At 55.9% G+C, this 112,322-nt stretch carries 112 protein-coding genes and 5 pseudogenes (2 of these 117 cut by a window edge); 74 read left to right on the top strand and 43 right to left on the bottom strand.

Annotated elements, in window-relative coordinates; translation table 11 throughout:
- From istB to CPH65_RS21340, 3 genes and pseudogenes are all read right to left on the bottom strand, one after another.
- On the bottom strand, positions 1 to 461 hold the 5' portion of the coding sequence (gene istB, locus CPH65_RS21350; protein WP_096171584.1) for an IS21-like element helper ATPase IstB. 322 nt of this gene lie to the left of the window's left edge; only the first 461 of its 783 coding nucleotides appear in the window; its start codon is at positions 459 to 461; its stop codon lies off the left edge, out of view.
- 29 nt (positions 462 to 490) lie between these two features.
- Positions 491 to 2,044 (bottom strand): IS21 family transposase, encoded by a 1,554-nt coding sequence (gene istA, locus CPH65_RS21345; protein ID WP_096171585.1) that lies wholly within the window; start codon positions 2,042 to 2,044, stop codon positions 491 to 493.
- A 180-nt stretch (positions 2,045 to 2,224) separates the two neighbouring features.
- Positions 2,225 to 2,452: pseudogene (locus tag CPH65_RS21340) on the bottom strand (IS66 family transposase zinc-finger binding domain-containing protein); the annotation flags it as partial.
- A 98-nt stretch (positions 2,453 to 2,550) separates the two neighbouring features.
- Here CPH65_RS21340 and CPH65_RS21335 point away from each other — a divergent pair.
- Entirely contained in the window at positions 2,551 to 2,853 is a 303-nt protein-coding gene (locus tag CPH65_RS21335; RefSeq protein WP_096175704.1) for a hypothetical protein, read from the top strand.
- A 93-nt stretch (positions 2,854 to 2,946) separates the two neighbouring features.
- On the opposite strand, the gene CPH65_RS21330 is transcribed toward CPH65_RS21335, so the two are convergent.
- Complete coding sequence (locus CPH65_RS21330; protein ID WP_096171576.1) at positions 2,947 to 4,170, bottom strand: IS256 family transposase; 1,224 nt, start codon at positions 4,168 to 4,170, stop codon at positions 2,947 to 2,949.
- Positions 4,171 to 4,230: 60 nt separating this feature from the next.
- On the opposite strand from CPH65_RS21330, the pseudogene CPH65_RS21325 reads away from it, so the two are divergent.
- From CPH65_RS21325 to CPH65_RS21310, 3 genes and pseudogenes are all read left to right on the top strand, one after another.
- Positions 4,231 to 4,557 (top strand): annotated as a pseudogene (locus tag CPH65_RS21325) (transposase); the annotation flags it as partial.
- A 90-nt stretch (positions 4,558 to 4,647) separates the two neighbouring features.
- Positions 4,648 to 5,127, top strand: a complete 480-nt coding sequence (locus CPH65_RS21320) for a terminase small subunit (RefSeq protein WP_096175703.1) — start codon at positions 4,648 to 4,650, stop codon at positions 5,125 to 5,127.
- A gap of 619 nt (positions 5,128 to 5,746) precedes the next feature.
- A pseudogene (locus CPH65_RS21310) lies at positions 5,747 to 6,082 on the top strand (IS5 family transposase); the annotation flags it as partial.
- A 236-nt stretch (positions 6,083 to 6,318) separates the two neighbouring features.
- Here the strand turns inward: CPH65_RS21310 and CPH65_RS21305 are convergent.
- Positions 6,319 to 6,993 carry a GntR family transcriptional regulator gene (locus CPH65_RS21305; protein WP_244574475.1) on the bottom strand — a complete coding sequence of 225 codons (675 nt, stop codon included), beginning with the start codon at positions 6,991 to 6,993 and terminating at the stop codon, positions 6,319 to 6,321.
- Positions 6,994 to 7,299: 306 nt separating this feature from the next.
- Between CPH65_RS21305 and CPH65_RS21300 the strand changes: the two genes are divergently transcribed.
- The 18 genes and pseudogenes from CPH65_RS21300 (at position 7,300) to CPH65_RS21215 (ending at position 22,917) form a co-directional block, all read left to right on the top strand.
- Positions 7,300 to 8,382, top strand: a complete 1,083-nt coding sequence (locus CPH65_RS21300; protein ID WP_096175700.1) for a 4-hydroxythreonine-4-phosphate dehydrogenase PdxA — start codon at positions 7,300 to 7,302, stop codon at positions 8,380 to 8,382.
- Between the two features lie 60 nt (positions 8,383 to 8,442).
- Complete coding sequence (locus CPH65_RS21295) at positions 8,443 to 9,393, top strand: tripartite tricarboxylate transporter substrate binding protein (protein ID WP_096175699.1); 951 nt, start codon at positions 8,443 to 8,445, stop codon at positions 9,391 to 9,393.
- Between the two features lie 195 nt (positions 9,394 to 9,588).
- Positions 9,589 to 10,071, top strand: a complete 483-nt coding sequence (locus CPH65_RS21290; RefSeq protein WP_096175698.1) for a tripartite tricarboxylate transporter TctB family protein — start codon at positions 9,589 to 9,591, stop codon at positions 10,069 to 10,071.
- A gap of 7 nt (positions 10,072 to 10,078) precedes the next feature.
- Complete coding sequence (locus CPH65_RS21285) at positions 10,079 to 11,593, top strand: tripartite tricarboxylate transporter permease (RefSeq protein ID WP_096175697.1); 1,515 nt, start codon at positions 10,079 to 10,081, stop codon at positions 11,591 to 11,593.
- Between the two features lie 69 nt (positions 11,594 to 11,662).
- A complete protein-coding gene (locus CPH65_RS21280; protein WP_096175696.1) occupies positions 11,663 to 12,595 on the top strand; it encodes a sugar phosphate isomerase/epimerase in 933 nt (310 codons plus the stop codon).
- 97 nt (positions 12,596 to 12,692) lie between these two features.
- Complete coding sequence (gene dhaL / locus CPH65_RS21275; RefSeq protein ID WP_096172862.1) at positions 12,693 to 14,456, top strand: dihydroxyacetone kinase subunit DhaL; 1,764 nt, start codon at positions 12,693 to 12,695, stop codon at positions 14,454 to 14,456.
- 336 nt (positions 14,457 to 14,792) lie between these two features.
- A pseudogene (locus tag CPH65_RS21270) lies at positions 14,793 to 16,218 on the top strand (transposase).
- 261 nt (positions 16,219 to 16,479) lie between these two features.
- Positions 16,480 to 17,028 (top strand): TIGR02594 family protein, encoded by a 549-nt coding sequence (locus CPH65_RS21265; RefSeq protein ID WP_244574474.1) that lies wholly within the window; start codon positions 16,480 to 16,482, stop codon positions 17,026 to 17,028.
- Between the two features lie 158 nt (positions 17,029 to 17,186).
- On the top strand, positions 17,187 to 17,315 hold the full coding sequence (locus tag CPH65_RS24855) for a hypothetical protein (RefSeq protein ID WP_256385201.1): 129 nt from the start codon (positions 17,187 to 17,189) through the stop codon (positions 17,313 to 17,315).
- Positions 17,269 to 17,673 carry a hypothetical protein gene (locus tag CPH65_RS21260; protein WP_096175695.1) on the top strand — a complete coding sequence of 135 codons (405 nt, stop codon included), beginning with the start codon at positions 17,269 to 17,271 and terminating at the stop codon, positions 17,671 to 17,673. Before CPH65_RS24855 ends, CPH65_RS21260 begins: the two co-directional genes overlap by 47 nt.
- 28 nt (positions 17,674 to 17,701) lie before the next feature.
- Positions 17,702 to 17,923 carry a hypothetical protein gene (locus CPH65_RS21255; RefSeq protein WP_096175694.1) on the top strand — a complete coding sequence of 74 codons (222 nt, stop codon included), beginning with the start codon at positions 17,702 to 17,704 and terminating at the stop codon, positions 17,921 to 17,923.
- Positions 17,883 to 18,131, top strand: a complete 249-nt coding sequence (locus tag CPH65_RS21250) for a hypothetical protein (RefSeq protein WP_157747841.1) — start codon at positions 17,883 to 17,885, stop codon at positions 18,129 to 18,131. Before CPH65_RS21255 ends, CPH65_RS21250 begins: the two co-directional genes overlap by 41 nt.
- 11 nt (positions 18,132 to 18,142) lie before the next feature.
- Positions 18,143 to 18,334, top strand: coding sequence for a hypothetical protein (locus CPH65_RS21245; RefSeq protein WP_096175692.1), 192 nt, complete (start codon positions 18,143 to 18,145; stop codon positions 18,332 to 18,334).
- 225 nt (positions 18,335 to 18,559) lie between these two features.
- Positions 18,560 to 19,398, top strand: a pseudogene (locus CPH65_RS24750) (IS630 family transposase); the annotation flags it as partial.
- 46 nt (positions 19,399 to 19,444) lie between these two features.
- Positions 19,445 to 20,668 carry an IS256 family transposase gene (locus tag CPH65_RS21230; RefSeq protein WP_096171576.1) on the top strand — a complete coding sequence of 408 codons (1,224 nt, stop codon included), beginning with the start codon at positions 19,445 to 19,447 and terminating at the stop codon, positions 20,666 to 20,668.
- Between the two features lie 55 nt (positions 20,669 to 20,723).
- Entirely contained in the window at positions 20,724 to 20,951 is a 228-nt protein-coding gene (locus CPH65_RS21225) for a transposase (RefSeq protein WP_096175690.1), read from the top strand.
- A gap of 175 nt (positions 20,952 to 21,126) precedes the next feature.
- Positions 21,127 to 21,573: an SIR2 family protein gene (locus CPH65_RS21220; protein WP_096175689.1), complete on the top strand. Its 447-nt coding sequence runs from the start codon at positions 21,127 to 21,129 to the stop codon at positions 21,571 to 21,573.
- A 39-nt stretch (positions 21,574 to 21,612) separates the two neighbouring features.
- Positions 21,613 to 22,917, top strand: coding sequence for a tetratricopeptide repeat protein (locus tag CPH65_RS21215; protein WP_096175688.1), 1,305 nt, complete (start codon positions 21,613 to 21,615; stop codon positions 22,915 to 22,917).
- 488 nt (positions 22,918 to 23,405) lie between these two features.
- Here CPH65_RS21215 and CPH65_RS21210 read toward each other — a convergent pair whose 3' ends face one another.
- Positions 23,406 to 23,690, bottom strand: coding sequence for a hypothetical protein (locus CPH65_RS21210; protein ID WP_096175687.1), 285 nt, complete (start codon positions 23,688 to 23,690; stop codon positions 23,406 to 23,408).
- Between the two features lie 252 nt (positions 23,691 to 23,942).
- On the opposite strand from CPH65_RS21210, the gene CPH65_RS24040 reads away from it, so the two are divergent.
- The 6 genes from CPH65_RS24040 (at position 23,943) to tnpA (ending at position 28,573) form a co-directional block, all read left to right on the top strand.
- Complete coding sequence (locus CPH65_RS24040) at positions 23,943 to 24,224, top strand: hypothetical protein (RefSeq protein WP_157747839.1); 282 nt, start codon at positions 23,943 to 23,945, stop codon at positions 24,222 to 24,224.
- A gap of 183 nt (positions 24,225 to 24,407) precedes the next feature.
- Positions 24,408 to 25,382, top strand: coding sequence for a Gfo/Idh/MocA family protein (locus CPH65_RS21205; protein ID WP_172891562.1), 975 nt, complete (start codon positions 24,408 to 24,410; stop codon positions 25,380 to 25,382).
- A 282-nt stretch (positions 25,383 to 25,664) separates the two neighbouring features.
- A complete protein-coding gene (gene mgtE / locus CPH65_RS21200) occupies positions 25,665 to 27,071 on the top strand; it encodes a magnesium transporter (RefSeq protein WP_096175685.1) in 1,407 nt (468 codons plus the stop codon).
- Between the two features lie 33 nt (positions 27,072 to 27,104).
- Positions 27,105 to 27,554 carry a VOC family protein gene (locus CPH65_RS21195; RefSeq protein ID WP_096175684.1) on the top strand — a complete coding sequence of 150 codons (450 nt, stop codon included), beginning with the start codon at positions 27,105 to 27,107 and terminating at the stop codon, positions 27,552 to 27,554.
- A 58-nt stretch (positions 27,555 to 27,612) separates the two neighbouring features.
- Positions 27,613 to 27,969, top strand: a complete 357-nt coding sequence (locus CPH65_RS21190) for a hypothetical protein (RefSeq protein ID WP_096175683.1) — start codon at positions 27,613 to 27,615, stop codon at positions 27,967 to 27,969.
- A 169-nt stretch (positions 27,970 to 28,138) separates the two neighbouring features.
- Positions 28,139 to 28,573, top strand: a complete 435-nt coding sequence (tnpA, locus tag CPH65_RS21185) for an IS200/IS605 family transposase (RefSeq protein ID WP_096175682.1) — start codon at positions 28,139 to 28,141, stop codon at positions 28,571 to 28,573.
- Positions 28,574 to 28,673: 100 nt separating this feature from the next.
- On the opposite strand, the gene CPH65_RS21180 is transcribed toward tnpA, so the two are convergent.
- Positions 28,674 to 29,582, bottom strand: coding sequence for a DMT family transporter (locus CPH65_RS21180; protein ID WP_096175681.1), 909 nt, complete (start codon positions 29,580 to 29,582; stop codon positions 28,674 to 28,676).
- Positions 29,583 to 29,684: 102 nt separating this feature from the next.
- The gene (locus tag CPH65_RS21175; protein ID WP_096176557.1) at positions 29,685 to 30,425 is read right to left on the bottom strand and encodes a DUF599 domain-containing protein; all 741 of its coding nucleotides are present in this window, start codon (positions 30,423 to 30,425) and stop codon (positions 29,685 to 29,687) included.
- Positions 30,426 to 30,986: 561 nt separating this feature from the next.
- Between CPH65_RS21175 and CPH65_RS21170 the strand changes: the two genes are divergently transcribed.
- A complete protein-coding gene (locus CPH65_RS21170; RefSeq protein WP_096175680.1) occupies positions 30,987 to 31,400 on the top strand; it encodes a rhodanese-like domain-containing protein in 414 nt (137 codons plus the stop codon).
- A gap of 31 nt (positions 31,401 to 31,431) precedes the next feature.
- On the opposite strand, the gene CPH65_RS21165 is transcribed toward CPH65_RS21170, so the two are convergent.
- From CPH65_RS21165 to CPH65_RS21155, 3 genes are all read right to left on the bottom strand, one after another.
- Positions 31,432 to 31,833: a rhodanese-like domain-containing protein gene (locus tag CPH65_RS21165; RefSeq protein ID WP_096175679.1), complete on the bottom strand. Its 402-nt coding sequence runs from the start codon at positions 31,831 to 31,833 to the stop codon at positions 31,432 to 31,434.
- 108 nt (positions 31,834 to 31,941) lie between these two features.
- Positions 31,942 to 32,277, bottom strand: a complete 336-nt coding sequence (locus tag CPH65_RS21160) for a helix-turn-helix transcriptional regulator (RefSeq protein ID WP_096175678.1) — start codon at positions 32,275 to 32,277, stop codon at positions 31,942 to 31,944.
- 269 nt (positions 32,278 to 32,546) lie between these two features.
- Complete coding sequence (locus CPH65_RS21155) at positions 32,547 to 33,443, bottom strand: NAD-dependent epimerase/dehydratase family protein (protein ID WP_096175677.1); 897 nt, start codon at positions 33,441 to 33,443, stop codon at positions 32,547 to 32,549.
- 150 nt (positions 33,444 to 33,593) lie between these two features.
- Here CPH65_RS21155 and CPH65_RS21150 point away from each other — a divergent pair, with 150 nt between their 5' ends.
- From CPH65_RS21150 to CPH65_RS21140, 3 genes are all read left to right on the top strand, one after another.
- Positions 33,594 to 34,028 carry a DUF1489 family protein gene (locus CPH65_RS21150; protein WP_096176556.1) on the top strand — a complete coding sequence of 145 codons (435 nt, stop codon included), beginning with the start codon at positions 33,594 to 33,596 and terminating at the stop codon, positions 34,026 to 34,028.
- A 155-nt stretch (positions 34,029 to 34,183) separates the two neighbouring features.
- A complete protein-coding gene (locus tag CPH65_RS21145) occupies positions 34,184 to 34,915 on the top strand; it encodes a hypothetical protein (protein ID WP_096175676.1) in 732 nt (243 codons plus the stop codon).
- 235 nt (positions 34,916 to 35,150) lie between these two features.
- Positions 35,151 to 35,846, top strand: a complete 696-nt coding sequence (locus CPH65_RS21140; protein WP_096176555.1) for a DnaJ domain-containing protein — start codon at positions 35,151 to 35,153, stop codon at positions 35,844 to 35,846.
- Between the two features lie 20 nt (positions 35,847 to 35,866).
- Here the strand turns inward: CPH65_RS21140 and CPH65_RS21135 are convergent, their stop codons facing one another.
- Positions 35,867 to 37,291 (bottom strand): serine hydrolase, encoded by a 1,425-nt coding sequence (locus tag CPH65_RS21135; RefSeq protein ID WP_244574473.1) that lies wholly within the window; start codon positions 37,289 to 37,291, stop codon positions 35,867 to 35,869.
- Between the two features lie 452 nt (positions 37,292 to 37,743).
- On the opposite strand from CPH65_RS21135, the gene clpS reads away from it, so the two are divergent.
- The 6 genes from clpS to CPH65_RS21105 all read left to right on the top strand — a co-directional run bounded on the left by clpS (position 37,744) and on the right by CPH65_RS21105 (position 43,665).
- Positions 37,744 to 38,070 carry an ATP-dependent Clp protease adapter ClpS gene (clpS, locus tag CPH65_RS21130; protein ID WP_096175675.1) on the top strand — a complete coding sequence of 109 codons (327 nt, stop codon included), beginning with the start codon at positions 37,744 to 37,746 and terminating at the stop codon, positions 38,068 to 38,070.
- Between the two features lie 9 nt (positions 38,071 to 38,079).
- Positions 38,080 to 40,542, top strand: a complete 2,463-nt coding sequence (clpA, locus tag CPH65_RS21125) for an ATP-dependent Clp protease ATP-binding subunit ClpA (RefSeq protein ID WP_096175674.1) — start codon at positions 38,080 to 38,082, stop codon at positions 40,540 to 40,542.
- Between the two features lie 50 nt (positions 40,543 to 40,592).
- A complete protein-coding gene (locus CPH65_RS21120; protein WP_096175673.1) occupies positions 40,593 to 40,841 on the top strand; it encodes a hypothetical protein in 249 nt (82 codons plus the stop codon).
- Positions 40,842 to 41,007: 166 nt separating this feature from the next.
- Positions 41,008 to 42,429: a TrkH family potassium uptake protein gene (locus CPH65_RS21115; RefSeq protein ID WP_096175672.1), complete on the top strand. Its 1,422-nt coding sequence runs from the start codon at positions 41,008 to 41,010 to the stop codon at positions 42,427 to 42,429.
- 109 nt (positions 42,430 to 42,538) lie between these two features.
- On the top strand, positions 42,539 to 43,297 hold the full coding sequence (locus CPH65_RS21110; protein WP_096175671.1) for an AzlC family ABC transporter permease: 759 nt from the start codon (positions 42,539 to 42,541) through the stop codon (positions 43,295 to 43,297).
- Entirely contained in the window at positions 43,294 to 43,665 is a 372-nt protein-coding gene (locus CPH65_RS21105; protein ID WP_096175670.1) for an AzlD domain-containing protein, read from the top strand. The genes CPH65_RS21110 and CPH65_RS21105 overlap by 4 nt, the downstream gene beginning before the upstream one ends.
- A gap of 71 nt (positions 43,666 to 43,736) precedes the next feature.
- Here the strand turns inward: CPH65_RS21105 and CPH65_RS21100 are convergent, their stop codons facing one another.
- The 4 genes from CPH65_RS21100 to CPH65_RS21085 form a co-directional block, all read right to left on the bottom strand.
- The gene (locus tag CPH65_RS21100; RefSeq protein ID WP_096175669.1) at positions 43,737 to 44,195 is read right to left on the bottom strand and encodes an HIT family protein; all 459 of its coding nucleotides are present in this window, start codon (positions 44,193 to 44,195) and stop codon (positions 43,737 to 43,739) included.
- 80 nt (positions 44,196 to 44,275) lie between these two features.
- The gene (locus CPH65_RS21095; protein WP_096175668.1) at positions 44,276 to 45,469 is read right to left on the bottom strand and encodes a GNAT family N-acetyltransferase; all 1,194 of its coding nucleotides are present in this window, start codon (positions 45,467 to 45,469) and stop codon (positions 44,276 to 44,278) included.
- A gap of 38 nt (positions 45,470 to 45,507) precedes the next feature.
- Positions 45,508 to 46,269: a glycerophosphodiester phosphodiesterase family protein gene (locus CPH65_RS21090; RefSeq protein WP_096175667.1), complete on the bottom strand. Its 762-nt coding sequence runs from the start codon at positions 46,267 to 46,269 to the stop codon at positions 45,508 to 45,510.
- Between the two features lie 55 nt (positions 46,270 to 46,324).
- Entirely contained in the window at positions 46,325 to 46,795 is a 471-nt protein-coding gene (locus CPH65_RS21085; protein WP_096175666.1) for a RidA family protein, read from the bottom strand.
- 155 nt (positions 46,796 to 46,950) lie between these two features.
- Here CPH65_RS21085 and CPH65_RS21080 point away from each other — a divergent pair, with 155 nt between their 5' ends.
- The gene (locus CPH65_RS21080) at positions 46,951 to 47,910 is read left to right on the top strand and encodes an EipB family protein (RefSeq protein ID WP_096175665.1); all 960 of its coding nucleotides are present in this window, start codon (positions 46,951 to 46,953) and stop codon (positions 47,908 to 47,910) included.
- 5 nt (positions 47,911 to 47,915) lie between these two features.
- Here the strand turns inward: CPH65_RS21080 and CPH65_RS21075 are convergent, their stop codons facing one another.
- Positions 47,916 to 49,268 (bottom strand): DNA polymerase IV, encoded by a 1,353-nt coding sequence (locus CPH65_RS21075; protein WP_096175664.1) that lies wholly within the window; start codon positions 49,266 to 49,268, stop codon positions 47,916 to 47,918.
- 62 nt (positions 49,269 to 49,330) lie between these two features.
- Positions 49,331 to 49,609, bottom strand: a complete 279-nt coding sequence (locus tag CPH65_RS21070) for a DUF3572 domain-containing protein (RefSeq protein ID WP_244574472.1) — start codon at positions 49,607 to 49,609, stop codon at positions 49,331 to 49,333.
- Positions 49,610 to 49,772: 163 nt separating this feature from the next.
- On the opposite strand from CPH65_RS21070, the gene CPH65_RS21065 reads away from it, so the two are divergent.
- The gene (locus tag CPH65_RS21065) at positions 49,773 to 50,144 is read left to right on the top strand and encodes a response regulator (RefSeq protein ID WP_096175662.1); all 372 of its coding nucleotides are present in this window, start codon (positions 49,773 to 49,775) and stop codon (positions 50,142 to 50,144) included.
- Positions 50,145 to 50,168: 24 nt separating this feature from the next.
- On the top strand, positions 50,169 to 51,551 hold the full coding sequence (locus CPH65_RS21060; RefSeq protein ID WP_096175661.1) for a PleD family two-component system response regulator: 1,383 nt from the start codon (positions 50,169 to 50,171) through the stop codon (positions 51,549 to 51,551).
- Between the two features lie 766 nt (positions 51,552 to 52,317).
- Here the strand turns inward: CPH65_RS21060 and rpmG are convergent.
- From rpmG to topA, 5 genes are all read right to left on the bottom strand, one after another.
- On the bottom strand, positions 52,318 to 52,485 hold the full coding sequence (rpmG, locus tag CPH65_RS21055) for a 50S ribosomal protein L33 (RefSeq protein WP_090071899.1): 168 nt from the start codon (positions 52,483 to 52,485) through the stop codon (positions 52,318 to 52,320).
- 231 nt (positions 52,486 to 52,716) lie between these two features.
- The gene (locus CPH65_RS21050; protein ID WP_096175660.1) at positions 52,717 to 53,484 is read right to left on the bottom strand and encodes an NUDIX hydrolase; all 768 of its coding nucleotides are present in this window, start codon (positions 53,482 to 53,484) and stop codon (positions 52,717 to 52,719) included.
- A 3-nt stretch (positions 53,485 to 53,487) separates the two neighbouring features.
- Positions 53,488 to 53,928 carry a DUF983 domain-containing protein gene (locus tag CPH65_RS21045; protein ID WP_371359361.1) on the bottom strand — a complete coding sequence of 147 codons (441 nt, stop codon included), beginning with the start codon at positions 53,926 to 53,928 and terminating at the stop codon, positions 53,488 to 53,490.
- 37 nt (positions 53,929 to 53,965) lie between these two features.
- Positions 53,966 to 56,290, bottom strand: coding sequence for a ribonuclease R (rnr, locus tag CPH65_RS21040; protein WP_244574471.1), 2,325 nt, complete (start codon positions 56,288 to 56,290; stop codon positions 53,966 to 53,968).
- A 66-nt stretch (positions 56,291 to 56,356) separates the two neighbouring features.
- The gene (gene topA, locus CPH65_RS21035; RefSeq protein ID WP_096175658.1) at positions 56,357 to 59,011 is read right to left on the bottom strand and encodes a type I DNA topoisomerase; all 2,655 of its coding nucleotides are present in this window, start codon (positions 59,009 to 59,011) and stop codon (positions 56,357 to 56,359) included.
- 325 nt (positions 59,012 to 59,336) lie between these two features.
- Here topA and CPH65_RS21030 point away from each other — a divergent pair, with 325 nt between their 5' ends.
- Positions 59,337 to 59,567, top strand: a complete 231-nt coding sequence (locus tag CPH65_RS21030) for a hypothetical protein (protein ID WP_096175657.1) — start codon at positions 59,337 to 59,339, stop codon at positions 59,565 to 59,567.
- Positions 59,568 to 59,724: 157 nt separating this feature from the next.
- On the opposite strand, the gene dprA is transcribed toward CPH65_RS21030, so the two are convergent.
- The 7 genes from dprA to CPH65_RS20995 form a co-directional block, all read right to left on the bottom strand.
- Entirely contained in the window at positions 59,725 to 60,897 is a 1,173-nt protein-coding gene (gene dprA / locus CPH65_RS21025) for a DNA-processing protein DprA (protein ID WP_096175656.1), read from the bottom strand.
- An 18-nt stretch (positions 60,898 to 60,915) separates the two neighbouring features.
- Positions 60,916 to 61,596: a glycerol-3-phosphate 1-O-acyltransferase PlsY gene (gene plsY, locus CPH65_RS21020; RefSeq protein WP_096175655.1), complete on the bottom strand. Its 681-nt coding sequence runs from the start codon at positions 61,594 to 61,596 to the stop codon at positions 60,916 to 60,918.
- A gap of 73 nt (positions 61,597 to 61,669) precedes the next feature.
- Positions 61,670 to 62,977, bottom strand: coding sequence for a dihydroorotase (locus tag CPH65_RS21015; RefSeq protein ID WP_096175654.1), 1,308 nt, complete (start codon positions 62,975 to 62,977; stop codon positions 61,670 to 61,672).
- A gap of 10 nt (positions 62,978 to 62,987) precedes the next feature.
- Entirely contained in the window at positions 62,988 to 63,935 is a 948-nt protein-coding gene (locus tag CPH65_RS21010; RefSeq protein ID WP_096175653.1) for an aspartate carbamoyltransferase catalytic subunit, read from the bottom strand.
- A 147-nt stretch (positions 63,936 to 64,082) separates the two neighbouring features.
- Positions 64,083 to 65,024, bottom strand: coding sequence for an AEC family transporter (locus tag CPH65_RS21005; protein ID WP_096175652.1), 942 nt, complete (start codon positions 65,022 to 65,024; stop codon positions 64,083 to 64,085).
- A 39-nt stretch (positions 65,025 to 65,063) separates the two neighbouring features.
- A complete protein-coding gene (ruvX, locus tag CPH65_RS21000; RefSeq protein WP_096175651.1) occupies positions 65,064 to 65,627 on the bottom strand; it encodes a Holliday junction resolvase RuvX in 564 nt (187 codons plus the stop codon).
- A gap of 55 nt (positions 65,628 to 65,682) precedes the next feature.
- Positions 65,683 to 66,264: an NADPH-dependent FMN reductase gene (locus tag CPH65_RS20995; RefSeq protein WP_096175650.1), complete on the bottom strand. Its 582-nt coding sequence runs from the start codon at positions 66,262 to 66,264 to the stop codon at positions 65,683 to 65,685.
- A 291-nt stretch (positions 66,265 to 66,555) separates the two neighbouring features.
- Between CPH65_RS20995 and gatC the strand changes: the two genes are divergently transcribed.
- The 8 genes from gatC to CPH65_RS20955 all read left to right on the top strand — a co-directional run bounded on the left by gatC (position 66,556) and on the right by CPH65_RS20955 (position 73,460).
- On the top strand, positions 66,556 to 66,843 hold the full coding sequence (gatC, locus tag CPH65_RS20990) for an Asp-tRNA(Asn)/Glu-tRNA(Gln) amidotransferase subunit GatC (protein ID WP_096175649.1): 288 nt from the start codon (positions 66,556 to 66,558) through the stop codon (positions 66,841 to 66,843).
- Positions 66,844 to 66,955: 112 nt separating this feature from the next.
- On the top strand, positions 66,956 to 68,428 hold the full coding sequence (gatA, locus tag CPH65_RS20985) for an Asp-tRNA(Asn)/Glu-tRNA(Gln) amidotransferase subunit GatA (protein ID WP_096175648.1): 1,473 nt from the start codon (positions 66,956 to 66,958) through the stop codon (positions 68,426 to 68,428).
- A 23-nt stretch (positions 68,429 to 68,451) separates the two neighbouring features.
- Positions 68,452 to 68,775 carry a chorismate mutase gene (locus tag CPH65_RS20980; protein WP_096175647.1) on the top strand — a complete coding sequence of 108 codons (324 nt, stop codon included), beginning with the start codon at positions 68,452 to 68,454 and terminating at the stop codon, positions 68,773 to 68,775.
- Between the two features lie 63 nt (positions 68,776 to 68,838).
- A complete protein-coding gene (gatB, locus tag CPH65_RS20975) occupies positions 68,839 to 70,302 on the top strand; it encodes an Asp-tRNA(Asn)/Glu-tRNA(Gln) amidotransferase subunit GatB (RefSeq protein ID WP_096175646.1) in 1,464 nt (487 codons plus the stop codon).
- Positions 70,303 to 70,540: 238 nt separating this feature from the next.
- Entirely contained in the window at positions 70,541 to 71,101 is a 561-nt protein-coding gene (locus CPH65_RS20970; protein ID WP_096175645.1) for an NnrU family protein, read from the top strand.
- 126 nt (positions 71,102 to 71,227) lie between these two features.
- Positions 71,228 to 72,325 carry an NADH:flavin oxidoreductase/NADH oxidase gene (locus CPH65_RS20965; RefSeq protein ID WP_096175644.1) on the top strand — a complete coding sequence of 366 codons (1,098 nt, stop codon included), beginning with the start codon at positions 71,228 to 71,230 and terminating at the stop codon, positions 72,323 to 72,325.
- 28 nt (positions 72,326 to 72,353) lie between these two features.
- Entirely contained in the window at positions 72,354 to 72,806 is a 453-nt protein-coding gene (locus CPH65_RS20960) for a GNAT family N-acetyltransferase (RefSeq protein WP_096175643.1), read from the top strand.
- A 387-nt stretch (positions 72,807 to 73,193) separates the two neighbouring features.
- Entirely contained in the window at positions 73,194 to 73,460 is a 267-nt protein-coding gene (locus tag CPH65_RS20955) for a hypothetical protein (RefSeq protein WP_096175642.1), read from the top strand.
- A gap of 158 nt (positions 73,461 to 73,618) precedes the next feature.
- Here CPH65_RS20955 and CPH65_RS20950 read toward each other — a convergent pair whose 3' ends face one another.
- The 3 genes from CPH65_RS20950 to CPH65_RS20940 form a co-directional block, all read right to left on the bottom strand.
- A complete protein-coding gene (locus CPH65_RS20950; RefSeq protein WP_096175641.1) occupies positions 73,619 to 74,539 on the bottom strand; it encodes a U32 family peptidase in 921 nt (306 codons plus the stop codon).
- Positions 74,540 to 74,554: 15 nt separating this feature from the next.
- Positions 74,555 to 75,535 (bottom strand): peptidase U32 family protein, encoded by a 981-nt coding sequence (locus tag CPH65_RS20945; RefSeq protein ID WP_096175640.1) that lies wholly within the window; start codon positions 75,533 to 75,535, stop codon positions 74,555 to 74,557.
- 76 nt (positions 75,536 to 75,611) lie between these two features.
- Positions 75,612 to 76,199 (bottom strand): SCP2 domain-containing protein, encoded by a 588-nt coding sequence (locus CPH65_RS20940; protein WP_157747838.1) that lies wholly within the window; start codon positions 76,197 to 76,199, stop codon positions 75,612 to 75,614.
- 294 nt (positions 76,200 to 76,493) lie between these two features.
- On the opposite strand from CPH65_RS20940, the gene CPH65_RS20935 reads away from it, so the two are divergent.
- The 8 genes from CPH65_RS20935 (at position 76,494) to CPH65_RS20900 (ending at position 84,415) form a co-directional block, all read left to right on the top strand.
- Positions 76,494 to 77,006 carry a PAS domain-containing protein gene (locus CPH65_RS20935; RefSeq protein WP_096175638.1) on the top strand — a complete coding sequence of 171 codons (513 nt, stop codon included), beginning with the start codon at positions 76,494 to 76,496 and terminating at the stop codon, positions 77,004 to 77,006.
- Between the two features lie 307 nt (positions 77,007 to 77,313).
- Positions 77,314 to 78,813, top strand: a complete 1,500-nt coding sequence (gene guaB, locus CPH65_RS20930; RefSeq protein ID WP_096175637.1) for an IMP dehydrogenase — start codon at positions 77,314 to 77,316, stop codon at positions 78,811 to 78,813.
- A gap of 172 nt (positions 78,814 to 78,985) precedes the next feature.
- A complete protein-coding gene (locus CPH65_RS20925) occupies positions 78,986 to 79,414 on the top strand; it encodes a hypothetical protein (protein ID WP_096175636.1) in 429 nt (142 codons plus the stop codon).
- 115 nt (positions 79,415 to 79,529) lie between these two features.
- Positions 79,530 to 79,886 carry a hypothetical protein gene (locus CPH65_RS20920; protein WP_096175635.1) on the top strand — a complete coding sequence of 119 codons (357 nt, stop codon included), beginning with the start codon at positions 79,530 to 79,532 and terminating at the stop codon, positions 79,884 to 79,886.
- A 131-nt stretch (positions 79,887 to 80,017) separates the two neighbouring features.
- On the top strand, positions 80,018 to 81,313 hold the full coding sequence (locus CPH65_RS20915; RefSeq protein ID WP_096175634.1) for an RsmB/NOP family class I SAM-dependent RNA methyltransferase: 1,296 nt from the start codon (positions 80,018 to 80,020) through the stop codon (positions 81,311 to 81,313).
- 120 nt (positions 81,314 to 81,433) lie between these two features.
- A complete protein-coding gene (locus tag CPH65_RS20910) occupies positions 81,434 to 82,009 on the top strand; it encodes a MarR family winged helix-turn-helix transcriptional regulator (protein ID WP_096175633.1) in 576 nt (191 codons plus the stop codon).
- A 265-nt stretch (positions 82,010 to 82,274) separates the two neighbouring features.
- On the top strand, positions 82,275 to 83,822 hold the full coding sequence (gene guaA / locus CPH65_RS20905; RefSeq protein ID WP_096175632.1) for a glutamine-hydrolyzing GMP synthase: 1,548 nt from the start codon (positions 82,275 to 82,277) through the stop codon (positions 83,820 to 83,822).
- 26 nt (positions 83,823 to 83,848) lie between these two features.
- Positions 83,849 to 84,415 (top strand): cysteine hydrolase family protein, encoded by a 567-nt coding sequence (locus CPH65_RS20900; RefSeq protein ID WP_096175631.1) that lies wholly within the window; start codon positions 83,849 to 83,851, stop codon positions 84,413 to 84,415.
- A gap of 9 nt (positions 84,416 to 84,424) precedes the next feature.
- Here the strand turns inward: CPH65_RS20900 and CPH65_RS20895 are convergent, their stop codons facing one another.
- Positions 84,425 to 84,889: an Lrp/AsnC family transcriptional regulator gene (locus CPH65_RS20895; protein WP_096175630.1), complete on the bottom strand. Its 465-nt coding sequence runs from the start codon at positions 84,887 to 84,889 to the stop codon at positions 84,425 to 84,427.
- Positions 84,890 to 85,014: 125 nt separating this feature from the next.
- On the opposite strand from CPH65_RS20895, the gene CPH65_RS20890 reads away from it, so the two are divergent.
- Together CPH65_RS20890 and CPH65_RS20885 are read left to right on the top strand one after the other, a co-directional pair.
- Positions 85,015 to 85,437 (top strand): DUF2000 domain-containing protein, encoded by a 423-nt coding sequence (locus CPH65_RS20890; RefSeq protein ID WP_096176552.1) that lies wholly within the window; start codon positions 85,015 to 85,017, stop codon positions 85,435 to 85,437.
- Between the two features lie 113 nt (positions 85,438 to 85,550).
- On the top strand, positions 85,551 to 85,916 hold the full coding sequence (locus CPH65_RS20885) for an RNA methyltransferase (protein WP_096175629.1): 366 nt from the start codon (positions 85,551 to 85,553) through the stop codon (positions 85,914 to 85,916).
- Between the two features lie 333 nt (positions 85,917 to 86,249).
- On the opposite strand, the gene CPH65_RS20880 is transcribed toward CPH65_RS20885, so the two are convergent.
- Both CPH65_RS20880 and CPH65_RS20875 read right to left on the bottom strand, forming a co-directional pair.
- On the bottom strand, positions 86,250 to 86,726 hold the full coding sequence (locus tag CPH65_RS20880; protein WP_096175628.1) for a L,D-transpeptidase: 477 nt from the start codon (positions 86,724 to 86,726) through the stop codon (positions 86,250 to 86,252).
- 202 nt (positions 86,727 to 86,928) lie between these two features.
- Positions 86,929 to 87,285, bottom strand: a complete 357-nt coding sequence (locus CPH65_RS20875; RefSeq protein ID WP_096175627.1) for a TraR/DksA family transcriptional regulator — start codon at positions 87,283 to 87,285, stop codon at positions 86,929 to 86,931.
- 454 nt (positions 87,286 to 87,739) lie between these two features.
- Here CPH65_RS20875 and CPH65_RS20870 point away from each other — a divergent pair, with 454 nt between their 5' ends.
- The 8 genes from CPH65_RS20870 to gltX all read left to right on the top strand — a co-directional run bounded on the left by CPH65_RS20870 (position 87,740) and on the right by gltX (position 97,637).
- A complete protein-coding gene (locus tag CPH65_RS20870; RefSeq protein WP_172891561.1) occupies positions 87,740 to 88,309 on the top strand; it encodes an NnrU family protein in 570 nt (189 codons plus the stop codon).
- Positions 88,310 to 88,688: 379 nt separating this feature from the next.
- The gene (locus CPH65_RS20865) at positions 88,689 to 89,366 is read left to right on the top strand and encodes a tetratricopeptide repeat protein (protein WP_096175625.1); all 678 of its coding nucleotides are present in this window, start codon (positions 88,689 to 88,691) and stop codon (positions 89,364 to 89,366) included.
- Entirely contained in the window at positions 89,366 to 90,733 is a 1,368-nt protein-coding gene (locus CPH65_RS20860; protein ID WP_096175624.1) for a PQQ-binding-like beta-propeller repeat protein, read from the top strand. The genes CPH65_RS20865 and CPH65_RS20860 overlap by 1 nt, the downstream gene beginning before the upstream one ends.
- A 193-nt stretch (positions 90,734 to 90,926) precedes the next feature.
- Entirely contained in the window at positions 90,927 to 92,381 is a 1,455-nt protein-coding gene (gene der, locus CPH65_RS20855) for a ribosome biogenesis GTPase Der (RefSeq protein WP_096175623.1), read from the top strand.
- Positions 92,382 to 92,729: 348 nt separating this feature from the next.
- Entirely contained in the window at positions 92,730 to 94,121 is a 1,392-nt protein-coding gene (locus tag CPH65_RS20850) for a class II 3-deoxy-7-phosphoheptulonate synthase (protein ID WP_096175622.1), read from the top strand.
- An 87-nt stretch (positions 94,122 to 94,208) separates the two neighbouring features.
- The gene (locus CPH65_RS20845; protein ID WP_096175621.1) at positions 94,209 to 94,565 is read left to right on the top strand and encodes a DUF2834 domain-containing protein; all 357 of its coding nucleotides are present in this window, start codon (positions 94,209 to 94,211) and stop codon (positions 94,563 to 94,565) included.
- Between the two features lie 27 nt (positions 94,566 to 94,592).
- On the top strand, positions 94,593 to 96,251 hold the full coding sequence (locus tag CPH65_RS20840; protein ID WP_096175620.1) for an NAD+ synthase: 1,659 nt from the start codon (positions 94,593 to 94,595) through the stop codon (positions 96,249 to 96,251).
- A gap of 45 nt (positions 96,252 to 96,296) precedes the next feature.
- Positions 96,297 to 97,637 (top strand): glutamate--tRNA ligase, encoded by a 1,341-nt coding sequence (gltX, locus tag CPH65_RS20835; RefSeq protein ID WP_096175619.1) that lies wholly within the window; start codon positions 96,297 to 96,299, stop codon positions 97,635 to 97,637.
- Here gltX and CPH65_RS20830 read toward each other — a convergent pair.
- Complete coding sequence (locus CPH65_RS20830; RefSeq protein WP_096175618.1) at positions 97,597 to 98,745, bottom strand: DUF2865 domain-containing protein; 1,149 nt, start codon at positions 98,743 to 98,745, stop codon at positions 97,597 to 97,599. The genes gltX and CPH65_RS20830 overlap by 41 nt on opposite strands.
- Before the next feature lie 342 nt (positions 98,746 to 99,087).
- On the opposite strand from CPH65_RS20830, the gene CPH65_RS20825 reads away from it, so the two are divergent.
- Positions 99,088 to 99,576 carry a flavin reductase family protein gene (locus CPH65_RS20825; RefSeq protein WP_096175617.1) on the top strand — a complete coding sequence of 163 codons (489 nt, stop codon included), beginning with the start codon at positions 99,088 to 99,090 and terminating at the stop codon, positions 99,574 to 99,576.
- An 87-nt stretch (positions 99,577 to 99,663) separates the two neighbouring features.
- Here CPH65_RS20825 and CPH65_RS20820 read toward each other — a convergent pair whose 3' ends face one another.
- The gene (locus CPH65_RS20820) at positions 99,664 to 101,259 is read right to left on the bottom strand and encodes a SulP family inorganic anion transporter (RefSeq protein ID WP_096175616.1); all 1,596 of its coding nucleotides are present in this window, start codon (positions 101,257 to 101,259) and stop codon (positions 99,664 to 99,666) included.
- Between the two features lie 376 nt (positions 101,260 to 101,635).
- Here CPH65_RS20820 and CPH65_RS20810 point away from each other — a divergent pair, with 376 nt between their 5' ends.
- The gene (locus CPH65_RS20810) at positions 101,636 to 102,112 is read left to right on the top strand and encodes a CreA family protein (RefSeq protein WP_371359466.1); all 477 of its coding nucleotides are present in this window, start codon (positions 101,636 to 101,638) and stop codon (positions 102,110 to 102,112) included.
- A 29-nt stretch (positions 102,113 to 102,141) separates the two neighbouring features.
- On the opposite strand, the gene CPH65_RS20805 is transcribed toward CPH65_RS20810, so the two are convergent.
- From CPH65_RS20805 to CPH65_RS20790, 4 genes are read right to left on the bottom strand one after another with little or no spacing between them, the layout of a single operon-like run.
- A complete protein-coding gene (locus CPH65_RS20805; RefSeq protein WP_157747837.1) occupies positions 102,142 to 103,035 on the bottom strand; it encodes an aminotransferase class IV in 894 nt (297 codons plus the stop codon).
- 13 nt (positions 103,036 to 103,048) lie between these two features.
- A complete protein-coding gene (locus tag CPH65_RS20800; protein ID WP_096175612.1) occupies positions 103,049 to 103,624 on the bottom strand; it encodes an aminodeoxychorismate/anthranilate synthase component II in 576 nt (191 codons plus the stop codon).
- Positions 103,621 to 105,111 carry an aminodeoxychorismate synthase component I gene (pabB, locus tag CPH65_RS20795; RefSeq protein ID WP_096175611.1) on the bottom strand — a complete coding sequence of 497 codons (1,491 nt, stop codon included), beginning with the start codon at positions 105,109 to 105,111 and terminating at the stop codon, positions 103,621 to 103,623. Before pabB ends, CPH65_RS20800 begins: the two co-directional genes overlap by 4 nt.
- A gap of 42 nt (positions 105,112 to 105,153) precedes the next feature.
- Entirely contained in the window at positions 105,154 to 105,447 is a 294-nt protein-coding gene (locus tag CPH65_RS20790; protein WP_096176551.1) for a helix-turn-helix transcriptional regulator, read from the bottom strand.
- Positions 105,448 to 106,353: 906 nt separating this feature from the next.
- On the opposite strand from CPH65_RS20790, the gene cysS reads away from it, so the two are divergent.
- The 3 genes from cysS to rarD all read left to right on the top strand — a co-directional run bounded on the left by cysS (position 106,354) and on the right by rarD (position 110,426).
- Positions 106,354 to 107,748: a cysteine--tRNA ligase gene (cysS, locus tag CPH65_RS20785; RefSeq protein ID WP_096175610.1), complete on the top strand. Its 1,395-nt coding sequence runs from the start codon at positions 106,354 to 106,356 to the stop codon at positions 107,746 to 107,748.
- Between the two features lie 80 nt (positions 107,749 to 107,828).
- Positions 107,829 to 109,415 (top strand): citramalate synthase, encoded by a 1,587-nt coding sequence (gene cimA, locus CPH65_RS20780; RefSeq protein WP_096175609.1) that lies wholly within the window; start codon positions 107,829 to 107,831, stop codon positions 109,413 to 109,415.
- A 51-nt stretch (positions 109,416 to 109,466) separates the two neighbouring features.
- Positions 109,467 to 110,426, top strand: a complete 960-nt coding sequence (gene rarD / locus CPH65_RS20775; RefSeq protein WP_096175608.1) for an EamA family transporter RarD — start codon at positions 109,467 to 109,469, stop codon at positions 110,424 to 110,426.
- Positions 110,427 to 110,482: 56 nt separating this feature from the next.
- Here the strand turns inward: rarD and CPH65_RS20770 are convergent, their stop codons facing one another.
- Positions 110,483 to 111,094 (bottom strand): TIGR00730 family Rossman fold protein, encoded by a 612-nt coding sequence (locus tag CPH65_RS20770; protein ID WP_096175607.1) that lies wholly within the window; start codon positions 111,092 to 111,094, stop codon positions 110,483 to 110,485.
- A gap of 270 nt (positions 111,095 to 111,364) precedes the next feature.
- On the opposite strand from CPH65_RS20770, the gene CPH65_RS20765 reads away from it, so the two are divergent.
- A protein-coding gene (locus tag CPH65_RS20765; protein WP_096175606.1) for a LysM peptidoglycan-binding domain-containing protein crosses the window boundary here: on the top strand, positions 111,365 to 112,322 show its 5' portion. Its footprint extends 734 nt past the window's final position; only the first 958 of its 1,692 coding nucleotides appear in the window; the start codon lies at positions 111,365 to 111,367; its stop codon lies beyond the right edge, outside the window.

Below are 112,322 nucleotides of genomic sequence, written 5' to 3'. Positions count from 1 at the left end.
CTTGGAAAGCGCCCATCGAGACGGGCCATGGCCATGTCCTCAAACAGGCGGGGCATTCTGACATAAAAGACGGAATAGTCGAGCCTGGCGGATTGGCGTCCGAAGGCGCAGGCGAGCCATGTTTTGCCGGTTCCGGTTTGCCCTGTGAGAATGATTTGTTCATGAGCCTTAATCCAGTCTCCTTGAGCGAGAGAAAGGATTTTGCTCTGATCAAGGCCACGATTGGCAGCGAAGCTGATGTCTTCGATGCATGCATCAGGAAAGCGCATTTTTGCATTGCGCAGCCTGTTGGCAAAACGCTTGTCGGCTCGGGATGCTACTTCCTGGTCGAGCATAAGGCCAAGCCATTCATTCCGATCTAGGGATTGCCCAGGATCTTGTTCATTCAGGCTCTTCCAAGCTTGTGCCATTCCGGTCATGCCGAGTGCGGCCATTTGGTTCAATGTCGGGTGTGTCAGCATTCTTTCTCTCCTGTTTTGATGTTTGTTGATTACTGGTAGTAGGTTGCGCCTCGGATATTGTCGTGGCTCGGTGCTGGAGGGGCGGGTTCCTGGTGCGCGGGTGCCTTGTCGAGACCGGATACCAGGATGGATTGAACGGATTTGTATCTGACCGTCTCGCATGTCAGAGCCCTTTGACAGGCTGCTTCCAGTCTGTCTGTTCCGAACCGGCGTTGTAGGCTCACCCCCCCCAGTGCCGAGCGGAAACCCTGCTCGGGGTGTGGCCGATCTCGCATCAGGCGTTCCACCAACAGGGCGGTGTGATATCCAATGCGGGCAGCCTGAGCGACGAGGGTTTGAGGCGTCATGCCTGCGTGACGCTGGTGGGCCTTGGGCATATGCTGTGTAATCGTGGAATGGCCACCCCGATCCCGCCTGCGCTGATGAACTGCAACCCGCTCATGATTGCAAAATATCTCGACAACACGATGGGTTAGCCGGACATCAACCTGCCGTCCGATTAGCTTGTGAGGGACGGAATAGAAACCTCGTAAAATCTCGACATGATAGTCGAGATGCACCTTGGCCCGTTTCCATTCGGCATATTCAAATGGAGTGTCGGGCAACAGACGCAGGGCAGGCCGTTCAATCTCTTCAAACAGTTCCTTGCGGGATCTTCCGATCCGCCGCATTTGCTTGTTGTTGAGCACCACCAGCAATTCCGCGATGGTATTGTTCAACGCTTCAATCGAGAAGAATTGCTGATTGCGCAGCCGGGCCAGGATCCAACGTTCGACAATCAGAACCGCTCCTTCCACCTTTGCCTTGTCGCGCGGCTTACGTGGTCGTGTCGGCAAAATGGTCGTGTCGTAATGGGTTGCCATGGCTTCAAAGGTGGCAGTTAGCGATGGCTCGAACCACAATGGTGTGGCCACGGCGGCCTTGAGATTGTCGCAAATGATGGCCTTGGTAACGCCGCCGAAAAACTTCAGTGACCGAACTTGCGCATCAATCCAGTCCGGCAGCTTCTGGCTTCGAGAGGCCCAGGCAAATGTGTAGTTCGAGGCTCCGAGGACTGCGACGAAAATCTGGGCCTGATATGCCTCTCCGGTCGCAGGATCAAAAACCGGAATAGTGTGGCCGGCATAATCGGTCTGAATGGCCGCACCCGCTTCATGCCGGTTGCGAAAACGGGGATTGGCCCGGCACTCGAATTCCCTGAAACGAGTGCAGAACCAAGTATAGCCGTAACCTTCGGGATGGACCGCCCTATATTCCTCCCAGAGCAAGGTCAGGGTCACACCCTTGCGCTTCAATTCCGTCGCAATATGGCGCCAATCAGGTTCTGCATCGTCACGCGGTGGTCGACCTACATTCTGAAACAGGGCTGCCCGCAATTGCTCGTCATCATCGCGATCGGCTGGTATTGGCCAGCTGTTCAAGCCAGCGTCACGGGCTCGGTGAAGGTAGGTGGCAACGGTTGTCTTGCTCAGCTTCATTCGCGCAGAGACCTCTCGTGTAGAAAGCCCCGGATCATGCGTCAGCCGTAATATCTCTCGTATATCTTGCACAGTCGTGCGCCTCACTTGCTTGCGTCGGGGCATGCTCCCTCCTGATCTGTTCTTCGACCAAAAGAGTGCCCCAATTAGGCAGGTAAGGATCAACCAAAATTATGCCTTGAAAACTGTCCGGGTTTTTGTGAAATCGCTGTCCGGTATTTAATGAAACGACTGTCCGGGAATTACTGAAACCCGCAGGCAAATAGCATGAGCAAAATTTCAATGGGTCAATACACCTCCTTCAATCAGTCGTGCTGGAGCCTTGGCCTGAGCAACGCCGTCCGTACAGAATCTGCAGGCATATTTGGGGCGGCGGGTGACAATGACCCGGAATTGCGCTGGGATCACATCATGCCGTTCGGTCACATCCTCACCGATACAGTGCAACTCACCACCACAGGAGCAAACCAGATTGTCTGGTTCGATCACCTCTTCGATGCGCGGCAAATGCTGCTTGACGTCTAACCTGTGAGAGTCACGAAGGGAACTATCGCTATTCCAAACGCGAGATACGGGAATTTACCGGAGTAGCGGATGGCACGGTGGCGGCAATGAGACGCACCTACAAAGCATTGAAAGCGGATCAAAGTGAAATCCCCGCTAATTGGCAGGATGCTCTGAGAGTTGCAAAAGGCACCGACAATAGGGAAATGACTGATGAGGATCGAGAACAGATGATTATCGCCATAGCGGACGAGATGGATAAGCAGTTTGGTAAACCTGTCGCTGAAGCTGCAAGACGGTGTCCCGAGGCACTGCAGATAGTCCTAGAACTACGCATGGGCAAGGAGTTCGGCTTCATGATTGAGACCAACGCACCATTGAAAGATGAAGACGACGACTTTCCTTTCTAGGGGCGAGTAATTCTCATGGGGCCAAATTTCTGAGAGGCCTATCTCTATAACAAGCGGTGGGACTATGGAGAATTTTGTGCCCTGGCGCTTTGATTACGCCATTTGGAAACGATCTTCGAACATTATTGCGAACTGGCTTTTCACTGAGTGCCATTCGCGCACGGAGCGTTTCCATTCCACAGAAGTAGCATTCAGGGCGAGATAAATCAATTTCGCAGCTGCCTCGTCACTGGGGAAATGCCCGCGGGAGCGAACGGCCCGGCGGATTTTCGAGTTCAGTGCTTCAATGGCGTTCGTGGTGTAGATCAGCCTGCGCACTTGGGGCGGATAGTCAAGGAACGGGATCACCTCGTTCCAAGTCCGGCGCCAACTCGGCGCGATTGCCGGGTATTTGGCGGCAAGGTCGCTGTTTTCGAACTCCGCCAGCGCAGTCTCCGCGGCTGCTGCGTCCACAGCGGTGTAGACAGCCTTAAGAGCCGCTGCGACGGCCTTGCGATCCTTGTAGCTGGCAAAGCTCATGGAATGGCGCAGCAGATGCACGATACAGGTCTGGACCTGGGTCTGAGGAAAGGCTGCCTCGATGGCCTGGGGGAAGCCCTTCAGACCGTCCACGACGGCGATGAGAATGTCCTGAACGCCACGGTTGCGCAGATCGCTGAGAACTTTAGCCCAGAACTTGGCACCCTCATTGGCCTGGAACCAAAGCCCCAGAACGTCGCGGGTGCCGTCCGGGAGAACAGCCAGGGCCACAAAAACCGCCTTGTTCAGAACCACGCCGTCGGTGCGGATCTTGACCCGGATCGCGTCCATGAACACAATCGGATAACACGGTTCCAGCGGGCGGTTCTGCCAGGCGGTCACTTCCTCCATCACGGCATCGGTGATCGCCGAAATCAGGCTCGGGGACGCCTCTATACCATAGATATCCTCGATATGCCCCTGGATCTCGCGGGTCGTCATCCCGCGCGCGTACATGCTGATGATCTTGGTGTCGAACTCGGGAAAGCGGCGCTGATACTTGGCGATCAGCAGAGGATCAAAGCTGCCGTTGCGGTCACGGGGAATGTCGAGAATGACCTTCCCGCTGTCGGTGGTCACCGTCTTCTGGCTGCGGCCATTGCGACGATTTGGCGCCTGGTTCGCGCCTTCAGGCGGCGCATCGGCGCGTTCTTCGGTCAGATGCTCGTCCAGTTCGGCGCTCAGGGCTCGTTCGGCCAGCGCCTTGGTCAGTTCTTGCAGAATCCCGTCCTCTCCGAACAGATCGCCCGCTTTGCGGCCTTCCATCAGATGATCCAAAAGGGCTTTGTCGATGCTCATACGTGGGTCTCCTCATATTAGAGTTACCACGCCAGGGCACAAAATTCTCCATAGTCCCAAGCCATGCAGTGGCATCTGGAAGAAATCTCCTGCCAAGTCGCTGATGGAGCCCACGCAATCCTCATTCTCTATCAGGCAGGCTGGCACACAACGCAAAATCTTGACGTGCCGGACAACATCACATTGCTCCCGCTACCACCAAGGTCTCCTGAATTGAACCCGGTCGAGAATATATGGCAGTTCATGCGGGAAAATTGGCTTTCCAACCGGATCTTCTCATCCTACGAGGAAATCCTCGCGATATGTTGCGAAGCTTGGAACAAACTCGTCGATCAACCTTGGATCATCATGTCCATCGGATTGCGAGAATGGGCATATCGGTTCTGAATTCTGCTCGATGGTATAACTGGCAGGCAACAGGGCAAGGGGAGCGTGTAGGGCGCTCCTCACTTCCATGAGGATGAAGGAGAAAGACCGATGGTGGCGCCGAAGGGAAACAGATATTGGGCCAAGCGCCGCCGGAATGGCCGCAAGCCGCTTTACGAGACGCCGGACCAGCTCTGGCGGGCCTGTGTCAAATACTTCGAGTGGGTGGAAGCAACCCCGCTCAAGCAGGAAGAGATCATCAAATACCGGGATCGCTATGAGCGCATCGAACTCAACAAGATGCGGGCCATGAGCAAGAAGGGATTATGTGTCTTTCTCGACATAGATCCGAAGACCTGGGAAGGTTACAAAACAAGGGGTGAAGATTTTTTCCGTATCATAACGCGGGTGGAAGACATCATCTGGGACCAGAAGTTTACCGGCGCAGCCGCGGGCATTCTCAATGGCAATATCATCGCCCGTGAACTCCCCCTTGGCGACAAGGAAGCCGAAGAGCCCGAAGCCCCCGCGGCCCTCCACCCAGGACATGGCCAAGGCCATCATCGAACTCATGGCCAGCACAAAGGCTAAGAAACAGGGGTGAAGGGGAGGAAGGACGGGGAGGGAAGAAACCGGTCATTCCCTGCGGGTGTGAGATCTTTGTTGTGAACGAACAATGCTGCCATTTGGAGGCCCGGTGTTCATATGCGGAATAGAGTACTTGGTCTGTTGATTAAGTGCTTGCCTCATAAGCCCTATAAGAAAAACAGTAGGCGGTCAGCCTCCTAATCATGTTCCTGATACTCCCAATATGGGTCTGTGCGGTTGAATTCGAGAGGGAGCTCGTGAGGATGGTTATCTGTGCCGCAGAATTCCCGGCTATTGTCAATCGGCACAGCTTTGCGTCGTCCTCCTGTTTTTGCAGGAAGTCGAAAGAGCTCGGTGATTTTCTATGCTCTATCGGTCAAATCAGTTGGATAGTGCAGCTCATCCAGACAATACTTGCGGCTGCGACATCTTTTCTGTTCATTGTTTTCCAATCTTTTCGATAAAGATGACTTGTCTTCAACCTATTGATATTGCTCAATTACTCTTAAATCGTGCTTTGAGATTTTTGGAACTTCTTCTCTAGGGTCAAAACCCATTGATACCATTGAACTGGCAAAGCAAATCAGATTCAATCTGCTCAATCAATAGATTGGAGGCTTGAATGGGACACCTGTTTTGGTTGTCGGATGCGCAATGGGCGGTTATTGAGCCGCTTTTGCCGAATAATAAAGGCGGTGCCCGCCGGGTAGATGATCGCCGAGTGATTTCCGGTATCATCCATGTTTTGAAGGTGGGCTGCCGCTGGTGTGACTGCCCTGCAGAGTATGGCCCCTCGACAACGATCTACAACCGGTTCAACAGGTGGTCGCACAAACGGTTCTGGGTTGATCTTGTTGAGGCTCTGGCAACCTCAGGTGCCGTGATCAAAAGCACGGCTATCGATAGTACCTATGTCAAGGCACACCGCTCTGCCCATGGCGGTAAAGGGGGGCGAAAAATCAGGCTATCGGTCAGAACGTGGATCTTGGTGGTTTGGCGAGAAAGAGGTAGCACTAACGTACCCCCAGAAATATATCTGCTTTAATCGGCTGTGTCTGAGTGTTCGCTTCCACGGCATATGGCTGCTGTCCGCCCGACCATGCCGCTGTTGCTAGGGTTGTACCGAGGGCTCTTTTCAAGTTTCTGGGACCACTTCAGCGAGGCAAACCAACTCAACCAAAGACAGTTCTTGCCCTAAAAGAGGTGTTTGACGCGGGTCCAGGAATTGAGGATGTGCTGCTCAAGGATGAAGCCAAGGCGGTCTCCGTCGCGTTTCTTCAAGGCATCAATCATATCCTGATGCTCACTCACCGCATCGTCCCAGAAGTCTGTGTGTTGATTGCCCATAAACCGGATGCGCTTGAGGCGTGCCTGCAGATTGGCTTGCGTTTCAGACAGCGCACCATTGCCAGCATATGATGACAGCTTTGAATGAAACTGCTGATTAAGCTTGTAATAGGGCATTCGGTCTCGCTCGTTCCAAAACTCGAGCATCCGTTCATGAATGGCCAGCAGATCTTCAATGTCTGCGTCCGACGCCTTCTGGCAAACCAGTCGTCCGGCAAGCTTCTCTGTATGGGCCAAAAACTCGAGCATATCCTGCACATCTTTGGCTGTGAACTCCCGTACAACGCACCCCTTTGAGCGTTGGGAAACGACGAGCCCTTCCGCCCCAAGGGTGCGAAGGGCCTCGCGAAATGGCGTCCTGGATACCCCCAATTCATTCGCGAGAGCAACTTCGTCGATCCTCGATCCAGGTTCCAAATATCCTTCGATGATCATATCGCGAATCTGGTTTGCCACTTGATCGTGTAATGCCAGCTTCTCAATGGCGACTGGTCCAGCCGAATGCAATGTCAATTCTTGCAAAGCTTCCTCCCACGTAAGTTTGAGAAACCGGATTATAGCGAAAAAAAATTGAAAGGCGAGCCTTGCGTTATTCATTCATTATGCATTATACATAACACAAAGAGGGAGTGAACGATCTTTTCGACACACGAAAAGGACGAGGCAAGACTCGTAGGAGGCCAGGCAATCTGTCATTTGCAGCGCGCATGATCACAGATTGTGGAGTTTTGCGATTAGGCGCATTCCCTTGGAAGATTTAGTCAGACCGTCTTCGCGAGATCCGTTGAAGGGTGCCGCGTTGGCAGATCGCATAGAAGGGTAAGGCGTATGGACAAAGGATTGAGAGTGGCAATGGCGATCGGGGATGCCGGAGGCATCAGTCCTGAATTGGCAGCAAAAGTCATTGCGGATCCGGATGCCAATCTCGATGATCTCATGATCTTCGCAGACCGACGTGTAGTGGAGCAGGGTGCCGAGATTGCGGGTGTAGAGATCAGTATACCCACCGTATCTCTTGATCAGCTTGATGGGCCGCTGCCAGAGGGTAGTTTTCTGGTCGATATGGCAAATTGCGATCCCGCTACGGTCAAGAAGGGAGCGGCTAGCGCTGAGGGCGGTCTTGCTTCGGTGCAGAATTTCCGTGCCATCTTGCTGGCGTCCAATGCCGGCTATGCAGATATCGCTTTCTTCACACCGTTCAACAAGTCTGCAATGCGACTTGCCCAGTCAGATTATGTCGACGAGATCGGTTTCATCGATGCGACGATCCACCCTAAGGAAAGCGGGCGCGAGTTCAACGTGCTTGATGAGGTATGGAATGCACGGGTGACATCCCATGTTCCTCTTTCTGCCGTCGCAGGATTGATCACCGAAGACAAAATCTACAACAGTCTCTGCCTGACCAACAAGATCATGAAGGGGGCCGGTCATCCGGATCCAAGAATTGCTGTTGCAGCCCTCAACCCCCATGCCGGGGACGGGCGCAATTTCGGGACTGAGGATGACGACATACTTCACCCTGCCATCGAGCGGGCCCGTGCCGAAAACATGCTTGTTACTGGCCCCGTGCCATCAGACACGGTCTTTGTGCGGGCGACGCGAGGCGAGTTCGATGCGGTAATGACCATGTATCACGATCAGGGGCAGATCGCCATGAAACTGATCGGCTTTGATCGCGGCGTCACCCTGATAGCCAACTATCCGTTTCCAATCGTCACACCAGCGCATGGCACCGCATATGACATTGCAGGAAAAGGGATTGCCGATCTCGGTGCGACGCGCAACGCGGTCAATCTTGGCCGGAAATTGGCGCTCATGGATCGGGGAGGATCCAGGAAAGCCAGTGGTGAGCCGCTATCCCTGCTCGTGTCCCGAGCACTTGATCCTGATCAGAAATGGGAAACAGTTTAGCGATTTAGCTTTTGAAGAGCCGAACATTGTTCGGTGTTAAAACCAGAGGGAGGAAGACCAATGAAACATGTTCTAGCGACTGCATCCGTGATTGCACTCGCCCTCGTGGGAGGCGCAGCCAATGCGGCAGAATTTCCCGCTGACACCATCGAGGTCGTCACGCATGCAGGCAATGGTGGCGGGACTGATGTCACAGCCCGGATGATGATGGTCAAGGCGCGCCGCGAGTTGGGCGCGGACATGGTTGTCGTCAACAAAAAGGGTGGCGGCGGTGCCGTTGCTATGGACTATTATCTCGACCTGCCAGCAGACGGGAACTCGATTTTGACCTTCACGATCGGCCATTCGGCAACGATTGCGAAGGGCAAAACCAAAATGACCCTCGACGACATCCGTCCAATTGCCCGCGCGACCGATGACCCTCAGATCCTGATGGTCAAGTGTGGTGCCTACGACAGTGCGGAATCCTTTGTCGCCGCTCAGAAGAAAGCACCCATCGCTTACGGCACCACACATCTGGGTAATATCGATGACGTCTCGGCCTTCATGTTCACCATCAAGGGGGGCATGAAAACGCCCAAGATCATTCCTTTTGACGGTGGTGCAGAGCTCGCAACTCAGTTGATTGCCGGTGCGGTTCAGTCTGCTGTTCTCAATTTGGCTGAGGCAAGTTCCCAGATTGAGGCTGGCGACATTTGTCCACTCGTGGTTCTTGCTGACGAGCGCATGGCCGGTTTGCCGGAAGTGACAACCGCCAAAGAACTGGGCATTGATGTCAGCTTCTCCACGGTTCGTGGGTTCGTCGTACAAAAGGACGTGCCGGACGATGTAGCAAAGAAACTCGAAACTGCTTTGCTGAAAGCCATGAAAAGCAGTGTCTATCAGGGCTATCTTGAATCGGTGGGTCTCGACAACACCTCTGTCGCGGGCGCTGAAGTTTGGGGCAAGCAGCTCAAAACGATGGATGTCGACATGAGAACTGCCCTCAAGGAGCTGGGCTTTATCGAATAAACTGACCTAGGGGCGCGATGATTTCTGTCCCCCACGTCAGGTGTCATCGCGCTCCGCTTCTTCGTTTTCCAACGGAGCAGTTTCCGACATGCCGATCAATCAGAGCAATAGCGCATTCTGACACCCAAACACGATGTCTCCCTTATGCTGTGCGCTGTGTCCTTTGGTTGCAGATAAAGTTCCAGAGGCTCCATCATGCAATCCGATCAAAGTCATACACGATCAACACGTTACGGACTTTCTCACTACGTCATTCCAACTGTCATCATCGTATTTTGTGCGTTGGCTTTCTGGCTTTCGACCCAATTCGATCGTGTTCCCCCAATTCTCAAACGCGGTCTCCAACCATCCGATTTCCCGCAGCTCATCATCGGGTTGATGATCCTTCTGTGCCTGTCTCTGTACATCTGGGACAAGGACGAAGCGCCTGACCCATTGCCGGGCATCGTCTGGAAGACGATTGCGTTGCTGGTCGGTTTCGTCGCGATTGCTCAGATCGACTTGATGCTCGGGATTGGCCTGTTCAGCGGCTGCCTGACAATTCTATGGGGTGAGCGTCGCCCTGCAATGATTGCGATCGTTGCAATCCTCGTCCCGCTGGGGGCTTTCTTCCTCTTTGATCTGGTCTTTGAAGTTCGATTCCCGCGCGGTCTTCTGACGAATTTCTGGTACGGGTGATATTCTTATGGATGCTGCATTCAATGGTCTGCTTGCCTTAGCGGACGTCAATCTCTTGGGGCTCATTCTGCTTGCCACGCTCGGCGGCGTGCTAATCGGGGCATTGCCCGGACTGAATGGCACCACAGGGGCTGCCCTACTGCTGCCCTTCACCATCTCGATGGAACCGATAGCGGCAATCGCCGTGCTGACCACAGTCTATTGCGCCGCAACCTTTTCTGGCGCAATCACGGCAATTCTCATCAACACTCCTGGCACGTCTGCGAGCGCAACAACCTGTCTGGATGGCTATCCTCTGGCGCAACGGGGCGAGGCTGGCCGCGCATTGGGAATGGCGGCGGTGTCCTCCACCATCGGCGGCATAATATCTGTGATCCTTCTAATGCTGGCCGCGCCCTTCCTGGCTCGCGTCGCCTATAATTTCGCGCCGCCAGAGTATTTCGCCCTGACCTTGTTTGGCCTGTCCATGCTGGCAACAATTGGCAATGGCGCACCGGTCAAGAATGTGCTCGCCGGGGCTGCTGGGGTTCTCCTTGCGACGATCGGCATAGACCACTTAACGTCGATCGAACGCTTCACCTTTGGCCTCAACGAGCTGTCCGAAGGTATCGGGTTTGTTCCGATGATGATTGGCCTGTTTGGGATTTCAGAGCTGCTTTTCCAAGCGGAGAGGCTTCATGTCAAACGTCGCCAGATTACCATGAAGGCAATCCAACTGCCCACGCGGGAAGACTATCGCAAGGTCTGGAAAGTCATTCTGCGCAGCACGGGGATCGGAACCTTCATCGGCATTCTGCCAGCCGAAGGAGCAACAGTGGCCTCAATGATTGGCTACAGTGAAGCCAAGCGTTGGTCCAAGACCCCCGAAGAATTCGGCCATGGCTCCATTGAAGGAATCGCAGGATCGGAAGCAGCAAACAATTCTGCCACCGGTGGTGCGATGGTGCCGACGTTGGCACTCGGAATTCCCGGAAGCCCCACCGCTGCAGTCATTCTGGCTGGCTTGATGGTTCACGGTTTGCGTCCCGGGCCGACACTCTTTACCGAGCAGGCCGACTTTGCCTTTGCTATCTTCTGGTCGATGCTCCTGGTCAACTGCCTGTTCTTCTTCATCGGGCTTTGGGGTGCCAAACTTTATGCGCGCGTGACACTGATCCCGCTCAACATTCTATGGCCGATTGTCTTCACCTTTTCTATCATCGGGGCATATGCGCTCGATCAGTCCATGACGGATGTCTGGATAGCATTGGGCGCGGGCGTTCTGGGCTTTTTCATGCGGCGATATGGATTTTCAGTTGTCCCGCTGGCCATCGGCCTCATCCTTGGCGGAATGCTCGAAACCCGCTTCGGCCAATCTATGGTGATGCTGGACGAGAAATGGTGGCTGATCTTCTCGCGACCTTTGTCCCTGTTCTTCATTCTTTTGACCGCCTTGGCGCTCTTCGGGCCCGTGATCTTCGGGCGAAGACGCAAGAAGAAGGCCGCAGCAGAGCCGAACGCCGAACCCGAAAGCACCACCTAGTGTGGTGCCTTGGGCGCGGCTCAAGGCACCCAACTGCCCCCTTCAAGCGAACAGATAACGAGGATCCTCATGAGCGAATACAGATGGACACGAGATAACTGGCCCATAGCGGCTGCCATGATCCCCTTCCCCAACACGCTCACAGATGGTCGGTTGGTGCAGGATATGCCAGCCAGCCATTGGGAAGAGACGCTTTCCGAGGTTGCTGAGGCGGGTTTCTCAGAGCTGGACCCGACAGATTCCTGGCTGAGGATTGCCGATCTGGAAGCCTCTCGACTTGACGAGTTTCTTGCAGTTACTCGATCTCTCGATCTTTCAATCCCAGCGATCTCGACCTCTCGGCGCAGTGTCATTGATCCGGAAAACGGGGACGAGAATCTGGCCTATTGTCACCGGGTGATCGACACGGCCAGCAAGATTGGGGCAGAAGAGGTCACCTTTGGCCTTTTTGGTGCGTTGACGGACGAGCAGAAGAAGGCGCTTTGGTTCTGGACCGTAGATGGTGAGAAAAATCCAGATGATCCAGCGGTTTACAACAAGGCCGTGGCCCGGATCCGGGAGCTGGGGCAGCATGCCGCAGAGCAAAACATAGAAGTCTCGCTGGAAATGTATGAGGATACCTATATCGGGACTGCGGATGGTGCGGTCAGGTTTGTCGAGGATGTGGATTTGCCCAATGTCGGCATCAACGCGGATATTGGCAATCTCATCCGCTTGCATCGGCCAATGGAGCATTGGCAGGAGATGATGGCCAAGATTGCGCCCTTCCTCAAATATTGGCACGTGAAAAACTATATTCGCGTCGAGGATCCGGTGACTGGTGCGATCATGTCTCATCCGGCAACCATGGAAGCAGGCATCATCAACTATCGTGCCGCGATCAAGCTTGCATTGAAACACGGCTTCAAAAGCGCTTTTCTCTGTGAGCATTACGGTGGCGATGGCCTGACCATTGCAGCCCGCAATCGAGATTACATTCGCAGCATTCTGCCCCGCACCTGAACAAACGTTTGACCGGGCTTGCACGTCTGCCTTCCGACGGGCGTGCAGCCTGTCCGGATGCTGGCCAATGCCAGACAATATATTTGAGGAGGAACACATGTCACTGACGCAGGACCATCAAACCAAAAAGCTGATGAACGCGCCCGAAGAAATCATTCCGGAGATGATTGAAGGAATGGTTCTGTCACATCCCGATTTATTGAAGCTCGAAGGGAAGACGGGGCGAGCGGTTGTCGCAGTCGATGGCCCGCGCGATGGCAAAGTCGGAATCGTGGTTGGTGGAGGATCGGGTCATGAGCCTGCATTTGCCGGTTATGTCGGTCGCGGGCTTGCCGATGCTGCGGCGGTTGGCAATGTCTTTGCCTCTCCATCACCGGAACATATCAAAGAGGCTGCAATGGCAGCAGACGGCGGCGCCGGGGTGGTCCTTCTTTATGGCAACTATACAGGAGATGTGCTCAATTTTGACATGGCGGCAGAGGAATGCGCAGAGTTGGGCATGGATGTACGCTCCGTTGCGGTGATTGATGATGTGGCGTCTGCGCCAAAAGAGAAAGCTGGTGAGCGTCGCGGTATTGCCGGCGACTTTTTTGTCTTCAAGGTCGCCGGTGCCGCCGCCGATCAGGGACGCTCGCTTGAAGAGGTATATGCCGCAGCAAACCACGCCAATGCCTCCACCCTGTCCATGGGGGTGGCCCTTTCGGCCTGTTCCATGCCCCAGACCCTCAAGCCCAATTTCGACATCGGTCCCGATGAGATGGAAATCGGCATGGGCCTTCATGGTGAGCCGGGTATGCGGCGCGGCAAGGTGGACACCGCCGATCATGTGACCGAAACGCTGATGGATATGATCCTTGGGGAAATGGCCCCAGAGGCAGGCGATGAAGTCGCGGTGCTGGTCAACGGCCTTGGGGCGACGAGCCCGATGGAGCTCTATCTGGTCTTCCGCCGGGTCGCCCAGATCCTTGGGGCGAAGGGCGTAAAGATATATCATTCCTGGGTTGGCGAATATTGTACCTCGATGGAAATGGCAGGTGCCTCCGTCACTCTGATGAAGCTTGATGAAGATCTCAAATCCCTGCTGGATCATCCCTGCCGCACTGTCGCCCTCACGGTAGGCAGCGCACCTGTGCCGGTGGCCGGTGCCACGCACACCGCGCGGAACTATGAGGCAGCAAGCCGGGCTGATGCCATTGATCGGGCAAGCCTGAAGGCCGACGGGTCGATTACGCCGGAGAACTTCCGTGCCATGATGCAAGCCGCAGGCAACGCGATTGCGACCGAGAAGGACCGCCTGAGCGAACTGGATGGTGTGATTGGTGACGGGGATCACGGTGTCACCATGGATATCGGCTGGACGGCCGTGATGAAAGCGCTGGAAGGAGCCTCGGATCAGGACACCATCTCCCAGACTTGCACCAAGTCTGCCAAGGCCTTTCTCGACGCAGTCGGGGCCTCGTCCGGTCCGCTCTATGCCAGTGCCTTCAACACGGCAGGCAAAGCGGTCTCGAACCGGCTCAACCTTGATGCCTCTGCGATGGCTTCTTGGGTCGAAGGCATGCTCAACGGCATTCTCAATCGGGGCGGAGCCAGCGCGGGTGACAAGACAATGATTGATGCCTGGATGCCCGCAGCACAAGAGGCCCGCAAGGCCGCTGGCACGACGGACGATCCAGCAATCGTGCTCAAAGCGGCTTGCCGTGGTGCCCGGATGGGGGCAGATGCGACACGAGAAATGGAGAGCCGTCGTGGTCGCTCCAAAAAGCTCGGAAACCGCTCCGTTGGCCATATCGATCCAGGAGCAGAGTCGGCCTATGTGACGCTCAAGGCAATGAGTGAGGCGCTTGATAGCGCAGGTTAAGGGGATAGGAAATGGATGATGTTCACCGCATCATCCATTTCCTACCAATCAAAGAGAGTATGGCACGTTCCCGGCTGACGCCCACAGTGCGGCTGGGAAGGGTGTCTCAATTTTCTGCGTGTCGGATCTCGGCATTTGAAAGCGTTCACCCGTCCAACGGGTCAAGGCGGCCCTGATGACGCGGCAGATCCGCTGAATGTCTATTTTATCTTGTCGCATCGGCGATCTCGCACTTGCCCCAAATGGCAGCTATCCGCCAATTTTGTTGAAAAACTAATGTTGCGATGCGGCGAGAATGCTGATTCAATCTTTCCATGGGATGGGGGATTGAAAGCGATGATGGGGCGTCGAGAGAATCAGCAAGCCGAGCTATTTTATGAGTTTTCACTTGAGAGGCACGTGCCTCAGGATCATCTTCTGCGGACTATTGATCGCTTCGTTGATCTGACATCTGTCCGTGACCATCTCCAACCATTCTATAGCCACACAGGCCGCCCCTCGGTCGATCCAGAACAGATGATCCGGATGCTGCTGGTCGGCTATATCAATGGTATCCGCTCCGAGCGGCGTCTTTGCGAAGAGGTTCATCTCAATTTGGCTTATCGATGGTTTTGTCGGCTGGATCTGACCGATCCCGTTCCAGACCATTCGACTTTCTCGAAGAACCGACATGGTCGTTTCCGTGAAAGCAATCTGCTACGGGTGGTATTCGAGGCAGTGGTTGCCCGTTGCATTGAAGAGGGTGTCGTTGGTGGTGAGCACTTTGCGAGGGATGCCAGTCTCATCGAGGCCGATGCCAACAAACAGAATTCTACTGCCAAGGAAGATTGGGATCCTGACAAGATCAATCCAGAGATTGCCTCTCGCGCGGTCAAGGACTATCTCTTTGCTCTGGATGATGAGGCTTTCGGCGCGGCGACAGATGTCGTTCCCAAATTCACTTCACACTCTGATCCATCAAGTCAATGGACAGCGGCCCGTCATGGACCAGCTTTCTTTGCCTATTCAAACAATTATCTTATCGATACGGATCACGCGATCATCGTTGATGTTCAGGCCAGCCGCTCAGTGCGAACTGGCGAGACCTATGCCACGCGGACCATGATTGAACGCGCACATGAGAGGTTTGGTCTTTGGCCGGAGCGATTGATAGCTGATACTGCCTATGGGTCGGCAGAGATGCTGGCATGGCTGGTCTATGATTGGGGAATTGAACCGCATATTCCAGTGTTCCATTGCCTGGCAGGCAAGCGAAGCGCCGCCGAGAAGGGACAAATCGAAACGCGATGATGGAACATTCTCGCGGGAAGACTTTGTTTATGAGCGTGAGACGGATTCCTATATCTGTCCGGCAGGCAAGCAACTGCTCAGAAATCGCAGAAAGTTCCAGACCGTTCGTGCGGATCAAAGTGACCTTGATTTTGTCAAATATGGAGCAGCAAAAGCAGACTGCGAAGCCTGTGGCCTCAGGCAACAATGCTGTCCAAAGGGAGCTCCGCGCAGGCTTCTGCGTTCAAAATATGAAGGCGCTCGCCAGATGGCCCGCGACATAGCCAAAACCGAAGATTATGCCATCTCATGCAAGCTGTGAAAGAAGGTCGAGATGCTGTTCGCCCATCTCAAACGCATCTTGGGCCTCAGGCGGCTCAGGTTACGAGGTCCCAATGGAGCCAATGACGAATTCCTCCTAGCAGCAACCGCCCAGAACCTCAGAAAACTTGCAAAGCTCTTCCCAGGCGGACCAAAGCCGCAAACGGCGTGAGGCAATCTCATTCGTCTATTCTTGGAATACCTGAAACCCGACTAGAAAAGGTGAGTTTTTCAACGGTATTCGCCCTTTATAGACGTCTATTGCCCAACGAATCAACCGCCTGAAACTGTCTCTTACCCTCGGATTGGACCATTCCAACCGAGGGTATTTTATGACAAAGACAGAAATTTCAAAAAGTCGATTGGCTATCGGGCGAGGGCCTTTGTCGGGCCGCTGACCAAGGCGGCGTTGTTCGATGGGCGTGTTGATCAGGTGAGCGCTAGCCGCGATCTGGTGGACGCGATCTTTGCACGCGATGAACCGTCCTGGCTTCAGGTGGGGCGGTCCTATCTGGGCCTGAACGAATATAAGGGCAACCGGCACAATCCGAAAATTCTGGAATGGTGGCAGTTGATCCGCATGCCCTTCACCGATGATGAAACCGCATGGTGCGCGGGATACGTTGGCGGGGTGCTGGAAGAATGCGGGATCCGTTCAACGCGATCGGCGGGTGCAAAGTCCTATTACTGGAACCGCTGGGGGCAAGTGCTGTCTGGGCCGTGCGTCGGGGCCATTGTCGTCTTTTGGCGCAAGACGCCCAACGGCAAATATGGTCATGTCGGCATTGTTGTTGGTCGTGATCGTTATGGCAATCTCATGGTGCTTGGCGGCAATCAAGGCGACACGGTTTCGATCAAGCCATTTTCCGTTGATCGGGTGGTCTCCTATCACTATCCGAACGGACACAAGCCGGGGCTGATCGGATTTGATAATCTGCCAATCGTTGACTCTGACGGGCGCGTTTCGACGAACGAAGCGTGAGGCTCTCGTTGATTGCTGTGCAATCAACTGGCGCGCGCCTTTGTGCGTTTGCGTTCGGCGTCGACCGCTATGCGGTCTTGCCTTTTATCAACCGATCCAAAGGCCATGGGACAATGCTGCATTGATGACTTTCAACCCTTCAATGGAGCATGTGTCCCATGACTTTCTCTTCTTTCTTCAAAACTCTTTCTATGCTGGTTTGCGGCTTTGTCGCCATGGCGCTTGTTGCCATGCCTGCCAATGCAGCAACGATCGATCTTTCCCCCGCTGTCCGCTCTGGCTGGTGAAGTCGATCGCGTCCTTGCCGATGTGATTGCGGCTGTTCTGGTTGGTGCGGTCGCGTGGGCTGGCAGAAAGTGGTTTAGCCTGACCATCGACGCCAAGCAGCGCGAAAGCCTGCATGGTGCGATTGAACGGGGCATCGGCAGCGCTCTGGACGTTATGGCCAAAAAGGTGGACGGGAAGACCGCCTTTGAGGTCAACAGCGAAATCGTTGCGCTGGTCGCAAACTACGTCATCAAGATGAGCCCTGATGCGGTCAAATATTTTGGCGTTACCCCTGACAAACTGGCCGATCTGATCAAAGCCAAGTTTGGCGAGCTGTTGCTAACCGATGCCGATTTCGAGGCTGGCGAAGCCGCCTAGAGCGATTTCAGGCAAAGGAGTTGGCGACATGTGGGAATGGATCATAGGCGCTCTACTAGGCTTTCTCAGCGAGTTTGCGCGCGGTCTCTATCGTGACCATGCCGCCAGCCAAACCCTGCGAGAGGCAGGGCGGCTCGAACAGGAAAACAACCAGCTAAAAGAGCAGGCCAATGCACACACTGAGGCGCAGGCGATCAAGGAGAAGATCAATGCAGAAACAGATCTTGGCGCTGTCATTGATGGCCTTTAGCGGACTGCTCACGGGCTGCAAAACCGTGCCGGTCGATACGCTGTGTGAAGCGCGGCTTGTGCGGGTAACGCCAGCGCTGAAGACAGAGTTCAAATCATGGCTGAAGGCAAGCGGACGCCTTCGGCCTGATGCGCCGGACGGGGCAGGGCCGTTTTTGAAAGACTTGCGGGTCAATAACGATTTGATCCGGCAGCGGTGCGGGCGATAGGTGAGGGCATGATGAGCGCTGAAATCAAAGACCTGCTTTATATCGCTGCCATCGTGGCCGCTGTTTCCGGTTCCCACTTCATGCAGCGCGCCAAAATCATGGTGCTTGAAGAACGCATGAAGGGCTATGGGCGCACCACTGACAGGATATTCGACAGCCTCAAGCGGATTGAGGATAAGCTGGATGAGAAGGCGGATAAGTGAGGGCGTGTTTTAGCTAGTGACTGTACTCCACTGGATATTTACAGGTTAAAGTTGCGTTGTTCGCAGTAGCGTTTAGAGTTGCCTATAATGTGGCTTTTAGCAAAATGGACAGATGAGATGAAGGTTGGCGATCTATCGGATTATACCAAGGGCGTGAAGTTCTGACTCTTTAGGGATTCCATTTTTAGCACTGGCGTGATTCAACATGGCAAAGGAGATTTTGCCATGTCTGCCGCTTTGATTCTTAGCGATGCTTTTGACGCCGATAGTTTGCGCCGTCTTGCCAAAGGATGCCGCAATGCCAAACAGAGCCGCCGCCTACTGGCCATTGCGGCTGTCTATGACGGCATGAACCGTGCTGATGCCGCCAAAGTCGGCGGTATGGACCGCCAGACTTTGCGAGATTGGGTTCTTCGCTTCAATGAGCAAGGCACCGATGGTCTTGTCGACATCAAAGCAACCGGCGCTCCCATGCGCTTGAGCCCAGAACAGCTCGAAGAGTTTGTTGCTATCGTTGAAACCGGTCCTGATCCTGAGAAGGACGGCGTCTCTGTCTGGCGTAGCCAGGATCTGGTGCGTGTGATCCAAGAGCGGTTTGGGGTCTCCTACAAGGAACGTGGAGTACGGGATCTTTTGCGCCGCATGGGGTATGTGCGCATATCTGGTCGACCTCAACATCCAGAACAAAAGCCTGAAGTCATTGATGCTTTCAAAAAAACTTCTCCGCAACGTTGGCAGCGCATGTAGGCCATTTGCCAAAGAACAAGCCCATCGAGATTTGGTGGCAAGATGAGGCTAGGCTTGGTCAGAAGAATGGACTGGCCCGACTATGGGCAAAAAAGGGAACCAGACCACGTCTGCCAGCCGATCAGCGATATAAAAATGCCTATCTGTTCGGTGCAATATGTCCAGCGCGTGGCGTTGGCGCGGGATTGATGATGCCTTTTGCAAATACACAGGCCATGCAAATGCACCTCGAAGAAGTCTCAAGGACAGTGGCGCGCGGCGCTCATGCCGTGGTGCTGATGGATCGTGCCGGATGGCATACGACAGGGACTATGCAGAATTTTGTGCCCTGGCGTGGTAACTCTAATATGAGGAGACCCACGTATGAGCATCGACAAAGCCCTTTTGGATCATCTGATGGAAGGCCGCAAAGCGGGCGATCTGTTCGGAGAGGACGGGATTCTGCAAGAACTGACCAAGGCGCTGGCCGAACGAGCCCTGAGCGCCGAACTGGACGAGCATCTGACCGAAGAACGCGCCGATGCGCCGCCTGAAGGCGCGAACCAGGCGCCAAATCGTCGCAATGGCCGCAGCCAGAAGACGGTGACCACCGACAGCGGGAAGGTCATTCTCGACATTCCCCGTGACCGCAACGGCAGCTTTGATCCTCTGCTGATCGCCAAGTATCAGCGCCGCTTTCCCGAGTTCGACACCAAGATCATCAGCATGTACGCGCGCGGGATGACGACCCGCGAGATCCAGGGGCATATCGAGGATATCTATGGTATAGAGGCGTCCCCGAGCCTGATTTCGGCGATCACCGATGCCGTGATGGAGGAAGTGACCGCCTGGCAGAACCGCCCGCTGGAACCGTGTTATCCGATTGTGTTCATGGACGCGATCCGGGTCAAGATCCGCACCGACGGCGTGGTTCTGAACAAGGCGGTTTTTGTGGCCCTGGCTGTTCTCCCGGACGGCACCCGCGACGTTCTGGGGCTTTGGTTCCAGGCCAATGAGGGTGCCAAGTTCTGGGCTAAAGTTCTCAGCGATCTGCGCAACCGTGGCGTTCAGGACATTCTCATCGCCGTCGTGGACGGTCTGAAGGGCTTCCCCCAGGCCATCGAGGCAGCCTTTCCTCAGACCCAGGTCCAGACCTGTATCGTGCATCTGCTGCGCCATTCCATGAGCTTTGCCAGCTACAAGGATCGCAAGGCCGTCGCAGCGGCTCTTAAGGCTGTCTACACCGCTGTGGACGCAGCAGCCGCGGAGACTGCGCTGGCGGAGTTCGAAAACAGCGACCTTGCCGCCAAATACCCGGCAATCGCGCCGAGTTGGCGCCGGACTTGGAACGAGGTGATCCCGTTCCTTGACTATCCGCCCCAAGTGCGCAGGCTGATCTACACCACGAACGCCATTGAAGCACTGAACTCGAAAATCCGCCGGGCCGTTCGCTCCCGCGGGCATTTCCCCAGTGACGAGGCAGCTGCGAAATTGATTTATCTCGCCCTGAATGCTACTTCTGTGGAATGGAAACGCTCCGTGCGCGAATGGCACTCAGTGAAAAGCCAGTTCGCAATAATGTTCGAAGATCGTTTCCAAATGGCGTAATCAAAGCGCCAGGGCACAAAATTCTCCATAGTCCCATACGACAAGCAGACTCAACGTGCCCAAGAATATCACCATCCTCCTGTTGCCTTCCAAATCACCGGAACTGAACCCAGTTGAGAATATTTGGCAGTATCTGCGCGGTACCTTCCTGTCCAATCGGGTCTTCGAAGACTATGCCGCCATTCTTGATGCTGGTTGCCAAGCATGGAAGAGCCTCTCCGCCAACCCAACCATCATCCATTCAATAGGTATGAGAAAATGGGCTCAAGAAGGTCAGAATTAAATGCCGTTGGTATTACATCAGACAAGCTGAAGCAATTTCTTTCATAATTGGCGCCGGTGCCTCTAAAAGTGCTGGTATACCCTTAGCTTCAGGGCTTGTCGCTCTTATCGCCGACAAATACGGACATTGTTTGAGGGGGCTCTCAAAAGAAGACAAGAGCAATTACGGTAAGGTTATGTCCAAGCTTTCGCCACAAGAGCGCAAAGCGTTGATTGAACCTTTATTGCGGGATGCTAGTCTGAATTGGGGTCACGTCGCCTTGGCAAGCATCATTAAGCAATCGAACGTTAAGAGAGTGCTTTCCTTCAATTTTGATTTCCTCTTGGAACAAGCTTTTAGTCTCCTTGGCGAGCATTTGCCGGTTTACGATTTCGGCATTGCACCAGCATCAAATATTTCTGGATTGGCGGATAAGGCGGTCTTCCATTTGCACGGCCAGAGCTATGGACTTAAGCTTTTGAATACGGAAGAAGAGACACGTAATCATGCCGAGAATCTTCGTCCGCTCATTCAAGATAGTCTGTGCAATCACGTGACGATTGTGGCTGGTTATAGTGGCGACGCTGACGGTGTTTTTCAAACAATGCTTGAAGCATACAATGGCGACAGTCGATTGTTTTGACTGGGTTATGAAGAAGAGCCTGGAAGTTACATCAAGCCTTTGTTTGAGAAGCCTTATGCATTTTACATTGGTGGCTGTGATTTTGACCTTTCAATGATCGAAATTGCGCGGGGACTAGAATGCTGGCCGCTTCCTATCATGGAGAACCCACCAAAACATGTGATGGCACAGTTGCGTCCACTTCCTGAATTCCCCATTGGCGAAGAGAGTGAGACAGCAGTTTTGCATGAGACGTTGTTGCATTTGAATCGCATTTCACAACAGTGGGAAGACGATCGAACGGATGAGGAAAAAGATGCCGCCGCTTTGATTGCCGGGGTTCCAGTAGAAGAGCAAACTGACATTTCTGAATATTCTGTCGAAGCAAAAAGAATAAGTGGGTGGAGATATGTTTCGGCCGCAAATGGGCTTGTTGATGAGGCTCGGGGTCTTGACAGAGACGCTCGATCAGAGAAGTTCCAGCAAGCTTATGAGAAATTTGCCGAGGCGGTTCGGATCAAACCCGACAACCATGACGCGTTGAACAATTGGGGCAATGCGCTGATGAATGAGGCTCAAGGTCTTGACGGAGGCGCCCGGTCAGAGAAGTTCCAGCAAGCTTATGAGAAATATGCCGAGGCGGTTCGGATCAAACCCGAGATGCATGAAGCGTTTTACAATTGGGGCGCTGCGCTGAGCGATGAGGCTCAGGGTCTTGACGGAGACGCCCGGTCAGAGAAGTTCCAGCAAGCTTATGAGAAATATGCCGAGGCGGTTCGGATCAAGCCCGACAACCATGACGCGTTGAACAATTGGGGCAATGCGCTGATGAATGAGGCTCAAGGTCTTGACGGAGGCGCCCGGTCAGAGAAGTTCCAGCAAGCTTATGAGAAATATGCCGAGGCGGTTCGGATCAAACCCGAGATGCATGAAGCGTTTTACAATTGGGGCGCTGCGCTGAGCGATGAGGCTCAGGGTCTTGACGGAGACGCCCGGTCAGAGAAGTTCCAGCAAGCTTATGAGAAATTTGCCGAGGCGGTTCGGATCAAACCCGACAAGCATGAAGCGTTGAACAATTGGGGCGCTGCGCTGAGCGATGAGGCTCAGGGTCTTGACGGAGACGCCCAGTCAGAGAAGTTCCAGCAAGCTTATGAGAAATTGCAGCGTACGAAGGCAATTGATGGACGGGCGAGCTATAATCTGGCCTGTTTACATGCTTTAGTTGGAGAAATAGGCTTGGCACTAGACGAGCTAGAACAATGTCTCAAAGATCGCACGCTTCCCGACAAAAATCATATTTCTCATGATCCGGATTTAGTCAGTGTTCGCGCTTCTCCAAGGTATATTGCACTTTTAGAAGCATAATCGATGAGTGAGTGGTAGTTTTGCTATAAGGCGCGTATGCTGCACCAACTGTAAAACATTATGTGTAACAAATTGTGTAACTTTGGGTGATCTGAATGCATGTAAATGACTTAATTCTGCCAGTTTAGTTTCACCTCTGGCGCGTCTCAGCCGCACCATAAAAAAGCTCCGAGCCCGATGGGCCGGGGCTTTTTTGTTTGGACTTTTCTCGATGTCTTGAAAATTGGGTTGAGGGATAGTGGCTCAACGCGGTTGTCTTGCTTGCACCGCCTTTACAAAATAAAAAAGTCCACCACGGCGCTCGCATCGGGGGATGCAGTGCCGCGGCGGACTTTTGTTGCAATTGAACCGGAGCTGATTTTCAGACCTAACGGCCGGACCTAAAGGCAGAGCAAAGGGCGAACCTGCGGGAGTTCGCGATTGCTGCTGGTCCGATCGTCGGAACCGTCATTTATCGTTCCGCTTCTCGGTTACAAAGACCGATTGGCTCAGGCGTCGCTCAGGTCCAATTTACAGGTATAGCCAACGAAGCTTGAACTGGAATTGGCAGTCGGAACGAATGCTGCTTCAGCTTTTTCACCGATGTAGCAGTGAGAGTCATTGGCAACATACCGATCAAAATTGTACTGGCCAGTCGACAGGATCACGCTGCCCTGATCCTTAATGAGCTGTTTGACCTGAGGCGCGGTCATGCTCTGCGAGTCAACGCGCTCAGCGGCCAAAGAAGGCGCAGCATACGTGACGAGTGCCAGAGCGAGTACGGATAATGCCATTGCAGGTTTTCTCATTGTCGTGTTCCTTTTCGTTTAATTGGTTTCGACACCTCATGAAATGGGGAGGCAAATCGCGCTCTTCAAGAGAGTTTTCTTCACACTTTTGATTTGCCGTGTAACAAAATTTGACAATTATTTCATATAGATATCCTTGAACTCTGATAAAGCGGCACATAACCGAAATCAAAAGATGCATATGTTCGATTTCTATCAATTTAAAGCTGATAAATTTGGTTCAATCGGCATGAATTGATGCTGAAATGGGGTGCGAAATTGCGTATTCTGCAGCGTCTAGTTTGCGCATCTCAAGGAACGAACGGCAAAAAAGTCACAATTCTGCCGCACTCCCAAAAGGCTAAATTCGCAAAATTTTTGCTGCGGCCGGAAGTTTTTTTCTTCAACGGGCTCATCTCGCATCGCTTTTCGCAGATCCAGCAATTATCCGGCTCCAAAAAACAAAGATGCAGTGCGCTTGGGCACAGGCTTTTCTATTCGCCGACATCGGATTGGTGCCGGTCGGCTTTAGTGATCTGATTTGGCTCTTGGCTAAAGGACGCCATCAGATCATGGGTCGAAAAGGAGGAGCCACCTCTTTGGGCCAATTGATGAAATCTCAGGAGATCAACGCCTTATATCTGGATCGACCTATACATTCCGCAGGGCTTCCTGTAGTTTCTGGCTCCTCATTATTGGTGCTTTATGGGAAGGACACGAACTGTGGAACAGCAGAGCTCAGAGAAGGTTCGTTGGGGCATTTTGGGATGCGGCGATGTCACGGAGGTGAAAAGCGGTCCGGCGTTGCAGAAGGTCGATCGGTCGGAGGTTCACTCCGTCATGCGCCGCGATCAAGACAAGGCCGCTGACTATGCGCGCCGCCACGGCGTGCCGGACTGGACGTCTGATGCATCAGCGCTTTTGGCCAATCCGGATCTTGACGCGATCTACATTGCCACGCCGCCCAATTCCCATAAGGACTATGCGATTGCGGCGCTTCGGGCGGGCAAAGACGTGCTGCTTGAGAAACCAATGGGCATGACGCCGGACGAGTGTGCCGCGATTGAAGCGGTTGTTCAGGAAACCGGCCGTAAGCTGTGTGTTGCCTATTACAGGCGCGCTCTGTCGCGGTTTGAGAAAATGCGCAAACTGGTGCAATCGGGCGCAATCGGCGAAGTGCGGCTGATTGAGGTGCGCCATTTCCTGACTGCCGAGACAAAGCCTGGTCAAGCTTGGAAACTGGATGAGGACACAGGCGGGGGCGGCTATTTCGTCGATGTGCAATCCCACACTCTGGACTGGCTGACCTATGTGTTCGGCGCGCCACGCGCGGCAACAGGCTTGAAGAAGCATCAGTCCAAGCTTTATCCGGCGGAAGATCTCGTCACATATCTTCTGGATTTCGAGACCATCTCCGCGGTCGGCCTGTGTGCCTATGCAATATCTGAGGAAGAAGAGAAGGTCATGATCCACGGTGACAAAGGTTCGGTCAGCATGAGTTTCTTTTCGGCCTGCCCAATTGAGCTGAGGCTGGACGGCACTGTTGCAACTTTGGAATATCCGGATCCCGAGCATGTGCACCAGCCCTTTATAGAACGGGTCATTGCACATTTTCTCGATGGTGCCCCCAATCCTTGCAGTGCCTCAGAGGGACGGTTGAGCACGGACTTGAAAACACGAATATTCCAAGGGTTCTAGACGTTCGCTCTGTTCGAGTTGTTGACACCTTTTGCGGGTTTAAAGGCGACAGTCGGGGAGGGCGGCTTTTGCCCATTCGCACGGTGCCTTGATGCTCGGCATCAAGACTGGTTCTATCGAAGTCTCGAATGGCGCTTTCCTTTCTGGTCCAGAGCGCTATTCTGAACAGGTTGGCCAGTTAATTCGGTGTCTCACCGGAAACAAGGCTTGAAGTCGGGACGCGCTTTGCGGCACAAGGAAGTAGAGTTCCCAATGCCGTCCGGCACGACATGAGGTCATTTGATGCAAGCCGAGTTCCAGGATCACGATGACAATTCCCACAAGCCGGAGGTGCGTGATGAGCGCGGCATGATCTCTGCCGAGTTTTATCGGCAGGTCGAAGAGGCCGTTGAAGCGCGTGATGTGGACGCGCTGCTCAATCTCACTCAGGATCTGCATGAAGCGGATCTTGGTGACATCATCGAGGCCCTTAATCCCAAGGATCGCGCCGACTTTCTTGAGCTTCTGGCTGATGACTTCGATTTTGTCGCGCTGGTTGAGCTTGGAGATTCCCTGCGTGCCAAGATCGTCGAGGCCCTGCCAAATGCTCGGTTGGCCGAGGGCATCAGCGAACTCGATTCGGACGACGCGGTTCTCATCCTTGAAGACATGGAAGAGGAAGACCGCAACGAGGTTCTGGCTGCTCTGCCGGCTTTGGAGCGGATGCACATCAATCGGTCTTTGGACTATCCGGAGGATTCGGCTGGCCGATTGATGCAGACGTCTTTTATCGCGGTCGCGCCGTTCTGGACCGTCGGCCAGACGATTGATTACATGCGTGAGACGCCGGATCTGCCGGACGTCTTTCACCAGATTTTTGTCATTGATCCGGGCTTTCGGCTGCTTGGTGACGTGTCTCTTAATACGCTCTTGCGCTCTCAGCGCTCGACCAAGATATCATCCATCCTGCATGAAGAACGTCATTTTGTCGAAGCAACGCAGGATCAAGAGGATGTCTCGAGGGTCTTCGAGCGTTATGACCTTTTGTCCGCTGCTGTGCTTGATGAAGGTGATCGTCTTGTCGGTGTCATCACCATTGATGACATCGTCGACGTCATTCATGAAGAGGCCGATGAAGACATCAAACGCCTTGGTGGTGTTGGCGCCGAGGAAATCACCGATACCGTCTTCGATACGGTCAAGTCGCGTTTCACCTGGCTGTCGGTCAATCTGCTGACGGCGATCATTGCGAGCTGGGTGATAGCCTTCTTTGATACCACGATCCAGCAGATGGTGGCTCTGGCTGTACTGATGCCGATTGTTGCCTCCATGGGGGGCAACGCTGCAACCCAGACCATGACGGTTGCCGTGCGAGCGCTCGCAACGCAGGAACTGGACAGCTTCAACGTGCTGCGTGTCGTGACCAGAGAAGTAACTGTGGCGGTGCTCAATGGGTTTGCTTTTGCCGTCATTCTGGGCCTGATTGCCACGTTCTGGTTTGACAGCTACCAGCTTGGTTTGGTCATCGGCACGGCTTTGGTGGTCAATCTCTTTTTTGCCGGTGTTTCGGGTATTCTCATTCCCATCGGGCTGACCAAGGTCGGTGCGGACCCAGCCATCGCTTCGGGGGTCTTTATCACCACGGTCACGGACGTGGTCGGGTTCTTTGCCTTTCTCGGGCTTGCCGGCTGGTGGTTCGGCCTTTCCTGAATTTTCTTTTTCCAGTCATAAGGAGTTTATCCGGTGACAGAACAGCCAAACCGAGCCGCGCCTCCCATCAAGGGGGTTCTGGAAACGCCGGTTTATGTCGATGATCTTGATGAGGCCCATGGCTTTTACAACGGCTTGCTCGGCTTTGAACGAATGATCAAAGGTCCCCGAATCTGCGCCTATAACGTTGCGCCGAGCCAGATTCTGATCGTGTGCCTGAGAGGGGCCTGTGACGCAGATAGTGAGATTGGTGGCGCCGTGGTTCCGGGGCACCGGATGGATGGGATCGGCCATTTCGCCTTCAGGATTTCAGCGCGGGATATCGACGGTTGGCAAGCCTATTTGGAAGCCAAGGGGATCAATATCGTGAGTCGGGCCAACTGGCCGCTTGGTGGGGAAAGCTTCTATTTTCGCGATCCGTTCGGCAACGTGGTGGAGCTTGCCACGGGCAATGTGTGGCCCAATGATCGAGATGCGGATTGATAGGGCCGTTTGGTTCAAGCGATCCGAGCGGCTTGAGACAGACTGAAGGGAGAATGAAATGCGACAAAGAGGTCTTGCGTTCGCGCTTTGTGGTGTGAGCCTGTTGGTCAGTGTTGCAGCATCAGAGCACGCCCTTGCTGCGAGAGGGGCGCAAAGTCCCTACGACACACTTTATGTCGTGACCAAGGACACCGCCATCCGCAGTGCGCCTGAGGTGGGATCCGCCATCAAGGCGCCCCTTGCCAAGGGCACCGAAGGGGTTGTCATGCGCTGGTGCAGACCCGAATTCAATTTCCGCTCCTGGGCCTATGGTTCAACCCGAGAGCGTCGCTCGATGCTCAAGCGGCATGCCTGCGAGATCAAGGTGAATGGTATCATAGGGTTTGTTGACGGCGCCGTTCTTGATCCCATGTGAGGCGGATATTGTGCGGAATGAATAAAGCGGGCCGGAGCCCGCTTTTTTATTCTATCTGAAATAAACCTCCACCTCCGGTGGAGGACTGGACAGGTTCTACATTTTCAGTAAGAGACCTCCTCACTTGAACCATTGGCGTGGTTTTAAGAAAGCAAGCGAGGAGGTTTTTATGGACAAAAATCACCTATCACACAGCACTTGGGACTGCAAATATCACGTGGTCTTCGGGTCCAAGTACCGCACCAAACGTCTCTACGGAGACTTGCGGCTTGAGTTGCGAGATCAATTTAGCAAAGTGGCATCCCAGAAAGGATGCCATATTGAGGAAGGGCATCTGATGCCTGACCATGTTCATATGTTGATCTCGATCCCACCCAAATATTCTGTGGCCCATATAGTGGGGTTCTTGAAAGGAAAAACGGCGCTTTACGTGGCAAACAAATATGCCCGGAAACGTCGTTACAAGGGATATCACTTTTGGGCACGTGGATACTTTGTCTCAACAACGGGCTATCAAGAGGAGGTCGTCAGACGCTATATCCGTAATCAGGAGAAGCAGGACAAGGCATCTGACTATGCCGATATGTTCAAGCCTAATTATTGAAACCTAACAAAACCACTTCTAGTGGTTCAAGCGAAGCGTCTCAAACCTCCCCCTCTGGGGGAGGTCATGACTTGCTGGACGTTGATCGGATCCTGATCCGTCAGCGTGAAGGGCGGGCCGGATTGGTGCGGGCGACGAAAAGGCCCGCAACAATGAAGAACAGCGCGAACACTGTCGAAACGGCCACATGCTCGGAGAGCAAGACCGCGCCCATGAGCACCCCGAAGATCGGGATGAGATTCATGAAGAGTCCGAAATAGCTGGCACCCACCGTCCATATCATGCGGTAGCGCAAGATGGTTGCCAGACCGGTTGGCAATAGGCCCAGATACAGCAGCGCGAACCATGCCTGAGTGTCCAGTGTGCCGAAATCGGGCAAACCTTGGTAGAAGCCAAGCGCCAACAGCTCGATGGATGACAGCCCCAGAATGATGGTCGCCAGCCGGGTTGGCGGAACGTCTTTGATCTGGCGGATCATCGCGCCGGATACGCCATAGCAAAGTGAGGCCCCGAGCACGGCGAGCTGGGCCAGAAGAGAGCTATCCCCGATGTTGGAGATCGCCTCGCCCCCGACGACGGTTGCAACGCCGGTCAAGCCCAGAGCAATCCCAATCAATTTGTAGATGTTGATCTTGTCATCCTCGGTCGTCAGATGACTGAGCACCAATGCGATGAAGGGGCCGGTTGCCAGCAAAAGGGATGTTATGCCCGCAGAAATGGACAATTCGGCCCATGAAATCAGCAAGAAGGGCATCGTGATGTTCAACAGTGATACCCCGATGAGAAACATCCATGTGCGAGGGGATGTCGGCAAGACGAGACCGCGATAGAGCGTCCATGGAATGAGCACCAGAAAGCCGATGCATACCCGCATGCCCGCCAGCCACACGGGACCCGTGAAGGGGACGGCAACCTTGATGGCAACGAAGGACGACGCCCAGATTAGCGTCAGAAAGAACAATATTGAAATGTCGCCCGGGGTGGGCTTGCGGATGGCGTGCGGGGGCATCGAGGGGGCCTTCTAGACTGGCTGCAAGAGGGCTAAGTACGACCAATCGGCATGATGATCAAGCACGGATCATATCCAGCGAGGCTTTCTCGATGGCAACGACTAAGTCTTGTCGCTCTCTTTCTCACTCGCTTTCTCTTTCTCACTCGCTTTCTCTGGCTGCAGATGCATCGCGAGCGTCTGGGATTGAGAGAAATATTGCCTGCGAATCAGGACGACGCCGACAAATGTGGTGGAGACGATCAGAACGCCGGGATGAATGAACCAGCCGAACAAAGCCAGCGAGAAAAAGAAGGATCTGAGGCCGAGATTGAAATGCCTGCCTGCCATGGCATTGAGATTGGCGGCCTGCCGGACGGCAATTTCCAGCTCCTTCTCGTCAGCGGTCTTGGCATAGGGCAGTCCGCCGATGAGGATCGAGCTGTAATTGAACAGCCTGTAAGCCCAGCCAAACTTGAAGAAGGCATAGACATAAATCAGAATGAGCAACAGCACCTTTGCTTCCCACAGGGCGCGGTTTGTCTCGACCGGTATCGACAGGTCATCGAAGACCCGAATCGCTGCTTCTGTCGAGTTGAGCATGGCAAATCCCCCCCCGATGGCAAGCAGCGAGGTGGAGGCAAAGAAAGCCGTTCCGTTCTGCAGTCCTGATATAATCGCGGTGTCGATCATGCGCAGGTCGCGGGTGGACATGTTGCGCATCCATCTCAGGCGATGACCATTCATCAAATGCGAGAGATTGTGATGCCTCAGGTGCGAGTGATCCACCACATAGGCGAAGGTGAGCCAGAAGGCGATGTACCAAAACAGAGCAACATAATCGAGAAGCGAGAACGGAATCATCGTTTTTATCCCATAAACGGGTGCCACACCGGCCATTCCAGGATGCAAAGGGATGTCATTTTCCCGGGCCTGTCATGGATTTGACACAATACGCACACTTTTCATTTTAGATAGCATATTGATTCCTAAAAGCAATTTAAACCTGATGGCAGGTGTGCACCAAATGCACGCCTTATTAGTTGCCAAATCCTTTCCAAGCGACTAACTAGGGGCCATACGCTTCACAGCTGCTAAGCACGTGAATGAGTTAGTCACCTGACAAGCTGAGGATATATGGACAAGGAAATCGACGTTTCTTGTTGGAGTGTCGCGATGAAAGCTGTTTTGGCGCTAGGCGCTGTTTTGGCCATCGTGTATTTCTTCGGAGCATTCGATACGTCTGCCATTGCAGCCGGTTAAGAACGCCAAGTCGTGTTCGCGACAGAAATAAAGCGTGGGTTCGCCCACGCTTTTTTTGTGCCTGATTGCTGCTGAAGTCGGTGCAAAGACATTCACAGGTTGGTTGCTTTTCCCCTCCGGCTTTCCCATTCTCGAAGCGAAACAGATATTTGAGGGGGATGAATGGCACAGTCTATTAATGTGACCTACGAGCAATTGATAGCCGAGGCTGAAGCCGAGATCGAGACCATCAGCGTTGAGCAGGCCAAGGCGCTCCTGAACGATGATGGCTATGTTTTCGTTGATATCAGGGACATTCGTGAGCTGGATCGACAGGGGCGCGTGCCCGGCGCGGTGCATGCCCCGCGCGGTATGCTCGAATTCTGGGTCTGCCCGACCAGTCCCTACCATCGGGACGTTTTTGCCCAAGACAAGACATTCATCTTCTTCTGTGCCGCAGGCTGGCGCAGTGCCCTTGCGACGCAACAGGTGCAGCGCATGGGCATGAGCCCGGTAGCGCATATTGCCGGGGGCTTTACTGCATGGAAGGAAGGCGGAGGCGCCGTGGAGACGAGCACGGAGACGGACCGGGATTGAACGTGGTCCGCACCGCAGGTCGAGCGTCTTTTTAAAGTCCGGGAATGATGCCGGTTGCCCAGCCTGCGAGCAGCAAAACCGCTGCGATGCCAAACAATTTGAACATGCCGCCGCCAGTTTCCATGGGAACATTGATGCGGGCCAGAGCGTGAATTCCGCCGTTCAGCATGTAGGCGTCGCAATCAACGGCTTTGGCCAGCGCCGGTGCATAGCCGTTGGTTCGGGCACCCGATGCACAAAAGAAGATGGCGGCTGGGGCACCATTGGTCTCGATGGGCCCCGAGAGTCCCGATAGCGGATGATGCAGGGCCGAGGGCACTTTCCGGCGAGCAAGCTCCATTTTCTCGCGCACGTCGATCAGGACCGCTCCCTGGTCGATAAGGGCTTTGGCCTCTTCGAAATTGATCTGTTTGACAATCTGTTTCTTCGCCATTGCGTTCTTTGATCCTTGTTGCGGCGGTCCGTGAGTGAGAATGCCATCCTAGCATTTGTGCCACGTGCAAGGGCACTCTGATCGGAACCGGCACTGGTTTCTTGAGCTCTAGGTGTCTTTGGGGGGAAGTGTGTCAGCCGAGCAATAGAGTTCCTTGAGCACCGAGAGCAGTTTCAGTGCATTCTCGTCAGAGAGAGAGTAATAAATGGTCTGGGCGTCCCGCTTTCCCTCGATCAAACCATCTTCGCGCATTTTCGCAAGGTGTTGCGAGAGCGCGCTTTGTGAGATCTGAAGCTTGTCTGCCAGACAATTGACCGACTTGTCCGGGCCGTCGACAAGTTGACACAGGATGCGCAGTCGATTGCTGTTGCCCAATAGCTTGAGGAGACGGGCGACTTCATCAGCCTGATCTGCCAAAGCCTCGATGGTAGGATCCGGGGTCATGGTTCACCTTGCAGCCCGATCGGTGTATCCGATCGTTTTTCCGGTTTCCGTTTTCCTGACTGTCAAAAGTGTGAAGGAGGGCAGACGGTGTGTCCGGATGTATAATTAGATAATTCTAATGTAATAATATTCGAATATAATATGAAGTCAACAGTTGAGTGTGCAGGGCTGTTGCCTCACACGAGCCGCATGGCTGAAGGTTTCGAATCAGTTTGCCGAAAATATAAATGGCTCAACGCGCCTGATGCCAAGCGCTCTGATGGGGGCAATCAGGATAGATCGGCGAGACAGGCGTCCACGATGGCTTCGATGGTGTCATATCGAGGCGACCAGTCGAGCACATCCTTGGCGCGGTCCGCCTGCATGCGCTGAGACCGGCCATAACCGGATGCCCAATTGCCCAACTGGTCCTGAATGTCCTCAAGGCTCACAACCTGGGTCTGCAGTGGCAGGTTCAAGCGCTCCGCAACAAGCTTGGCCACGTCACCGGCGGTTGCGCTTTTGATGGCTGTGGCATTGAGCAAAAGGCCATCACCGCCATGCTCGACCGCCCTTACATAGAGGTCGGCTATATCGTCGGCATGGATAAAGGGATGGTGTGTTTCGGGATCCTCAACGATTCTGATGCTGCCGTCTTCCTTGAGCGATTTGGCAAAGTTGGCAACGGTGCCGCGTTTGCCGTCAACCACATAGGCGGGATGGATCACGGTCAGAAGAAAGGACGGGCATGTCGCAAGTTCTTCGATGCTGTCGAGCATCCATGCAAATTCCGGAAGCGGGTCCAAGACATGACGTTCGGTGATCGGAATGATCGGAGCTTCGGGGTAGAGCCAGCATCCGCCGGTATAGATGAAGGGGATCTTGCGTTCCACGGGCATGTCCTGCGCAGCCTTGAGCAGGGAGGCGACGAGTTCGTGATCGACCTCTCCCATGTTGCTCTCGAATGTGGCAGCGGCGTGGACAATGGCGTCATGATCGAGCGCTTCGGTCACCCAGCCATCCGGTTCGGTGAGGCTGCCGCGAATCGGGGTGGCTCCCATGGCCTTTTGAAGCTCCGCGCTGGCATCAGACCGTGCGAGTGTCGTCACGCGATAGTTCTTTGCGTGCAGGGCGTTGACCACTGCCGTTCCGATCTGTCCTGTGCCTCCGGTGACGAAAATTCGCATGCAATGTGTTCCTTGATCCGCCTAAATAAGAACAGTGGCTGAAATGCCTAGAGCTTCAATCTATAGCAAAATGTGCATAAATCTATGACCAAGTTTTGGCAAAGTGCGCTCAGTCTTTATGCGCAATAAAGTCTCATGCTATGGACAGGCATGACAGTTCACATACTTAAATTATGCGTGGGTGTGGATAGTGCCGACGATCTGGAACGGTGGATTGAGCATCGCCAGACGCAGAAGGCCCTTTCAGGCGAGGCGCCCGAACACATCCACACCACGCGAATGTTCCCCAAGCGGCGGGATGAAATCCTTGATGGTGGCTCTCTTTATTGGGTTATCAAGGGGATGGTGCTGGCGCGTCAACCTATTCTCGATCTGCGGCAGACTGTCGGTGAGGATGGGATTTCGCGGTGCCAGATCGTCATGGAGCCAAAACTGGTGCGCACCGAAACGCTGCCAAGACGCGCTTTTCAGGGGTGGCGCTACTTCAACGTTGAAGACGCCCCCCGCGATCTTGGGGAACTGGGTGGAGGCGAGGACCTGCCGGAAGCCTTCCGCCGCGAGTTGGCTGAACTGGGGCTCTTGTAGCCCGAAGGCCTGTTTTCTTTCATGATTGTTGCATCGCAGGCGGGTTGCGCACGCGCCAATCCCACCCACATAATGGGTGAGGGCGCTATAAAGCTACGCTTGCTGTCACTTTGTCTTGCCATCCATCTTTTGCCTCCAGACAGGATCTGCTCGCAATGAACAAGAAACGCGATGAATTGACCAAGGGAACTGCCTCGGATCTTCAGCCGGAGACGGGGAAGGGTGAGGTTGCGTCTTTTCTGGCCAAGACGAAGATGGTTCGACAGGCACAGGAGCAGCAAGGGCTCAAGCCTGTGAGCGGCCATCTGGTGTTTGCGCTTGATGCCACCATGAGTCGCCAACCAACCTGGGATGTCGCCTGTTCACTGCAGAGCGACATGTTCGAAGTGGCCGCGGCGCATGGCGCGCTGGCCACACAGCTTGTCTATTTCCGCGGAACTGCCGAATGTCGGGCGAGCCGCTGGACCCGATCTGCGAGCGACATGATCGGGTGGATGGAGCGGTTTGATTGCCGTGCCGGCCGTACCCAGATCGGCCGCATTCTGCAGCATGTCAAGAATGAAGCGAATCGGACGCGCCTTGATGCGGTTGTCTATGTCGGAGACTGCCTAGAAGAGAATCCGGACGAGATTGCCGGGCTGGCGGGCGATATCGCCTTGCGCGGCATACCGGTTTTTGTCTTTCAGGAAGGAACCGACGCTCTTGCCACGACGATTTTCAAGGATGTTGCCCGGTTGACCGGCGGGGCCTATGCGCAGTTTGATTCGCATTCCAAGCACAAGCTTGCGGACTATCTCAAAGGCATCGCTGCCTATGCGGCTTCCGGGCGGGATGTGACGAGACTGCCACCGGAGTTGCGCAAGCAATTGCCAAAACCGTCTCGCTAGCGATTGACCTTCCCCGCCTACGCTTTACATATGACAAAGAGATCCTGTGACGAAGAGATCTTGGCTGTCAGGCCTGACGCACGATAGGGCGGGCGGGATGTCTGTCGCGTACAATCAGTCGGGCCATCTGGGCTGGACTTCAGCGGGGATGATGGGTCAAGCTCGGTACTTCCCCAATCACTTGGATGGCGTGGCAGTGCAGCACGATCCTCAAATGCTTCAGTCGGATGGCACGATGATTTATCTAGTCGGCGGACTTCTTCTTTTTGTTTCTCTGGTTCTGCTGGGCCGCTGGGCGGCCTATGCCAATACGGCTGACATCGTGAAGATCGGCTATCGGATTGCCGCGGGCATCACGGGGCTGTTTTCGCTGCTCTTGATGGTCAGGGGCCAATGGATGCTGGCTGTGCCCGTTGCTCTGGTGGCGTGGGGGATGTTTCGGCGCAAGCCCTCGTCAGCCGGGGCTGACCGGTCCAGCGGGCGCGGATCGACCGTTCGGACCGCCGCCTTGGAAATGACGCTTGATCACGATACGGGCATCATCATCGGGCGTGTATTGGCCGGGCATTATGAAGGGCGGGACCTGGACAGTCTGTCAGAGGCTGAATTGCACAGCCTCTGGCAGGAAATCGGGAGTGATCGGGAAAGTCGCGATCTACTCGAGGCCTATCTTGACGGCCGGAGCGCCAACTGGCGTGACGCATTCGATGCTGATCCGGCAACGGGGGAAGCTGGAACGGCGGACTCGGGCCCCATGACCAAGGAGGAAGCTTATGAGATTCTTGGGCTTTCTGCGGGCGCCGACGAAGCGGAAATTGTTGCTGCGCACAGGCGTCTGATGAAGCGGGTCCACCCCGACCAGGGGGGCTCCACCTTTCTTGCTACCAAGATCAATGCTGCCAAGGCCGTCTTGTTGCGAAAACATGGCTGATCTCCAAATACTCAATGAACTCACGGATTCAGCGCCAGACAGGCGAACTTCTGTTTCTTCAGGATTGCGCAGGTGTTGCGGGCTGCGGTCTTGGACTCAAACCCAGCAAACCGTGCGCGATAGAGGGTCAGGTCACCCTTTTCAACGGTCTCGGTGTGGTTGACCCGGGCCACCAGCAGTTTCTCGTTGCGGGCGCGAGCCTTGGCGAGAAGATTGTTGGCAAGATCGAGAGTGCGCGTTGCGCCGAGCTGGATCTGCCATCCCGATGGCGTTGCCTGTTTGGGCGCGGCAAGCGGGATAGGTGGCTGATGGGTGGACAGATCACCGATTGCGTCGTTGGCTGGGCGCGGTAATGGCGGCACGGCCAGCGAAGCGGTGGTGATTCTTGCCTTTTGGGTTGCCGGCCGCGTCTGCGGCATGGCAACCAGATCGATCGGGGCCGGGGTGATCGATTTGATATCACGCGGGGCCTGATAGGCGGTGACCATCGGAAGGCCGACAGGTTCCAGTTTCGCCTTTGGCAGGCGAATGGTCGAAGCCAGCTTGATGTATCTGTTCGGAGGAGCAACCACCAGAGCGGTCCGCCGTGCGCCGGTTTTGGCCTTGGGCAGGTAAGTCTTGATCAGTTTGCGCATGTGGGCATCGCGGGAGCGACCGGTCCGGCCTCCCATGACAACGGCCACGATGTGCCGATTACGAGCCTTGACGTTTGTGACAAGATTGAATCCAGAAGCCCGGGTGTAGCCGGTCTTGATGCCGTCCACGCCCTTCACATGACCGAGAAGGCGGTTATGGTTGCCGAAGCGTCGCTTGCCATATTTGAAGCTGCGCGTGCTGAAATACTTGTAGTAGCCCGGGAAACGGTCCTGCAGCGCACGACCGAGAAGGGCCATGTCAGCCGCTGTGGTCTTCTGGGACCGGTTGGGAAGGCCGGAGGCATTGCGGAAGGTGGTCCGCTTCATGCCGATGGCGCGAGCCTCCATCGTCATCATCTTGCCAAACTTGCTCTCGGAGCCGCCGATATTCTCAGCGACCACAGAGGCAACATCGTTGGCCGATTTGGTAACGAGCGCATAGATCGCGTTGCGAACGCTGATCGTGCTTCCGGGGCGCAGACCCAGTTTGGAAGGCGGGCGACCGGAGGCATATTTTGAAACCTTCAGCGGGGTGCTGAGTTTCAACTTGCCGCTCTCCAGACGATCAAAGACCATGTAGAGGGTCATCATCTTGGTGAGAGAGGCTGGATAGCGCGGTGCGTTGGCGTGGCGCGAGAAAAGCACCTTGCCGCTCTTCACATCGATCACATAGGCCGCATACTTGGAGTTTGCATGGGCCTGATCGATGTGGACAATCGGAGAAAACACCAGGGTGAGGGCTGCGGCGGCCGTCATGACCGGGCGCGGAAGCCGCAGGCGTCGAATGGCATTGAACGCTACTCTGTACACGTGACGTCCTTTGAAGTTCACTTATGTGACGGCAAACTTGCTCGTCATATTGGGGATTTTTCGGGGCAAAATTATGCCTTTGTCGTTCCGTTTACCTAGCCTAGGAAATCTCGGTTAGGAAAAGGTAAAAATTGTTGGATCAAGTGCAATTTGCAAAAGAAAATCGCAGCGACAGGGTTAAGCAATTTTTGGTAAATCATTGACGCAAATGACCAAATCAATAACAATTCAGTTATTTGGTAATGAGGGTTGTTGCCCTTACAATATCAGTGTTTTGTGCTTACATTGTTGGATGGAACAGGGTCGCCTTTCCATTGGGTGCCACGGCCTATTGAATGGTGACCGACATGAAAAGAGAGATGTTGACCGGATGAGGCCACATACCGGCCTTCGATCCGGTTCGGAAGATGGCTTGATAAGGCCGAAGAAAAGTTTTGGAGACAGTCTGGGCAATGAGCAAGGATATTCGCCGCGTGGATGATGACAATGAGATTGGGGTGGCCACAAAGACCAAGCCCAAGACCAAGCGTCCGAATATGTATCGTGTTCTTCTGTTGAATGATGACTTCACTCCCATGGAATTTGTAATCCATGTCCTTGAAGCCTTTTTCAACAAGGGTCGGGAAGATGCGACCCGGATCATGTTGCATGTCCATCATCACGGTGTGGGTGAATGTGGTGTGTTCACCTATGAGGTGGCCGAGACCAAGGTGTCTCAGGTCATGGATTTCGCCCACAAACATCAACACCCGTTGCAATGCATTATGGAAAAGAAGTGAGGAACGCTAGTGCCATCATTTTCTAACAGTCTGGAAATCGCCCTGCACAAAGCCCTGATGGCCGCCAATGAGCGCTCTCAGGAATATGCCACACTCGAGCATCTGTTGCTGGCGCTTGTTGACGATAGCGACGCAGCGGCAGTGATGCGTGCATGCGGGGTCGATTTGCGCGTGTTAGAAAGCAATCTGCTCGACTATATCGACAATGAACTTTCCAATCTCGTGCATGAGAAAGGCGAGGATGCCAAGCCTACAGCAGGCTTCCAGCGCGTTATTCAACGCGCGGTGATCCACGTCCAGTCATCAGGACGCGAAGAGGTGACCGGGGCCAATGTGCTGGTTGCGATCTTTGCCGAACGTGAAAGCCACGCTGCCTTCTTTCTGCATGATCAGGAAATGACTCGCTATGACGCGGTCAACTACATCTCGCACGGCATCGCCAAGGCGCCGGGCATGTCCGAAGGTGTGTCTCCCAGCGGTATCGAAGACGAGGATGACGAGGACTTCAGTGTTGATGGCGAAGAAGATGAGGGTGGCAAGACCGAGGCCCTGAAAGCCTATGCGGTCAACCTCAACGAGAAGGCTGCAAACGGCAAGATCGATATTCTGATCGGCCGCGATGCCGAGATCCATCGGACCATTCAGGTGCTGTGTCGCCGGTCCAAGAACAATCCGCTGTTTGTTGGGGATCCGGGCGTTGGCAAAACCGCCATTGCCGAAGGGCTGGCCAAACGCATTGTCGAGGACAAGGTGCCAGATGTTCTCAAGGGCGCGACCATCTTCTCGCTCGATATGGGAACCCTCTTGGCCGGAACGCGCTATCGCGGTGATTTCGAAGAGCGCCTCAAGCGGGTGATCAAGGAAATCGAAGAGTTTGACGGAGCCATCCTGTTTATCGACGAGATCCACACGGTGATTGGGGCTGGTGCCACCTCCGGCGGTGCCATGGATGCTTCGAACCTGCTCAAACCGTCGCTTGCTTCGGGCAATCTCAGATGCATGGGCTCGACCACCTATAAGGAATATCGCCAGTTCTTCGAGAAGGACCGCGCTCTCGTGCGCCGTTTCCAGAAGATCGACGTCAATGAGCCGTCCATCCCGGATGCGATTGATATCCTCAAGGGTCTCAAGCCCTATTTTGAGGATTATCACAGCGTGAAATTCTCCAATGACGCGATCAAGACGGCGGTTGAGCTGTCCGCGCGCTATATTCATGACCGCAAACTGCCGGACAAGGCGATTGATGTGATCGACGAGACCGGAGCCGCACAGCAATTGCTGCCAAGCTCCCGTCGCCGCAAGAGCATTTCGGTCAAGGAAGTCGAGGCGACCATCGCGACCATGGCGCGGATTCCACCCAAAACTGTCTCCAAGGATGACAAGGAGGTTCTCTCAAGCCTCGAAATCAACCTCAAGCGGATGGTTTATGGTCAGGATCAGGCCATTGATGCCCTGACCAGCCAGATCAAGCTGGCTCGTGCCGGGCTGCGCGAGCCCGAAAAGCCGATCGGCAACTATCTCTTCTCTGGTCCCACTGGTGTCGGTAAGACCGAGGTGGCCCGGCAGCTTGCTGAATTGCTCGGGGTCGAGTTGCTGCGGTTTGACATGTCAGAATATATGGAACGTCATACCATCTCGCGTCTGATCGGTGCCCCTCCGGGCTATGTCGGGTTTGATCAGGGTGGTCTTCTGACTGATGGCGTTGATCAGCAGCCTCACTGCGTGCTGTTGCTTGACGAGGTGGAGAAGGCCCATCCGGATCTTTTCAACATCCTCTTGCAGGTCATGGACCACGGCAAGCTGACCGACCATAACGGCAAGCATGTGGATTTCCGGAATGTCATCCTGATCATGACCACCAACGCCGGGGCAACCGAAATGGACAAGCCTGTGATGGGCTTTACCCAGGTGGCGCGGTCTGGTGATGATGAAGAGGCGATCAACAAGCTGTTTACGCCTGAATTCCGAAACCGGCTTGATGCGGTCATTCCGTTCACCACGCTGCCGACTGACGTCGTGCATCAGGTGGTGCGCAAGTTTGTCATGCAGCTCGAAGCCCAGCTCGCCGATCGTGGCGTGACCTTCGAGTTGACCGATGCTGCCACCGCTTGGCTCGCCAAGAAGGGATATGATCCGAAGATGGGTGCGCGTCCGCTTGGCCGTGTCATTCAGGAGCATATCAAGCGGCCATTGGCCGAGGAAATCCTGTTCGGCAAGCTCGTGAAAGGCGGAACCGTGCGCGTCGATATCGATCTCGACAATATGGAAAAACTCTTCCTGACGGTCATCGAAGAGCCGCCGGTCGCTCCGAAAAAGTCCAAGGGCGGCAAGGCGGCGAAGGCCGAAGACGAACCATCAGAGGATACCAAGGCCTCCTCGGATGAAGGCGACAGCCCCAAGAAGCCCAAGCGGCGCTCGGCGGCAAGCAAGAAATCGTCGGTTCCACGGATCGCCAAAGTCGACAAGAAATAAGAAATAGATGAGAGGCGCCGGGTGGCCAACACCCGGCGTTTTGCTTTGCAATGTTTCCCAATCTACCCCCATGGCTGCGCCTTCTTCTGCTGTATTTTGCCTTTGCGATTGCGGCCCTGATGGGGGCGAGTGCAACGATGAGAGCCGCTTTCCCGAACGGGATTTTCGGCTCGCTGATCGATCCTTACACAGGCCGGCCGGACGTGAGTGAATTGGTCAAGAATATTCTCACGCTGGCCGCCGGTTATATGCTTCTTATTACATTGATTTATCAGCGCTTCTTTGATGGCGACGAGTGATCGGATACCCGGCTGCGCAAGGGGCGGCGGTTTCGTCAGGGTGCAAGATATCCAGTCTCTTGCATGGCTCCTATTCGTTCGCCCCCTTTATTTTGCAGTTTAATGGTCGTAAATTCCCCGAATCCTGTGGTCTCATGATCCGAGACGCTATCTATGAGGTGAGGCCGTGCTTTCGGCACTTGGGATTCTGATTGCAGCTCTTGGCGGGTTGATGTTTGTACCTGCCATTATCGATCTGGCGATTTTCAACGAAGATTGGCAAACCTTTGTGGGTGGAGGGGCCATCTCGGTGGCGTTTGGTGTTGCGCTTTTTCTGGCCATGCGTGGGCAGGAAGGGGAGTGGACCATCCGCAAATCCATCATGTTCGTCAACGGCATCTGGATCTCGGTCAGCCTGTTTGCGTCTCTGCCGCTCTATTTCTCCTCTCTTCATCTCAGTTTTGTCGATGCCTTCTTCGAAACTGTCTCGGGACTGACGACGACCGGCTCAACTGTTCTGAGCGGGCTGGATACCATGGCGCCGGGGCTCTTGTTCTGGCGGTCCTTCATGCAATGGATTGGCGGCTTGGGGATCGTTGCCATCAGTGTGACCATCCTGCCGATGATCGGCTCTGGTGGTCAAAGGCTCTTCTTTCTGGAATCGTCTGAGCAGAGCGACAATCCCTATCCGCGGATTCGCGAGTTTGCTGCCAAGATTGCGTTGGTCTACTCGACGCTGACCCTTGCCTGCGCGCTGTCCTATTACCTGCTTGGCATGACATTCTTTGAAGCCATCAACCATGCGATGACGACCTTGTCGACCGGCGGCTATTCGACATCGGACAATTCGATGGGGCACTTCAACAGCCTTGGCATCCTCTCGGTGGCGTCCTTGTTCATGTTCTTTGGCGGGATGCCTTTTCTTTACATGATCCGTTTTTTCTCGGCGGACAGACCAAAAGATCCGCAGATTTCGCTCTATTTATACGGCGTCATATTCGCAACGCTGGTCATCTTTTTCTTCAAGCAGGGCTTGGCACCCGGTGGCAGGGTTGAGGATCTTGTTCTCAGCCTGTTTGATGTCATTTCCATCGTTACGACAACAGGTTATGGCGCTGGTGACTATCAGCTCTGGGGGCCGCTATTCGGCGTGTTCTTCTTTGTCCTGACCTTCTTTGGCGGCTGTTCGGGGTCAACCGCGGGCGGGCTGAAGCAGTTTCGGTTCGTGGTGTCCTGGCTGGTGATCAAGGAGGCTGCGGCCAAGCTGATTTACCCCAACCGAGCGGTCCCGACGCGTTATGGCATGCGCGTGGTCGACAATGCCATGGCGGCGTCAACGCTCTGTCTGGTGTTTCTCTTCTTCGCAACCTTCGTCGTGTTCGCCATTTTGTTGCAGGCGACGGGGCTTGATTTCGTCACGGCGATTTCTGCTTCAGCGACTGCGGTGGCCAATGTCGGGCCGGGGCTTGGAGACATCATCGGCCCGGCGGGCAATTTCTCCTCGCTCCCCGATTTCGCCAAATGGCTGCTGGCAATCGAGATGATCTTGGGCCGCTTGGAAATTCTCTCAGGGTTGGCCCTGTTTACCTATGATTTCTGGCGCTGGTAAGCCATTGTCTTTGCGCCATGGGGCTGCTCGGTTTCTTTGACCTTGGCCTTATTGTCTGCTCTGAACAGATGTGCCAAGTTGTAGCAACCTGCCACAAACACATGATTTCATGACCAGCAATCTTTCACCCAGTCTCGAGCCGGAAGGGGCTTCGGAGGAACAGCTTTCTGCCCTTGTCTGGTACGGGCGCGGGGTGCGAAATCTGCTTTCAACCCCGGCGCTGGTGCTTACTTTTTCCTTTCTCGGGTTCGGTGGCTTTGCGCGGGAGAGTGGCATCGAGCTTGTGCATGCCATGTTCATGACGCTGGTCATCTGGGCGCTGCCAAGTGCGGTGGTGCTCATTGGCGGCATTGCGTCCGGGGCAGGGGTGCTGACGATCGCAGCTGCCGTGACGCTGGCATCCGTGCGCATGATGCCGATGATGGTCGCGCTGGTGCCGGTTCTAAGGGACAAGAAGACACCGAAATGGCAGCTTTACGGACTGTCCCACGTGACTGCCATCACCGCATGGGTTTTCGGGATGAGCCGGTTGCCCTCATTGCCACGGTATGCCCGAGTTGCCTACTACGCTGGCTTTTCGGTAAGCCTCAGCCTGATCAATGTGGGCGTGACCGGGCTTGGATTTGCCATTGCCGGTGCGGTGCCTTCGGTGGTGGCTGCTGCGCTGTTTCTCACCACGCCGCTTTATTTCATGCTGACGCTGCCAAGCGCAGCCCATCACCTTTCTGATCGTCTTGCGCTGATCTTCGGGTTTGGGCTTGGGCCTGTCTTTGCCCTGATCGTTCCGGATGTCGACCTTCTGGCGACGGGGCTCGTGGGTGGCGTTGGGGCCTATGTCATTGGATATATCAGGAGGCGAGGGAGATGAACCTGACGTTCGATACGTTTGATGCTGCCTGGTGGCCTTTTCTGTTCATTCTTCTTGCGGGTTCTCTGCCCACGGATATCTGGCGCTGGTTCGGGGTGAGTTTTGCCGGTCGCCTGAGGGATGACAGTGAGTGGATCCTGCTGGCCCGTGCGGTGGCCAATGCGCTTGTGGCCGGCGTGATCATGCGGCTCATTCTGTTTCCGACCGGTGCGCTTGTCGACATTCCTGTCTGGATCCGGCTTGTGGCTGTCGGGATGGCGGTCGGGCTCTATTTTGGCCTTTATCGCAATCTGCTTCTTGCGGTCGCATTGGGGGGAGGCTGCCTTGTCGGGCTGTCCCTGCTGGTTGGCGTCACCTTTTCCGGATAGGCCTTAGACGCCAAAGAAAAAGGCCCTTGGAAGGGCCTTTTACAATCCATCAGATTACAAGAAAACAGAGCCTACACCGACTTCAGTGCTTCGCGGATTTTCGCAGCGTGGCTTGCCAGCAGATCGTTGTCGGCCATCTCGCCGGTGTGCGGGCCAAGGGGCTCGCCTTCCTTGCGCGGGATGACATGGACGTGGAGATGGAAGATTACCTGACCGCCAGCGGATTCGTTGAACTGATTGACGGTCACGCCATCGGCGTTAAAGGCAATCATGTGGGCACGAGCAATCTTTTGCGCCGTTTCCATGACAGCGCCAAGGTCTGCGGGTTCCACATCAAGCAGATTGCGTGACGGGGTCTTGGGAATGACCAGTGTGTGACCGTCGGCGCGCGGCATGATGTCCATGATGGCGATGGTCGCCTCGTCTTCATAGACCTTGTGGCTCGGGATTTCACCACGCAGGATCTTTGCGAAGATGTTTTCATTGTCATAGGCGGGCGCGGTGGCAGGTGCGGTGGCAGGTTCAGTCATTGTCCGGTTCCATCATTGCTTGGGCTTGAAAAGCGAGACAGCTCGTTTGGCGAGAGCCTATCAGGGCTTGGCGTTAAGGTCTATTCGCCGTTCCCTCCATCGGGCTTTTTGAATGGGGATAGCTCGGTGAGAAACTCCTGCTCTTCAGCAACGGCTGCGCGTTCCCGCTCCAGATAGTCGGAGATGGCCTCCCTAAAGCCTGGATGCTCGATCCAGTGGGCCGACCAGGTGGCCTGAGGCACGTAGCCGCGCGCTAGCTTGTGCTCCCCTTGCGCACCCGCCTCAACGCATGTGAGGCCATGGTCGATGGCCCATTCGATGGCCTGATGGTAGCAAAGCTCGAAATGCAGACAGGGATAGTCACCAGTGGTGCCCCAGTAACGGCCATAGAGCGTATCACCACCAATCAGGTTGAGCGCACCTGCGACGGGGGTCTCATTGTCGTAGGCCAGCATCAAGAGGATCTTGTCAGCGATGCGCTCACCGATGAGCGAGAAGAATTGCCGCTTGAGATAGGGGGTGCCCCATTTGCGCGAGCCGGTGTCCATGTAGAAGTCGTAGAAGGCGTCCCAGTCTTCTTCCGTGATGTCGCTGCCGGTCTTGTGGCGGATGGTCAGGCCATGGCTCTGGGCGGTCTTGCGCTCTTTCTTGATATTCTTGCGTTTGCGCGAGGAAAGCTGGACGAGGAAATCGTCATAGCTTTCGTAATCCTCGTTGACCCAGTGGAACTGACGATCCCTGCGCACAAGGAAGCCCTGTTTTTCGAAGCTTTCCTTCTGATCTGCGGGCAGAAAGGTCAAGTGAGCGGAGGAAATGGGGTAACGCTCACAGAGTTGGCGCATGCCGCTGGCCATCGCGGCGACAGCCACATCGCGGTTGATGCCCTTACGCGCCAGTACCTTGGGGGCGTTGACCGGGGTGAAGGGGACGGCGCTGAGGAGCTTGGGATAATATTGCCCGCCAGAGCGTTCGAGCGCATCCGCCCAGCCATAATCGAAGACATATTCGCCCTGACTGTGGGACTTGAGATAGAGGGGCTGGACCGCCAGAACGCTGTCGGTTTCATCTCGCAAAACCAGATGGTGGGGCATCCAGCCGGTGTGCTCCGAGACACAGCCTGAAAGCTCGAGCGCTTCGAGAAAGGCAAAGCTCATGAAGGGGTTGGCCTTGCGCGGTGACAATGTGCCATCAAGGCATGCTGTCCATGCCTCGTCCCCAATGTCTCGCATGGAATGGACAATATGCAGCTGATAGCCAGAGGAGTCTTCGGCCATGAGTATCCTTTGGGGTGGCAATGATTATCAAATCAGATTTAGGTCATTTTATCCGGATTATAACCCTCGAAGGTGACCTGATCGCAATGCTGGAGAGCGTTTTTTTGGCTCTCCGGGCTTTTTATGGTCCAGCAGATCACGGGAAGATCGTAAATCGCCTTGAGAAGATCAACGCCGGGCATTGGCAGATCTGCGGCGTTGTAGGAGATGAAATCCGGCTCGGTCTCCATCACATGCAGCATGTGGGTGAGGGCGTAGGGGTCGGCTTTGCCCAAGTCTTCTTCGGCTTTTGACTTGCTGTAATCAAGGGACAGGATGCCGCGCGGGCGATCCGTGAGCGATTTCAACCTTGCCACAGATTGAGGTGAGAAGCACATCAGAGCAGCCTTGCCGGTATAGCCCTCAAGGGCAGCACAAACAGCTTGTTCGAGGCGGCCATCCTCAATCTTGGGAGGCTTGAGTTCGATCACCAGAGGCACGCGGCCATCGATGTGGTCCACAAGCGCCTTGAGATCCATGATCAGGTCGGAGGTCTGTTTGAAGGGGACTTCTGCGAGGTCGGCAAGCGTTTTCTCGTCTATCCGCCCAGTGCCTTCGGTCAGGCGTTCGAGGCTATAGTCATGAAAGACAGCGGCCTTGCCATCGGCGGTCACCTGAACGTCGAGTTCGATGGCAAAATTATGTGCGATGGCGGCGTCGAACGCCTGTGTGCAATTCTCGATGATGCCGTCGCTGGCTTTGTGAAATCCGCGATGCGCGATAGGACGGGCGGTGAGCCACGCAATGTCTTTGTGATTCATGGGAGCAAAGGGGCCTGTTGGGACGAAAGAAATGAAGGAACAGGCCCCCAAACTATCAGTCTTCGGTCAGCTCAACAATGGCTTCGATCTCAACAGCCACACCAAAGGGCAGGGAGGCGGCAGAGACGGCTGAGCGGGCATGGCGGCCCTTGTCGCCGAACACTTCGACCATGAAATTGGACGCGCCGTTGATCACGGCAGGCTGTTCGCCGAAGTCACCAGTGGAATTGACAAACCCGACGAGTTTGACCATGCGGGCGACTTTTTCCAGATCACCGGTCGCAGCTTTCATCTGGGCGATAAGGTTGATGGCGCAGAGCTTGGCAGCTTTTGCGCCTTCTTCAGCCGTCATGCTGTCACCCAGCTTGCCCTTGAACTGAATGCCGTCCGCGGTCATCGGAATCTGGCCAGAGATGAACAGCTGATTGCCGCTTTTGACAAAGGGGACATAGTTGGCAGCAGGAGCTGCAGCTTCTGGCAGGGTGATTCCCAGTTCAGCGAGTTTGCTTTCGATGGTTCCGGTCATGTTTTCTTTCTTTCAAGACTGAATTGAGGTTCAAAGATTGTGCGTGGCGTGCCCTCTCGGTGGCCGTTGTCTCTGGTTTACGAAAGGATGCGGCAGAATGCCAGTCAAACATTGGTACTCTCACAGATGGGGGGTGAAGGCTCCATTGCATTCTCATGATGATCATGAATAATGGGCGCGATCTTTTCCTCCTGATGCGGTGCGAGACGATCTTTGGGATCCTCTGGATGATTGGGCATGGTTTGATGCAAAGCGTTTTCGCTTCCCTTGTTGCGCGATCCTGGATCGTTTTAACGGCTGGATTGTTGCTCTGTTGTTGGACTGGTCTGGTCCATGCCGATGAGGCCGAACAGACGTTGGCACCCTACCGGGTGATTTATGACATCAATCTGGGCGACGAGACGATGTCCCTTTCCAAGCCGGCAGCGGTTGCTGCCCTCAATGGTCGGATGGTGTTTGAGCTCAGAGGCAATGCCTGTGAGGGCTACGCCACGACCCAGCGGCTTGTTACATCGACAGAGATGTCCGAAGGGCCAACCGCGCTTGAGGATATCCAGATGGCAAGCTTTGAGAAGCCCGAAGGGAAGGGCTTGGATTTCTTCAAGCGCCATCTTGTAAATCAGCAACCGCAGCTAAGGCAGCGCGGAGCTGCCGTTAAAAAGGGCGGGCATATCAGGGTCGGTATGGCGCAACCTTCGCAAATGGCATTCGAGCTGCCTGAAACGGTGCTGTTTCCCGCAGCATACATGAAAGAGTTGCTCGCGGCCGCAGAGGCGGGAGAGCGTGTCTTTACCGCCCATGTCTTTGACGGGGCGGACGATCCGGGAGAGTATTTTCAGGTCTCGACATCGATCGGCACGCCTTTTGTCGCAGCCGGTGCTGAAGACGCGGCACAAGTACCTCATCCCGCTCTTGTCGGCATTAAGGGGTGGCCGGTGACGCTTGCCTACTATCCGTCCACGTCTTCGGCTGAGGACATGACCCCGCTCTATGAGGTCAATACCACCCTTTTTGCCAATGGTGTCTCAGGCAACATGCAGTTCAGCTTTGAAGGCTACGCGCTCGATTTTCAGATCAGTGAACTCGAGCTTTTCCCTGCAAGTGATTGTGACTAAAGGCGTTAGTCTATTCCACTGTCTTCGTCGGGCTTTTGAGCTGAGTGAATCTCAACCTGATCGCTTCCGGGCCGCGGGGCATTGAGATGCCCCTTCAGTGTCAAGCCCAGCTCGACAATCTTGCCGCCGAACTTTTCGCTGAGGCGGTCCATCGCCTTTTCCGCCTTGGCGCGTTTGCCGGCGTTCTCATCGACCAGATCCGGCGGATCTGCAAGGAGATCGGGTTCAAGTTCTGACAGTCCGATGCCCAGAAGCCGGAAGCTTGTCTCGTTGTTCAGCTCCTTGAGCAGCAAGTCCTTGCCCGTGGTGAAGATGCGATCCGCAAGCTGTGTCGGGTCATGAAGAGAGCGGCTGCGGGTGATGGAGCGAAACTGCGGGTTCTTGAGCTTGAGTGTGATGGTCCGACCGGCGAGCCCCTGCTTTTTGGCGCGCTTTGCTGTGTTCTCGGACAGGCGCCGTAGAATCGGCAACAGATCATCGGCGCTTTTCAGATCGCGATTGAAGGTGGTCTCGGAGCTGATGCTCTTGGTCTCGGAGTGGGAGGATACCTTGCGTGTGTCCTCGCCACGAGCGAGACGGACGAGACGAAGGCCAAGCGAGCCGAAGCGTTTGGCCAGCTCGGTTTCGTCGGCTTGTTGCAGCTGTCCGATGGTGTGATAGCCGTCATCAGCCAACTTTCTTTGAGACACCGCACCAACACCCCAGATGATGGAAATGGGCTTGTCCTTGAGGAACGCCAGGGTCTCGTCCTTGCCGATGAGCGAATATCCCCGGGGCTTGTCAAGGTCCGAGGCGACCTTGGCAAGGAACTTGTTGTGACTGAGGCCGACCGAGACCGATATGCCGACCTCTTCCTCCATCCGTTTTGCAAACCGGGCAAGGGTCAGGGCTGGATAGGCGTGATGGAGCTTTTCCGTTCCGGTCAGGTCTAAAAAGGCCTCATCGATCGAGAGCGGCTCGACGAGCGGGGTGAGGGATTGCATGGCCTCGCGAATTTGTCGCCCGACGGCGCTGTATTTGGCCATGTCGGGACGAATGATCACGGCATCGGGGCAAAGCTTTTTGGCCTGAAACATTGGCATGGCAGATTTCACACCGCGAATGCGGGCGATATAGCAAGCGGTTGCCACGACCCCTCGTTGGGCACCTCCGATGATCACCGGTTTATCGCGCAGGTCTGGATTGTCGCGTTTTTCAACCGACGCATAGAAGGAGTCGCAATCAATGTGGGCGATCGTGAGCGTGCGCAATTCGCTGTGTTTGATCATGCGCGGCGAACCACAATGGGGGCACCGCTGTGGGGCTCCCTGTCCATCCTGCAGACAGTCTCGGCAAAGAAACGTGTGTGACGGGCTCATGGTGTGGTTCGCAAGGTGATTCGCCAATTTGCCCCAACCGGGGCCGGATTTGGGTGTGGTGTCTAGTAAGAGCCGGTGGTCGCCATGCTCATGGGATCCAGACGCGCCTTGGCTGCGGCGATATCCTCCGGCGCGATGCCCTTGTTGCTGGCAAAGGCTAGCACGAGTGCATCGTCTACCAGCATGAAGTCGAGAATGGCCGCTAAAAACGAAGGTTCTGCAGCAACTTGGTGCAGGTCCGATGGATCTAGGCCGCTGAGGGCAAGAAATCTGCCCATCAATTCTACATCGGACGAAAGGAAACCGAGTGCGTCGATGGCCAATGCTTCGGCTTCTTCCATGGCGGGGAGGGAGTGTTTTGCGATCATTGGACCTGTTTGTCCTTTTGAAAGGTTTGATCTGTATATAAAATTGTGACGATAATAGCGAATCTGACGAAGAAACCCAGATCTATTCGCGCGGGCGGGATCCGTTGTTCGCACGGGATATCAAGGGCGGGGGACCATGGGCAAGAAGATACTCATTGTCGAAGATAACGAGTTGAACATGAAACTGTTCCTCGATTTGCTTGAGGCGTATGGATATGAGACGATAGGCACCAGAAACGGACTTGAAGCTCTGGATCTGGCTCGAGACCATCGTCCTGACCTTATTCTGATGGACATCCAGCTCCCCGAAGTGTCGGGCCTTGAGGTTACCAAGTGGCTCAAGGAAGATGACGATTTGCGCAGTATTCCGGTTGTGGCGGTTACTGCTTTTGCCATGAAGGGCGACGAAGCCCGCATCAGGCAAGGCGGCTGCGAAGCATATTTGTCAAAACCGATTTCCGTTGCCAAGTTCATTGAAACCGTGCGCACCTATGCTGGTGATGCCTGACCTTGCCTGTTCTAAGGATACCCGATGTCTGCCCGTATTCTTGTCGTCGACGACATTCCTGCCAATGTAAAATTGCTCGAAGCGCGCTTGATGGCCGAGTATTTCGATGTTCTGTGCGCACACAGCGGCGAGGAATCGCTCGAGATTCTTGACAACAACATGGTTGATATCGTCCTTCTGGACGTCATGATGCCGGGCATGGACGGGTTCGAAGTTTGTCGGCGGATCAAGGCCAATCCACAGACAATGCATATTCCCGTGGTGATGGTCACCGCGCTTGATCAGGTCAGTGACCGTGTTGATGGTTTGCGTGCCGGAGCGGATGACTTCCTGACCAAGCCTGTCAACGACATGGCCCTGATCTCTCGGGTCAAAAGCCTTGTCCGCATCAAGATGATGACGGATGAGCTGCGCTCCCGCGCCTCGACGACCGAACAGATGGGGCTGGAAGACGGGTCCTTTCTGGAGCAGATCCAGCACAGGGAAGGGGGCCGGATCCTGCTGGTCGATGACATGCGCTCCAGCGCCGAGCGAATTGGCAAACAGGTGCGCGGCACCTTTGAGCTGTTCGTCGAAAGCGACAGTCAGGCCGTGCTGCGGCGTTGCGCCGACGAGGATTTCGATTGCGCGCTCATCAACCTCAATATGAATACCTTCGATCCGTTGCGCCTCTGTGCCCAGATGCGGTCGCTCGAATCCAGTCGAATGCTGCCCATTCTGGCGCTGGCTGACGAGAGCGAACAGGCACGCATCATGCGAGCGCTTGATCTTGGCGTGAATGATTATATCCGTCAGCCGGTGGACCGGAACGAACTGACTGCCCGCATTCAGACCCAGGTGCTGCGAAAGCGCTATACGGATGCCTTGCGCAATTCCATTCAGCACACCATGGAAATGGCAATTACGGACGGTTTGACCAAGCTGTATAACCGCCGCTATATGACAACCCACCTGAATTCCCTGCTGGCATCGGCGAAGGAAAACGACAAGCCACTGTCGCTTCTGCTGATGGATATCGACTTCTTCAAGTCCGTCAACGATACCCATGGTCACGATGCCGGTGACGAGGTTCTGCAGGAGTTCTCGCATCGCTTGCGCAAGAACACGCGCGGCATTGATCTGGTCTGCCGGTATGGCGGTGAAGAGTTCGTCGTGATCATGCCCGATACGGATCATTCTCTTGCAACGGTTGTTGCTGAGCGCATCCGAAAGAAGGTTGCTGAAAAGCCTTTCATCATTCACAAGGGTCGCAACATGATCGATGTGACCGTGTCAATCGGGCTGGCCGCCTCGATGAATGGCACCGAGAGCCCGGACAGGCTCTTGAAGCGCGCCGATGAAGCCCTCTATAGGGCCAAAAAGGACGGGCGAAACCGTGTAGTCACAGCAACTGAACATGCTGCTTGATCCCATACGGTTGATAACTTGTGGACATAATTGACTAATTTTTGTTCCCACGCATTGAGACTTCATGCGGGCAAAAAGAGAATCAGTTTCGATCACAAAGGCTGCTCAAAAGCAATATTGTACTTATTTCTACGTGCACATAAAGTCGTGGATGAGGGGGGCCGGCTGGGGATAGCTCTCAACAACACTCGGTATTTGGAACGTGAAACCAAGCTGTGAAGCCCTATTCGCATGTCAAATGTGCTGAATCGAGACATATTAACCTTAAATGTTTATCAAGCTTGATGATTCTTAAAGAATGGTTAAACAATGCGTTGAAATTGTCTCTCATTTTGTTAGGCTAATCTTCAAGTGGCAAGATGTGGGGGTAGGTCACTAGCACGGTCGTCATGTGTGTCGACAAGCTTTTCCTCCATCTTCATCAGTTACCCTACGGACAACCTGGGTCCGCCGCATCTCCTGGGACCGTGGGGCTTGGTCGGTTCAGAAACAGCAAGAGTGGCCTCCTCAAAGTGGTCTGTAGCTGAACCGGCCATCCTTTCTTTCTTCCCATACTGCTGTCTCCGAGCGCATGCGCAATTCCTGATATCGATATCGATATCTGATGCATGAGCACAGCCTTGTGACAACGCTTCCAATCGCATACCTGTTTGGCCGAAACACCTGTACCAATCCCGTACCTCTTACCTGTCTCGTATGGGCATAAAAAAAGCCCGCCGGCTGAATACAGCAAGCGGGCTTTTTTGAAATCAGCTCAGAAGAGGCCTTACTTGATTTTGGCTTCCTTGAACTCAACATGTTTCTTTGCCACCGGATCGTATTTCCGCTTGACCATTTTTTCGGTCATGGTGCGGGAATTCTTTTTGGTGACGTAAAAGTAACCCGTATCAGCGGTGCTGACGAGACGGATTTTAATTGTTGTTGCCTTGGCCATTTGACTTTTCCGTCCTTTGGGCCCTTTTTCAGGATCCGCTTCGCCTCTTTAAAAAGGCGCTCTGGGGTCCAGACGTTCGGGCCGTAGATGCGCTGAGCGGAAAAGGAACCGGCCCAGCTGAAACCTGTTTCGAGCCGCCAAACTACGCAAAGCTGGCCCATTGTCAAGGGTGGGACCGAATTTATCGACTTGAATCTGGCTGTGAGCCTAGATTCTCCCGCCATTTGGCGCTCAGATCTCCGCACGCACCATGTGTTTGCCTTTCATATAAAAGAATGGCGTTGCGAGATGGGGCGTGAGGTCGGGATCTGCCTTTAGGCGCAGCTGCAATTCGTGAAGAATCTCCTTGGTGATGCGAGGCAGATCCAGCGCGTGGGCCTTATCCAGTGTTAACCAGTGCAGATCTTCCAGTTCACCGCTTGGCCCTGTGCCTTCGGGCAGCCGATCCGCGATGCGGGATGCATCGACCGCGAAAAAGCGGGTATCAAATCTGCGGTTGCGTCCGGGCGGTGTGATGGCGCGGGCGACAAAGCGCAGCGGTTCGAGATCGGGCAGCAGATCTCGGTGCCGAAAGGCCTGCCAGTCAGCGTGCTTTAGGCGCTCTGTGTCGCCTCTGGTCGCTACGAAAAGGCCGGCTTCCTCATAGGTCTCGCGGATGGCGCACATGGCCAGACCGCGCATGGTGGCGATGCTCTTGCCGTTCTTTGGCGTGTGACGGAGTTTTTGCAAAACGTCGGGGTGCAAGTCGCTGGCAAAAGGGACGTGACGGTCGGCAGCGTCAAGGCGCCCACCGGGAAAGACATATTTGCCGGGCATGAAGCGATGGCGCATATGGCGCCGACCCATCAGGACTTGAGGCTCGCGGCTTGTGCGATCCACAATAATCAGGGTCGCCGAATCTTTGGGACGCAAGCGCGGCTGGGATTTGTCGTTGAACTTTTTGGCGTTGATCGACAACTCCGGGTGCGGCGTCGCGTCTCGTGAAGCTTTGCTGGTCATGGCTTATCCGGCGGGAAACTCCGATTCTCCTGCCGAATCGAAACCCGGATCAAACCCATGCATATAGTTGGCCCATTGCAGCGCCACGATTGCGCCCTTGATCGGACGCAGGAATGCCAGAGACATGGCAATGGTCAGCGGAATCCATATGGCCATATGGATCCAGAGAGCTGGACGGAAGGCCACTTCAGCCCAAATCACAAGTGAGACGACAATGTGACCGACGATGAAAATCGTGAAATAGGGTGGGGCGTCGTCTGCCCTGTGGTGGGAATAGGCCTCACCACAAACCTTGCAGTTGTCCGTGACCTGAAGGAAGCCGTCGAACAGGCCTCCCTTCTGGCAGCTAGGGCATTTGCCCAAAGCACCCAGCTTCATGGCGGCAAAAACATTTCTGACGGGTTTCTTGGTGATTGTTACCGAATTGGTTGTCGGGCTCGTCACGGGCTTCTCTCCTCGTCATCCTCGCAAGGACGCGTTTTTAGCGTCCGCGTCCCTTTTTGCTTCTTGCTCGTGTGGTGCCCGGCTTTTTCTTGCTTTGACCTGTCCGGTTGACCACAGTCTTGCTCTTGCCCTTGCGCCAATTGTTACGAGGCATCCTGCTCTTGGGATCTCTTGGGCCTTCGGTCAGCATTTCAAAGCGCAAGGCTCCTGCCATGGGAGCGGCCTCGACAAGCTTAACCTCTACGGTATCACCAAGTCGGAAGGTTTCGCCAGTGGCTTCTCCGACCATCCGGTGATTGGCTTCGTCAAAGTGATAATAGTCCTGACCAAGTGTCGAGGCTGGAATGAACCCGTCAGCGCCCGTGTCAGCAAGCTGGACAAAGAGACCGACACGGGTGACACCGGAGATGCGCCCGTGAAAGGTTGCGCCGACCCGGTCAGCCAGAAAAGCCGCAATCAAGCGGTCCTTGGTGTCCCGCTCGGCCAACATGGCGCGGCGTTCTGTGGTGGAGATCTGGGCAGCAATATCTGCAAGCTTGCCATCAAAGCCTTTGGGCAAGCCGTCCTCTCCGAGCTTCAGCGCCGCAATCAGGGCGCGATGGACAATAAGGTCGGCATAGCGGCGAATGGGCGAGGTGAAATGGGCGTAGCGCAAGAGGTTGAGGCCAAAATGCCCGATGTTGTCCGGGTTGTATTCAGCCTGAGCCTGCGATCGCAGCACCACCTGACTGACCAGTGGTGCGTGTTCGGTGCCGGCTGTGCGGTTCAGGATCGCGTTGAAGTTGGCCGGGCGTAGGTTGCCGCCCTTGGGGAAACTCAGATCAAGCGAACCGAGAAATTCTCTCAGGCCTTCGAGCTTTTCCGGCGAGGGGTTGTCATGGATTCGGTAGATCAGCGCCTGCTTGTGCTTTTCGAGCGTTTCTGCTGCGGCCACGTTGGCCTGAATCATGAACTCCTCGACCAGTTTGTGGGCGTCGAGGCGTGGTGGCACATAAACCCGGTCGATGGTGCCATCGGGCTTGAGCTGCATCTTGCGTTCGGGCAAGTCAAGTTCGAGCGGTTCGCGGGCATCACGACCGACCTTCAGCGTCTCATAGCCTTGCCACAGAGGCTTTAGAATGCTCTCAAGGATTGGTGCCGTCGTCTCGTCTGTTTGGCCGTCTATGGCGCTCTGAGCCTGATTGTAGGACACGCCAGCAGCGACGCGGATCATCACGCGGTGGAACGAATGGCGTTTCTTCTGGCCCTTTTTGTCAAAGACCATGCGCACGGCCATGGAGGGGCGGTCCTCGCCTTCCTTCAGGGAGCACAGATTGTTCGAAATGCGCTCTGGTAGCATGGGAACGACGCGGTCGGGAAAATAGACCGAGTTGCCCCTCTTGAAGGCTTCACGATCAAGATCGGATCCCATGGGAATGTGATAGGCGACGTCGGCAATGGCAACATAGGCAATCGTGCCGCCTTCGTTGGCAGGGTCGCTGTCCGCTTCCGCATAGATGGCGTCGTCGTGGTCCTTGGCGTCGGCCGGGTCGATGGTGATGAGCGGCAGGTCGCGCCAATCCTCACGTCCCTTCATGCCCGGCTGGGTGGCCCGTTCCGCTTGGCCCAACACATTTTCGGGAAAGATATAGGGGATGCCGAGGGCATGAATGGCGATCATGCTGACCGCCTGCTCTGAGGCCATCGGCCCGATCACTTCGCGGACATGGGCGCGGGGTGTACGCGAGCGGCCTGAACGGGTGATGGAGACGGCGACCAGATCGCCTTCCTCGGCTTCACCGCGGCCAGAATCATCGATGGACAGTTCCTGCGTCTTTTTATCGATCGGCACGAGCCTGCCACCACCATTGATGGGATCGCGGCGATAGATGCCAAGAATGGAATCCTCGCGCTTGGGCAGGATCTTGATGACCCGAACCGCCTGGCGGATGCCCGGCATTTCAAAGGCTTCAAGGTCACGTTCAATGAGTTTGGCCAAAACGCGGTCGCCGATGCCCGGAACGGCCTTTGACTTCTTGTCCGGCTGGATCAGCAGGCGCGGCGGTTCGCCATGCTCCTCGCTCTCCCACTTGACCGGCAGGCCGATCAGATCGCCCTGAGGGTCGCGCTCGACAATGCGATAGACACCAACGGCTGGCAGCTCGCCCGCCTTTGTCAGGCGCTTGCGGCTCTTCTCGAGATGGCCGTCCTCGGTGAGTTCTTTCAGAAGGCGCTTGAGACCAATGCGCGCACCGCCAGTGATGCCGAAAGCCCGGGCGATTTCCCGCTTGCCGGCCTTGCCGGGATTTTCGGCGATAAAGGCAAGGATTTCCTCCTTGGAGGGAAGGCCGTCTTCAACGGTCGGTCTGCGTTTGCGTATCAAGGACCGGTCCTTTTCTTGGTCATGATCCAAGACTTGAGACGAGGCGATCTCCCCAATGTCGGATCATCAGCTTTCGTCTGTGTCTTCGGATTCGGATTTGGCGGCAGGCTTCTTCTTGGCTGCAGGTTTTTTCGCCGTTGTCTTCTTGGCCGTCGTCTTTTTGGCTGTGGTTTTCTTGGCAGCAGGCTTTTTGGCGGCGGGTTTCTTTTTGCCGCTCTTTTCTGCCTTTTCAGCGATGAGCTCCAGAGCCTTTTCCAAAGTGACGTCTTCGGGCTTCAAGTCCTTGGGCAGCGTCGCGTTGATCTTGCCGTGATTGACATAAGGTCCGTAGCGGCCAGACTTGACGGCAATTGCACCGCCGTCAGGATGCTCGCCCAGATCCTTGAGAACCTGTGCTGTTCGCCGTCCGCCGCCATTGGCGCGTTTTTCAGCGAGCAGGCTCACAGCGTGGTTGAGACCAACGGTGAAAATGTCTTCGACGCCGGGAAGGTTGGCATAGGTGCCCTCGTGCAGCACGAAAGGACCGTAGCGGCCAAGCCCAGCAGAAATCATTTTGCCGTCTTCTGGATGCGGGCCGACTTCGCGCGGCAGGGAAAGCAGCTTGAGGGCCTTTTCCAGATCGATGCTGTCGAGCTCCCATCCCTTGGGAATGGAGGAGCGGGGCGGCTTCTTCTCGTCACCAAGCTGCACATAGGGGCCAAAACGACCGGTGCGCAAGGAGACTTCAAGACCCGTTTCGGGATCGGTCCCCAGACCCTTTGGTCCTGCATCTGCATTGCCCTGATTGTCGCCGTTGCCGTCGGCGGTCAACTGTCGGGTATAGCCGCATTCAGGATAGTTGGAACAACCGATGAAGGCGCCATATCGGCTTGTCTTGAGGCTGAGCTGGCCCGTTTCGCAAGCCGGGCAGGCGCGGGGATCCTTGCCCTCTTCCTTGGGCGGGAAGGCATAGGCGGCCAGAACTTCATTGAGCGTGTCGAGCACCTGACTGACGCGCAGTTCCTTGGTGCCATCCACGTGTGAGGAGAAGTCTTTCCAGAAATCGCGCAGGACGTCCTTCCATTCGAGCTCGCCAGCCGAAATTTGGTCGAGCTTTTCTTCAAGGCTCGCCGTAAAGTCATACTGCACATAACGTTCGAAGAAGTTGGACAGGAAGCCGGTAACCAGCCGTCCCTTGGCTTCGGGAATGAGGCGTTTCTTGTCGAGCACCACATAACCACGATCACCCAAAACCGAAAGGGTCGCGGTGTAGGTGGACGGGCGTCCGATGCCTAGCTCTTCCATGCGCTTGATGAGGGTGGCCTCGGTGAAGCGCGGTGGCGGCTCGGTGTGATGCTGGGTTGCCGTGACGGCCTTCTGCGCGAGAGCCTCGCCTTCGCTCATCGGTGGCAGGCGATTGCTCTCTTCATCGTCTTCGTCGTCCTTGCTCTCGGTGTAAAGAGTAAGGAAGCCATCAAAGCGAACGACCGAGCCGGTGGCGCGCAAGTCTGCGCTGCGTGAACCGCTTCGGGCGACGATATCGACGGTGGTGCGCTCCATCTGGGCCGATTCCATCTGGCTGGCCATGGTCCGGCGCCAGATCAGCGTGTAGAGTTTGAGCTGTTCCTCATCGAGATATTGGGCCATCTGTTTTGGATGACGCACAACATCGGTCGGGCGGATGGCCTCGTGGGCCTCCTGAGCGTTCTTGGCCTTGGTGGAATAGATGCGCGGCTTGTCAGGCAGATACTGTTTGCCGAATTCTTTCTCGATTTCAGCGCGGATGGGGCCAATGGCCTCGGGGGCGATCTGCACACCATCTGTACGCATATAAGTGATGAGACCGGTTGTCTCGCCACCAACGGAAACCCCTTCATAGAGTTTCTGGGCGATCTGCATCGTGCGGGCGGCGGCAAAGCCCAGCTTGCGAGAGGCTTCCTGCTGCAATGTCGACGTGGTGAACGGGGCGAACGGGTTGCGCCGAACCGGCTTGGCTTCTACAGACCGGATGCGCAGATCCGCCGCTTCGATCAGCCCCTTGATGTCGGCTGCCTCGGTTCCGTTGGGGATGTCGAGGCGGCCTTTCTTCTTGCCATCCACGGCGACCAGTCGGGCTTGAAAATCGGCGTTGCCTGCAGTTTGCAGGTCCGCGACGATCGACCAGTATTCCTGCGGAACAAATTGTTCGATTTCTTCCTCGCGCTGACATACAAGGCGCAAGGCAACCGATTGAACGCGCCCTGCTGAACGGGCACCGGGAAGCTTGCGCCAAAGTACGGGCGACAGGGTGAAGCCGACGAGATAATCGAGCGCACGGCGAGCCAGATAGGCATCAACCAGCGGCGTGTCGATGTCGCGTGGATGCTTCATCGCTTCGAGAATGGATTCCTTGGTGATGGCGTTGAACACGACCCGCTGGACCGGCTTGTCCTTGAGCACGCCGCGGCGGTTTTTCAACACCTGAAGTACGTGCCAAGAGATGGCTTCTCCCTCGCGATCAGGGTCAGTCGCGAGGATGAGACGGTCGGATTGTTTGACGGCATCTGCAATTTCGGAGAGCCGTTTCTTGCTTTTCGCGTCGGCTTCCCAGGTCATGGCAAAGTCGTCGTCCGGCAAGACCGAACCATCTTTAGACGGTAAGTCCCGAACGTGCCCATATGATGCCAAAACTTTGTAATTGCTGCCTAAATACTTATTGATGGTTTTGGCTTTGGCTGGTGATTCTACGATGACTACGTCCATAGGAGATCCGTACTTCTTCTTCCCCACCACTATTCTGCGAACACGACAAAGTTGTGACCGGTTGGTGGCGGTTTTCCCTGATTCTTATATCTTCAACCTCAGTCACATGACCGCTTACCTCATCAAGGTCAAGGGCGGGAAGCAAAATCGGATCAGTTATTTTGTCTTTCACACATGCGTCGAAAATATGGAGTTGCAACTAAGGATATATATATTATATTGGTGCAACTAAATAATTCAGCTGGTGTTGATTTGCTCGTCAGCACTGGAAACCAGTTCCAAAACTCTTCGGGCGAATGCAGCACCGGAGTTCGGAGTAATCATTGTGAGAGACAGTGCAACGGAAGCCTCGCGCGGTTCGTCAGCCAAGACAGCGGACTATATTTATGCGCATTTGCAAGATCTGACCCAGATGGCGCGCCAGAGTGAACTGGCAATGCTGGTCTATCTTTTGGAGATGGCGCAGATCGAAGCGATGGAAGTCTCAAAACAGATCCGGCCGGGAACGATCAAGGCAAAAGCAATGAACGGGAGCTCGGTAGGCACGCCCGATTGATGCGCGTTTGATTGACGGAAAATATCAGGTGACAAAGCGGGCGCGGCGCATGCCGGTCGGTGGGGTTGCTGGTGCAGCGGCAAATCTTGCGCGTCCCACTCTATCGGCCCACACTCTATCGGCCCACAATGTATCGGCGTCACTAGGGAAGGCGTCACTAGGGAATGAGCGAAACCGACTGATTGCCGTGGCGCTCAAGCTTGCCTGCCAGATCCAACTCCAGAAGCAACATTTGTACATCTCCGGGCGAAAGGTCCGATTGGCGGACCAGTTCGTCCATGGTGATCGGTGTCGGGCTGAGGATCCTGACAAAGGCGTCTCGCACAGCGCCGCCCGGATCTTCCTCAAGGCGATCGGCTGAGTTCGAGATGTCGCTTTCCTTGATGCTGCCAGCAAGGGGCCGGGAATAGGGCAACTGCTGCGTCAAGCTTGCCAGAATATCTTCGGCGTTGCAGACAAGGCTCGCACCCTGCTTGATAAGATTGTTGGTGCCCTCGGCTCTCGGGTCGAGCGGAGAGCCGGGGATGGCAAAAACCTCGCGCCCCTGTTCCAGAGCATAGCGTGCCGTGATCAGCGTGCCGGACCGCTTTGCTGCCTCGATCACCAATGTACCGGCTGCGACACCGGATATGATCCGGTTGCGGCGCGGGAAATCCTGTGAGCGTCCCTGCCAGTTCCACGGCATTTCAGAAACCAGCAATCCCTGCCGTGCGATATCGTGGGCAAGATCGAGATTTTCCTTGGGGAATATACGATTGAGACCGCCTGCAACCACGGCAATAGTCCCGGTCGAAAGGCTCCCCTGGTGGGCAGCCGTATCGACCCCGCGCGCCAGACCAGAGGCAATGGTGATGCCCTCCGCACCCAGATCATAAGCGAGCATGCGTGCCAGCTTGATGCCGATTGCGGAGCAATTGCGCGATCCGACGATCGAGAGCACGGTTTTCTGGGCCAGTTCGGCTTTTCCCGCAAGGGTCAGGATGGGGGGAGGCGCGTGAATGTGCGCCAGTGCTCTTGGATAGTCCGGCTCGCCGAGCGCGACAAATCGAGCTCCGGATTGATGCACCTGTTGCCATTCCTGTTCGATGTCGCTTGCCGCAGCAATACGAATGGGGCGGCGGGCACCGCCTCGACGCGCCAGATCCGGTGCTTGCTCAAGGGCTTTGCCCGCATTGCCAAAGCAGCGCACCAGATCATGGAAGGTGGCCGGGCCAATGCTTTCTGATCGAATGAGCCTTAGCCAATCAAAGCGCTCTTTGTCGGAGAGACGATGCGGCTCCTGCGCATCCCCAGTCTGGTTGTCGTGTTCGCCGGTTTCATCGCTCTGCATCTGCCCCTCCTTGTTATCCTAGAGAGGTTTTTGTGGTGGCTGTGCCTCGTTTGCCATAGGCTCATTTGTCTCAGAATCGGGTGGCGCTTGCTTTTGGCCGATCTTGCTTTCCGTGCCGTTGGCGAGGTGGTTGATATTGGATTTGTGCTTGAGCCACAAAAGGGCAGCAAGAACGGCAAACAGCTCGGCGAGTTGCCATTCGCCAAATCCGATCATGGCGAACGGCGTGAGGCCACTGGCAATCAGCGCTGACAAAGAGGAATAGCGGGTGATATAGGCGGTGGCGAGCCAGACAAAGCCGAACAGCAAAAAGCCGGGCCAGTAGAGGCCGAGCAGAACACCGAGGAAAGTCGCCACGCCCTTGCCTCCCTTGAAGCCGAGCCAGAAGGGGAAGAGATGGCCCAGAAAGGCACCCATGCCGGCCACGTGGGCGGTTTCGCCGCCCCATTCATTGGCTATGAGAACCGCCAGTGTGCCTTTGAGCAGGTCGCCCAGAAGGGTGAGGGCCGCGACCAGCTTGTTGCCTGTGCGCAGCACATTGGTTGCGCCGATGTTGCCCGAGCCGATCGAGCGGACATCGCCCAATCCGGCAAAGCGGGTCAGGATGAGGCCGAAGGGGGTCGAGCCAAGAACGTAGCCAAAGATCAGGGCCGTGATCAGATATGGCAGGGAATGGCTCCAGGTGATGGGATCCGGCATGTCATTCGTCCTTCGGTCAGTGAGGACCGGGTAGAGATTGCCCGGTCCTTCGTCATCAACATACTACAGGCTATCAGCTGGGATCGAAATGGTGAACCTGCTGACCATCGACGTAGGTTTGAAGGGTCCGGCCATTCAGCCGTGCCTGGTGAAAGGCGGTGTTCTTCGACCGGGAGCGCAACTCGTCGCGATCCATGACCCAAGGAACCTCCGGATCAAAGACGATGATATCTGCCGGACTTCCCGGGCTTAGGGTGCCCGATGGCAGTCCCAGAAGCTTGGCGGGCGTGCAGGAAAGCGCCTTGAAGGCCTGCATCAAGGTCAATTGTTCGCTGTGGATAAGGCGCATGGCCGCCGAGAGCATGGTTTCAAGACCGACTGCTCCGTCCGCACATTCCGCGAAGGGATGGCGTTTGGTATCCACGTCTTGAGGATCATGGGCGGAGACAATCACGTCAATGGTGCCGTCGGCAACACCCTCGATCATGGCTTGCCGTTCCTCTTCGCTGCGCAACGGGGGCGACATCTTGTAGAAGGTCCGATAGAGGCCAATGTCGTTTTCATTCAGCGTGAGATGGTTGATCGAAACCCCGCACGTCACGTTGAGCCCCTTGTCTTTGGCGCGGCGAATGATATCGAGGCTTTCGGCGCAGGAGATCTGTCCTGCGTGATAGCGGCAGCCAGTAAGCTGGGCAAGGCGCACGTCGCGGGCCACCATGATGGTTTCTGCCTCGGACGGAATGCCGGGAAGGCCAAGGCGGGTGGAGGTTTCGCCAAGGTTCATCACGCCGTTGCCGACCAGATCGGGATCTTCGGGATGATGGACGACGAGGGCTCCGAAATCGTTGGCATAGGTCATCACCCGGCGCATGATCTGGGCGTTGGTGATGGCGCGCCGACCGTTGGACAGCGCGACGGCACCGGCTTGGAGCATCAGGCCGATTTCGGTCATTTCCTTGCCAGCGAGACCCCGTGTCATGGCGGCGTAGGGCTCGACGTGAACACGGGCGGTGTCACGGGCGCGGCGTTTGATGAAATCGACAAGAGCGATGTCGTCGATGACCGGATCCGTGTCTGGCATGCAGGCCATGGTGGTCACGCCACCGGCCGCAGCCGCGCGGCTGGCGCTTTTGAGTGTTTCGCGGTGCTCTGCTCCCGGTTCGCCGGTCGTGACCTGCATGTCGACAAGGCCGGGGCTTGCGATTTTGCCGCCGCCATCGACACGCAAGATGTCGGTTGGCAGTTGTGCACCAACGTTGGCGCCGATGGCCTTGACCTTGCCGTCTTCAACCAGAATGGCGCCGCGTTCGTCGAGCCCGGTGGACGGGTCGAGCAGGCGCACGTTGGTGAGCGCAAAGGGGGCTTGGTTCTTCTCAGGCATTGTCTTGTCCCTATTCCTGCTCGACGGGGCCGAATTCGATGGTGTTCTTGGCGAGGGTCTCGATAACCGCCATGCGGACCGCTACCCCCATTTCCACCTGTTCGTGAATGACCGAGCGGCCAGAATCTGCAACCGAGCTGTCGATTTCGACGCCGCGGTTCATCGGGCCGGGGTGCATGACGATGGCGTCTTGCTTGGCGCAGGAGAGCTTGTCTTCGTCCAGACCATAGAAGTGGAAATACTCGCGGATCGAGGGGACAAAGGCTCCGCTCATGCGTTCAAGCTGCAGGCGGAGCATCATGACGACATCTGCCCCGTCCAGCCCCTTGCGCATGTCCTGAAAGCATTTGACGCCCATGGCTTCCACGTTGGCGGGCAAAAGCGTCGTCGGAGCAATGAGCCGGATTTCCGCGCCCATGGCCGACAACAGAAGGATATTGGAGCGGGCAACGCGCGAGTGGAGAATGTCGCCGCAGATGGCAACCACGAGATTGTCGAACCTGCCCTTGTGCCGGCGGATGGTCAAGGCATCGAGCAGCGCCTGCGTGGGGTGCTCGTGGGCGCCGTCCCCTGCGTTGATCACCGAGCAGCCGACCTTGCGGGCCAGCAGTTGCGGGGCTCCTGCTGCCGCGTGACGCACCACCAGAATATCCGGATGCATCGCGTTGAGCGTCAGGGCTGTGTCGAGGAGGGTCTCGCCTTTGGAGACGGCGGAGTTTTTCACCGCCATGTTCATCACGTCCGCGCCGAGCCGTTTTCCGGCCAGCTCGAAGGAGCTTTGTGTGCGGGTGGATGCTTCAAAGAAGAGATTGATTTGTGTGCGGCCCTTGAGGACCGTTTTCTTCTTTTCAACCTGCTGGGAGATTGTCACGGCTTCTTCAGCCAGATCAAGCAGGTTTGTGATTTCCGGAGGGGTTAGCCCGTCAATTCCGAGCAGATGGCGGTGCGCAAATGCCACGATCTTCGTCCTAGCGTTGTCTGAGGTTTCGCTAGATGTAGAGCTATAGGTGGAGTCGGCTTCTGTCGCAAGAGGCTGAGAGGAAAGTTCGTGATTTGTGGCGCCAAACGCTGCGCTTCTGTCTGGTGTCCGGAAGCTTCGCTGTGATCAACTGAGCTGAAGAGCGCGCACGAGCATGAGCCAGAGCGGGATGGTAAAGGCAGAAAGCAAGGTTTGCCAGGTCACAATGGCGGCAATCAACGGTGCGTTGCCCCCCATCTTTCTGGCGAGCACATAGCTGTTCATGGCTGTGGGAACTGCGGTGCAAATGATCAGCACTTCGAGCGGCTCGCCGCCAAGGCCAAACAGCACGCCAAAGCCGACCGTGAGGGCTGGCATGCCAATGAAGCGCAAGGCGGTTGCGAACCAGACATCGATCACCGGCGGGAAGGCATGGCGCAGGCGCAGGCCCGAGCCGACGATCAGCAAGGCGCAGGCAAGACCGGCGCGTCCCGCAATATCAATCGTTGAGGCAATCGGATCCCAGAGCGGGATGTCCAGAAGGTTCACCGAGAGACCAGCAACAGAGGCCAGAATGAAAGGGTTCTTTGCAATGTTGAGGAGTACCGAAGACAAGCTGGCCTTTTTGTCGGACAGGAAAACCGCCATCATCGCGACAATGATGATGTTGATGAGCGGGATCATGGCCGCCATGGCAACCGCAACCAGAGCCATGGCGTCGTTGCCATAGGCTTTCTGGACAATGGCCAGCGCAATGAACCCGTTCCAGCGCAATACCCCCTGATAGATCGACGTGTAAGAGGGATTGTCGACCGAGTAGCCATTCTTGAGCAGCGGGAAGAGCGCCAAGAGGATTGCCGCCATCACCAGAATGGCCAGAACCAGGGCAAAGGTCATTTCGCCCCACGGTACCGTTTGCAGATCGGCCCTGTAGAGCGAGTTGAAGATCAGCGCCGGGAAGAACAGCCAGTAGGAAATCGTCTCGACACCACCCCAGCTGTCCTCCGGAATGAGCCCGCTGCGGCGCATGAAGAGGCCAAGGCCGACAAGGAAGAAGGTGGGTATGATGGCTTCGATGATGATATACATGGAAGGGCTTCCGCCGTGCGGTCTTGAGGGCTGGGCTTGTCAGGTCGCGTCGGGATCCTCATCCAAATCCGGATTGTCATCCAAGGAGGAAGAGGGAGAGAGACGGGCGCGATCAAGCGCGCCTTGAAGAATGTAGGATGCGGCCATCTTGTCAACCACTTCGCCGCGCCGTGCGCGCGAGGCATCGGCATCAAGCAGGGTGCGTGTCACCGCGACCGTCGAGAGGCGCTCATCCCAGAAACTCATTGGGATCGGCTCTTGCTCTCTTTCGCGCCACAAGTCCCTTAGCGACAGGTAAAAGTCGCGGGTGGCCTGTGAGCGCGGGCCTTCGGAGCCGTCCATATTGAGCGGTAGTCCCAGAACGAGCCCGCCCACATTATGCTCGGTGCAGAGGGCAATGAGCCGCTCGGCATCCTGTGCGAATTTCTTGCGCTGGATGGTTTCAATCGCGCTGGCGATCACGAGGCCCGTGTCAGAGACGGCCACGCCAATTGTTTTGGTGCCCAGATCAAGGCCCATCAGGCGCTGACCGCGCTTAAGGCCTGCGATCAGGTCGTGAAGCGCAATGTCGATTGGCGCTTTTTTCTTTTTCTTGCGGGCCATGGATTGGGTCTCTCGTCAATGAATGAGATCGTTGTGGCTTGTTGCGCCTGTAACTTCAACAGAATAATTCGTCTTTGGGGGCGTCACAGGCGGCAGCAAAGGCTGTGAGATAGGCCTGCACTCTGGCTTTTTGCTCCGGCTCGCGCATGACTTGGGCGACTTCATCGGGCGATGCCTTCATCAGTTCGAATCGTTCGAAGATGTCGGGCTCAAATCGGCTGGTTATTGTCGGCAGCACCAGCCGCAATGTGGCGAGCATATCATCTCCCCGGTGAGAGGCATGCAAGAGCGCTACGGGCTTGTCGATGATCTGGTCGCCTGACACAAGCCAATCAATGGCATTCTTGAGGCCGCCGGGCAGGGTGCGTACATATTCCGGACTGGAAATGATGATGCCGTCACAGGCTGCGACGGCAGCCTTGAAGGCGGCAACGGTCGGTGGCAAAGGGTCGGCTTCAAGGTCTGGTGAGAAGACAGGCAATGTGCCCAGAGCGTCAAAGACCGTGACGTTGATGCCATGAGGAGCGACGTCGCGGACGGAACGGAGTAGGGCTGTGTTGGTCGATTGCCGACGTGCACTCCCGGAGATGGCGAGGATGCTGAACGGAACGGATCGCTGTGCGTTTTGCTGCGTCATTGCAATAACCTTGTTCGGGCGGGAGGGCGATCACGATGTGCTTTCTTCTTGCCCCGATTCTGAACGCGCTGTCGCTGGCTTTTCGTGGCGAATGGACAGCAAATGGGGAAAATGGGCACATTCCTTGACGCCTTGGTGACTTTCGTGCGGGCTTTGGGCCGTTGGGGAGTTGCGCGGCTTTCTTTACCAATGCTATAGCCGTTATCGAGTGAGACAAGACTCATGAAGTCCGGCGCATTGCGCGCGCTCCTATTGGCGCACACCGGACCATTACTCGGAAGGCTTTTATCGATGTCAATTGATAAGGACACGGTCAAGCGCGTGGCGCGTCTCGCCCGCCTGTCCGTTACGGAAGACGAGGCAGAGAGCCTCAAGGGTGAACTCAATTCCATTTTGAATTGGGTTGAAATGCTCAATGAGGTTGATGTGGATGGCGTCGAACCCATGACGTCCGTCGTTAATCAGGAGATGAAGAAGCGTCAGGATGTCATCAATGATGGCAATTATGCTGACCGGGTTGTCTCCAATGCTCCCGCGTCTGAAGACAATTATTTCATGGTTCCCAAGGTGATCGAATAGTCCGTGGACCGGTGCTGGTGCAAACCGGTGCCCGATCAGAACCCCGACTTGAAATTGATCGGGATCTAGGAAAGCTGAGCTTTTCGATCCTGCAAAAGATGAGGACAGCCGCGTGACAGATCTCACGGCTTTGACGATTGCAGAGGCCCGCGACGGGCTGGCAAAAAAAGAATTCACCGCGACCGAGCTGACGACAAGCTACATCAAGGCGATTGATGGCGCTGATGAGCTTAATGCCTTCATCACCAAGACGCCGGACAAGGCGCTGGAGATGGCGGCCGCTTCCGATGCACGGCTTGCCAAAGGTGAGGGCGGGGCGCTTGAAGGTATTCCGCTCGGCATCAAGGACCTTTATTGCACCAAGGGCGTCGGGGCTTATGCCTGCTCGCACATCCTTGATGGGTTCACGCCGGAATATGAAAGCACGGTGACACAGAATCTGTGGGACGCTGGGGCTGTCATGCTGGGCAAGCTCAACATGGACGAATTCGCCATGGGCTCGGCCAACGAGACAAGTTATCTCGGGCCGGTCAAGAACCCTTGGCGGGCGACGGGCGAAAGCGTCGATCGCGTGCCCGGCGGCTCTTCGGGCGGGTCTGCTGCTGCGGTGGCTGCGCGCCTTTGCGCCGGGGCAACGGCGTCTGATACGGGTGGTTCCATCCGTCAGCCAGCGGCCTTCACCGGCACTGTGGGCATCAAGCCGACCTATGGTCGTTGCTCGCGCTGGGGCATGATTGCGTTTGCCTCCTCGCTTGATCAGGCCGGGCCGATCACTCGCACCGTGCGCGATGCGGCCATCATGCTCAAGAACATGGCGTCGATTGATCCCAAGGACACCACCAGCGTCGATCTGCCGGTTCCCGATTACGAAGCGGCTTTGACGGGCGATATTCGCGGCATGAAGGTTGGTATCCCGAAGGAATATCGCGTTGACGGTATGCCTGAGGAAGTCGAAGCCAACTGGCAGCAAGGCATCAACTGGCTGAAGGAAGCCGGCGCCGAGATCGTCGAGATCTCGCTGCCGATGACCAAATATGCGCTGCCTGCCTATTATATCGTGGCACCGGCCGAGGCCTCTTCGAACCTTGCGCGTTATGACGGCGTGAAATACGGCCTGCGCGTTGATGGCGACGACATTATCGACATGTACGAGAAGACCCGTGCAGAGGGCTTTGGGGATGAGGTCAAGCGCCGCATTCTCATCGGGACCTATGTGTTGTCGGCTGGCTATTACGATGCCTACTATCTGCGCGCCCAGAAGATCCGGACCCTGATCAAACAGGATTTCGAGAAGGCGCTTCAGACCGTCGACACCATCCTGACGCCGGCAACACCATCGGCTGCATTCGAGCTGAACAAGAAAGTCACCGATCCGGTCGAGATGTATCTCAATGACATCTTCACCGTCACGGTGAACATGGCCGGGCTGCCGGGTATTTCCATTCCTGCTGGCACATCGGACAAGGGATTGCCGCTCGGTCTCCAACTCATTGGCAAGGCCTTTGACGAGGAAACACTGTTCCGCACCGCTGGCGTTCTTGAAAATGCTGCGGGCATCATGGAAGCACCAGCCAAGTGGTGGTAGAGAACGGAGCCGAGAGACACGCAATGCGCAAGCCTGAAGAATGCACGGAAAAGGCTCATATCCGCGAGGAAATCGACAGGATCGACAAGTCCCTTGTCGCTCTGTTTGCTCAGCGGGATGCCTATGTGCGACGCATGGCAGAGATCAAGAGCGATCCCAGTGAGGCGCGGGTGGAAGCCCGCGTCAAGGATGTGCTCGACAAGGTGCTTGCCGAGCTTGAAGCTGTCGATCTGGCCCCTGATCTCTACATGCAGTTCTGGGAAGAACTCATTGAAGTCAATATCGACTACGAGGCTGCGACCATCGCTGCCCGTCTGGCTGATAAGAATGATACACCCGGCGCTTAAGCGCTGGCCGATTGTGAAGTGAGCGGCTCTTCTGAGCGCTCCGCAAGATCCGAGGACGAAAACATGGCTGAAGCGTCCAGCAAACTGATCAAGGGAGCCACCGGCGACTGGGAAGTCGTTGTGGGTATGGAAATCCATGCCCAGGTCTCCTCTGAAGCGAAATTATTTTCCGGCTCTGCAACCGAGTTCGGTGGCGAAGCGAACAACCATGTGAGCTTCGTTGATGCGGCGATGCCTGGCATGTTGCCGGTCATCAACGAGGAATGCGTGCGTCAGGCCATTCGGACCGGTCTGGGCCTCAAGGCCAAGATCAACAACCGGTCGCTGTTTGACCGCAAGAACTATTTCTACCCCGATCTGCCGCAGGGCTATCAGATCTCGCAATATAAGGATCCGATCGTCGGCGAAGGCGTGGTCATTCTCGACATGCTCGATGGCGAACGGATCGAGGTGGGAGTGGAACGCCTCCATCTGGAGCAGGATGCGGGTAAGTCGATGCATGATCAGCATCCGACCATGTCCTTCGTGGACCTCAACCGCTCCGGTGTTGCGCTGATGGAGATCGTCTCCAAGCCTGATATCCGGTCGGCAGATGAAGCCAAGGCCTACATGACCAAGATGCGCACCATCCTGCGTTATCTGGGCACTTCGGACGGCAATATGGAAGAAGGCTCCATGCGCGCGGACGTCAACGTGTCCGTGCGCCGCCCTGGAGACGAGCTTGGGACACGCTGCGAGCTCAAGAACATGAACTCGATCCGCTTTATTGGGCAGGCGATTGATTTTGAGGCCCGTCGCCAGATAGCGATTCTGGAAGACGGCGGCTCTATTGATCAGGAAACGCGCCTCTATGATCCCAAGAAGGGCGAGACCCGTTCCATGCGATCCAAGGAAGAGGCGCATGACTATCGCTACTTCCCCGATCCTGATTTGCTGCCGCTTGTATTCGATGACGCCTATGTGGCCGAGTTGAAGCAAGGTCTGCCCGAGCTGCCCGATGACAAGCGCGAGCGGTTCATTACCAAGCTGGGCCTCAAGCCCTATGATGCATCGGTGCTGGTGTCTTCCAAGCGTCTTGCTGACTTCTTCGAAAAAGTCTCTTCGGGACGCGATGCGCAGCTTGCTGCTAATTGGGTCATCAACGAGTGGCTGGGCCGGTTGAACAAAGAAGGCATGGATATCGAACAAAGCCCGATTTCTGCCGATCAGCTGGGCAAGATCGTTGACCTTATCAAGGCTGGTGATATCTCAGGCAAGATTGCCAAGGATCTGTTCGAAATCGTCTGGACAGAGGGTGGGGACCCTGCCGAGGTGGTTGAAGCCAAGGGCATGAAGCAGGTCACTGATACTGGTGCCATTGAGGCCATCATCGACGAGATCATTGCCAACAATCCCGATCAGGTCGAGAAGGTCAAGGACAAGCCGGGTCTTATCGGCTGGTTTGTCGGTCAGGTGATGAAAGCCTCTCAGGGCAAGGCCAATCCGCAGGCTGTGAACCAGATCCTGAAGGAAAAACTCGGGCTTTGAGGTCCATTCCGGTTTTGCATATTTGACAAGAAAGGGCGCAATGATGGTTGCGCCCTTTTGTCGTTTTACGGTGGGGTGGAATATGTTGGCGGTCAAAGCCAGGCAACCTTCCGGCGTTCTACTGAGTAGAAAAGACCAATGTGATGCTATATAGTTATGGCGATAACTAATTTGTGCCCCCTGATCCCCTTGGACTTTCCCACCGGGTGACAGGGGCCGACTGGAATGAGGACCAAACATGATTTTACTAGTTGTCGGTGTGCTGCTGTGGTCGCTTGTGCATCTGTTTCCCGTATTCATGCCCACGGTGCGGGCCGGGCTTATCGACCAAATGGGAGAGAAAGCCTATCGCGGCATCTTTGCACTGCTGATTTTTGCCTCTCTGGGCCTTATCATCTTTGGGTGGCGAAGTGTCGAGGTTGGTTACGATCTCTTTGACGGGTATGGGTTGCACCATATTACCTATGGTCTGGTGTTGATCGCGATCATCCTGTTCGGTGCAGCCAAGGCACCGAGCCGTATTCGGCTTTATCTGCGCCATCCGATGCTGACCGGCGTGCTGCTTTGGGCCATCGGCCATCTTCTGGTCAACAACGACCCGCGATCGCTGGTGCTCTTTGGTGGCATGGCGCTGTGGTCCGTTGTCTCGATCCTCGGGATCAATCACCGTGACGGGGCCTATGTGCCGCCGGAGGTCAAAAGCTGGGGCAGAGAGGTGCGCATTGTGCTGATTTCGGTCGTCGTTTATGTCGCGCTGGTGTTTGGCCATCCTTACTTTACCGGCGTGCCTCTTTTCTGAGGGCCTGCTGGGTTTCTGGCCAGTTTGAATTTCGTCTGATACAAACAAAACCAGTCTCCGTACGGAGGCTGGTTGTTACGAGTTTCGCGCTCCTCTCCCTGAAATGCTGCTCTCGAGGTCTGTCAAATGAAGTCAAAGCTGTTTTCGCCAATTTCCATTGGTAAGCTTTCGCTGTCCAACCGGATTGTTATTGCTCCGATGTGTCAATACTCCGCCGAGGATGGCCAAATGAGTGATTGGCACCTCATCCATCTGGGAACCCTTGCCAATTCAGGAGCAGGGGCGCTGACCATCGAAGCCACCGCAGTGACCCCGGACGGTCGCATCAGCTATGGCGACGTCGGGCTCTATGATGATGACTGCGAAAAAGCCATGGGGCGGGTGCTGGACGGTGTGCGGCGCTGGTCGGGTATGCCGCTGGTGATTCAGCTTGGCCATGCTGGGCGCAAGGCGTCTTCTCAAAAGCCTTGGGATGGCGGCGGGCAGATTGCTCCGAACGCCCCCAATGGCTGGCAGACGGTCGCGCCGAGCGCTGTTCCCTATCTGCCCGAGCATGTGGCACCCGAGGCGCTGGATGATGACGGACTGGACCGACTGCGCACGGCCTTCCGCGATGCGGCGGTCCGCGCCGGCCGCCTTGGTCTTGACGGGATTCAGATCCATGGGGCGCATGGCTATCTGCTGCATCAGTTTCTATCGCCGCTTTCCAACCACCGCACGGATGCCTATGGCGGCTCCCTTGAAAACCGGATGCGGTTTCCGCTGGAGATCTTCGAGATTGTTCGCGAGGCTTTCCCGGCTGAGCGCCCGGTGACGGTTCGCTTGTCCGGAACCGATTGGGTCGAGGGGGGATGGAGCATCGAAGAGACGGTTTCGCTCTCCAAGGCGCTCGAGGCGGCTGGAGCCGATGCCATCGATGTCTCAGGTGGCGGCCTGTCGCCTGACCAGACTCTCGTGGTGGGCCCCAATTATCAGGTGCCCCTTGCACGCGCCGTGAAGGAAGCGGTCGGCATTCCAGTCGCTACGGTCGGGTTGATCACCGAGTTTGAGCAGGCCGAGGGGATTTTGACCACCGGAGATGCGGATCTCATCGGAATTGCCCGAGCGGTCCTCTATGATCCTCGCTGGCCATGGCATGCCGCAGCGCATTTCGGTGATCCGATTTCTGCTTCGAACCAGTATCTGCGCTGTGCCCCGCGCCGGTTCAGTCATCTGTTTGGCTGACGATGAACGAGAGGATGGACAAGGCATTATGACACCGACGATCAGGCAAGCGCGCCGCGAGGACGTGGCGATCATTGTTGCGATGCTGGGGGATGACTTTCTTGGAAAGGGACGCGAGCGCAGCGAGGATCTTGCACCCTATCTGCAAGCCTTCGATGCCATTGCGAGCGATCCCAACAACACCATCTATGTTGCCTGTGATCCGGACGGCGCGGTGGTCGGCACATTTCAGCTTGTCTATATGCAGGGGCTATCCCTGTCTGCCTGCAAACGCGCTGAAATCGAGGCTGTCCGCGTGCACGCCTCAGTGCGCGGGCAGGGCGTTGGGAGGAAGATGTTTGCCTGGGCCATCGAGAAAGCCCGGAATGATGGCTGCGGCTTGATGCAGCTGACCACGAACAAGAAGCGCACGGACGGTCAGCGCTTTTATGACCAACTGGGGTTTGAGGCCACTCACGTCGGATTCAAGATGATGTTCTAGTCATGTGTGTTCTCATCAGGCCTTCGTTTCAGCCTGCGCCGGGTGTATCGGCGCGGGCTTTTTTGTGCCTCAAGGGAGCTGCTTTTTCTTGTGCATTCTTAGGAACGGCTTGTTGAAAAGATGAGCTATGGTTTCTCAATGGTTAGGGCGTTTGTTCATGTTTGCTGAGAATTTGATTTGGTTTTCGCGGCAAGCCGCCAATTTCAAGGTTGAGGAAAGGTAAAGTTTACAGTGATATAACCTTTTGTTTTCAATGCGGTAACCAATGTTTTTTACGTCGAATTGAGGGATTTCTTCCAACATTGAACTCATCAAACGGACGCTTTCGTCCAGAAACCAAGGGGCTCGAAAAGCCCGGTGAAATGAGTTGAAACGGGGATAAACAAAATGGCACGCATCGAATTCGACAGCGCCGAATTGAACGGGATCGGCACCGAAGCAACCGGCGAGGTTTTCTTTCAGCTGGGACTTTCCTACTCCATCGGAGAACGCGGTGAGCCCAATCTGATCGCAGCGCACAAGTGGTTCAATCTGGCTGCCATGAAGGGCAATGACGAAGCGGCTGTTCGTCGTCAGGAGCTGGCTTGCGAAATGTCGAAGGCTGATGTGTCGAAAGCACAGCGCGAAGCCCGCGAGTGGATTCGCTTGCACTAACTCATCGTCACATGCCGGAATGCGGACAGGGCAAAAAGGGCCGCACCTGCATAGCCTGATCACAGGCACCTAAAGACGATGGGAACAATAGATGAAATCTATTCTGTAACGGGTACCAGACCACTGGTGCCCGTTTTTTATTTGCCTGCCTTTTCCCCTCAGTGCGCCGAGAGCGTCAGGGCCTCGGTGATCTGGTGCATGCCGGGCTGACCGTGAATGTAGCCGTTGACGAAGCTGTGCTCAGGCATCAGTTCGGCGATTTTGGCCCGCGCTTCCGCTGGTTCCATATCAGTGTTCATGACCGCGCGGAAAATCTTGGCGACTGCCACCATGTCGCCGGTGTGTGGCGAGAGGCGAAAAGCCCCGATGCCGCTTTCTGCCAAGGTCGACAGTTCTTCAAGCAGAAGTTGGACGCCGTAGGACATGGTCTGAATGCCATTCACCGCGAGGAAAGGCTGGCCAGCAAGGCTGTTGACTGCGCGACCATCAGGATCCTGATCGCAGACAAAACGGCAGCTGTCTTTTGACAGGTGATGCAAGCGTGCGTGATAACAGCGGGCAGAGAGGGCAAGCGGCAAGCGACCGAAGACCTGAATCTCGTAGGTTGGCTCGGGCGCATGACGGATCAACTCGGCAGCCGTCTCTGCAGGTACTTCTGGCGGCAGGACAAAGCGGGTTGCACCGCGGTCGGTCAGCGACTTGATGGTCGCCTCGTTGTAGATGTTGACATAGGGGCCGACCACGAAGGGCCTGTTCTTCAAGAAGGCGAGGGCGGTCAGGTCGTTGGCCTCAACGGTCAAAAGATCCTGTTCGCATTGTTCCTGAAGGGCCTTGCGCTCCGGCTTTGTGGTCACGAGGGCAAGGGTCGAGAGTATCACCTTCTTGCCAGCCGATTCGAGCCGTTCGAGAACCTCGGGCAGGATCTTGTTGCGAAACGGCAGGCGCTTTGAGCAGACGGCCTCTCCGACATAGATCAGATCAAGGTCGGCTTCATCGGCCATGCGGAAATAGAAATCCCGCCAGTCGTCCTCGGACCAGTTGAAAAGGCAGGGTCCAAGTGTCAGTTCGGCTGTGTTCATGAGTTTGTCTCCCCGTTATCGCCAGGTCTTCTGATAGGAGCCCTTGGTCGACTTCTGGCCTTCAGTCAGTGGTGCGAGCAGATCGTCGAGATCGACCTGACGGTCGCTGGCAACGGCATCGACCGCCTGCCGGAAACTCTTGACAACCTGTGCCATATAGGCCTTGCCGCGCTGGCGGCCTTCGATCTTGAGTGCCGTGACGCCTGCCTTCTGCAATTGGGGCAGAATATGCGCGGCATTGAGGCTGACCGGATCTTCAAACACATAGCCAATCTCACCTGCCGACTCGAACCTTCCCTTGCACAGGGTCGGATAGGCTGCGGCTTCCCCTTTGGGAGACTGGTTGATGGTTATGCCTTCCAGACGGCTTTCGAGCTGGCCGTTGTGCTCTTCATATTGCACCGAGCCGGGAGGGGAGCAGACCCCATTGATGTTGGGTGATTTGCCGGTGCAGTAGGAGGAAAGCGAGCAGCGGCCTTCCGCCATGACGCACAGGCCGCCGAAAATGAAGACCTCGGTTTCGCAGGTGATGTCGGCATTGATGGTCGCAATTTCTTGCACCGTCAGCACACGAGGCAGAACCACCCGCTGGACGCCGAACTCGCTGGCGTAATAGTTGATCATGTCCGGGTTGGCGGCGGCCGCCTGAACAGAGAGATGGACGCGCAAATCCGGATGGGTGCTCGCTGCATAATCCAGCATGCCCAGATCGGCCAGAATGATCGCGTGGGCGTCGGACCGAGCGACCTCGTCAATGGCGTTGCGCCACAACTCGGTTCGGCCTGCCTGCGCAAATGTGTTGACCGCAATCAGCACCTTGGCGTTCCGCCGGGCGGCATAGTCGATGCCTTGATGCATTTCCTTGATCGAGAAGTTCAGACCGGGGAAGTTGCGGGCGTTTGTCTCATCCCGAAAGCCACAATAGACGGTGTCCGCTCCTGCATCGACGGCAGTGCGCAGGGCAGCCGGCGTGCCTGCGGGACAGACAAGTTCCATGGCGTTGTTGGTCATTTCATGCCTTTTAAAAGTTTCGAAATCAGGAGCGTCAGCGCGAGCGGTTTTTGGAGGGCGTTCAGGTCGGGTAGGCCCCCGGCATTGGAGCGGAGGCAGCATCTGCATGCGCCGGGCCGCTTGAACGGGTGAAGCTGCTGTTGCGCAAGGCGTCGAGCAGGGTCTTGCCGCCGGTTTCAAGCGGTTGGCTGAACGGACCGGCAATCGAGGCGCACTCGTGAATGAAGTCGATCTCCGCATCATCAAGTGCATTGCGCAGGGCCAAGACCGCCTCTGTGTCGCCTTCGATGGAAAGATCGCGCGAGAAGAACAGCGCGTCGCCGTCCTCCTTGCCATCGAGCAGATTGAGCAGGGAGAGGAAAGGCGCCGTTACCGTCACATCGCGATTGGCAAAGCTCTCGATTGAACGGGACAGCCGGATCTGCACGCGCCCGTCGTAAAAGGTGATCCGCGCGACCCAGTCGAGATCAGTGGGGACAACCACAAAGGATTTGTCGGCATAGTCGCCCAACCGATCAAAAAACTCGGGGTGCTGGGTCGCGACGCGGTCCGCTGCGGTTGCGATCAGTCGTTCCAGAGGCACTAGCGGCAGGAATTGTGTGAGCCGCGCAACGACGGGTGGGAAGTTGCGCACCGTTCCTTCAGTCATTCTTTGGGTTCTCCGGGTATGATTCATGGCCCGTTCGGGGCAGCCCAATGCAATCTGAACACAGGCCATCGCATTCATTATAACGAGCAAAGCTGAGATCGGCGCTATGGGTCCATGCGCCAAAATGGCGCAGGTAAATACCCTTATGTAATTATTCTAAGCAATTGTTATAAATAGGCAAAAATCGGATTTTAGCGATTTTTTAAGGTCAAACTGGTTCTAATTACTTGTTATTAGAACCGAATTGTTGACTTGAAATGGAATTCATTAGGCCATGTCATTTGAGGATAAGTCATGAAAGAGGTCTTTTTTGATCCCAATGAGCTGATTGTTTCAAAGACCGATCTGACGGGGCGGATCACCTACGCCAATGCCTTGTTCTGTGAGGTCTGTGGCTACAGGTTCAAAGAACTGATGGGCCAGCAGCACAGCATCGTGCGTCATGCAGACATGCCAAGGGCGGTCTTCAAGCTGCTTTGGGACCGGTTGGCCTTGCGCCATGAGGTGTTTGCCTTTGTCAAAAACCGCACCAAGCAGAATGATTTCTATTGGGTCTTTGCCCACATTACCCCGAGCATCAATTCCAAGGGGGAGGTCGTGGGGTATCATTCCGCACGTCGGGCGCCTGATCACGATCTGATCCGGACGCATGTGGAGCCGCTCTACAGGCAATTGATCGAAGAAGAAAGAAGCCAGACCAATCGAAAGCAGGGCCTCATCCGATCGTCTGCTTTGCTCGAGCGGGTTGTTGCCGACAACGCAGTGTCCTACGACGATTTTGTTTTCAAGATCAAGGGTGCGGCCTGATTGCGCTCGGTGGCGTTGGGATCGTCGCCAAAACGGCATCGGTTGAAATGTCTTCCATTGGCCGGATTGCTCCGGATTAAAAAGAAGTGGCGGACAATGACGCAAAAACCGTGCCGTATCAATCTTTCCTCTTTGCAAGGCGCGATAACCGTGGTAGTGACCAGCGTCAACTTCTAGCAAAAATGCTCCTGTTTCCCACGCCTTCCACCAGCGATTGCCGGGGGAAACGATAGGGGCTTTTATCCTTTTGGCACTGCGTTTGCGCCTGCTTCCCCGCCGCGTAGACCAAACTCAGAGGAACGTTGGCATGGCCATCATCATCGAAACTTCCACCGGTAGCGAGGCGCTCACGTTTGATGACGTGCTGCTGCAGCCTGACCATTCCATCGTCATGCCGGGCGAGGTGAATATCTCGACCAACCTGACCAAGGAAATCGAGCTAAACCTGCCTATTCTTTCCTCCGCAATGGACACCGTATCGGAAGCCAAGATGGCAATCGCCATGGCACAGGCCGGCGGCATGGGGGTCATCCACAAGAACCTGACCGTCGAGGAACAGGCCGAGCAGGTACGACAGGTCAAGAAATTCGAAAGCGGCATGGTCGTCAACCCGCTGACCATCACCCCAGATTACACCGTTTCTGAAGCCAAGGCTCTCACCCGCAAGTTCGGCTTTTCCGGTGTGCCGGTTGTTGAAGGCTCCAAGGATGGCGAGAAAACCGGTCGACTCGTTGGCATCCTGACCCACCGCGATCTACGTTTTGCTTCCGACCCGGATCAGCGCGTTTATGAATTGATGACGCGCGACAATCTCGTCACCGTGACCGAACAGGTCAATCAGGACGAAGCCAAACGCCTTTTGCATCAGCACCGCATCGAGAAACTCTTGGTGGTCGACGACAAGTTCCACTGCGTCGGGCTGATCACGGTCAAGGATATCGAGAAATCCCGCCTCAATCCCAATGCCTGCAAGGACGCTCAAGGGCGTTTGCGCGTTGCCGCCGCCTGTTCGGTGGGGGACAAGGGCTATGAGATGGCTGGTGCCCTGATCGACGCGGAAGTGGATGCGCTGGTGGTCGACACCGCACATGGGCACAGCCAGTCCGTGCTTGATGTGGTCAGTCGCATCAAGAAAGACAGCAATCAGGTTCAGGTCATTGCAGGCAACGTTGCCACCGCCGACGCCACAAAGGCGCTGATCGACGCAGGGGCCGATGCCATCAAGGTCGGCATCGGGCCGGGATCGATTTGCACCACGCGGATCGTTGCCGGTGTTGGCGTGCCGCAGCTGACCGCTGTGATGGATTGCGCCAGAGCTGCCGAGGACTCAGGCGTTCCGGTCATTGCTGATGGTGGTATCAAATATTCCGGCGATCTGGCCAAGGCGCTGGCTGGCGGGGCGAAAGTTGCGATGGTTGGCTCGTTGCTCGCTGGCACCGATGAAAGCCCCGGTGAGGTCTATCTCTATCAGGGTCGTTCGTTCAAATCCTATCGCGGCATGGGGTCCATGGGCGCGATGGCGCGTGGCTCTGCCGACCGGTATTTTCAGGCCGAAGTGCGCGACAAGCTCAAGCTCGTCCCAGAAGGGGTTGAAGGTCAGGTGCCTTACAAAGGGCCGGTCTCGGCCGTTCTGCATCAGCTCGCCGGTGGTCTTCGCGCCGCCATGGGCTATGCGGGTGCCAAGGATCTGCCGGAATTCCGTGAAAAGGCGAAATTCGTCCGCATCTCGTCCGCATCCTTCCGCGAGAGCCACGCCCATGACGTGACCATCACCCGCGAAAGCCCCAACTACGGCACGACGAATTGATGGTTGCGCTTCATTAGGAGCGTATGATTTTTCATGAGGGCTGCGATCACGTTCTGTGATCGCAGCCTTTTTGTTGGTTGCCAAGGGGTTGCATCGGACGGAAGAATGCTTTCTGCTATGTCTGGTTGGCCTGATGGGGCCTTCATTGTCTTGAGTTTTGGAGGCTGGGCAGATGTCTGCGACGGATCGCATGAGATTGCACTTCTATCAGCAACAGCAGGCTTTGGCCGGGGTAGACCCGGCGAGCTATCGAGGTGATGACTGGTATCAGCTCAGTGCGTCAGAGGAGCAGGTCTTTGGCCTGACCTTGCAGGATATGCCCGGGCTTGCTGCCTTGTGGGATTGTTTCGAGTTGGTGCTGGGGCTGATCGAGCCCGGTGATGGCGCAACGGGGTTGACGCGTGATGTCATTCTCGGAGTTCGGCAGGAGAACGAATGGCTTGGCGGTGCTGCCAACCAGACAGTGCCGCTTGTTTCCTCGGAGCTCTTTACCCAGTTTGCATCCTGTTTTGGCGTCTCCAACCGCCTTGCTCACGCCTTTTATTACAAATATGAATTCTGGCAAATGCGCAGCGGCATCATTTCCTTCGGGGATGAGTGATCGATTGTATGTCGCCGTGGGGAAAGCGCCTTTTGGCTTGGCGATCCTGTTGGTGGATATTACCATTGAGTGACCGAGCGTTTCTTTGCCAATGATGTCATCGGAGAATCTATCAGTGCCGATTTCGCGCGTCTATTTGCTGATTTTGTTACTCGCCTGGCTGGCGGGATTTGTCGTGGGCGCTGCTGGCGCTGCTGAAGCAAGACCTGCCGAATGCTACACCTCGACGCAGAGATACTATAGCTGTGACGTCAAAAACCATGGCAGCGATGGAAGTTTTACGATCACCGCCAGGGGGCGTCCGACGATCACGCTCGATATTCTCAAGAATGGCAAGTCGGCGCGGGGGCACATCGATTTTAACGACGGGCGCTATCGTGCCATGCCCGGACTCTATTTTCGCACTGCTGATGAACCCGAGTGCTGGACGAACAGCGCCTCCGTTGCGCGGGTGTGTGTCTGGGAGCGTTAGGTGACCCTTATCCACCTTTGATGCCTTTTCTCGCAATCACGGACGGAGAGAGGCCGGTTTTCTCTTGGAAAGCGGGCCTTTGTGCTCTATATCATCGCCTCTGATTTCGAATTATTTCATGGGAAAAGACAATGAAACTGGGTGGCCGTCTGCAAGCTGCAATCGAAGTGCTCGAAGAGGTGGAGGGTCGCAAACGTCCAGTTGCCGAGGCGCTCAAGGATTGGGGACGCAATCACCGTTTTGCCGGATCGGGAGATCGTTCGGCCATCGGCAACATTGTCTATGATGCTCTGCGCAGTCGGGCGTCCCATGCCTGGCGGATGGGGGCAGACAGCCCGCGTGCGCTCGCCATGGGTGCCATGGCTTTTGACTGGGACAAGAGTGCAGATGACATTGCGGCGATGATCGCCGAGGATACCCATGCACCCGCTCCGCTCAGCGATGAAGAGAGTGCCGCGATCAAGGCTCGGTCGCTTGCCGATGCGCCTTTCTGGGTCAAGGGGAACATCCCCGAATGGCTTGAGGGGCCCTTTCTTGAAACCTTTGAGGATGAAGCGCTCTCTGAGGCGCTGGCTTTTGCCAAACGGCCGCCGGTGGATATTCGGGTGAACACCCTCAAGAGCTCGGTCGACAAGGTGGCAAAGGAGCTGTCCCGTTTCAATCCGAAACACACCAAGCTGAGCTCAACCTGTCTGCGTTTTCCTGCTGGTCCCGGGGACTATCGCCAACCCAATATTCAGGGTGATCCCGCCTTCCGTAAGGGCTTCTATGAAGTGCAGGACGAGGGCAGCCAGATCGTCTCCAGTCTCATTTTTCCCGGCAAGGGAGAGCAGGTGCTCGACTATTGCGCCGGAGCTGGTGGCAAGACGCTGGCCATGGCCGCGCGGATGGAAAACAAGGGCCAGATCTATGCCTATGACATGGATGCCGCAAGGCTTGCGCCGATCGTTGACAGGCTATCGCGGGCAGGCGTGCGCAACGTTCAGACCCGCACGCCCAATGAAGGCGTGCTTGATGATCTGGTGGGTCGCATGGATCGTGTTGTCGTTGATGCACCCTGTACGGGCACCGGCACTTGGCGGCGACGGCCAGAGACCAAGTGGAAGTTGACCGAGGAGCAGCTCGACAAACGGGTTGAGGAGCAACAGATCGCTCTGGCGCAGGCGCGTCATTTCGTGCGGCCCGGTGGGTTTCTTGTCTACATCACCTGCTCGGTGCTGCCGGCGGAAAATGAAGAGCAGATTTATCATTTCGTTGCCAGCAATCCCGACTTCGAACTCGTCTCGGCAGGCGAGGTCTGGCAGGATCTTTATGGCTTTGAAGCGCCACAGCCATGGTCGGCGGACATGATGAGTGTGACGCTCACCCCGGCCTCGACCGGCACCGATGGTTTTTACTTTGCTGTCATGGAACGCAGGTCTGATTGATTCCCTTGGTGAGTTATTTCAGACTCTTGGGAAAATTTCATATCAAGTGAATTGAGTTTCCCTCGGCTCTGGTGTAAGTCGATTTGTCAAGATGCAGATCGTAACAAGGGAAATGAACTGATGTCGAAGTCAAAAGATCCGTTTCAGGTCTCGATGTTCGACTCCTTGCCGGAGATGGTGCCTCCGCAGCCGAAATCCGATCCGGATGAAGGCGTGGCGGTCGAGCCGCGCGGCAAGGCCAGACAGCGGTCCAAGCCAGCGACACCGCTAGCCAGCGATGAAGCCTTTACCCTTGAGAATTTTCTTCCCTATCGATTGCTCGAAGTGGCGCAAGGAATCTCGCGCCGCATGTCGAAGGCGCTCGCCGAGGATTGGGATATGAGCCTTGCCGAATGGCAGGTGCTGGCAAGCCTTGCCCGCGAGGGGGCCGTATCCGTGCGCGAGATCGAACCGCGCACCCTTCTTGATACGGTTGCCGTGTCCCGCGCCGCCAAACGGCTTACGGATCGCAAGCTGATCAAGCGGGATGTGAACAAGCAGGACAAGCGGCTTGTGGTGCTCAGGACCTCCAAGAAAGGGCGCGATGTTGCGGCAGAGATCGGGCAAAGCGTGATCGAGATGGAATCGGATTTCCTCAAAGGCATGAATGTTCAGGACCGCATTCGATTGTCGCAATTGCTCAAGTCGCTGGTCTAGAGCCTGTTGAATCGGATCTGGTGGTGAGGGCTGGCGCAAGAGCCGCACCTGGTTTCCGGTCGGCCGACTGAAGGGCATTGCTCCAGACGGATGGGGAAAGTGTTGGTTATTTTTCCTTCCTGCGGCTGGCTGGCGGCAATGATGATTGCCTTTGGTTGGGTGAGGTCGTAAGAGGTTAAGTTAGTCCAGCACGGGGCGTTCGAATGAATGTCTCATGATACGGCTTATGGTTCAGGCAGGCCCGATACAGACAGGAAAGAGACGCATGACGCAAAAGATTCTCATCATCGATTTTGGATCGCAGGTCACGCAGCTGATTGCACGGCGTGTCCGAGAGGCTGGGGTCTATTCGGAGATCGTGCCTTTCCAGAATGCCGAAGAGGCTTTTGAAGAGATGAAGCCCAATGGCGTTATTCTGTCCGGTGGGCCTGCGTCGACCGCTGAGATGGGATCGCCAAGAGCGCCGCAATCTGTGTTCCATGCCGGTATCCCGGTGCTTGGCATCTGCTATGGCGAACAGGCCATGTGCACACAATTGGGCGGTCGGGTCGAAAGCTCCGAGCACCGCGAATTTGGCCGCGCCTTTATCGAGATCAAGGAAAAGAGCCCCTTGTTCGACGGTGTGTGGGGGCTTGGCAGCCGACATCAGGTCTGGATGAGCCATGGCGACCGTGTCGAAGGTTTACCGGGCGGTTTTGATGTTATTGCTACCTCGGAAGGTGCCCCGTTCGCTGTGATTGCCGATGAACGTCGCCGTTTCTATGGGGTTCAGTTCCATCCTGAAGTGGTGCACACGCCCGATGGAGCCAAGCTCCTGTCCAACTTCGTGCATAATATCTGTGGCTGTAAGAGCGACTGGTCGATGGCGCAGTTCCGGGCCTCTGCGATCAAGAAGATTCAGGATCAGGTGGGCGACAAGAAAGTCATTTGCGGCCTGTCTGGCGGGGTCGATTCTTCCGTCACCGCCGTCCTCATCCATGAGGCGATTGGCGATCAACTGACCTGCATTTATGTGGATTCGGGTTTGATGCGCCTGAATGAAAGCGAGCAGGTCGTCACGCTATTCCGTGAGCATTACAACATTCCGCTGGTGCATGTGGATGCGTCCGAGATCTTCATTTCTGCCCTTGAGGGGCAGACTGATCCGGAACGCAAGCGCAAGATCATTGGCGGCCTGTTTATTGATGTGTTTGAGGATGAAGCCAACCAACTGGGCGGTGCTGATTTTCTGGCGCAGGGCACGCTCTACCCGGACGTGATCGAATCAGTCTCCTTCACCGGTGGCCCGTCAGTGACGATCAAATCGCACCACAATGTGGGCGGCTTGCCCGAGCGCATGAATATGCAATTGGTCGAGCCGCTGCGGGAATTGTTCAAGGACGAAGTGCGCGTTCTTGGTCGTGAGCTTGGCTTGCCGGCAAGTTTTGTCGGGCGCCATCCTTTCCCCGGACCGGGGCTTGCCATTCGTTGCCCGGGTGGCATCAGCCGCGAGAAGCTGGAAATTCTGCGTCAGGCCGATGCGATCTATCTTGATGAGATCCGCAAGGCTGGCCTCTATGATGCCATCTGGCAGGCTTTTGCCGTTCTGCTGCCGGTGCAGACCGTGGGTGTCATGGGCGATGGGCGGACCTATGAATTCGTTTGTGCATTGCGCGCCGTTACTTCGGTGGATGGCATGACCGCGGATTTCTATCACTTCGATATGGATTTTCTCGCCAAGGCGGCAACGCGCATTATCAATGAGGTGAAGGGCATCAACCGCGTGGTCTATGATGTCACCTCCAAGCCTCCCGGAACCATCGAGTGGGAGTAAGGATTGCCAGCACCAAAGGGTGAGCGATGAGTTTGCGTGAAAAATCCCCCATTCTCCTTTGCATCGATGTGCAGATGGGGTTTCAGGATGAAGCCTATTGGGGTGGGGGGCGCAACAACCCTCAGGCAGAAGAGGTCGTCGCCCGAGTTATTCATGCGTGGCGCGTTGCCGGGCTGGAGGTGATCCATGTCCGGCATAGCTCAAGCGATCCAAACTCGAAGCTGCACCAAGACAATGCCGGATTTCAGTTCCATCCGTTGGCCACGCCGCTTGAAGGCGAGACGATCGTTACCAAGTCCGTCAACAGCAGCTTCATCGGCACAGACCTCAAAGACATCCTTGATGGCAAGGGCTGCAATACGCTTGTTATCCTTGGGCTGACCACGGATCATTGTGTCTCGACCACCACGCGTATGGCCGGGAATTACGGCTATGAGACCTATCTTGTGTCTGACGCTACGGCCTGTTTTGACAGGGTAGGGCTTGATGGTGAGAGGCTCAGTTCGGACCTCATTCACAAGACCGCACTGGCCAGCCTTAATGGTGAATTTGCCACGGTTCTGCCGTCATCCCGGCTTCTTTCTTTGCTTTAGCATCTGGCGTCATGCCTCCAGCGGATAGCCGCTGAACGGTTTGATTTCCTTGAGGACCATCGTCGTTTGCATCTCCTTGATGCGGGGGAGGCGGCGAATTTCGTTCATGGCAAAATCGGCATAATCATCAAGATCTTTGGCGACGACCTGCAAGAGGAAGTCCGCGTCGCCCGCAAGGCTGTAGCAAGCGATGACCATTTTCAGCGTCTGGACCTGCTCGGCAAATTGTTCTGATTCTTCTCTGTCATGGCTGTCGATTTTGACGCGGATGAAGGCGAGCACGCCAAGTCCAACCGCTCGCCGGTTGAGGCGCGCCGAGTAGCCTTCGATGACGCCGCTCTCTTCGAGCTGGCGCACCTTTCGCCAGCAAGGGGTGGTGGATAGACCCACCTGTTCGGACAGGGCCTGATTGGTCAGTCTTCCCTCAGTCTGCAGGTTGTTCAGGATGCGGCGGTCAATGGGGTCCAGTTTCATGGGGAATCTACCTGATATAATCGAAAATTAGGTAGACCCTACCAAATTACATGTGATTTTCGCAATCAGAAACAGGAGATTCCATGGGCTTGGCGATACGGTCCTTTCAACGAAAGGAATTTGCCATGTCAAAAATCAGTGAGATCCGCACAGCCATCATCGTGAACCCGCAGTTGCCCGTCGGGCTTATGGCCAATACGGCTGGTGCCATTGCCATCGGGCTTGGTGCGCGTGTTCAGGATCTGGGGGCCAGAACCCTCGTCGATATCGAGGGGCGCGAAATTGATGTCAGCTCGCGCGTACCGGTGCCGATCCTGCAGGCCGATGGCGAGGCGATCCGGGCCCTTATGCTGAAAGCGCTGGAGCGCCCGGACGACCGCGCCGTTGTGCCGTTTCCTGCTTTTGCGCGTACGCTCCATGCCTATGAGGATTACGAGGCGAGCCTGCCTCAAAAGGATCTGTCGGAAGAGGTAATTGATGGGGTGGGTCTTGCAGGGCCTGCCAAATGGGTGAAGTCCCTGACCGGTTCACTCAAGTTGCTGCGCTGAGTTTTTCTTGTTCGCTTGGTCGCGTGTCAGCCCGGTGAGCCTGATTGTGCTATTTCCTCTCCTTTTTTCTTCGTGATATCGTTTCCTCAACGAGATTTTTTTGAGGGGGCTTCATGGCTTATGATGAAGAGGTAGCCGAGCGGATGCGCGACGGGCTCACTGGACTGCCCGATGTCAGGGAAGTCAAAATGATGGGCGGGCTCTGCTTTCTACTCTCCGGCAACATGATCGGCGGCGTTTTCAACGAACGGGCCGGCCGCGAGCGGGCGGGGGTGCCATTATTCATGTTTCGAGTGGGCAAGGACAATGTAACTGAAGCGCTCGCTGTTCCCAATGTCTCGCACATGATCAACGGCCAGCGGCGCATGAACGGCTTTGTTCAGATCGCTGCAGAGGAATGCCCCGATGCCGTGCTTACTGATCTGCTGAGCCTGTCTGTCAGCTTCGTCGGCGCATTGCCGCCAAAAAGCAAGGCATAGTCGATGCTCTCAGGCGCTCCGGTTTGCGCTTGGTTTTAGACTTGTTGTGGCAATTTTGGGAAAAAGAAAAGCGCGAACCCGTGGTAGGAGGAACGGGCCGCGCCTAGTGTCGTCTCTTGGGAGGTCTGACACCGAGGGAGGAGAAGGTGTCATATTGAGACGAAATTAGAATATCCTGTATATATTTAATTTTTTGATAATAAATAGTTAGTTTTCCCTAATTTGGGTTCTGTAAATCCCTCAATTTTCAGATAAAAGCCCAGTTTTGCGCATTTTTTGCATGTTTTTCGTGACCCTGCAGGCTGACCAGAGACGCAGGCAGCCTGCTTTTTGTCATCGCCGAATGCTGATGTGGGTGTTGGCGGGGCCGTTCTTTTTGACCAGTGCGAAGAGCTTGCGCGCATTGGTTGGATGCAGGCGGACGCAGCCATGGGATGCGGGTCGGCCGAGATTCTTGATGGCACCGGTGCCGTGAATGGCATAGCCGCCGCGGAAAAAAATCGAGTGTGGCATGGGGGAGCCATGGTATTTCTTGGAGAAATACTTGGCATGCATGCGGGTTGGTCTGAAGCTGCCTATGGGGGTGCGATAGCCGCGCCGGGCAGTCGAGACCGGCCATGTGTGACGGCGAAAGCCGTTGACTGTCACGTACATTTTCTGACTGCTCAGGTCAATCTTGACGCCAACGCGACCTGCGGACGCTGTGGTTGTCATCGGACCAAGCAGGACCAACGCCAACAGCGTGACAAGGACGCGGGCTTTTGTATGCAGAAAGCATTGGGGGCTAGTCGAAGCGAATGTGTGAAACATGTTTAGAACTCCCGAACCACTGGATGAGACAAATGACTGATGTCGCTAGGCGAATTATTATTCTCTTGAAATGCGTTTTATATGAAACGCCAGAATTTGTGGGTTTGGCAATAAAAAACGCGTTTCAACGGAAAGATTCTGCCCGTTGAGTGGTTCAATCGGAGTAGGGACTGCGTTTCAACTTGAATAGCGGGGATATTATTCAGTTTTTCTTCCGCTTTTCCTCAGCCTCTGCACATTTTACACAGTGCGTTGCTGTGGGGTCTATTTCTAGTCGCTTGAGCGGTATCTCGGCGTCGCATTCGATGCAGTAGCCGAAGTCGCCGCTTTCCAGCCGCTTGACCGCCTGTTCGATGCGCAGCAATTCCAGCTCCCGGCGGCGCTCAACCTCCTGAGCCATGGCCTGACTCTGTAGCGCATCCATTCGGGACAGGCGACCGACACTCGGTTGGTCCAGCTCGACAACCGCGCGTGCTTGCTTTGTCGTCTCGCTCAGGACGCTGACTTCAATGCGTTTGCCTTCCAGAAGCTGCATGGCGTCTTTCAGAGAAATAGGCATGACTGTTTCTTTCCGTACATTGGCCTGAGAACTCATTGGTCAGAGCGCTCTTTTGCCGAAACTCTAGGGTTGCGGACGGGATCGATAGTCTACTTATCTTTGCAGATCTTCAGGGTGGGCGAAGCCACGGGTGTCGTCAATAACATTTTGTGCTGAAATCGCTGGATGTAGGCGATTTGCCACGGTCTGTATGAAAAATGCTGATGTTTGGCCCCGTGCAACCTCAAGTTTCGAGGGGGTGTCATTTTTTCTTGGGCAATGCGCTGAGCCGCGGAAACGGGCAAGTCAAATATTTGGAGCTTGGTGCTCAACAATTGACTCTGACCGGCTCAGCCGCTATCGCTTTTTACGGCTCGCTGTGACCTGACGGATGTCTTCCGGTGATGACCAGACACGCGGTGTTGCTTGCGTGCGAGCCTTACAGACTGTCTTCTCATTTGACTGGATCATCCTCATGCTGTTCATGATTCTTGGCTTCGTGCTCTTCCTGGCCATTCACCTCATTCCGCAATCGCCTGAAACCAAGGAAAAGCTGACCTCCCGGTTGGGGCTGATGGGCTATCGCATGCTGCATGGGGTGGTTGCGCTGGTCTCCATCGCTCTTATCTTGAAGGGCTATTTCGATAGCCGCAACGAGATCATGCTGTGGTATCCGCCGATCTGGACGCGTCACCTTGCGGCAACTCTGATGCTGTTCGCCTGTATCATCGGATTTGCGGCTCCGTTTGCGGGCAAGTTGAAGCAATGGCTGACGTCGCCTTTTTCCGTTGCAATCAAGATCTGGGCGCTGGCGCATCTGATCGCAAACGGGTCGGTTGCAGATGTGATGCTGTTTGTCTTCTTCCTGTTGTTTGCCGTCTCCTATCGCATCTCGCTCAAGCGGCGCATTCGGGCTGGTCTTGTGGTTATACCGCAAGGGCAAGTGAAATATGACATTCTCGCCGTTGTGCTCGGTCTTGTCTTCTATGTGGCCATGGTCTTCTGGCTTCACGAATGGCTGTTTGATGTTGCGCCACTGGGCTGATTTCTGTGTCTTGACTGATAAAAGCGGCTGAGTGCGTTAAGCTGATCCAAATGCTGCCACAATGGCTTCGGACATAGACGTGACCGGCGGACTGTCTGCCAAGGTGCTGGGGTGTGCGCGGTGTTTCATGCGGCACTAGGGTGCACAAGTGTGCATTTGTCTGTCATAAACCGGCGCGATCGACCGCTGAAAGGGCTTGGGGTGATTGCGTCCTGCGATCTGAGCCGCTAATGTCCGGCAACGGAATTGGCCTTGACGCCCGCTGTGAGCCGGGCGACGAAGCAGAAACGATCAGATACGGGACAGCCAGTCCTGTTTCAACGATTAAGAGTAGTGTGAGATGCGACCCGTGCGTCGCGGCCACGACAAGTGAGGAAGAATGTCAGAGTCCGATTTTATTCGCGAGGTCGATGAAGAGATCCGCAATGAGCAAATCCGGAAGTTGTGGGACAGGTTTGGCCCCTTCGTCATCGGCTTTGCCCTTCTGATCGTTGTTGGGACCGCCGCGTCCAAAGGCTATGACTATTGGCGCCAAACGCAGGCGGCCCAGTCCGGGGATGCTCTTGTTGCTGCTCTGGATTTGTCGGAGGCAGGCGAGCAGGCAAAGGCCGTTGAGGCGCTGGAAGCGCTCGCGGCTGATGGAAGTGGCGGATATCCGATGCTTGCTGAAATGCGCATCGCAGCCGAAAAGGCTTCGACGGGGGACGTCGACGAAGCGATTTCCATCTATAATTCGGTTGCCTCCGATGCCGACGTTCAGTCCGTGATTCAGGATCTGGCGCGCATTCGTGCCAACATGTTGCTGCTCGATCAGGGCAAGGCGGATGAGGTGATCGTTCAGCTCTCGGGGCTGATGGACAACAATGCCTATCGTCACAGTGCCCGTGAGCTGGTTATGCTCGCCCATATCGAACAAGGGGCGTTTGACAAGGCGCTTCCCATTGCCGAGCGGATCGCGGCGGATGCGGAAACCCCGTCCCAGATGCGCCAGCGCGCGGAAATCTACACTGGCTTCCTGCGGTCCAAGATCGCACCGCAGGCCAAGGAGACGAGTTAATGACGCAAATGCGCGCTCTTTATAAAGGAGCCGGTCGCTCTTTTGCTTCCCTGTCTGTGGCAACCCTGATTGTTGCTGGACTGTTGGCGGGCTGTGCGAGTGTTACCGACGTTGCTGACAGTGTGAACCCGTTCAAGGAGAAGGAAGTGATCCTTCCCGGTGAGCGCCAGTCAATGTTCGCCACGGATGAAGCGATCGAATCCGAGGATTCCTCACCTGTTTCCATCGGTGGGGCGGTTGCCTTTACCTCCTGGGGGCAGGTTGGTGGTCCGCTGACCAACAATCCACCAAACGTTTCCTATAGCGGGCAGGGCTCGCGTGTGTGGAGTGCCGAAGCTGCCATTCGTGGTGGTGAAGACAACGCTCGCGCTGGTGCCCGCCCGGTATCCTATGGTGGTCGTGTTGCGGTCTATTCTCCCAACGGTGAGGTTGCGCTGATCAATGCGAGCAACGGTGGCCGCATCTGGAAGGTCTCTGTTCGACCTGAAAATGAAAAGGGTATTGCGCCGGGTGGTGCTGTCGCTATGGACAGCGCCCGGGTGTTTGCGGCAACCGGCTTCAGTGAGTTGATCGCTTTGGAAGGTGGGTCGGGCCGTCGCTTGTGGACGTTCCAGCTTGATGCGCCTGCGCGCGGGGCTCCTGTGGTCGTGGGCGACAAGGTCTTGGCTGTGACGGCGACCAACTCGATCTATGCGGTCAGTGTATCCGACGGCACCGAGCTGTGGGCATTCAATGGCATTCCTGAAGGCACTGGACTGGTCGGCGCGGCTGCGCCTGCGGTCAGTGGCAAAACCGTCCTGTTCACCGGAACGTCGGGCGAGCTGGTGGCGCTTAATCTCAATGACGGCGAAATGATCTGGTCCGATACGGTCGTCAGGGGCACGCGCCGGTTCGCTGTCTCTGGTATTTCCTCGATTGCTGGTGGGCCTGTTATCGATGACGGCGTTGCCTATGTCTCAAGCGTCAGCGGCAACACTGCCGCGTTGCGGTTGAAGGACGGTGATCGCTTGTGGGATCGCTCGATCGGGTCGAGCCATGCTCCCGTCGTGTCCGGCAACAGTATGTTCGTGATCGATCTGGATGATCGCGTCTTTGCCCTCAATCGCAAGAATGGCAAAATTCGCTGGTCAAGCAAGTTGCCATCGATTAGAGAGAAGAAGAAAAGATCGACCTGGGCCGGACCGATCCTTGCTGGCAGCCGTTTGTGGTTCGCTTCGAGCGAGGGGCAATTGGCCGGGGTGGACCCGAAAACCGGCCAGATCAGCGTGACCCGGGATATCAATGATCCCGTCTATATTGCACCGATTGCGGTTGGTGGACGTCTGATCACGCTCAGCGGTTCTGGACGCCTGTCGGGCTATAACTGACACACAAGACCCCAAAAAGGTCTGATATTCATCAATGCCCCGGGGGAGTTTCGACACCCTCGGGGTTCTGTGCTATTTGATGGGGTTTGCAAGTTTGTGCCCCGTTTGTTGGCAACCGATCCTTGTTCGCCAGTCGCCGTCTGAACGGGCGATAAAGACAGAGCGAGGATCTTGCTAGTTTGGACGACGAGAAATGAAACTGAATGTGGCCATCGTTGGCCGACCGAATGTTGGCAAGTCGACGCTGTTTAACCGGCTGGTCGGCAAGAAGCTGGCGCTGGTGGATGACCGGCCGGGGGTGACCCGCGATCGCCGCGAAAGCGAAGCGACGATTGGTGATATTGCGATCAATATCATCGATACCGCCGGTCTTGAAGTTGCCGATGAGAATGCGCTCGAAACCCGCATGCGTCTGCAGACCGAGGAAGCCGTTGCGATGGCGGACGTGGTGTTGTTCATGATGGATGCCCGCGCTGGCGTCACGCCCATGGATGAGCATTTCGCCTCCATGGTTCTGAAGTCTGGCAAGCCGACGATCCTGCTTGCCAACAAGGCTGAGGGGCGTGCCTCTGATGCAGGCTTTTATGAAGCCTTTTCTTTAGGGCTGGGCGAGCCTGTCGCGGTCTCGGCTGAGCATGGGATCGGCATGGCCGATATCTATGAAGAGCTGGTCAAGCTGGAGGAAAAGATTCTTGCCGCGCTCGGGCCGGAAGCGGCCGATCCGGAGCTGGATGCACTTCTGGCCGACGATGAGGGACCGGCGGTCGACGTGGATATCGAGGATGATGAATCCGAGGCCCCGCTGTATGATCCGGCCAAGCCCTTGCGGGTGGCCATTGTCGGGCGTCCCAACGCGGGCAAGTCGACGTTGATCAACCACCTCATCGGACAGGAGCGTCTGCTGACCGGTCCTGAGGCTGGCATCACGCGGGATTCCATTTCGGTCAACTGGGAATTCCGGGATCGCACCTTCAAGCTGTTTGATACGGCTGGCATGCGGCGCAAGGCGCGGGTGCAGGAAAAACTTGAAAAGCTGTCGGTCTCTGACGCCCTGCGGTCAATACAGTTTGCTGAAGTCGTTGTTGTAACGCTCGACGTCACCAAGCCTTTTGAAAAGCAGGATCTGCAGATCGCCGATCTGGTTGGGCGCGAAGGGCGCGCGATTGTCATCGCTCTCAACAAGTGGGATCTGGTTGAAAATCCGCAGGAGACCCTCGCTGAGCTGAAAGAGAAGGCGGGGCGTTTGCTGCCGCAGATGCGCGGCGTGCCGCTGGTTCCGATTTCCGGCCTGACGGGCAAGAATCTGGATCGGTTGATGCAGTCGGTTCTTGATATCTACGAAGTCTGGAACCGCCGTGTATCAACCTCGCGTCTCAATCGTTGGCTCAAGCATTCGACCGAGTCCCATCCGCCGCCGGCGGTTGGTGGACGCCGGATCAAGATTCGCTACGCCACCCAGATCAAGGCACGGCCGCCGACCTTCGTGGTGATGTGCTCCCGGCCAGAAGCCTTGCCGGACAGCTATACGCGCTATCTGCTCAACGACTTGCGGGACATGTTCAAGATTCCCGCGGTGCCGGTGCGCATGCTGATGCGCAAGGGGGACAACCCTTATGCTGCCAAGGCCGCCAAGCGCAAGATTCACTAGACACTGATCGCCGGACCCCGATCCATTCCCGGTCCGGTTTTCAGGGCTTTGTCTTGCACCTGGTTTCTGTTCGCTTGGGACCAATGGATTAAGTCGTTTTCGGGAATTTCGCGCAAACATGAGTGGAATCCCGCAAGGCAGATGTGTATAACAGCCTCGCAACCGGCCTTTGACAGACAACTCGTGGCCGGTTGTTCTATCTCCGACAATTCCCGTGCTCCCTTGAAAACGGGCTTTGTTGCTTAGTATGAAACTGGGCCTTTCCAGCCTGCGTGATTGTTGACGAAGCTATGGAAAGGGCTCAAGCCGGGAAGAACCCGGCGATAAGTGAAGTGAAAAGAGGGTAATATGAGCAAGACATGGACCCCGGACAGCTGGCGCTCTAAACCGATCGTTCAGGTGCCTGACTATCCAGACCTTGAAGCAGTGAAATCTGTCGAGGGTCGCCTTGCCACCTATCCGCCTTTGGTCTTTGCTGGCGAGGCCCGCAGGCTGCGCGCGCAGCTGGCTCGGGTTGCTGAGGGTAATGGCTTTCTCCTGCAAGGTGGCGACTGCGCCGAAGCCTTTGCGGAGCATCACCCAGACAACATTCGCGATTTCTTCCGCGTGTTCTTGCAAATGGCCGCGGTGCTGACCTATGCCGCCGCATCGCCGGTGGTCAAGGTTGGCCGTATTGCAGGGCAGTTCGCCAAGCCGCGTTCCTCGTCGACTGAGACTGTTGACGGTGTGGAACTGCCGAGCTATCGGGGCGACATTATCAACGATATCGATTTTACCGAGAGCAGCCGCTTTCCGGATCCGCACCGGATGGAGATGGCCTATCGCCAGTCGGCCGCGACGCTCAACCTGCTGCGTGCCTTTGCTCAGGGTGGCTTTGCCAATCTTGATCATGTGCATCAGTGGACGCTGGACTTCCTCAAGGGTAGCCCGCAGGGTGATCGTTACAAGGAACTGGCCCATCGCATTTCCGAGGCCATGGACTTCATGCGGGCCTGCGGTGTCGATCCGGGAGAAACCGAGGCGTTGCGTTCGACAGACTTCTTCACCAGTCACGAAGCTCTACTGCTAGGCTATGAAGAGGCCTTCACGCGCACCGATTCCATCACCGGCGATTATTATGCGACGTCGGGGCATATGCTCTGGATCGGGGACCGGACCCGCCAGATCGATCATGCCCATGTGGAATTCTTCCGCGGCATCGAAAACCCCGTTGGCCTGAAATGCGGTCCTTCGCTCGAGCCCGATGATCTGTTGCGTCTGATCGACGTGCTGAACCCGGACAACGAGGCAGGCCGCCTGACTCTCATCACCCGCTTTGGGGCTGACAAGGTGTTCGATTACCTGCCGGGCCTCGTGAAAGCGGTCAAGGCTGAAGGCAAGAAGGTCATCTGGTCCTGCGATCCGATGCATGGCAACGTGATCAAGGCGAGCAATGGCTACAAGACCCGCCCGTTCGACCGGATCCTCAAGGAGGTGGAGAGCTTCTTTGCAGTTCATCTGACCGAGGGAACTTATGCTGGCGGTGTCCATGTGGAAATGACCGGCAAGAATGTCACCGAATGCACAGGCGGCGCCCATGCGATCACCGAGGACGATCTGTCCGACCGTTACCACACGGCCTGTGATCCGCGACTCAATGCCGATCAGGCGCTGGAGTTGTCCTTCCTGATTGCCGACAACATCAAGAAGCAGCGTGCTAGCCGCAATGGCGAGAACAACGGCAAACTGGCGATTGCCTGATTGCTTTTTTGTTTCCTATCTTGTTGAGGAGCCCGGCCTAACTGGTCGGGCTTTTCTCTTTTCTGTCCCTTGAATGGAGATGCCAAAATGGCCCGAAAACAAGATCGTATCAGCCCGCCAAACCGCTTGCTGATTATCTTCTATCTGTTCATGTGCGTGGTCGGCACGATTGTGCCGTGGCTTGGCTTTGTCGCCTTCTTGTTCGAGGAGGGCGTTGATCTTCCGCTCTTTGTGACTTCAACCATCGCCAATCCCGTCGCTGCAGGATTTACAGCCGATTTACTGATTTCGATTTTGGTTTTCTGGGTTTGGGCCGTGGTCGACGCCCGCAGAGAAGATGTGAGAAACTGGTGGTTGATCATTCCATCAACGTTTTGCGTTGGATTATCATTGGCGCTGCCATTATACCTTTTTCTCAGAGAACGTGTGCGCATGGCGCCGTGAAATACCAAGCAAGACAGGATCTATCTCGTGACCGACAAGCTCGTCTTCAGCCTTGCCCAGCTTAATCCGACCCTTGGCGACATTGCAGGCAATGCTGCAAAGGCCCGCACGGCCCATGAGATGGCAATCAGGCAGGATGCCGATTGCCTCGTGCTCAGTGAGCTGTTCGTATCTGGCTATCCGCCCGAGGATCTGGTGCTCAAACCGGCATTCCAGAAAGCTTGTCGTGCGGCGGTTGAAGAGCTCGCCTCCATTACCGCCGGTGATGCGCCTGCCATTCTGATCGGGACGCCATGGGTGGAGGATGGCAAGCTCTATAACGCGGTTTGCCTCCTGGATGATGGTGTCGTCAAGGCCGTGCGAATGAAGGCCGATCTGCCAAACTATGGCGTATTTGACGAAAAGCGGGTGTTCGCCGCAGGGCCGCTTCCGGGACCGATCGACATTCGCGGTGTTCGTGTTGGCGTGCCCATTTGCGAGGATATCTGGGCTGAAGAGGTCTGTGAGTGCCTGATGGAAACAGGGGCGGAGTTCCTTGTTGTGCCCAATGGCTCGCCGTTCAATCTCGACAAATGGGATGTGCGCCAGCAGGTGGCGATCCAGCGGGTGGTCGAAACCAATCTGCCGCTCGTCTATCTCAATCAGGTGGGCGGTCAGGACGAGCTGGTGTTTGATGGCGCGTCCTTTGCGCTCAATGCCGACCGGTCCCTTGCCATGCAGATGCCGGGCTTTGTCGAGGATCAGCGTGTCATCACCGCCCGTCGTGAGGGAGATGGCTGGCACCTTGAGAGCAGCATCGATCCGGTGATGGATGAGGATGCGAGCGCCTGGTCGGCCTGCATGCTGGGGCTTAGGGATTATGTCAACAAGAACCGCTTTCCCGGGGTTGTCCTGGGGCTGTCTGGCGGCATCGATTCGGCGATTTGCGCCGCATTGGCGGTCGATGCGCTTGGGGCGGATCGGGTTCACTGTATCATGCTGCCTTATCGCTATACCTCGGGCGAGAGCCTCAAGGATGCGGCGGATTGTGCCAAGGCGCTCGGTGTCCGCTATGACATCGTCGATATTGTCGAGCCGGTTGAAGGGTTCGCCAACGCGCTTTCCGGCCTGTTCGAAGGCACCAATGAGGGTGTGACCGAGGAAAACCTCCAGTCGCGCTCACGCGGAACGATCCTGATGGCAATCTCGAACAAGTTTGGCAATATGGTCGTGACGACCGGCAATAAATCCGAGATGTCCGTCGGCTATGCTACCCTTTATGGCGATATGAACGGGGGCTTCAACCCGATCAAAGATCTTTACAAGATGAAGGTCTATCACCTTTCGGCATGGCGCAATGCAAACAAACCGGACGACACGCTCGGCCCCGCAGGCGAGGTGATCCCGGCCAACATCATCGCCAAAGCGCCGACGGCGGAGCTGCGCGAGAACCAGACCGATCAGGACAGCTTGCCGGAATATCCGGTGCTGGACGACATTCTGGAATGTCTCGTCGAGCGGGAAATGGGCGTTGATGAAATCGTCGAGCGTGGCCATGACCGGCAATTGGTTCACCGCATCGAGCATCTTTTATATATCGCCGAATACAAGCGCCGGCAGTCGGCTCCGGGCGTTAAGCTCAGTGAGCGCAATTTTGGCCGCGACCGCCGCTATCCGATCACCAACGGGTTCAGGGATCGGGATTGATCGCGGACGGACCTGTTGCGAAAAAGAATCAAGGAAACGCATTAAATGCCTGAAATCGTACGCTTTGCACCGTCCCCTACGGGCAACATCCATATCGGCAACGCCCGCACGGCGCTGATCAACTGGCTTGTTTCGATCAAGACCGGCGGCGCGTTCATTCTGCGCTTCGATGATACCGATCAGGAACGCTCGCGGGACGAATATGCCCAAGGGATTGCTACGGATCTCGACTGGCTGGGGATCAAACCGGCCCGTGTCGAACGGCAGTCGGCTCGCATGGCGAGCTATGACGAGGTAACGCAGAAGCTCAAGGACATGGGGCGGCTTTATCCCTGCTATGAAACCGCAGATGAGCTGGATCGCAAGCGCAAGCGCCAGCGCGCGCGGGGGCTGCCACCGGTCTATGATCGTGCTGCCCTGTCTTTGACGGATGAGCAGATCAAGGCCTATGAGGCGGAAGGCCGTAAGCCGCACTGGCGGTTCCAGCTCGATCACAAGACCGTTGCATGGCAAGACGGCGTGCGCGGAGCCCAGACCATCGAATGCGACAGTGTCTCTGACCCGGTGCTTATTCGTGCGGATGGCTCCTACCTCTACACGCTGCCCTCGGTGATTGATGATATCGACATGGGGGTCACAATGGTGATCCGCGGCGATGATCACGTCACCAACACGGCAGTTCAGAACCAGCTTTTCGAGCTTTTGAACGGCAAGGCTCCAGCCTTTTCACACCATAATCTGCTGACCAGTGCAACCGGGGAGGGGCTCTCCAAGCGGCTTGGATCATTGTCGTTACGCAGCATGCGTGAGGATGGCTACGAGTCGCTGGCCGTCGCCATTTTTGCAGTGCTGATCGGAACCTCCGAACCAGTGCAGCCGCTTGCTGACATGACGGCTTTGGCGGAGCTTTTTGCACTCGATAAGGTGTCCCGTTCCGCATCGAAATTCGATATGGCCGATCTGGGCTCCCTGAATGCCCGCATCTTGCACGAAACGGCATATGATGCGGTGGCTGACAGGCTGGAAGCCCTTGGTGTGAACGGCGGGGAGGCCTTTTGGCTGGCGATCCGCGGCAACATCGAGCGGCTCCCGGATGCCAAGGTCTGGTGGGATATCGTCGAGACCGGTCTGCCCGATGATGCTATCGGCAAATCCGGGGACGATGCCGAGTTCTACGCCAAGGCCCTCGAACTCCTGCCGAATGAGCCATGGGACGAGACGACCTGGAAAAGCTGGACGACTGCCATCAAGGCAGAAACGGGCCGCAAGGGCAAGGGGCTATTCATGCCACTGCGCGTCGCACTGACAGGGCGGTCCCACGGGCCGGAACTTGCCGCATTCCTGCCTATTCTTGGTTACCAAAGAACTTCGGACCGACTATCCTGATCGAGCGACCATCTGCGGTCTTGACAAGCCCCTTTGCTGAGCTGACCTGAGGCGGCTGGTAGGGGGCGAAGTCGATGCCAAGGCGTGCCATCGCTTTGGTGTCCGGGTCGATCATTGACGCCTGCTTGGGAAGCGGTAGCGGAATTCCGGGTGCCGTGGAGGTGCTTGCAGGTGCTTTGCGGCCGTCAAATTGCAACTGATCAAGAAGGGCCTGTTGATCTAGGGCTCCTGGCGAATTTCTAGGCTTGTCGAGATCGGTAATGGACTGCAGCTGGCTTTCGGGCAACTGACAAGAGCAGTTATTGACAAACTCTTTCTTGTACAGAAAGGCCGTATCGAGGGTTTGATAGGGCTGGCCGCTGAGGGAAACCATGTCTTCCGGGTTCTCCCCGGGGTTCTTGTAGACGAACAACTCGGCTTCGGAGCCCGGACAACTGGCCGCGCACTTTCCTTCATCTCTTGCAAAGCTGCTTTCGGTGGTTGAAAAACTCACCGGGAAGAAAAAGCCGTCGCACTTTCGCACGCATACGGTTCGATAGGTGCCGACCTGGGGGATGTCGTAAAGGCCATTATACTCGCGCACGACGGCAGAGCGTGGTTGGAAAATGGCGCCGAACAGGCCTCTTCTCTTGCGGACCGGTCGAACGGACGCGAAGCGCTCATATTGCTGACCGCAGTCGGATTCGGCGAGCTGGCGCAGTATGGATGCCTTCAGCGGGGCGGCATTTTGCGGAGCGGGCGCATAGCGTGATCGTTTCTTTTCAAGGCTCGCCAGATTGCGTTTCATTTTGTCGATGCGCTTGATCAGGGCCGGGCAGCTCGCCTTGGGAGAGCGGCGAAACAGGAAACCACGGCTACCAAAACAAGCGTCGCGTTTGGCGCGCTGGTTGGCATTGTCGATTTCGGCCTGTTGCTTGTGAATTGCGGCGTCATACTTCTGGAAATTGACATTGGAGCGCGAGTTGCCGGCGCGCTGGAGCTTGGCCAATTCGCCCTCCAGCTGGGCGCAATAACGGGCATTGTCGGACCATGAGGTCTGTGCCTCTGCCGCGATTGGCGACACAAGTGCTGCAAGGATTAGTCCAGCGAAGGGGGCACGAAACGTCATATTCAGGTTAAACCAGTTTGCTCTTGATGGCTGCACGCGGTGTTTGCCATGGCGTTCTGATGGCGACCATATCAGCGCTCGTTGCTGATGCGCATCTCAGAATCAGGAGAAGTTACCGAGCAATTATTGCTTCTTTGTGGCAACAAGGAAATGCTCAGCCTGTTGCGTCCCCGCAAAAAAGTGCAGGTCGGTTGATCAATTCTTGTCATGAGCTGCGCTGCATGGGTTTGCCCGGATTTGTGCTTGTGAGGCTTGGGGCAAGTGCGCTAAGAGACCCTAACAGCTTAAACGATTGATACGAGTGGCCGGAAAGCCCCCGGCCCAACCGAATTCGGATATTTGATGATTGAACCAGATCAGTTTCGCAAGGCTCTCGGCCAGTTTGCCACGGGCATTGCGATTGCCACCACACTTGACGAGCATGGCAACCCGCATGGTTTGACCATCAACAGCTTCAACTCCGTGTCGCTGGATCCTCCGCTCGTCCTGTGGTCTCTGGACAAGTCTTCCCATCAGCTCGACATTTTCAAGAAAAGCGGGTTCTACGGCGTCACCATTCTTGCCGAGGATCAAAAGGCTTTGTCTGATCGGTTCGCCATGCCGATGATCGAAGACCGGTTTGACGGAACGGACTGGCAGTCAGGAAAGACCGGAGCGCCCTTGTTCAACGAGTTTCTCGCGCGCATCGACTGTGAGGTCGAGAGCATTGTCGAGGGGGGAGATCACGTCATCCTCATCGGCCGGGTAGTGGATCTGGAGCATCGCGAAGGCGCGCCCCTTCTTTATCATGGCAGTGGTTATCGCAAACTTGGCGACGCCGTGACAGCCTAGGCGCTGGGCTATGTGAAAATACAAAACCCCGCCGAACGTGGTTCGGCGGGGTTTTTCGTATCTATCGATCATGACCGGCTGCTGCGGTCAGTTCTGCGGTGCATGCTTGTGCCCGAACAGCTCGGAATAATCGACGGCAATCTCATAATGAGGATCTTCGATAACCGAGACTTCCATGAACTTGTTGGCCTTGCGCAGGAGCTGCGCGCAATCCGGAGACAGATGGCGCAGGTGCAGCTGTTTGCCCTGTTCTTCATATTTGGTTGCAAGGCTATCGATGGCCTGAAGAGCCGAATGGTCCCAGACGCGGGAATTCTTGAATTCGATAACCACGTCTTCGGGATCGGTTTTCGGGCTGAACAGCTCGTGGAAATTGGCAATCGAGCCAAAGAAGAGCGGGCCGCTCAACTCATAGACCTTCCAGCCATGCTCCTCGACACCAACTTTGATGTTGATCCGCTTGGCGGCCTGCCATGCAAACACCAGGGCCGAGACGATCACCCCGACGACCACTGCAACGGCAAGGTCCGAATAGACGGTGACGGCGGTTACCAGAATGATGACGAAGGCATCGTGACGCGGAATGTCCTTCATGATCTTCAGGCTGCGCCAGGCGAAGGTGCCGATCACGACCATGAACATGACGCCGACCAGTGCGGCAAGCGGGATCTGCTCAATGAGGCCGGAGGCAAACAGGATGAAGCTGAGAAGGAACAAAGCAGCGGCGATGCCCGCCCACCGGGTGCGACCGCCGGACTTCACGTTGATCATTGACTGTCCGATCATGGCGCAACCACCCATGCCGCCAAAGAAGCCGGTGATAAAGTTCGCGATCCCTTGAGCGATGCTTTCCTTGGCCGTGCCGCCATGGGTATCGGTCATCTCAGAGACCAGATTGAGTGTCAAAAGGCTCTCGATCAGGCCAATGGCAGCGAGAATGGCTGCGTAGGGAAAGATGATCTTCAAGGTCTCGAGATTGAGCGGCACCATCGGAATATGGAACTCGGGCAAGCCGCCAGAAATCGTTGCGAGATCGCCGACACGCGGGATCGGCAGATCAAAGCCGATAACAATCAGCGAGACTGCAACAATGGCGATCAGCGGTGCCGGTATGGCTTTGGTGATGCGCGGGGCAAGCCAGATGATCGCCATGGTGAGTGCCACCAGTCCGAGCATCATGTAAAGCGGGGTGCCGGTCATCCAGACGGTTTCGCCTGCTGCGTTCTTGACCTTGAACTGGCTGAGCTGGGCGAGACCAATGACGATGGCGAGGCCATTGACAAAGCCCAACATGACCGGATGGGGCACGATCCGGATGAACTTGCTCCACCGCATGATGCCGGCAAAAACCTGAAGGATGCCCATCAAGACAACCGTGGCAAACAGATACTCGACGCCGTGGTTGACGACAAGGGCGACCATGACCACCGCAAGGGCGCCTGTTGCTCCCGAAATCATACCGGGACGACCGCCAAGCACAGCGGTGACAAGGCCAACGATAAAGGCGGCGTAAAGGCCGACAAGCGGGTGGACCTGAGCGACAAAGGCAAAGGCTACGGCTTCAGGGACGAGTGCCAAGGCAACCGTTAGGCCCGAAAGAGTGTCTGTCTTCAATTGTGACAACGACGGAACCGTGCCAAGGCGGTTACCCAGCCCTGCCAATGAGGAGGTCTTTGATTTCATACTGTCTTCCTGTTCGAGGGCGCGTGTGCGTTCGAAAATAAATTGCTATCCGTAAAAATCGCTAAGTTTGGGGTTTTTCTAGTTTACTATGGCCGGTCATGCAAGGCGAGGGCCCCCAATTGGGCGGCATGACAGGTATGTTTCGGTGCATAGCTTTCATCGAGCTCTGCAAAAAGCGCACAAATCGAATGCTCGCAATCTGGACGATACATCTTATATGTAATCACGACACAGTGAGCGGGTTCAACGGATTGACGCTGTTGGTTGCCCGTTGGGACTGTCCCTTTCAAGGCCGAAAAGGCTTCCAATCGATTTTAAACGGGGTTTGACTATGCTTCGCACCATCGCTGCCAGCTTTTTGGCCGCATTTCTGTCCATGACCATCATCGCATCAAGCGCTCTTGCAGCAGAAGAGCCAGAGCTGATTTTCAAGAAGTCCACAGTTTGGAAGTTTCTCACCCCGGACCATAAGCTCGCCACCTATGCCATTGATGACCCGCTGGTCGATGGGGTTGCCTGTCACTTTACTGTACCTGAAAAGGGCGGGCTTTCGGGGATGTTCGGTGTTGCCGAAGAAGTCTCGGACGCGTCGCTTGCCTGTCGGCAGGTCGGGCCGGTGTCTTTCAAGGAAAAGTTCGAGCAGGGCGATGAAATGTTCCGCACCCGCCGGTCCATCCTGTTCAAGAAGACCCGCATCGTGCGCGGCTGTGACAAGACGCGTAATGTTCTGGTCTATCTCATCTATTCGGACAAGCTGATCGAGGGTAGCCCGAAAAACTCGACGTCTACCGTGCCGATCATGCCGTGGGGTGGCGCAGAAGCGCCCCGTTGTGCCGACTGGTTGGACGACTAGGACTGCGAAAGCGGCTCGCCGCCGGTTCCTTAACCCAGAGCGATCCCGGTTTGGGTGATGATCAGATCACGCAGGTGATATTGCAGGCGCGTAATTGTGTCATCTGGCGTTGAAGTGTCTCCCACAGCGTTGCCATCGAGATGGGTGACGCGGCGCATGATTCGAAGGCTGTTGGTCAGGAAAAGGCCATCAGCCTTTTTCAATTGCTCGGGCTCGATCGACGCCTCTTCAACACTCAATCCGAGGGCCGGGGCTTCCTCAAGCAGCACCTCACGCAGGATACCGGGCAGGATACCGTCACGAACCGGTGGGGTGATGAGGCGATCACCCATCAGCATGAAGAGATTGCAGATCGTGGTGCAGGCGACATTGCCGCGCGTGTTGAGCAGCAATGCGTCGTCGGCCTCCTTTGACTGGGCCTCCCGGGTTGCAAGGATATTGTCGAGATAGCCAAGGCTCTTGAGCGACGAAGTCGGAGAGAGTTCATTGCGCCGGATGGTGCTTGTCGCAAGGCGTACATCCTGAAATGAAAAGTTGACCGCCAGAGGGCTGAGACTGCAGATGATGGTCGGCGCGGGAGCCTCTGGGAGCGACAGGCCGCGTCCACCCACACCGCGTGTCACGGTGAGGCGGAGTGCACAGTTGGCCCCGCCAGCGACCCCTTGCATTTGCTTGACCATTTCATCGATGTGATCGATGTCGAGGGGGAGGCCGATGCTGTTGGCTGCATCCGCCAGCCGGCGGCAATGTCTGTCCCACCAGAGGGCTCTGCCTTGCAGGATCGGTAGGGTTTCGAACAAGCCATCTCCGAGCAGCGCTCCGCGATCAGTGGGCGAAAGCCCCGCATTGTCAATCTCTTCGCCTTGAAACAGTTGGCCGTTGATGCTGATGGCGAGATACGGGAGCGGGGTAGAATTGGACATGTCTTCGCGGGCCTTATCGGGATTGAATGGTCTTGAGGAAGTTCTGCAGCATGGCATAGCCATGGTCGGTGAGGATGGATTCGGGGTGAAACTGAAGCCCGTATGTGGGGTGTGTCGCATGCTTGAGGGCCATGATCTCACCACGCTCCGAGCGAGCGGTTACCTCAAGGCTCGCCGGGCGGTCTTCATCGGATATGATGAGGGAGTGATAGCGCCCCACTTTGCCTGCGTTTGTCAGGCCTGCGAAAAGGGGCCCAGATGTCTCGACCAGCATGCTGGCCCTGCCGTGCATCGGCTCCTTTGCGCGCACGACCTTCGCACCAAAGGCATGCCCGATGGCCTGATGGCCAAGGCAGATCCCGAGGATGGGCAACCTGCTGGAGAAGGTCTTGATCAAATCGATCATGATGCCGGCGTCTTCTGGGCGCCCGGGTCCGGGAGACAGGAGAATGGCGTCGGGTTCGAGGCGAGCGATGTCGTCAAACCCTAGGGCGTCATTGCGGTAGACGGTGACGGCCTCGCCCAGTTCCTCGCAATAGCGGGCGAGATTGTAGACGAAGGAATCGTAATTATCGAGAATGAGGATCATCGCGCCGTTCCATCCTCTTGGTCGCCCTCGTGACTGGTTTCGAGATTGTACCGCTCGTCCTCGACTGACGTACCGAGCGCCTTGAAAATCGCGGCTGCCTTGTGAAGGCTCTCTTCATATTCCGCGTCGGGATCTGACAGGATGGTCATGCCGCCCCCGGCATTGAACTGGGCGCGGCCCTCCTCGAACAACATGGTCCGGATCGCGATGTTCATGTCCATCGCTCCATCGAAACCGATATAGCCGATTGAGCCGCAATAGACCCGTCTTGGCAGTTGTTCGAGCTCGGTGATGATTTCCATCGCGCGGATTTTTGGCGCACCCGTGATCGAGCCGCCCGGAAAGGTAGCCCCGATGAGGGCGACAGCCCCAAGACCGGGTTTCATCTCAGCCGTGACGGTGGAGACCAGATGATGCACGCGGGCATAGCTTTCGACGCAGCAAAGCTCAGGCACCTTGATGGTGCCCGCCCGACAGACCCGCGACAGATCATTGCGCATCAGATCGGTGATCATGGTGTTTTCAGCACGATCTTTTTCGCTTTTTGCCAGCTGTTCGGCTTCGGCGCGATCTTTTGCCGGATCGTCAAGGATACGCGGTGCCGTGCCCTTGATGGGCCGGGTTTCGACGTTGCCTTGCGTGTCGAGTGTGAGAAAGCGCTCGGGGGAAGTGGAGGCGACAACGTGGTCGCCGCAATCAAGATAGGCGGCAAAGGGAGCGGCGTTGTGAGTGCGCAGGCTCAAGTAATAGGCGAGGGGCGTTGCCTCCGGCGCGTCTGGCAGGGGGGCGGAAAAACGCTGGGTGATGTTGGCCTGAAAGATGTCGCCGTTGCGGATATACTCCCGTGTGCGCTCAACCGCGGCTTTGAACGCGGGGCGGGAGAGGTTCGAGCACCAGCCGCGAATGGCCGGTGGTGATTGAGGTAAATGGGCCTGACGGGCGGTTTCGAGCCTTTTGATGAACCAGTCAAGACGCTCCTTGGCGCGGTTGCCGCGTTCGCTGTCTTCTGCCGGAAAGCCGGTTGATATGACCCAGCTACGGGGGCGCGTTGTTCCCTGTTCGGACGGAGCAAAATGGTCGATGGCCAGAACGACATCATAGAAGGGCAGCACCATCTCGGGGCCGTGTTTTGTCGAAATTGGCAGTTTTGGCAAGCGCTCCAGAAGGGCCCCCGCTTCATAGGCAATGTATCCCATCGCACCACCGCGAAAGGGCGGGAGACCGTCGTCTGAAGGTGAGAGGGGGAAGCGTTCGAGCAGGGTCTTGAGGGCAGGGAAGGGGCGTCCGTCCAGCGGCTCGTCGTTCCAGTGCGCAATCCCGCCGGTAACCTTGAAGATGCCAAATGGGGAGAAGGACAGAAAGCTGTATCGACCCAGCCGCTGAGACGGCGCAGCGCTGTCAATAAAGCTTAGGTGCGCCTCTCCCGACAAGCCCGGAAGGCAACAGGCCGGATCGAAAAAGGCAACTTCTTCAATAACTGGCGCCATGTGGACCGTCTTCGCTTGTGAGCCGGGGTATGCCGATTGAGACTAGGCGCAAAACCCCTTGTAAAGGACTGCAAGAACTTCTTCGACGACAGGACTAGCGAGCGAGTAGAAGATCGTTGTGCCCTCGCGGCGGGTGCTCACGATGCTCTGAGCGCGCATCAATGCCATGTGCTGGGACACGGTCGTCATCCGCAATCCGGTCTTTTCTGCCAAAGTGCCGACGTTCTGTTCTCCTTCGATGAGTTGACAAAGAATGAGAAGTCTTGGGCCAGAAGCCAGAAGTTTCAGAAAGCTTGCGGCTTCCTCAGAGTTTTTTTCAAGATCTTGAATATTCATGTTTGTTTCCGAGAAGGTCGCATGGACCATGTCAGTTCGTGAGACCATTAAATTTGCTACGTGTTGTCCAGATTATGCTCTAGAGCCTAGAATACCAGCCCACAGATAAAATAAGTGGGTCTGACACTACAATATTTTCTTACCAATAGTGAACCCTTTTTCATTGCGTGAAACTGGATCCGCTTGAAGCTGTCTGTTCGGACGGCCGGATGTGGACCGGTACGCCCTTTGATTCCCTTCCGTAAGGTAATCCTTTTGGACGTCAATTTGAAACGAGAAATGAAACCAGGGAGATCCGGTGCAGCGTTATGCCGGAAAACCCGGCCCCAGAAACTGGAAAAGCTCCCGACAGCAATCTGTCAGGAGCTTCCATGCGGCAAAGAGTGGGTGCGACTGGTTAAGACATCAGATGTCTTTGGGATGGGGTCTTTGCCGTATTCGAATGTGTCTGGCCTTAAAGGACGGATCTGCGCTCATCCATCGCGACGGACCCAGTCTTTTCAGGCATCGCCCGATTGGTAGAGACACATTAGCGCGGGCCGTGTGAATGAAGTCTGAGACAGGCATTCATGTTGAGTTCATCTAAATGAATGCGCCGGGGTGGGAATGCCACGTGGATAGCGGAACGAAAAGCTCTGGTTTGAGGGAATCTGCGGTTGACGCGCCCTGACAATTTGGCCATTGTGGCGCCATGAAAACGGACGTTCTGACCAACTGCTGCATTATTGGTTCGATTATTATCCACTAGCATCTCGCTGGCTGGTGCCGTTTCGCTCATCCCCGACAAATCGAGAAACGAATTCCGGCCAACGCCTGATGTGCGGTTGTTTGGGGTGCTTTGCGCCCTGACGTGCGTTTCTTGTCTGGATATCCCGCCGATTGGGCGGGCAAAGAGGAATTGGGTTTATGGCCAAGCATGATGTGCAGCTGACGCTCCACAACAGTCTGACGAAGAAGAAAGAGGTTTTCACGCCGATCGATGTGGACAATGTCCGCATGTATGTCTGCGGGCCTACCGTCTACGACACCGCTCACATCGGCAATGCCCGTCCTGTCGTGGTGTTCGACATGCTGTTCCGCCTGCTTCGTCATGTTTATGGCGAAGAGCATGTCACTTATGTTCGCAACATCACGGATGTCGACGACAAGATCAATGCGCGCGCTGCCGAACGGGGCATTTCAATCCGTACGCTCACCGATGAAACCACCGCGATCTATCATGCGGACATGGATGCACTGGGTGCGATGCGCCCGAGTGTCGAGCCGCGGGCAACCGAGCATATCGACGAGATGCTCCGGATGATCGGCACGCTGATCGAAAAGGGCCATGCCTATGCTGCTGAAGGACACGTGCTGTTCGCGGTCGACAGCATGAAGGATTATGGCGCGCTTTCCGGTCGATCCGTCGATGACATGATTGCCGGTGCCCGTGTCGAAGTGGCCCCTTACAAGCGCAATCCCATGGATTTCGTTCTGTGGAAGCCCTCAAAGGAAGGCGAGCCAAGCTGGCCCAGCCCATGGGGTGCGGGGCGTCCGGGATGGCATATCGAATGCTCGGCCATGAGTGAGAAGCATCTTGGAGCAACGTTTGACATCCATGGCGGCGGCGTCGATCTGAGCTTTCCGCACCATGAAAACGAAATCGCCCAATCCTGCTGCGCCCATGGCAACAAGCGCATGGCCAATGTCTGGATGCACAACGGCTTCGTTCAGGTGGAAGGCGAGAAGATGTCCAAGTCTCTGGGCAACTTCACCACCGTGCATGATCTCATTGACCAGTGGCCGGGGGAAGCGATCCGCCTTGCGCTCTTGACCACCCATTACGCCAAGCCGTTCAACTGGACTGCCGAAGGGGTGAAGGATGCCAAGCGCATGCTCGATCAATGGTATGTGCTGACCGCTGGCGTCGAGCCTTCCGAGCCTTCCGATGCGGTTGTTGCTGCGCTTGCTGACGATCTCAACACGCCCAAGGCAATTGCCGAACTGCATGCCCTGCGTGCCAAGGCACAGGGTGGAGATGATGAGGCTGCGGCAACGCTGAAGGCGACCTTGCAGCAATTGTTCGGTGTGCTGGCTCAGGATCCAGCGGATTGGGCCAACTGGCGCCCCAAAGGATCGGCTGACGTTGACGAGGCGGCCATTCAGGCCTTGGTTGACGAACGGCTGGACGCGCGCAACAGCAAGGATTTTGCCAAGTCTGATGCCTTGCGCGATACCCTTGTTGCCATGGGTGTTGTGCTCATGGACAGCAAAAACAAGGAAACCGGGGTGTTCGAGACAAGTTGGACGCTTGAACGCTAGCAATGAGACCAATGGGCCGGGGCGCGACAGTGTTCCGGCCTCTTTATCAATGACACTCAATCTTACCCAGGACCAGACTGATGGCAAAAGAACGTCTTTACCTGTTTGACACCACCCTTCGCGATGGTGCCCAGACCAACGGCCTTGATTTTAGCGTTGAAGACAAGATCGCCATTGCAGGCATTCTGGACGATTTGGGTGTCGACTATGTGGAAGGGGGCTATCCCGGCGCAAACCCGACTGATGATCAGTTCTTCACCGAGAAACGCACCGAAAAGGCGATGTTCACTGCTTTCGGCATGACCAAACGGGCGGGGCGGTCGGTGGACAATGATCCCGGTGTGCAGGCGCTGTTGCAGTCGCCTGCCGATGCGATCTGCTATGTCGCCAAGAGCTGGGATTATCATGTCGATGTGGCGCTTGGCTGTACCAACGAGGAAAACCTTGAAGGCATCACCGAGTCGGTCAAGGCCGCCGTGGCTGCAGGCAAGGAAGCCATGGTGGACTGCGAGCATTTCTTCGATGGCTACAAGGCCAACCGGGATTATGCGCTCGCCTGTGTGACAACCGCTTATGAAGCCGGGGCGCGCTGGATCGTGCTGTGCGACACCAACGGTGGCACCCTGCCGCACGAAGTCTTCGATATTGTAACCGATGTGCTCGATCGGGTGCCGGGCAGCAACATTGGCATCCATGCCCACAATGACACCGAACAGGCCGTGGCCAATTCATTGGCCGCCGTGCGGGCAGGGGTGCGCCAGATTCAAGGTACACTCAACGGGATTGGGGAACGCTGCGGCAATGCCAATCTGGTCTCGCTGATCCCGACGCTCAAGCTCAAGCCAGAGTTTGCCAGCCGGTTCGAGATCGGGGTTTCTGACGATAGTCTTGCCAGCCTGACCAGCATTGCGCGCGGATTTGACGAATTGCTCAACCGCGCCCCGGATCGGCATCAACCCTATGTCGGGGCGAGTGCCTTTGCGACCAAGGCCGGGATTCATGCGTCCGCGCTGCTCAAGGATCCGCACACCTATGAACATGTTGACCCCAAGGAGATCGGCAACAGTCGTCGGGTGCTGGTGTCCAATCAGGCGGGGCTGTCCAATCTGCTTGATGAATTGCGGCGCATGGGAATTGAGGTCGACAAGAGTGATCCGCGCCTGCCAGACCTTCTGTCCATCGTCAAGGAACGCGAGGCGAATGGCTACACCTATGAGGGGGCCGGAGCGTCTCTGGAATTGCTCGCGCGTCGTCATTTGGGCCATGTGCCGAGCTATTTCGAAGTTGAGAGTTTCCGCGTTGGCGTGGAGCGGCGCTTTGATTCGAGCGGCGATCTGGTCACCCAGTCTGAAGCGGTCGTGAAGCTCGTCATTGATGGGGTGCGCAAAATGTCCGTCGCCGAAGGGCAGGGCCCGGTCAACGCGCTCGACCTTGCCTTGCGCAAGGATCTGGGGCCGTTGCAGGACAAGATACGGAACCTTGAGCTGATAGACTACAAGGTGCGTATCCTCAATGGTGGCACGAGCGCAATCACGCGTGTTCTCATCGAAAGTCGCGACGGCCATGGGCATCGCTGGTTTACAGTTGGGGTTTCCGAGAATATCGTGGATGCTTCCTTCCAGGCTTTGGTGGATTCCATCACCTATAAGCTTTTCAAATACCCCTGATAAAGTGCCGTTGCTGGAGCGTGTTGTTCAGCGGGCCGGAATTGAAGCGCCATGAGCCAAGACCCCATCAATCTGGGCGGAACCGCGTCCGCTCTCTCAGCTGATTCTACCAAGGAGACGCGCAACGGTCTGTTCTTTGCGCTTGCTGCCTATGGCTCATGGGGCTTGTTCCCACTGTATTTTTCGCTTCTGGCCGAAGTTCCGTCCGTGGAAGTGGTCGCCAACCGGATCGTCTGGTCGTTGGCCATGATGACGATCTGGTTTTTGCTGCTCGGTCGCTGGAGAGAGGTCTGGTCTGCGCTACGTCAACCCAAGGTGTTCGGCATTCTCGCGCTGACAGGATTTCTGATCAGCGGCAATTGGCTCACCTATGTGTGGGCAGTCGGCCATGGCCGGGCAACAGAGGCAAGCCTTGGCTACTACATCGTGCCTCTGGTCAATGTGGCGACCGGGTATCTGCTTTTATCAGAGCGTCCCTCGCGGTTGCAGCTCGTGGCCATTGTCATTGCGTTCCTCGCCATTGCCCTGCAGATAATTCTGTTGGGGACGATACCGATTGTTTCACTGCTGCTGGCCTTTACATTCGGCAGCTATGGATATCTGCGCAAGATTGTTCCGGTTGGAGCCAATCTGGGGCTGTTGATCGAGTTGATCATCGTTGCGCCCTTCGCGCTTGTCTATGTTGTTTATCTGCAATCGTCAGGGTTGGGACATCTCAGCCTTTCAGATCCGATGATCAGCGTTCTCATTCTGATAACCGGGATTCTGACGGCCTTTCCCCTGATCTGGTTTTCCATGGCGGCGCGGCGGCTCAGGATGTCGACAATCGGAATCATGCAATATCTCAACCCGACGCTTCAGTTCCTCGTGGCGGTGTTCTTGCTCAACGAGACTGTGCCAGCGGGCAAATTGGTTACCTTTGGTCTCATCTGGCTGTCGGTGTTGATCTATTCCTATGACGCCTATCGGAGCAGACGCAGGGAACCGCGCCCGCCGGCTTTGCAGGTTTAAAATGTGGAAAAGTCGAACGTCCCGACCGGCCTGCGGCGAGCCCTTTGAAAGTCTTTCTAGAAGCGGTTGAGATCGGGTGCATCGGTGGATTGCGATAGCAGATCATCCGGCAAATCCTTGCAGGCCTCGATCAGCAGGGGAACGATCTCTTCGGGATCGGATGTGGAGAGGAACGAAACATCCATGCCACTGCGGATGAAGTCCTCTTCGCGCATATGGTCCAGAAGGCTTATCAGGGGATCCCAGAAGGCATTGATATTGGCCAGCAGAACCGGCTTCTTGTGTTGTCCCAATTGCGCCCATGTGAGCATTTCGACAAGCTCTTCAAGGGTGCCTATGCCGCCGGGCAGTGCCACAAATGCCTGAGCATATTCAAACATCTTGCGTTTGCGCTCATGCATGTCCTCGGTGATGATCAGCTCCTGCACCTCGTCCAGCATCGCCTCGCGTTCCTGCAGAAAAGATGGTATGATGCCTGTCACTTGGCCACCATGATCGAGCACGCTTTTCGCGGTAATGCCCATCAGGCCGATTGAGCCGCCGCCATAGACAAGGTCGATAGAGTTGCGGGCCATGGAGCGTCCGAGCACCTTGGCAGCGTTGGAGTAGGCGGGGTCAATGCCGGCGCCGGATCCGCAGTATACGCAAATTTTTTTCAGTAAAGCCATGTTCGTTCTGTTGCGTTCGGTTCAAAATGGGTTGCGCCAGTAAAGGCAATTAGCCGCGCAGCCTTGCTCGAATCCTTAAAAAAGGCTACCTGTCTGTAGGATAAGAATAAAATTCTTCGATTCCGCGGCGTGTGTGGGTATGCAATCGTGACTGGCCTTTGAAAAAACAGCAAGAAAAATCATGCGAAGAGAGAAAATCTTCATGCATGAACCTGTTGGAAAAGACTGATGCTCAACCCCGGGATGGCTAAACAGAAGTGTGACTGAAGCATGAAATCTGCAGCTCCTTTTCTTGCCCTAGGTGGTGGTGTTATCGCCGTCGTTGTCGGCATCTTTGTATTCGGTGACCAATTGGGGATTGGTGCAAAAGATCCTCAGCCGAAGGCCCCTGTGGCAACGGTAAGTAAAACCAATCTACCCACCGAGCCGGCCAATTCGGCACCCCAAAAAACCGATGATACTGCTGAAAATGCTGCCGAGCCTCAATCTGAACCACCGGTTTTGGACGAAAGCACGACCGATGTCGCGAGCCTTTCCAAAACCGATGAGATGTCCAGCGAACCAGCGGCGGAGCCGGTTGCTGCTGCGCCCAGCGATCAAGGCAACGCGGTTGGGATTCCCGATGGCGGATCCGTTTCAAGCCCCGATGCAACCGAAGAAGTAAGCGACGCGGCAACGGGTACACAGCCCAGCTTTGATATCGTGCGTGTTGAGCAGGATGGTCAAACTCTCGTTGCTGGCAAGGCAAGCCCGGGGTGGACGGTTGAGCTCAAGAATGGCGACATGGTTCTGTCACAGGCCGAGGCGGATGCCAATGGCGACTGGGTGATGATGCTTGAAAAACCGCTCGAGCAGGGTGTGTCCGATCTGTCGCTTGCTGCGAAATCCGCAGATGGCGGTAAAACTATTGTATCGGAAAGCAATGTGACGGTGGCCATGCCCGAGGAAAGCAAGGGTGAATTGCTTGTCCTTGAGACAAAGCCGGGTGAGGCCTCTCGCGTGCTCTCCAATGTTGTAGAACCTGACGAGGATCCGTCCAAACCTATTGAAGTGGCCAAGGTGGAAAAGACCACGGACACTGACAACGAAGGGACTGCACCTGTCGCCAAAGAGGCACCTGCCCAGACAGAACAGACAGAACAGACAGAGCAGACGGTTGCTTCCGATGCAGACAGCACAGGAACGGCCGAAAGCGGTTCGGAAGGCACTGCGGCAACGAATGCGCCAG

Source organism: Cohaesibacter sp. ES.047 (assembly GCF_900215505.1).
In the GTDB taxonomy this organism is placed as follows: domain Bacteria; phylum Pseudomonadota; class Alphaproteobacteria; order Rhizobiales; family Cohaesibacteraceae; genus Cohaesibacter.
The sequence above is the reverse complement of the archived record's forward strand: the minus strand, read 5'-3'. Positions and strand labels throughout refer to the sequence as shown.

What these genes read in the sequence shown, in the direction of transcription:
- istA (WP_096171585.1), bottom strand. Translation starts at nt 2,044, where the DNA reads ATGCCCCGACGCAAGCAAGTGAGGCGCACGACTGTGCAAGATATACGA.
- CPH65_RS21335 (WP_096175704.1), top strand. Translation starts at nt 2,551, where the DNA reads ATGAGACGCACCTACAAAGCATTGAAAGCGGATCAAAGTGAAATCCCC.
- CPH65_RS21330 (WP_096171576.1), bottom strand. Translation starts at nt 4,170, where the DNA reads ATGAGCATCGACAAAGCCCTTTTGGATCATCTGATGGAAGGCCGCAAA.
- CPH65_RS21320 (WP_096175703.1), top strand. Translation starts at nt 4,648, where the DNA reads ATGGTGGCGCCGAAGGGAAACAGATATTGGGCCAAGCGCCGCCGGAAT.
- CPH65_RS21300 (WP_096175700.1), top strand. Translation starts at nt 7,300, where the DNA reads ATGGACAAAGGATTGAGAGTGGCAATGGCGATCGGGGATGCCGGAGGC.
- CPH65_RS21295 (WP_096175699.1), top strand. Translation starts at nt 8,443, where the DNA reads ATGAAACATGTTCTAGCGACTGCATCCGTGATTGCACTCGCCCTCGTG.
- CPH65_RS21290 (WP_096175698.1), top strand. Translation starts at nt 9,589, where the DNA reads ATGCAATCCGATCAAAGTCATACACGATCAACACGTTACGGACTTTCT.
- CPH65_RS21285 (WP_096175697.1), top strand. Translation starts at nt 10,079, where the DNA reads ATGGATGCTGCATTCAATGGTCTGCTTGCCTTAGCGGACGTCAATCTC.
- CPH65_RS21280 (WP_096175696.1), top strand. Translation starts at nt 11,663, where the DNA reads ATGAGCGAATACAGATGGACACGAGATAACTGGCCCATAGCGGCTGCC.
- dhaL (WP_096172862.1), top strand. Translation starts at nt 12,693, where the DNA reads ATGTCACTGACGCAGGACCATCAAACCAAAAAGCTGATGAACGCGCCC.
- CPH65_RS24855 (WP_256385201.1), top strand. Translation starts at nt 17,187, where the DNA reads ATGACTTTCTCTTCTTTCTTCAAAACTCTTTCTATGCTGGTTTGCGGC.
- CPH65_RS21260 (WP_096175695.1), top strand. Translation starts at nt 17,269, where the DNA reads ATGCAGCAACGATCGATCTTTCCCCCGCTGTCCGCTCTGGCTGGTGAA.
- CPH65_RS21255 (WP_096175694.1), top strand. Translation starts at nt 17,702, where the DNA reads ATGTGGGAATGGATCATAGGCGCTCTACTAGGCTTTCTCAGCGAGTTT.
- CPH65_RS21250 (WP_157747841.1), top strand. Translation starts at nt 17,883, where the DNA reads ATGCAGAAACAGATCTTGGCGCTGTCATTGATGGCCTTTAGCGGACTG.
- CPH65_RS21245 (WP_096175692.1), top strand. Translation starts at nt 18,143, where the DNA reads ATGAGCGCTGAAATCAAAGACCTGCTTTATATCGCTGCCATCGTGGCC.
- CPH65_RS21230 (WP_096171576.1), top strand. Translation starts at nt 19,445, where the DNA reads ATGAGCATCGACAAAGCCCTTTTGGATCATCTGATGGAAGGCCGCAAA.
- CPH65_RS21220 (WP_096175689.1), top strand. Translation starts at nt 21,127, where the DNA reads ATGTCCAAGCTTTCGCCACAAGAGCGCAAAGCGTTGATTGAACCTTTA.
- CPH65_RS21210 (WP_096175687.1), bottom strand. Translation starts at nt 23,690, where the DNA reads ATGGCATTATCCGTACTCGCTCTGGCACTCGTCACGTATGCTGCGCCT.
- CPH65_RS24040 (WP_157747839.1), top strand. Translation starts at nt 23,943, where the DNA reads ATGCTGAAATGGGGTGCGAAATTGCGTATTCTGCAGCGTCTAGTTTGC.
- mgtE (WP_096175685.1), top strand. Translation starts at nt 25,665, where the DNA reads ATGCAAGCCGAGTTCCAGGATCACGATGACAATTCCCACAAGCCGGAG.
- CPH65_RS21190 (WP_096175683.1), top strand. Translation starts at nt 27,613, where the DNA reads ATGCGACAAAGAGGTCTTGCGTTCGCGCTTTGTGGTGTGAGCCTGTTG.
- tnpA (WP_096175682.1), top strand. Translation starts at nt 28,139, where the DNA reads ATGGACAAAAATCACCTATCACACAGCACTTGGGACTGCAAATATCAC.
- CPH65_RS21180 (WP_096175681.1), bottom strand. Translation starts at nt 29,582, where the DNA reads ATGCCCCCGCACGCCATCCGCAAGCCCACCCCGGGCGACATTTCAATA.
- CPH65_RS21175 (WP_096176557.1), bottom strand. Translation starts at nt 30,425, where the DNA reads ATGATTCCGTTCTCGCTTCTCGATTATGTTGCTCTGTTTTGGTACATC.
- CPH65_RS21170 (WP_096175680.1), top strand. Translation starts at nt 30,987, where the DNA reads ATGGCACAGTCTATTAATGTGACCTACGAGCAATTGATAGCCGAGGCT.
- CPH65_RS21165 (WP_096175679.1), bottom strand. Translation starts at nt 31,833, where the DNA reads ATGGCGAAGAAACAGATTGTCAAACAGATCAATTTCGAAGAGGCCAAA.
- CPH65_RS21160 (WP_096175678.1), bottom strand. Translation starts at nt 32,277, where the DNA reads ATGACCCCGGATCCTACCATCGAGGCTTTGGCAGATCAGGCTGATGAA.
- CPH65_RS21155 (WP_096175677.1), bottom strand. Translation starts at nt 33,443, where the DNA reads ATGCGAATTTTCGTCACCGGAGGCACAGGACAGATCGGAACGGCAGTG.
- CPH65_RS21150 (WP_096176556.1), top strand. Translation starts at nt 33,594, where the DNA reads ATGACAGTTCACATACTTAAATTATGCGTGGGTGTGGATAGTGCCGAC.
- CPH65_RS21145 (WP_096175676.1), top strand. Translation starts at nt 34,184, where the DNA reads ATGAACAAGAAACGCGATGAATTGACCAAGGGAACTGCCTCGGATCTT.
- CPH65_RS21140 (WP_096176555.1), top strand. Translation starts at nt 35,151, where the DNA reads ATGATTTATCTAGTCGGCGGACTTCTTCTTTTTGTTTCTCTGGTTCTG.
- clpS (WP_096175675.1), top strand. Translation starts at nt 37,744, where the DNA reads ATGAGCAAGGATATTCGCCGCGTGGATGATGACAATGAGATTGGGGTG.
- CPH65_RS21120 (WP_096175673.1), top strand. Translation starts at nt 40,593, where the DNA reads ATGTTTCCCAATCTACCCCCATGGCTGCGCCTTCTTCTGCTGTATTTT.
- CPH65_RS21110 (WP_096175671.1), top strand. Translation starts at nt 42,539, where the DNA reads ATGACCAGCAATCTTTCACCCAGTCTCGAGCCGGAAGGGGCTTCGGAG.
- CPH65_RS21105 (WP_096175670.1), top strand. Translation starts at nt 43,294, where the DNA reads ATGAACCTGACGTTCGATACGTTTGATGCTGCCTGGTGGCCTTTTCTG.
- CPH65_RS21100 (WP_096175669.1), bottom strand. Translation starts at nt 44,195, where the DNA reads ATGACTGAACCTGCCACCGCACCTGCCACCGCGCCCGCCTATGACAAT.
- CPH65_RS21095 (WP_096175668.1), bottom strand. Translation starts at nt 45,469, where the DNA reads ATGGCCGAAGACTCCTCTGGCTATCAGCTGCATATTGTCCATTCCATG.
- CPH65_RS21090 (WP_096175667.1), bottom strand. Translation starts at nt 46,269, where the DNA reads ATGAATCACAAAGACATTGCGTGGCTCACCGCCCGTCCTATCGCGCAT.
- CPH65_RS21085 (WP_096175666.1), bottom strand. Translation starts at nt 46,795, where the DNA reads ATGACCGGAACCATCGAAAGCAAACTCGCTGAACTGGGAATCACCCTG.
- CPH65_RS21080 (WP_096175665.1), top strand. Translation starts at nt 46,951, where the DNA reads ATGATGATCATGAATAATGGGCGCGATCTTTTCCTCCTGATGCGGTGC.
- CPH65_RS21075 (WP_096175664.1), bottom strand. Translation starts at nt 49,268, where the DNA reads ATGAGCCCGTCACACACGTTTCTTTGCCGAGACTGTCTGCAGGATGGA.
- CPH65_RS21070 (WP_244574472.1), bottom strand. Translation starts at nt 49,609, where the DNA reads ATGGAAGAAGCCGAAGCATTGGCCATCGACGCACTCGGTTTCCTTTCG.
- CPH65_RS21065 (WP_096175662.1), top strand. Translation starts at nt 49,773, where the DNA reads ATGGGCAAGAAGATACTCATTGTCGAAGATAACGAGTTGAACATGAAA.
- CPH65_RS21060 (WP_096175661.1), top strand. Translation starts at nt 50,169, where the DNA reads ATGTCTGCCCGTATTCTTGTCGTCGACGACATTCCTGCCAATGTAAAA.
- rpmG (WP_090071899.1), bottom strand. Translation starts at nt 52,485, where the DNA reads ATGGCCAAGGCAACAACAATTAAAATCCGTCTCGTCAGCACCGCTGAT.
- CPH65_RS21050 (WP_096175660.1), bottom strand. Translation starts at nt 53,484, where the DNA reads ATGACCAGCAAAGCTTCACGAGACGCGACGCCGCACCCGGAGTTGTCG.
- topA (WP_096175658.1), bottom strand. Translation starts at nt 59,011, where the DNA reads ATGGACGTAGTCATCGTAGAATCACCAGCCAAAGCCAAAACCATCAAT.
- dprA (WP_096175656.1), bottom strand. Translation starts at nt 60,897, where the DNA reads ATGCAGAGCGATGAAACCGGCGAACACGACAACCAGACTGGGGATGCG.
- plsY (WP_096175655.1), bottom strand. Translation starts at nt 61,596, where the DNA reads ATGCCGGATCCCATCACCTGGAGCCATTCCCTGCCATATCTGATCACG.
- CPH65_RS21015 (WP_096175654.1), bottom strand. Translation starts at nt 62,977, where the DNA reads ATGCCTGAGAAGAACCAAGCCCCCTTTGCGCTCACCAACGTGCGCCTG.
- CPH65_RS21005 (WP_096175652.1), bottom strand. Translation starts at nt 65,024, where the DNA reads ATGTATATCATCATCGAAGCCATCATACCCACCTTCTTCCTTGTCGGC.
- ruvX (WP_096175651.1), bottom strand. Translation starts at nt 65,627, where the DNA reads ATGGCCCGCAAGAAAAAGAAAAAAGCGCCAATCGACATTGCGCTTCAC.
- CPH65_RS20995 (WP_096175650.1), bottom strand. Translation starts at nt 66,264, where the DNA reads ATGACGCAGCAAAACGCACAGCGATCCGTTCCGTTCAGCATCCTCGCC.
- gatC (WP_096175649.1), top strand. Translation starts at nt 66,556, where the DNA reads ATGTCAATTGATAAGGACACGGTCAAGCGCGTGGCGCGTCTCGCCCGC.
- CPH65_RS20980 (WP_096175647.1), top strand. Translation starts at nt 68,452, where the DNA reads ATGCGCAAGCCTGAAGAATGCACGGAAAAGGCTCATATCCGCGAGGAA.
- gatB (WP_096175646.1), top strand. Translation starts at nt 68,839, where the DNA reads ATGGCTGAAGCGTCCAGCAAACTGATCAAGGGAGCCACCGGCGACTGG.
- CPH65_RS20970 (WP_096175645.1), top strand. Translation starts at nt 70,541, where the DNA reads ATGATTTTACTAGTTGTCGGTGTGCTGCTGTGGTCGCTTGTGCATCTG.
- CPH65_RS20965 (WP_096175644.1), top strand. Translation starts at nt 71,228, where the DNA reads ATGAAGTCAAAGCTGTTTTCGCCAATTTCCATTGGTAAGCTTTCGCTG.
- CPH65_RS20960 (WP_096175643.1), top strand. Translation starts at nt 72,354, where the DNA reads ATGACACCGACGATCAGGCAAGCGCGCCGCGAGGACGTGGCGATCATT.
- CPH65_RS20955 (WP_096175642.1), top strand. Translation starts at nt 73,194, where the DNA reads ATGGCACGCATCGAATTCGACAGCGCCGAATTGAACGGGATCGGCACC.
- CPH65_RS20950 (WP_096175641.1), bottom strand. Translation starts at nt 74,539, where the DNA reads ATGAACACAGCCGAACTGACACTTGGACCCTGCCTTTTCAACTGGTCC.
- CPH65_RS20945 (WP_096175640.1), bottom strand. Translation starts at nt 75,535, where the DNA reads ATGGAACTTGTCTGTCCCGCAGGCACGCCGGCTGCCCTGCGCACTGCC.
- CPH65_RS20940 (WP_157747838.1), bottom strand. Translation starts at nt 76,199, where the DNA reads ATGACTGAAGGAACGGTGCGCAACTTCCCACCCGTCGTTGCGCGGCTC.
- CPH65_RS20935 (WP_096175638.1), top strand. Translation starts at nt 76,494, where the DNA reads ATGAAAGAGGTCTTTTTTGATCCCAATGAGCTGATTGTTTCAAAGACC.
- guaB (WP_096175637.1), top strand. Translation starts at nt 77,314, where the DNA reads ATGGCCATCATCATCGAAACTTCCACCGGTAGCGAGGCGCTCACGTTT.
- CPH65_RS20925 (WP_096175636.1), top strand. Translation starts at nt 78,986, where the DNA reads ATGTCTGCGACGGATCGCATGAGATTGCACTTCTATCAGCAACAGCAG.
- CPH65_RS20915 (WP_096175634.1), top strand. Translation starts at nt 80,018, where the DNA reads ATGAAACTGGGTGGCCGTCTGCAAGCTGCAATCGAAGTGCTCGAAGAG.
- CPH65_RS20910 (WP_096175633.1), top strand. Translation starts at nt 81,434, where the DNA reads ATGTCGAAGTCAAAAGATCCGTTTCAGGTCTCGATGTTCGACTCCTTG.
- guaA (WP_096175632.1), top strand. Translation starts at nt 82,275, where the DNA reads ATGACGCAAAAGATTCTCATCATCGATTTTGGATCGCAGGTCACGCAG.
- CPH65_RS20900 (WP_096175631.1), top strand. Translation starts at nt 83,849, where the DNA reads ATGAGTTTGCGTGAAAAATCCCCCATTCTCCTTTGCATCGATGTGCAG.
- CPH65_RS20895 (WP_096175630.1), bottom strand. Translation starts at nt 84,889, where the DNA reads ATGAAACTGGACCCCATTGACCGCCGCATCCTGAACAACCTGCAGACT.
- CPH65_RS20890 (WP_096176552.1), top strand. Translation starts at nt 85,015, where the DNA reads ATGTCAAAAATCAGTGAGATCCGCACAGCCATCATCGTGAACCCGCAG.
- CPH65_RS20885 (WP_096175629.1), top strand. Translation starts at nt 85,551, where the DNA reads ATGGCTTATGATGAAGAGGTAGCCGAGCGGATGCGCGACGGGCTCACT.
- CPH65_RS20880 (WP_096175628.1), bottom strand. Translation starts at nt 86,726, where the DNA reads ATGTTTCACACATTCGCTTCGACTAGCCCCCAATGCTTTCTGCATACA.
- CPH65_RS20875 (WP_096175627.1), bottom strand. Translation starts at nt 87,285, where the DNA reads ATGCCTATTTCTCTGAAAGACGCCATGCAGCTTCTGGAAGGCAAACGC.
- CPH65_RS20870 (WP_172891561.1), top strand. Translation starts at nt 87,740, where the DNA reads ATGCTGTTCATGATTCTTGGCTTCGTGCTCTTCCTGGCCATTCACCTC.
- CPH65_RS20865 (WP_096175625.1), top strand. Translation starts at nt 88,689, where the DNA reads ATGTCAGAGTCCGATTTTATTCGCGAGGTCGATGAAGAGATCCGCAAT.
- CPH65_RS20860 (WP_096175624.1), top strand. Translation starts at nt 89,366, where the DNA reads ATGACGCAAATGCGCGCTCTTTATAAAGGAGCCGGTCGCTCTTTTGCT.
- der (WP_096175623.1), top strand. Translation starts at nt 90,927, where the DNA reads ATGAAACTGAATGTGGCCATCGTTGGCCGACCGAATGTTGGCAAGTCG.
- CPH65_RS20850 (WP_096175622.1), top strand. Translation starts at nt 92,730, where the DNA reads ATGAGCAAGACATGGACCCCGGACAGCTGGCGCTCTAAACCGATCGTT.
- CPH65_RS20845 (WP_096175621.1), top strand. Translation starts at nt 94,209, where the DNA reads ATGGCCCGAAAACAAGATCGTATCAGCCCGCCAAACCGCTTGCTGATT.
- gltX (WP_096175619.1), top strand. Translation starts at nt 96,297, where the DNA reads ATGCCTGAAATCGTACGCTTTGCACCGTCCCCTACGGGCAACATCCAT.
- CPH65_RS20830 (WP_096175618.1), bottom strand. Translation starts at nt 98,745, where the DNA reads ATGACGTTTCGTGCCCCCTTCGCTGGACTAATCCTTGCAGCACTTGTG.
- CPH65_RS20825 (WP_096175617.1), top strand. Translation starts at nt 99,088, where the DNA reads ATGATTGAACCAGATCAGTTTCGCAAGGCTCTCGGCCAGTTTGCCACG.
- CPH65_RS20820 (WP_096175616.1), bottom strand. Translation starts at nt 101,259, where the DNA reads ATGAAATCAAAGACCTCCTCATTGGCAGGGCTGGGTAACCGCCTTGGC.
- CPH65_RS20810 (WP_371359466.1), top strand. Translation starts at nt 101,636, where the DNA reads ATGACCATCATCGCATCAAGCGCTCTTGCAGCAGAAGAGCCAGAGCTG.
- CPH65_RS20805 (WP_157747837.1), bottom strand. Translation starts at nt 103,035, where the DNA reads ATGTCCAATTCTACCCCGCTCCCGTATCTCGCCATCAGCATCAACGGC.
- CPH65_RS20800 (WP_096175612.1), bottom strand. Translation starts at nt 103,624, where the DNA reads ATGATCCTCATTCTCGATAATTACGATTCCTTCGTCTACAATCTCGCC.
- pabB (WP_096175611.1), bottom strand. Translation starts at nt 105,111, where the DNA reads ATGGCGCCAGTTATTGAAGAAGTTGCCTTTTTCGATCCGGCCTGTTGC.
- CPH65_RS20790 (WP_096176551.1), bottom strand. Translation starts at nt 105,447, where the DNA reads ATGAATATTCAAGATCTTGAAAAAAACTCTGAGGAAGCCGCAAGCTTT.
- cysS (WP_096175610.1), top strand. Translation starts at nt 106,354, where the DNA reads ATGGCCAAGCATGATGTGCAGCTGACGCTCCACAACAGTCTGACGAAG.
- cimA (WP_096175609.1), top strand. Translation starts at nt 107,829, where the DNA reads ATGGCAAAAGAACGTCTTTACCTGTTTGACACCACCCTTCGCGATGGT.
- rarD (WP_096175608.1), top strand. Translation starts at nt 109,467, where the DNA reads ATGAGCCAAGACCCCATCAATCTGGGCGGAACCGCGTCCGCTCTCTCA.
- CPH65_RS20770 (WP_096175607.1), bottom strand. Translation starts at nt 111,094, where the DNA reads ATGGCTTTACTGAAAAAAATTTGCGTATACTGCGGATCCGGCGCCGGC.